Consider the following 115343-nt stretch of genomic DNA (forward strand, 5'->3'; position numbering starts at 1 on the left):
GGACTCCGTAGAAGGAGGAGAACATGTCAGTTACATGGATCAGGGAGATCTGCTACAATACAAAATCGATGTAGCCCAAGATGGAGAATATGTTCTGTCTGCCCGAATGTCCAGTGGGAAAAGTGATTCTGAAGTACGGTTCAGCATTGAGGATGAACAAGGTACAATCGTTGCTCAGTCCGAAGTGAATCTCGGAGACACGGGGGGATGGCAAACGTACAAAACCGTGTATTTCCCAGGGGTCAACTTGGCAGCAGGCAAATCCTATTATGTGAATTTTGAAGGAGCAGATTACAATACCCGTTGGGTGGATATTTCACTAAACAAAGTTCAGAACAGCCAGCTTGCAGCGGATCTGAATCATTGGGAGCTGACTCCTGATCATCTGACAGCTTCACATGACGAGGGCAAAGGATTAACGATCAACTTGCCGGGAACAAGTGAACAATGGTGGGAGGCTTTGCTGCAACAAGGTCAGATCGAACTGGATGCAAATAAATCATACCGACTTACCTTCGAGGCATCTGCTTCAAGTCCTAAATCCATGCAAGCGGTTCTTTCTCAGAATGCAGGGGATTTTGTGAAGTATTTGGAAGAAGAAGTGGAATTAAGTACGGACCCACAGTCGTATAGTTATACAATCACCATGGGAGATACTTCTGATTCAGCAGCCATACTTGCATTCGGACTAGGATATCCGCTACCTGCAGGTGAACACTCGATTAACATTCATAACATTCAGTTATATGAAGTTAATCCGAATGCAGATCAAGGAGGGCAGCCAGCTCATGTTAATCTTATTCCCAATGGAGACTTCTCCAAAGGTAAAGACAGCTGGTTTACCTACGCGGATGGTAATGCAGCTGATCTTGAGATGCAAGTTAGCAATCAACAGCTTCATGCCAAGATTGGTAATGCTGGACAGAACCCATGGGATCGTCAAGTCATAAATGAAGGATTTGGCATACAGCAAGGTTTTAAATACAAATTAACGTTTAAAGCCAAAGCGGAGAAGTCCAGAAAAGTGGGTTTGGGAATTGGATGGGTCGATGCAGCTGCCAACTATGAATGGCATGGATTCTTTGGGGCACGAGTTGATTTGACTCCAGAAGAACAGGAGTTCACGTTTACATTTGATGCAACAGAAGCCAGCTATGCGAATACTCGCATCTCATTTGATCTGGGTAACATCGACGGCGCAGAAGACGGTAACACAACTGTTTCTTTGTCCGATGTCAGTTTGATTAATCTGGGTCCTGCCAATTAGCTTCCAATCTCTTCCTCTTGGCAGCTAAAAAACACAGAATAAAGATGCTTTACAGTGACATCCTAAAGAGGTAGTACACATCTCAGTTTCCAGAGGAGGATCTCTTTTATGGCTGACCAGAAGAAACGAAAAGAAGCTGCCTGGAAGTCACGAAAGCAAGAACAGCATCCCCATGGTAAAATCAAATCGCTAAAAGAATTATCCAGCGAGTATGAAGAGAAACCTACTACGAATTAAACGAAAGACTGTCAGTGAACATTGCTGGCAGTCTTTTTATATGTTGCAAACATTGAGTTACTAAAATGCACACTCTGTCCTAAAAACGAATGAATATAAGATATAGTATATATATAGTTCGTAAATAACTGTGAACAAATCGTCAAATCGTTGACATCGCATGTTATTTTAATTAGAATACGAAATGGACTTCAGGTTAAAACAGAAATGAGTATCTTTATGTTTCGTTTTTATGTTTCGTATAGAGCATAGCTGTTAAATCTTTAATCCTAACAACGAATATAGGAGCGTTAATATTACAATCCTATATGAAGATTAGGATTTTTTTGTTTTTAGCTTGGAGTATAAATTGAAAGTTGGAGGCTGGCTTTAGCATGGACAATTGGTTCAAACTCAAAGAAAGAGGTACGAGCATTCCCACAGAGATTATCGCGGGGATTACAACATTCTTCACAATGGTATACATAGTGATCGTAAACCCAGGAATACTCAGCAGCACGGGCATGGACTTTAACGGAGTATTCATTGCAACGGTACTGGCAAGTATTGTGGGAACTCTGATTATGGGCATATGGTCCAATTATCCAATCGTCATCGCACCGGGTATGGGCCTGAATGCATTCTTTGCGTATAGCGTGGTTGCTGGATACGGCGTATCTTGGCAGATTGCATTGGGAGCCGTATTTATCGCAGGCATTTTGTTTATTATTTTATCACTTACTTCATTCCGTTACATGTTGCTAGATGCCATTCCGGCAAGCTTAAAACATGCCATAACCGCAGGAATCGGATTGTTTATTACAACGGTAGGTCTGCAAAATGCCGGCATTATTGCCGATTCGGAATCGAATTTGATTACAATCGGAAACCTGGCTGAGCCAATGGCTTATCTGACTATTATCGGATTGATTATTACTGTTGTGCTGATGGCTTACAAAGTGAAGGGTTACCTGTTCATCGGCATGGTGGTTACAGCGATACTTTCCTGGATCATGGGACTATTCCAAATGCCGGAATCCATTGTATCCATGCCGCAAGGCCTCTCGTCAACGGCTTTGCAGCTGGATTTGGCAGGTGTATTCTCAAATGGCTTGTATACGATCATATTTACGTTCCTGCTGATCACACTGTTTGATACAACGGGCACGATGCTCGGCGTTGCCGAACAAGCAGGATTGCTTAAGGAAGGTAAATTCCCACGCTCGCGTGGCGCACTATTGGCAGATGCCGTAGGAACAACCAGTGGCGCTTTGCTCGGAACAAGCCCAACATCGGCTTACATCGAGTCCAGCACAGGGGTGGCTGCAGGAGGAAGAACGGGACTGACAGCGGTAACGGTAAGTGTGCTTCTTGCGCTGACGTTGTTCTTCACACCGATCGTAAGTGTAATTTCAAGCATTCCGGCGATCACTTCTCCGGCACTGATCATTGTTGGGTACTTTATGATTAACGTTATCAGCAAAATCAAATGGGATGATCTCGAAGAAGCATTTCCTGCCTTCCTGATTATCATCCTTACTCCGCTCACGCATAGTATTGCGACAGGTATTGGCGTAGGCTTTATCTTTTATCCGGTACTCAAGCTGCTTCGCGGAAAAGGCAAGGATGTTCATCCAATATTCTATATCTTTGCAGTATTGTTCTTCATTCAGCTTGTATTCCTGGACCACTAAAAATGGTCTAAACCCTAAAGAGAACTGCTCTAACAAGCAGCTCTCTTTTTTTGTAGTTCATATTCCGTTCATATTCCCGTCACGAAGGGTACATCTTGCATGGTTACACTATATCTATGCTGCAAGAGCGGCTCTACAGATATATAGACAGGAGAAGATGGATTTGGGAAAAACAGAAGATACAACAGTAACGGGGACTAAGGGCCGTAAAAAACGGAAGTTATGGTTGAAAATAATGGGTGGTATTATCGGCGCGCTGGTGCTGTTTATGGGTATCACGTTTGTTGTTCATACAATCAGTAATGGGATTGAGAAAAAGAAAATTGAATCGTATGGCCAATATGTTAATGTCGATGGAAAAAATATGAATGTGTCTATTCAAGGCAGCGGTGAACAAACGATTGTGCTTTTGCCTGGACAAGGAACCCCGTCACCCGTGCTTGACTTCAAATTGTTAATCGATGAATTAACCTCGGATTACAGAGTTGTGGCAATCGAACCTTTCGGTTATGGATTAAGTGACCAAACCGATACGGAGAGAACGACCGAGAATATCGTCAGTGAAATTCATGAAGCTGTACAACAGCTTGGAATTGATCGTTACATTCTGATGGGGCATTCCATCACAGGACTATACGCAGCGACGTATGTGAACACGTATCCGGATGAAGTTTCTGCTTTTGTCGGGATCGACAGCAGTGTTCCGAATCAACCTGGCATGGATGTCAAATTACCTTTGAACTTAATGAAATTTCTTAAACAATCAGGCCTGATGAGAGTAATTGCAAAAGTAAGCGGTGATTCAGATGCATCACTTGCATATGACGAACATACCAAAGAACAGATGAGGTTGATCTCGAATCAAGTTTCAACAAATCCGACAATGATCAATGAGCTAAAACATTTGGGTTCCAATTTCAAAAATGGATCAAACCTCACTTACCCTCGTGATATGCCAATGCTTCTATTCGTTCAATCCAATAACGAGCATAATCCACAATGGATTCCGCTGCACGAAGAGCAAGCGAAACAGTCTGCACAGGGCAAGATGATCCCGATGGAAGGTTCACATTACCTGCATCATACGAAATATAAAGAGATCGCTGAAGAGTTCAAATCTTACATGAAACAACTCCATTAGAGATTGATCATTATTGAACTACGGTACCGAAATGGGTACCGTGGTTTTTTCTGATACAAGCAGCAAATTTACTGAACCAATTGTGCCATATCCGGCTGTAATTTGGTTCGCAAAGCATATAACATGATGGCCCCTACAAGAAACGCGACGGCATCCGCAATAACAAGTGACCAGATCACTCCATGAAATCCATTCAGTTGATTCGCGATATACAATACAGGAATCAGCGTAATTCCTTGAATGATGGACATCACAAAAGCGGCAGTTCCTTGGGCTGTAGCTTGGAAAATTCCAATAAACAACGAAGTTAATCCTGTAATAAACAAGGATAAGAAGGTCACATGGAGAATATAGCTACCCATTTCAATTAATTGTGGATCAGTCGTAAATAAACCAATCAAGTGGTCAGAAATCAGATAAACGATAACGCCGAACAGGACAGCCAGGGCCAGAATCGTTTTAATCGTGAATCCAATGGTTTGTTTCATGCGTAATTTGTTCGCTGTAAATGAGAAGGCAATCAACGGCACGACTCCCTCGCACAAACCCATCAGAATAAACTCAGGAAATTGCAACAAACGCGATGAAATCCCATACCCTGCAATGGCCTGATCCCCATATTCGACAAGAAAAAGGTTAAGAATAAGCGACATGGCACCCAAGAAAACACTCATAACAAAGACGGGAACTCCGATTTTGAACACATTGCTCACAATCTCCTTGGTAACCTTGAACCATTTCAAGGAGACGGTTAAGAACGGGCTCTTATAACTGATGTGGAAAGCGTAGAATGCACTTGCAACCATGTTGGAGATGACCGTTGCAGATGCGACACCAATCACGCCCCAATGGAACACAAAGATGAATAGCGCATCAAGAATAATATTCACCACAACACTGAGCATCATGCCGATCATTGACGTGATTGCTGAACCTTCTGAGCGCACGATATTCTCCAACGTGAAAAACAAGATGACAAATGGAGAACCGATAAGCATGATTGTGACATACTCTTTCGTAAATCCGAAGGAGTCGGGCGTTGCCCCCAGCCCATGAACAATAGGCCCGATCAAAGGGAGACCAACAGCTAGTACGATAAGTCCAAGAACTAAACTGCTGTAAAAGGCAAATGAAGAGACATGCTTCAGATCATCCACTTTTTTCTCACCCAACAAACGAGAGATGAATGTGCCGCTACCTATGCCTATTAAGTTGCCTAGCGCCATAATGACTGCGAATAATGGCAACGTTAGGGCGAGCGCGGTTAACATGGCCGTATTGCCCAATGTACCAAGGAAATAGGCATTCAAGATGGAATAGATGACACTCATTGACGTGCCCAGCATCATTGGGACAGCGAAGTGAGCTACAGCTTTGGCGATTGGTGCTTTTTCAAAGTAATGGAGGTTTTCTGCATCCATGTGGATCACTACTTTCATCATTAATTTTTGATTTAATCTAACACCGTTAGATTGAACCTTACAGTGTTAGATGTTATCATGAACTTATGAACCTGTAAAGCATAAACTTACACTGTTAGATTAAAGGGCGGATAACGATGAAAAAACAACAGCCTCAGATTTCGGAAGATAAGATTTTGGAAACCTCATGGGAGCTTTTGGGCGAAGAGGGTATTGAGAAATTCAGCATGAGGCGTTTGGCAGACAAGCTGGGCATTCAGGCTCCATCTCTATATTGGTACTTCAAGAGCAAGCAGGCACTTTACCAACGGTTAGCCAACCAGATATCCAAAATTATTTTGGATGAATTTCAGACTGATGGGAACTGGAAGGAACAGATGGAAGGGCTTGCGATAACTGTACGGAATGTACTCAGCCGATACCCGTGTTCTACCCAGCTCATGATGATGACACTACCCCACGAACCGGACATGATCCGGTTCACCAACCGTTTATTGCTCTGCATGGAATCGACGCCACTTGAGCAAGAACAAAAACTACAGGCCGTACTCACGCTTGTGAACTATGTGTTTTACTTCGTTCTGGACAATTACCAGCATCAGCGTAATATCTCTGCTGTTGTTAAGGACAACGAGGAACTTCAGGGTGAAGAGATGATTCACCTTCTGGACGCCATGAGTGAGAAGGAAGCTGGAATATTCAGCAGGATGTATAAGAGCGGTATGTTTGAGGTGATGGGAACGGACGGAGCGTTCGAGTTCGGCTTGAAGCTTATATTGTTGGGGATCGAACAAGTGGTCAAGGAGCAGGAGAAGTAGGTGTGTGAAGCAATGGAGACAGTAACGAGGATCACTGAGTGGTAATTAGATAGGTAAAATAACAAAGAATGATAACAACAACCTGCTAAAACAGTGGTTAGTTGGTGTTATCATTCTTTGTTGTTCGAGGATCAAGATGATGATTCTATCGGAAGCTGCAACGCCAGTGATTTTAAAAAGGTTACCGACAATTTAATTACCCTTCGGCATTTTGCTCTCATCCATATACAGCAGGTTCCATCGGTGACCGTCCAGGTCGGCAAATCCTGCGCCATACATCCAGCCATCCGTTTCACCCGGCTTGCCAAAGATGGTTCCTCCGGCAATCTCTACTTTTCGAATAAAAGCATCAACTTCCTCTTTGCTGTCAGCACCAATGGAAAATATAACTTCTGCGCTGTGAGAAGTATCTGTGATTTTTGAACCCGTAAATTTCTCAAACGCTGCATCCGGAAACAGCAGAATCGTTGTTTGGCCAATGATTAGCTGGGCTCTCTCGTTACCAACATTCTTCCCATGGAATCCAATCTCATTGAAAAAGGTCGTGGATTTCACAACGTCTTTCACCGGCAGGTTGATCCAGATATTTTGTGACATGGCTGCAGCCTCCTAGAGAATATTTTGAACACTCTTACTATACTCTACCTCAATTCATAATTACATAATCGGGTACATGCGATTATGTAAGAGTTAGAAATAACCGGTATAATGAAGGACCGATTTATCCAACGAAGAGGAAAGCACCTGGGAGAGTTTATTGATAAAGATGGAATTACAGTCAAGGTATCAGGTACACAGACGTATGATACAAGTCACCAGATTATGCACTGGGTCACGTTCCGTGATTGGATCAAACATCAATATTCGGACTGGGATAAAACACCGTTCAATCCTTTATCTCCTTCGATCATTAGTGTTTGTCGAAAAAAACATAGTGTCTGAAACAAACAATCCCGGAATATTCCTCCGAATGGTTCTAATTAGTGTTACACAATTTAATAATCTTCCATCCAAAGTTGCTTAATTAGCGACTTTTTTTGTTTTAATAACCTCAAGACTTGACCTACAGTTAACTCTATGTCTTATACTCCGATTAGGCTTGCAAAATTATATGAGGAATTGGAGATTTTATTTATCATGGCGAAGAGCACGAATTGGAATGTTTTTGGACTCGCAATACTGCTAGGTTTATTTTCTACATTAGGTCCATTTACGATTGATATGTATTTACCGGCTTTCCCGGAGATTGCACAAAATATGAATACAACGGCATCACTTGTACAATTTAGTCTTACTGCTTGTTTGTTAGGACTAGGTGTAGGACAACTCGTGATGGGTCCTTTGAGTGATGCGTACGGTAGACGGAGACCATTGTTGATCTGCATGGCAGCCTACATTATTTGTTCCTTGGCATGTGCGTTTGCTCCGAATATCGGACTATTGATTTTGTTTCGTTTCACGCAAGGATTTGCGGCATCAGCAGGAATTGTCATTTCCCGTGCGATAGCTAGAGATCTATATAGTGGACATGAGCTCACTAAATTTTTCTCTTTGCTGTTGCTTGTAGGGAATTTGGGGCCTTTGGCAGCACCGATTGCGGGAAGTGGCATTCTTTCCTTCACGACATGGATTGGCGTGTTTATCTCGCTTTCATTCCTGGGGATTTTCTTATTGATCATGACCAAGTGGAGCTTAAAAGAAACACACCCGGCCGAAAGACGTATGGTTCCCGACTTCAAACAGCAATTGGGTAATTACAGAATGCTTCTGCGTGACCGTACGTTTGTTGGCTACATGCTCGCACAGGGAATCATGACGGCAGGGGTCTTTGCTTATGTAGCAGGAACACCTTTTATTTACCAAAATATATATGGTGTTACGCCCACAGTATTTGCTATATTGTTTGCTTCGAATGGAATCAGCTTGATCATCGGTTCTCAAATTGTGGGTCGATTGGCCAAACGTATCCCTGAGCAAACGCTTCTACTATCCGGGCTATGGCTTGCTTTAATAGCAAGTGTCGCGGCTTTGGTGGTAACTTTGGTTCATGGTCCACTTTTCGCTTTGGTCATTCCATTGTTCTTCTTCGTGTGCTCAATCGGCATTACGTCTACAGCGGCATTCCCATTGGCTATGGAAAGTCAAGCTAAGATGGCCGGAAGTGCTGCAGCACTGCTCGGCGTTGTTCCTTTTCTACTGGGTGCATTGGTTGCTCCTCTGGTCGGGATCGCAGGTGAGGACACTGCCGTCCCGTTAGGACTCACTTTGTTAATGACCAGTGTCATTGCCATTGTTACTTATTTTCTACTCGTCAAAAAAATCTCGCAGCATACACCTAATCATGCCCAGTCTAATGTTGACTTTTAATATAGAAGGAACAGCTCGCCAAGGATTGGCGTGAGGCGTGAGGCATAATGAATATGATTCCATTACAAGTCGCTAACATAGCGGCTTATTTTGGTTTTTCGTACTGAGCGCTCACTGCTTCAACTGGTATAGGTTTAATCTCTCTTGTACAGCGTTCAGGACTTCCTCCGGAACTTCCTTGACTTTGATATCTTCACCTAGAAAAAGCAACCAATTGGTGATTTCAGTTAATTCGTCTATGTTATGAACGTTCGTAAATGCCTTTAGAAGGGCTGTAGTTTGGTACGGATTCGTATAGGCAATTGAAAACTTTAAAGGATGGTACTTTTTATATTGGGCAATCGCCTTTGGGCCAAGTTCCAGAACAAGGTTGATGACCTCTTCCTGCGTATTTCGTTTTAGTTGTTCTACAATCTTTTTCGTACTCCGTCTGTTTTTCGTTGGGTATGCTTCTACACGGATGAGGTTGTCGACAGATACGATTCGTCTATTTTCTTCCTCCAAGTCAAACCCTTCAATGATCCAATGGCCTTTTTGATGATGAAGGTGTAAGAGCACGATGGGATAGGACTTTGTTTTTTTCTCTTCTTGGACAGTAACTAACAAATAACGTTCGATAAGAAGAATTTGGATGAGTTTCTCCAAGGTAGGGTGGGGCAGGTCTGACAGATCTAACAAGTCTGGATTATGGGGATTGGTCCCCTCAAAAAGCAATATTTGATTCAGATGCACAAGGTCATCTTGCTGATTCTCTGAGATAAGGCCCAACAATTTTTCAGCCAAAGATTGACGACTCTTCAGATAAGGAAGCTGTTGATTTCTTGTCGCCATAAAGGCAATGAATAACGCTTTGATTTCATTATCGGTAAACCGGACCGTAGGCAGAAGGGAGTTGTTCATGACAAAATAACCCCCGTCGCGCCCAACTTCAGCGACTAGTGGCATTCCCATCGCTTCAATTTCTCTGATATCTCGAATGGCTGTCGAACGCGAAATATTAAATTCTCGCATGATTTCAGAAATGGTAAAGTGCGCTCGGTTATTGATATACCTCGTGATGATATTAATGCGTTCTACTTTTTTCATTGGGCCCCCTAAACAGTATCATATTCTGACATGATTTAAGGTTATTATAAACCCATCAAGTGAAAACACAAATCAATTGAAAATTAAAAGAGGATGGTGTAACAATGAGTAATTATCATTTTGAAGAAAAAGACAGCTTTATCGTATTAGGAATTGGAACAGAGCTTAAGAGTGACTACACAGACTATGCTGGCATCAGCAAAGAGAAGGCGGATTTTTGGTCCACTGTGAGGGAGGATGGAAGCCTGGACACATTAAAGTCCCTTGCTACTAATGATTATATTTTTGCTGTAAATGAAGCAGTAAATAACAAAATGATGCATTATGCTGGCGTCATGACAGAAGAATCTCTGCCAGAAGCAACGAGAATAATTCAATTTCCTAAGGGAGAATACCTGGTTGTAACGGGCGAAGCAGAGACGGCAGAAGCGCTCAGTAATATGCTTACTGGCATTGCCTTTGGTCAAGCCCTCCCCGCAGAAAAGGATTATGCCTATGTTGGCGGACCCAATGCAACGGTTGAAATGGGACAGAAAAACGGTTTGGTATATGGTGAAATGTGGATTCCTGTAGTACGGAATTAAAGAACAGTAGATCATAAGGTCCGAAACTATTTGAAGTGCACCCATTAGAATGGACATTGGTTAACCCACGGTTGATCCGATGAAATTCTACGAGGTGCACTTTATGCGTTGACGGAGACTCACATCAATTTCGCTATCAGGTTCCATCTTAACCGTAAGTTTTCTTTTAATTTGTTGATATTCGCTTCATACGTGAGATAGTTCAGTAGTTTGCTAGAAAGACATGGATTATGTTGTGCAAAATCAAGATGATTATTCAAAAGAGGCTTTTTATTCAAGAACTTATAACCAAAGTTTGAAAGATCGTTGTCAAAATCCATAATTTTCAATTGATTTAGAAACTTTTCCCTGAAACTAGCGTCTAATACTATGAGTTTTTGAGGGGTTGTAAATAAATAACTAGAGAGTAGAAGGAGCCAAAGACAACGCATGAATATGAAGAAGAAATTATCCATTTTTACCGCTTTAGCCGTTTTTCAGGCATTTGCAGTTGGTTCTGTGAATGCGCAATCAACACAGCAAGGTGACACCACGTCAGTAAACACGGCAAACGTAGAATCCGTAGAGGTGTTAAAACAAGAGCAGCCGATTGCAGAGCGTGAAGTGAAGACAGAGAGCAATAACAAATCGATCAATACTCCGTCCTCTGAAGCCAAGGAAACTAAAACCTCGACTGGCGATCAGGCAACAACCAAAACAGATAGTGAGAAACCTGCATTGGATGGGGAAGAAGCCACTACTGACGCAACGGGCACGAAACCTGAGGTTCAAGAGGAAGTGCCTGAGAAGGTTGAAATGCCAGCTACGCCAGCTGAAATAGAGCAACCATCCATTGACGGGACGTCTCCTGTAGCAGCAGGTGGTAATCTGACGTTATACATGAATAGCAACAAAATGGAGCAGGATGGAAAAACGTATCTTGCTGGCCAGCCCATGGCTGTCAAAAACGGTGTATCCTATGTTGCCATTCGTGCGCTGGTTGACCGTGTGGGGTACGGGGTCAAATACGATAACAAAACCAAGGAAACCATCATTATTAGTGGTGACGATGAACTCCGATTCAAGACGAACAGCAAGGACTACACGGTAAATGGAGAGACCAGAACGATGAAAGGCCCTGCTTATCAGCAAAAAAATACGTTCATGGTGCCGTTAACTTCCATCACTCAAGCCCTGAACATCACCTATAAAGTGAATCAGTCAGCCAAGACGGTTGTGCTGAATCTGAATACGAAACCTGTTGCAAGCTTCACCATTACCCAAAAGGAAATCTTTGCAGGCGATACAGTGGACTACGTAACTTCAAACAGTTCACCCAATGGATTGGATATCGTTGACGAACGCTGGACAGGTCGCCAGGATTCATTTGATCAAGCAGGTACATATACGATTTCATATCAAGTACAGGATGCCAACGGCCAATGGAGTGATCCTTACTCGATTACCATTGAAGTTATGACTCCTAATCTTCCTCCTGTAGCCATGTTTGCCACGGATAAAGAACAATATAAAATGGGCGAAAAAATAACATACACCGACCAAAGTACAGATGATGAAAATAATATTGTCAAAGCTGTGTGGGAGAACAATTCACTTGCTTTCTTTGAACCGGGTCCAAAAACGGTAACACTTACGGTTACTGATAATCACGGCGCTACAAACACGTACTCCAAGGTGATCACCATAACCAATGAGACCTTATATTCATTTACCGACTTCAATTTACTCTTCACGCCAGTAGGACAGAAATTCACCTTTAACGGCGGCGAAGTGACTACAATGGAGAAAGTGCCGTATACGTATATGGATGAGCCAAGTTTGTTGATCCGTAGTAACAGCCCGGAAACGGTGAATACGGAAGGCATTGTGTATAAAGAATCATCTTCGGGACAGACCCGTTTCATGATTCACCACGTGAACAATACAGGCAAACGAGTAAAAATGTATGTGATTGCCACCAATAACAACCCGAATCCGGCTGTATTCGAACAGCAGAATATGGGCTTTGCTGGACCTACACCGTATGCTACTGTAGCCGGGAAATTGTCTATTGATAAATGGTTCAAGTCGATTCAGACCGGAGCGGATCAAAAGAAAGAGTACCTTCAACCTGGGGAAAGTAAATTGATTTTGACCGAACTTAATAAAACGCCGATGAAAGAAGGACAAGTCATCTCTCTCTATTCGGATGCATATAGTGATTATTCCTTAGACTATAACGTTATCCTGGTGGAAGAAAATAAAGATCCGTTCGAAGCGTTGCCATTGCTTCCCGTGCTTGATCGTGACGGAGTGCATAACCGGGGGACGTACCCGAACGCAACTCGCATCATAAAGTACGATGAGCACGTGGGACTCAAACCGGCTCGTCTGCCACTTGGTGACAATTCAAGCGATCCCAATCTGGTAGGAACAGATCCGATGGCTTACACAGACGCATCCAACGCGGGTAATTTCGGCGTATTGTACAAAATCACGCTGACCAATGTTGCACCGCGTACGCTTATCTCCTTTAACCCTCGTGGAGGGAAGTACTCCGGAGTAGCGCTGGTGAACAATCAGTTGGTATCGATTGCCGAAGGCAATGTTGCCGTTGCCAATTCAAGTGAACAAAGCGTTCTTTACCGCACCGGATCAATCGGAGAGAGCGTAACGATTCTGTTCTCAGCCGCGCCAGGAAGCAACCTGCCGGTCAATCTGCTCTTTACACCGCTCCCATCGGAGAAGTAAGGTAGTTGTCTCTTATAACGAATGCTTTGAGCGATGCGTTAATCATCGACAGAAAAGACTCCATATGGGGTCTTTTCTTTTCACATCTTATTCCTACCAAGGAGGATTCGAATTCCGATGAATGTAGTCGTCAAGTTGATACGTGGATTCAAAGAGCGGGATAACCAGCGTTTGTTGAAAGATTATCGAGACAAAGTGGAGCTTATCAGAAAACGGAATCTGGAAGCTTGGGACGATCAGCAACTGCAAGCGGAATCCCTTTGGCTGCAAGAAGAGGCAAGATCAGGCACGCCTTTGGATGATCTTCTAGTTGATGCTTATGCTTTAGTCTGGGAGGTTGCGAAGAGAACACTCGGATTACAGCCTTACGATGTGCAAATTATGGCTGCTATCGCTTTGCATGAGAGATTTTTGATCGAGCAGCATACCGGTGAAGGAAAAACACTCTCCGCTGTTATGCCTGCTTATCTCAACGCGTTGACAGGCAAAGGCGTTCATGTGCTTACTCTCAACGACTACTTGGCAAATCGAGATGCAGAGTGGATGGGCCCGATCTATCGCTTCCTCGGGTTAACCGTAAGCTCAGTTCAAGCGGGCATGAGCCTGTTCGAGAAAAGGGAAGCTTACGCCAGGGATATAACCTATGTTACGGCTAAAGAAGCAGGGTTCGATTATTTGCGTGACACAATAGCATTAAATGAAGCTGATACCGTGCATCGTGCTTTCCATTACGTCGTCGTAGACGAAGCGGATTCGCTGCTACTTGATGAAGCGCGGGTGCCACTAGTCATTAGTGGCGATTCGAGCACAACCAAGAGTGATGGTGTTCTTTTCGCAGAAGTGGCCCGGCAGCTGCAGCCAGGAGAGCATTACGATTTTGACGAGTTCCAGCGGAACGTTTACTTGAATGAAGCAGGTGCTGCGAAATCGGAGATGCTGCTGGGATGCGGCAATCTGTACGATAGCGATAACAGTCATTGGTTAACGTCATTGAATTGTGCGCTGCATGTGGAATCGTTATTAAAAAAAGACGTCGATTACATCGTCCGGGATGGTGGAATTGAACTAATCGAGGAACATACTGGCCGTGTGGCCGAGAACAGGTATTTGCCGGACGGGCTGCAAGCTGCCCTTGTGGCGAAAGAAGGATTGCAGTGGAAGGCCGGCGGGAGAATTCTCGGAACAATCACCATTCAGCATTTTATTAGCTTGTATTCGGGAATTTGCGGAATGACGGCTACAGCGCACGCTTCAGCAATGGAATTCGAGGATATCTATGCGTTGCAGGTCGTGCAAATTCCACCGAACCAGCCAAACATACGGATCGACCACAAGCACCGAATATACACCCATAAGGAAGCCAAATATAAGGCACTTGTACAAGAGATCTCCTCCGTTCATAGGGTGGGACGTCCCATTCTTATTGGTACGTCTAGCGTTGAGGAGTCTGATATGCTGGCGGAAGCGCTTGCCGCTGGTGACGTACCTTGCCAGGTTCTGAATGCAAAAAATGATGCGAGAGAAGCCGAAATCATCGCTAAAGCGGGAGAAATAGGCGCGGTAACGGTATCTACGAATATGGCAGGGCGCGGCGTCGACATTCGTCTTGGCGGCGGTAATCCTGCTCAGGCAGAAGTGGTTGCCAAGCTGGGCGGATTATACGTAATAGGTATACATGTGAATGAAAGCATGCGAATAGATAACCAGCTGCGCGGGCGTTCTGGCCGCCAAGGTGACCCGGGAGCTTCCGTATTTTATATAAGCCTGGAAGACGAGTTGATGCTTCGCTTCGGCATTCATAGACTGTTTCGCGCTACCAGACAGGAAGAGGCTCTTGATGATCCTGCGCTCCGTAGCAAAATAGAGCATATCCAGCGCGTTATTATAGGTCAAAACTTCGATATTCAGCGGGAATTAAACAGTTATTCGGATATGGTGGAAGATCAGAGGCGAATTCTATACGAGGAACGTCTCGGAGTTTTGAAAGCCGAGAGACTGATGAGCCCATCGGAGCAGCGTGTACGGCTTTTTTATATCGACCAGTTCTGGGCTGAACATCTGGCATACGTATCTTACATTCGCGAAAGCATCCATCTCCAGAGCATTACCAATCGCAACCCGATCGATGAATTCCATGCGCAAATTACCGAAGCATTCGAGCAAATCCCGGCTAAAATAGATCATGAGTCGGCCCATATGCTTAGAAAACTTGGAGGTTCGAATGATCCTGAGAAATGGGAACAGTTCGGTCTGAAGAGTCCTATTTCGACTCGGACTTATATGATTAACGATCAATACAGCCAAGATAAGCGCAGTTCATGGACAGGAACGACTGTATTCGCTTTTTGGGGCAGTAAGATGCTGAAGCTGCTACTGAAGCCAATATATAGGATGTCAAAATATTGATGGGAGCGTGACATCGATGAACAGTAGAGAACGGTTTACGAGCCGGGTCGATTCGTATTTGAAATACCGCCCGAGCTATCCAATAGAGGCTATTGACCATTTATACGACGTTGTTGGTTTACGTGCGAACAGTAATATAGCAGACATCGGGTCAGGTACTGGGATCATCTCGAAGCTACTTCTGGAACGCGGAAGCTATGTAATAGCGGTCGAGCCAAATCAGGCCATGCGGGAAGCCGCCGAGCAAACGTTAAAAAGTAGTCCGCAATTCGTGAGTATAGCAGGTTCTGCAGAATCTACGGGATTACCTGATCAGTCGGTTGATTTTATTGTCTGTGCTCAGGCATTCCACTGGTTCGATCAATCCGCAGCCCAAATCGAGTTTCGCAGAATTCTACGGCCTGGCGGGAGAGTAATACTCATCTGGAATTCACGTCTTACACACGGTACTCCGTTTCGTGAAGAATACAATCAACTGCTCCATACATATGGAACCGACTACCAAAAAGTTAATCATAAAAATATTTCTCAAACGATGCTGCTCTCTTTTTTCAAGGAAGGTTCAATGCATGAAATGCGATTCAGAATGAGTCAGGAGTTCGATTTCGAAGGATTGAAAGGCAGGTTGCTATCATCTTCCTATAGCCCTGCACCAGGGCATGCAAATTACGATCCTATGATATCAGCACTGCGAAATTTATTTGATAAAAATAATCAAGAGGGTACTGTTGCATTCGACTATGAAACTGAAATGTTTTGGGGAGAAGTATAGAGCCCCCTAATGAAACCCAGTCATATCAATAAGGAATAAGAATATAACGCCATTTGAAAGTCGCTATTTTAGCGGCTTTTTTTATATTTTATTAGAACAAGTTCTTGTCCAACTTGCCTGGATCCAGTTGTTGAAACGAACCCTGGCACACTCCTTAAAATCTTATAAGAAATTCTTGAAATTTCAGAAATTTATCCGATAGGCGGGTGCTATTATACAAATACAAACAAAGACGAGGTGATGAAATGCAAGCGAAACTGGCAGCGGACGCCGTTCCCATCTCCACAAAGCGAAAGTCATGGATAAGGACAATCCAAAAGCACAAAGTGATGTATGCTCTCTTATTACCAGCCTTAATTTACTTTGCCGTATTCAAATACATTCCTATGGCGGGAATCATGATTGCTTTTAAAAACTACAACCTGGCTTTGGGACTATGGGATAGCCCCTGGGTGGGATTCAAAAATTTTACGGATTTTATGAACGGCGTTTATTTCTGGGACATCATGAAAAATACGATCATCATATCGCTGTATAAGCTATTGTTCGGATTCTCCGCGCCCATCGTACTTGCTTTACTCCTCAATGAAGTGTATAGCCAATGGTTCAAGAAAATCGTACAGACCATCACTTATTTACCTCATTTTCTGTCATGGGTCATTGTGTATGGAATTATGGTGGCATTACTAGCCCCAGGCGATGGTCTCTTTAACATGATTATGAAGGATTTTGGTTTTGATGAACCCATCTCGTTTCTAACGGAACCTGCCTGGGGCAGGTTGCTGATCATCTTATCTGAAGTATGGAAGGATATTGGATGGGGGGCAATATTGTACCTTGCCGCCTTGGCAGGAATCGATCCAAGCTTATATGAAGCTGCTCGAATGGATGGCGCTTCCAAATGGAGACAGCTCTGGCATATCACGTTACCTGGTATTCGAGGAGTCATTATTCTGATGCTGATTCTAAAATTAAGCCATATCCTGGATGCGGGTTTTGACCAAATATTCATGTTTGCCAACACGTTTAACCAGGAGAAGATCGACATTATTGACACATGGGTATACCGGGAAGGGTTGGAGCGTCTCAAGATTGGCTTGGCTACTGCTGTAGGATTGTTTAAAGCGGTCATCGGATTTGCTTTGGTGTTGGCAGCGAATAAGCTCGCCAAAAAATTCGATGGGCAAATTTGGTGAGGTGGTCTTTAGAATGATCCATATGACAATTGGTGAAAAAGTCTGGCAAACCGTAGTTTATGTGATGCTTATTTTGTTATCCCTACTTTGTGTGCTGCCCTTCCTATATGTGGTTGCTGTCTCCGTAACGCCAGAGTCGGAAGTATTAAGAAGAGGGATTGTGATTATACCCGAATCCTTTACCTTTTTAGCCTATAAAGAAGTATTCGTTTCTCACGGGATCTGGCAGGCGTATAAAATTACGTTGTTTCGAACGATTGTAGGCACTGCGTTAAATGTATTTTTTACAGTAATCGCGGCATATCCGTTATCCAAAAAATATTTGCCCGGAAGAAGTCCGTTTTTACTCTTCATTGTGTTTACCATGATGTTCAGCGGTGGGTTAATTCCGACCTATCTACTAATTCGTTCTCTCGGATTGTTAAATAGTCCGTGGGTATTGATTATTCCCAATCTCATTAGTGCATTTAATCTGGTGATCATTAAAGGATTTTTTGAGCAACTACCTGGTGAAATCGAGGAATCCGCGAGGGTAGACGGTGCCAGTGAGCTTCAGACGTTATGGCGGATCATTTTACCTCTGTCGTTACCCGTGCTTTCAACCATTTCCTTGTTTTACGCAGTCGGGCATTGGAACAGTTATTTCGATGCCATTGTTTATATCAATGATTCCAACTACATGCCACTTCAAGTGATTTTGCGCAATATCCTACTTAACGTGGCAACGCAAAGCGCTGATTCACTCGCCAATTCCGGAGCTGTCAGTACGTTCGCTGTGCAAATGGCTACAGTTGTTGTGACTACGGTCCCGATTTTGGTTGTTTATCCATTTTTGCAAAAGCATTTTACCAAAGGAGTGCTCCTGGGATCCGTTAAAGGTTAAAAGGTGTTCCAACCTAACTTATTACGGGCAAACCGTGATAATATACAAACAAAGGAGAGGTCAATATGCAGCGTAAAAAGATTTCGTTTGTTATTCTGTCGGCAATCTTAGGACTTGGAACGCTATTGTCGGGTTGTGGGGGAAATGAAGAAGTTACATCGACAACCTCGAGTAATTCGCAAGGCCAGTCTGGCCAATTTGCAACCAAAATGAAGATCTCCATGTTTAACCAAGGAACGTTCAATGCTGCTGCTCCAGTACCTCCACGGGATGAAGATATTCAACGCCAACTGTTGGAAGAAGAGATGAACATCGACTTGGATATGATGATTCCTCAAGCGGGTCAAGCAACAACCAAACTGAACACGCTCATTGCAGGCGGGGATATTCCAGACTTGATCTTCTTGAAGAGTCGTGCTGATCTTGCACAATATTACGACCAAGGCGTGCTTGCGGATTTGACCCCTTATCTGGATCAGTTTCCTGAATTACAGAAACGGTTTGGCAATGACTCCTGGGAGGCGATGTCCTATCAAGGGAAAACGATCGGAGTTCCAGGCTATGATAATGTAAACGGTATCAGTCGAAGCTTCTTCATTCGTAACGATTGGCTGAAAAAGCTGAATATGGATGTACCAACGACACCTGACGAGTTGTTTGAAGTTATGAAAGCCTTTACAGAGAAAGATCCGGACGGTAATGGCAAAAACGACACGTACGGATTCATCGGCGGTATGAATAAAGAAGGCAATCTGCAAACCTACGGCTTTGATAGCCTGATGTGGATGTTTGGCGTTAATCCTCCTTCGGCCGTTGAGATTAAAGATAATGAACCGGTATTTCTGTTTATCGATCCCAAAATGAAAGAGGCCCTTGCTTACATTAATAAAATGATGGCAGCCAAAGTCGTAGACCCGGACTGGGTGACGATGAATTCACCTGATCTGTTGGACCAAAAGATGTTTAAGGGTAAAGTTGGTTTCATGATCAGGGATGCCCGCAGACTGGAGCCGGATTATCAGCAGAAAATGAAAGAAATTAGTGGAGAGGTGCCGGAATGGATCGTTATTCCTCCGATGAAAGGTCCTTACGGGGATCAGATTGTAGAGAGAAAATCGTTCCAAGGTAATTCATGGGCCATATCCGCAAAAGCGGACGAGGACAAAATCATTCGCATCTTGTCCATGCTGAATTATCTCTTTACGGATGAAGAAGCTTATCCGAATTTTGCATACGGAATCAAAGGGATTCATTGGGATGTCGTAGATGGCAAGATCAAAAATAAAACCTCGGAGTTATCGAAGGAAATGAAAGAGAAGTACCTGTGGGTCGATCATTATAGAATGCCGCGCCGTGGTGATGATGCGGAGTACTTCAGCTTCCAGAATCCGAAAACGGCGGAAGCCTTCAAGAATAATCAGCAATATGTGGGGCCAACGTTGCCCGGTAATTTATTGACCCCAGACCCGAGCGACACCTTGGATGCTGACCGCCAACGGTTCATTAATGAAAGCTTGGTCAAATTTATGACGGGCAAAGAACCTCTTTCCAACTGGGACAATTTCCTCCAAACGTTGGATACCAAGTTTGACATGCAGAAATATAAGGAAACAGCCACCCAGCAATTTAAAGACGCCGGCCTCATCAAGTAAAAATAAACAAAGAGAGAGTGGCTATTCGTAGCCCCTCTCTTTATTCGCATATGCTATTCTTAGTACAAAACGGAACTAAAAGGAAGATGATCGATGCGAAGAAGAATCAGCTTGCCTTTAAAATTGTTTTTTATCGTGTTTGCATTTGTATTGGGCTGCATCATCTTGATAAGCCAATTATCTTATCGCTATGTCCAAAAAGAAATACGAACCAATGATATTTATTACACCAATCAAATATTAGACAAGGTGGACCAGTATTTCACCGTTAACTTTTCCTCCTTCCAAACGATCCTCTTCTCGGTTGAAACTTCGGTGAAAGCTAATATTAACCATACCGAAGTGATTAAAGAGCAATTAAGAGAACTGTATGAACTCAACAGTAATTATGTTAGTAATATTTATTTGATCAAAAGCGATTTATCCATTCTGGGCGGAAGTGCACCTACACGAATATTCGATGAACCTTTATCGGAAAGAGAACCTTTATATGATGCGGCTGACAAAAATAGAAGGACTACCTTTGTTAGTGAACCATACAAATCAAAGTACTCCGGCTGGACTGTTACGATGGTTCGTTATCTGAACGGTGCTCCGTTTCCTATGGCCATTGCGGTTGATCTGGATCTAAATGCCATTGAAGAAACCTTGTTCAAGATTAATAAACAGGAACAAATGAATCTGGCTCTAATCACCGCCTCAGGTAAGATCATTGCCGGATTTTCTGAAAATAAAGGACCCCTGAGTATTCAAGATCATACGTTTTCGATCGGGGAGACGTCAGCGGAAGAAATTTTGGATACGTCAGAAACAAATCTTCAACTGCATACGAAGGATGGTATTCCCGTCTCTCTTTTGAAGAAACCAACGGAGAAATTCAACTGGACCATTGTCTCCGTTAATGATGAATCACGTTTGAAAGCAGCTTTGTCCAGATTGGAAACCTATTATATTGAGCTTCTGGCTGCAGGTCTTCTGTTAAGTTTGTTCATTTCTTTCATGGTTGCCAAATTTATAAGAAAACCACTATATACACTCAAAAGAAAAATGAAACAGGTCGAACAAGGCATCCTCACAACGACAGTAACCATTAACCGAAACGATGAGTTTGGAGATCTTTCACGCGCATTTGATCGGATGTTACAGCAAATTGTTGAACTGATTCGCCGAGCCGAGCTTCATAATGAACTTGAGCGGAAGTTGGAAATTCAGGTGTTACAGTCTCAAATCAATCCACATTTTCTGTATAACACGCTTGGTTCGATCAGTAATGTGATACGTCTCGGACAAATAGAGAAAGTTGATGTGGTGATTGGGTCGCTTATTTCATTATTGGAATACGGGATAGACGATGCTTCTGAGAAGGTGTCCCTACGTCAAGAATTACGTAATGTAGCGGACTATATCGAGATCCAGAACATTCGGTATAACCGAAACTTCAATTTGATTGAACATATCGAAGCAGGGTTAATGGATTTTCCAGTTTTCCGAATGCTGCTGCAGCCCCTTGTGGAGAATAGTATCTTCCATGGTTATAACGGAGGCGAGATTGAGGGGCCTATTACGATTCATGCGTACAGGGAAGACGGTATTGTGATCATAGAAGTTGTTGACCAAGGTGAGGGAATTCCGGCCGACCAATTAAAGCATATTTTAATCTCAGAACCGAGTGAAGAGGAAGTAAAAAGAAAAAGGATCGGAATGAATAATATTCATGGTCGAATAAGACTTCACTACGGAGATCAATTCGGACTGGAGATCATTAGCATACCTAAGGAAATAACCCGCATACGCGCATTATTCCCGGCAGAATTGCAAAAAGGAGATGCATAATGGGGAAAGAGTATACCTGCTTCATTGTTGACGATGAAGATCTGATCATTCAGCGATTGGAATTGTTTTTTAGTGAGCTCTCTCATAGGAATAGACGATTTGTTCTGGTGGGAAAAGCGAATAATGGGCTGAATGGGATCGAGGAGATCATCAAACTTAAGCCGGATATCGTTATATCCGATATTGTCATGCCGCGAATGGACGGAATCTCCATGATTGAGCAGTTAAAAGTGGAGCTCCCCCATACCCAGTACATACTTCTGACCGCTTATTCATCCTTTGAATACGCCCAGCGAGCTATTCAAGCCAACGTATTGGAGTACATTGTAAAGGTTCCGCTAAGGGAAGCTGATCTGACTCGAGCGTTGGATAAGGCAGCTGGAATTTTAGATGAGTTTGAAAAAAAAGAAGCGGAATTTCATTCGTTAAACGTATCCGTACTTGAAAATAAATATAGAGTTCGCAAGCAATTTTTTAACGAATTGATCCGTGGTGAAATTCCTTCTCATCGGGCATCGGATTTTGCCAATCGTATGCAGTTTCATTTCTTTCAAGCCAACTATTGCTGCTTCATCGTTGAGATGAATACGTATGAAAGTTTCCGAAACGAATACGCTGCCGCAGATCAAAACATCTTGAAATATGCGATTACGAATATCATCGAAGAAACGGTGATGAGTGGCGGCAGCGGTGTAGCTGCGGATCTGTCCGATAATCGGTTTATTGGCTTTTTATCCTGGGAAAATAACCGCAGTGATATGGAAACGGAATACGCTTGCCTATCCTTGGGAGGGCAGATCATCTCTCATTTGCATCAATATTTGAATCAAAGGGTATCCGTCGCTTTTGGAGGTCCACACCGAGGATGGGAATCGATCAAACAGGCGTACACGGAAGCTACAAATGTAAGTGAGGATTTCTATTATCATACCGAAAAAGTAGTCAAAACACCGATGCATCGGTTCCAATACCATAATGACAAAAAAGCAGACTTTCAGCAGCAGCTGAATGATTTTCTTATACGGCTGAAACGAAAGATTTCCAAGGAAGAGCTGGACAATGCACTTGCCGAGCTGTTGCAATTTGTTTCGGATCATAAAATCCACAAGTCCGTCATGGCAACCATGATTAGAGATTTGTACAGAGACATTACCGTGAAATTTAAATCGGGGAACAAGCTGGCCATGGAAGCAGCTGAATTCCCCATGGAATATATGACATTTCAAGAGCAGCTCGCCTATATTGGCGACTTCACATTTGAATACGTGCATTCAGGCCAAAGATTACATCGTGCAGAAATCATGAATGCTATTCATTTTATAGAGAAAAACCTGAAACAGCGTTTAACGCTGGAGGCCATTGCGGAGGAAGTGAATCTAGCGCCATCGTATTTTAGCAGTTTATTCAAAAAAACAATGAACGAAGGCGTGATTAGCTACATCAACCGTAAAAAAATCAATCTCGCTCTCGAGTTGTTACATGTGAAGGATTATTCTTTATTGGAATTGTGCGAGGAAGTAGGCATAGTCAATGAAGGTTACTTTTGCAAACTTTTCAAAGAATATACCGGCGATACACCTAAGCAATACCGGATCAAAATGACACGGTAGGAATCCCAATAAGGATGCAAAAAATGTATGATTTTTTCGTGAAATCATGTAAAAAAACAGGGCCCAAAACCATTACCATGATAGGAGCATCTAATCATGGAGGTTATCAAAATGGAGTCTATAAAAGCTGATGTAACCGTCGTAGGTGGAGGTATTGCAGGAATATGCGCTGCCATTGCAGCTGCACGCCAAGGCCTGCAGGTTACACTTATTAATGATCGGCCGGTTCTAGGGGGAAATGCGAGCAGCGAGGTCAGAGTGCATATCAACGGGTCGGCTTATCTCGGGAACAGTCCATCCTACTATGCACGAGAGGGTGGGTTGATAGAAGAACTGAAGCTGAAGATATTTCATTACAATCCGTTATACAACAAGAAACTTATGCTTTCGCTTTCCGATACAGTCTTACTCGACATGGTTTATGATGAGCCCAACATCTCTCTATTCCTGAACACGTGCGTACATGAAACGGGTATGGAGAACGGTAGAATCCAATGGGTGGAGGGCCTGCAATTGGCTTCCGAGAGAAAATTTCGTTTTGAAAGCCCCACCTACATCGATTGCTCCGGGGATGGAATTGTTGGATACCAGGCAGGCGCTCACTTCCGATGGGGAAGAGAGGCGACGCATGAATACAAGGAGGAGCTGGCTCCTGAAGTGGCGGATCATTACACCATGGGCGATACGATTCTGTTTCAAGCCCGTGACGTAGACTATGCCGTTCCTTACAAAAGGCCTGGCTTTGCCTATGATATTACGAAACTGGACTTTTTCGATAGTATCCGAAAAGGGTTAAACCATCGGTCTTTTCCAAGGAAAATCAACGGACTTGGCGGATTGTGGTGGCTGGAATACGGCGGACATATGGATATTATCAAGAATAATGAAGGCATCGCATTGGAACTGCGAAAATTGGTGTACGGAATCTGGGATTATATCAAAAACAGTGGCGAGTTTGATGATGTAGACAATCTCATTCTGGATTATGTGTGCCCGATTCCGGGAAAGCGAGAGTCGAGACGATTCATAGGGGAACACATGCTGTCTCAAAACGATCTTACAGCAAAACCTCATTTCGAAGATGCGGTATCCGTCGGAGGCTGGTATATGGATCTGCATGCGAATAAAGGCATCTACGATGAAGGGCCAGCTACAGCGTGGAATTTTGTGCCGGGATTGTATAATATCCCGTTTCGCAGCTTATTTTCACGCAACATTCCCAATCTCATGTTCGCTGGCCGCAATATAAGCGCTACCCATGTGGCTTTTGGGTCTACAAGGGTCATGGCAACCTGTGGTTGTATGGGGCAGGCGGTAGGAACCGCTGCTGCGTTATGCGTAAAATATGAGGCAGACCCTGCGGCTCTCGTCAAAGCCCATATGGGTGAGCTTCAGGCACAGCTGCTTCGAGACGGGCAAACGATTGTAGGGCTTCAAGAGCCGTTGGATCGTTATTTCGCAGATGGATTAACCATTCGTGCCTCATCTCAGCGAAGCTATGAACATCTTCATGCAACCGAAGAGATCTCCTTGGACAAAGCGTTATGTTTGGTCTTGCCGATTCAGACATCCGTGGCGGAAAGCGTGCAGATCAAAATTAAAAATAGATCCGAGCAATCGGAAACGTTGCAAGTGAAACTATATGGCGGGGAGCGGAAGGAAAACTATATTCCCACCAGCGAACTGAAAGACTATCACTTGCTTATTTCAGCGGGTTACGATGACTGGATTACGCTGGACCTGGGCTGTGAGAAACCTGATGATTACAAGGTCTACATCGTATTGGAAGGTTCAGAGAGCCTTGCGGTACACACCAATGAAGAGAACATGACTGGAGCGGTGAGTTTCTTTTATAAACCGGAAGAGCCATCCAGGCTGAAGAAGCTTAATAAGAGCATTTGCTTCAAGGGTCTGATACCATCCCAGGATATGTATAATCCCGCGAATGTCGTCAACGGCTTCTCCAGACCTTATGGTCTGCCAAACGGTTGGATTTCGGAACGTACAGAAGGACGGGAATGGTTGGAATTTGGTTTTGCAAGCCCCAAAAATCTGGATGAAATCCATCTTGTCTTCAATTCGGAGCTGAATTTGGAGCATTTTGACGATCCAATCGAGCCACTGATTCAGGATTATGATGTGACCTTAACGTTAGAGGACGGGATCAAGAGTGAAATTAAAGTCCGCGGAAATTATCTTTCGTTGAATAAACATCAGGTGAATGCACAAGGTGTAACCCATATCCGGTTTGATTTCTGTGCAACGTATGGCTCACCTTATTATGAAGTGTTTGCAGTGAAATTTTTTGCTCCTAAAAATGCGAAGTGAGGTTGGGTGAAATTGCGATGAAGGAATTTTTCCCTCGAAGAGGGCTACCTAATGTCATTCAGAAGTTGGAAAATGGGGAACCTGTGACCATCGTTTATTTTGGCGGCAGTAATACACGTTCTGAAGGATACAGAGTCATGACGGCCGATTGGCTGCGAGGGCAATATCCCCATGCCGATATCCGCGCTGTGAACGCAGGCATTGATGGGACAGGATCGGACCTCGGCTGCGCTCGTTTGCAGGCCGATGTACTGCGTCATCAGCCTGATCTCGTTTTTGTTGAATTTGTTGGCAATGATGGGGGAGTCCCCGAATCCAAGGCGCGAATCGAAGGTATTGTCCGACAGATCCGCAAGCACAGCCTATTCACCGATATCCTGTTCGTATATACGATTAAGGAGCGGGATTTGAACTTATTTCAATCCGGAGAGTACCAGAAGGGTGCACTTATGCAAGAGGAAGTTGCCGACTATTACGACATTCCTTCGATTCATCTGGGCGTGGCGGTCAGTCAATTGGTTTCAGGTGGAAAGCTCATTTTCACCTCAAGTGCAGATGTATCCATTCCCGGTGCCATTATTTTTACACATGATTCGATCCATCCAACGATTCCCGAAGGACATCAGATTTACACGGAAACCATTACCCGGTCATTTGAGAAAATGAGCGAACTTCGAGATCATGTGGGAAAAGTGGAACATCATTTGCCGCAAGACACTCTGGTTCCGGCCAATCCTTGGGAGTATGCAACCATGCTGCCACTGGATCGTCTTACTCATTTTTCCGCAGGATGGTCTTACATGACTCCCGATGATTTTGCCTTAGTGCGCGAGTATGATTGGTTGTTCCCCGGTCTGTGGCGAGCAGTTGATCCCGGTGAGACGATCATAGTGGAATTTGAGGGAACCCACATCGGCTTATTTGATATCGGGGGGCCGGATTCTGGCAGATTGAAGGTGTCGGTGGATGGAGAGGAACCGATTGTTATCGATCGGTTCACACCCTATAACGATCATAATCGAAATCAATATATTTTCTTGCCAGAACTACCGAATGGGAAACATACCGTTCGCTTCGAGATCGATCAGGAGAAGACAGACAAAGCGGCCGTGTTTGAAGCAAGTGGCAATGTAAGAAGTATCGCACATGTTCAGCAGCATCCGGATTGGTATGATCAAACGGTCATTCAGCTTGGAAAGTTGTTATTAGTGCAGCCGCCATTATAATGAATTATTTCACTTGAAACACGTTAAAACCTACATTCTATCTGACTGCAATAAGCGCCCAGGTAGATGTAGGTTTTTTACTTAAAATCGTATAAGAAATTCTTAAAATGAAAGAAATTTCACGGTGTTGAGACTGCTAAGATAAAAACGACAGAGCGGGAATAGGCAGAAGGATAAGGTTAATAGCCTTTTTACAATCATTTGAGTAAAAGGCAATCTATTATTGAAAGCGTTACCATTTTTGAGGAGAGGCTGTGAATTGTATGGTCAAAAGGAAGCTGTTTTTCTTCATCGTTTTCATGTTGACGATCGTAGTTCCTTTCAGCCTGATTGGAATAAGGACCGCTTATGCGGAGACCTTACCTTATCAGACCATTATCATCGATGACGGGAGTATTAAGATCAATGATGTTCTAACACCTGATGCGGGTAACGAGAACAATGGATTTTCGGCTCCAAATTGGACCACAAGCACAGGGGTGAAGGGGTATGATCTTTCCAGCACCAAATATACGAGTACAGCAGGCAGAACGATCACATGGAATCCACGCTTGGAAGCAGGAACAGCGAAAATTTCGTTCTATAAGCTGGATTGGGCAGATAAAGCAGATAGCAATGTGAAAATTGAAATTGTTCATAATGGGACAACAGATGTAGTCTTTATGGATCTAAGACCCTCATCTGGCGCGCCGGCGGGTTGGGTTGATTTGGGAGAGTACTATTTTTCCGGGGTTGGGGAAGAATTCGTTCAATTGACCCGGTCTACCGGCACCACGAACACGATCCTTACACGAGCTGATGCGGTCAAGTTCGAAGGAAATATTGAGCAAAAAGAGCCACATAAGACGATCATCATTGATGATGGAAGCCTCACGATTGATGATGTCGTCACTGTTGATGCAGGCAATACCAATAACGGATTCTCCGCTCCGTATTGGACCACAAGCGCGGGAGTGAAGGGATACAATAATTCCAGTTCCAAATATACGGATGCTGTAGGTAGAACGATCACATGGAATCCGCGCTTGGAAGCAGGCACGGCGAGAATATCGTTCTATAAGCTGGATTGGGGGGATAAAGCAGATAGTAATGTGAAAATTGAGATTGTTCATAACGGGATTACGGATGTGAAGTTTATGGATCTTAGACCTTCGTCGGGTCCATCGGTCGGATGGGTTGATTTGGGGGAGTATGAGTTTAGTGGGGATGATACCGAATTTGTCAGGTTGACTCGAACGCAACCTACGACGGGTACCATTATTACGCGGGCTGATGCAGTCAAATTCGAAGGAAATATCCAGCAGAAAGCCCCGCCGTTGCCCCCGCTGCGGAGCCGCACTTTAGCGAATCTCAGTTACACGGAAAAAGGCAGCATCGAAAATGATAACTATAAAGCGACCTTCTATGAGGCGACATGGGATGGGGGCAAATCCATCGTTCGGGACATGTTCTATAAGAACACGGACACTGGGAATTGGACGCCAATTAATAATGAATCGGAAAGATTGGAGGAACAATGGGTTTTATTGGACGGGAATGCGGGCAGCCGAACCAATTACTACGATACGATGAATAAGCGCTGGATTACATTTGACGGGATCTCTTTTCCAGACAGCCAAACGGCGGTATTAACCGATTCCTCACACGGCAGTGATTACGATTTACAGGTGAACTGGTCCATGGCAGGAGATAAACCCGATGTTTCCTTTGCCTTCACACCTCGCCGTGACGGCAATTATGTGATTGGATATCAGTCTTTCACAACAGAGACAGTCTCGGGCATCAACGAAGTGTTAAATGGATTCCGGTCACATGCCAAAATGGTAGGTACAGTGGAATCTACAAGCTTGAGAGAGCTGAGCGCTCCGATGAGCCTGGTTGAGAAGAATGATGGTTCGGGGAATCCATTGACGTATGGGATATTTGTACCCTCGGGGGAGCTTCCGGTTGAATTTGAACCGACGGGAGGTGTGACCAAACAACGTTTGGGCATGAGCCTTGTTAACAACGAAGGCAGCGTGCAGCCCATCCTATATGCTCCTCAATTAGGGACCTATTCTCAGATGACCGCTGAAAGCACCTATCAATTTCATATGGGGTTAATCGCGCAAAAAAGTAATCTGTATGATTCCTACACGGATATTCTTCGCAATGAGTACGATTATTCGGCATATCGTAAAAATGTATCAAATAAGTCGCTTACTGACGCGATGTTTAATATGATCGATTTGCTCAAGATTGAGCCGCAAGGAGACGACTCTGTTAATTATGTCCCGTCACCCAGCGGGTGGTGGAGCCGTGCCAAGGGTTTTATTGATATTGAAAATGAGGATAGTGTTAGAACAAGTTCGAATGCGGTTCTTCTGGGGGCTTACTATTTGACCGGGGATGACCAGCTTTATGATACGAGAGCATTGCCGTCCGTTCAGTATGGCGTATCGCGAAATGGTATCGGTTGGTCGCCGACGCAGAAGAAAGTATACGGTGTACCTTCCTTATGGAAAATGGCTACCCTGCCGTTTGATGTTTCAAGCGTAGCCGCTGTCAATCAGATGATGGGCACTTCGGCAGGAATTGGGGCGCTGGCAGAGGAAGAGTACCTTATGCGTGATCCTGACCAGAAAGACCGCGGGCCTGTCATTCAGCCTCTAATGATGTATCGTATGACGGGAGAGGCACAGTACTTGCAGGCTGCGAAGGATGCAGCCGACAACTATATTACACAACATATCGATACGCCTGCATCTGTCGATGTGAGTAAAAATGAGTTCATTTATTATTATAGTAAGCTGTGGATGGAAATTTTGGAGCTGTACGAAGAAACGCAGGACCCCAAATACTTGGATGCCGCTTACAAGGAAGCTAAACGGTATGCAACCATGTTTGTTGCTCGTCCAGTTCCTGAAGGAAACGTTACGATTCCTCAACCAGAGACATATAATTACGCGGAGTCATTCCATTGGCCGGAAAGTGGTAAATTTCAATATCCTCGGCTCAAGCTTCCCGAAGATATTGCCGGAGGCGTTCAAGCCGAGCGTTGGCTTGTTTCACCAAGCGGATTGACGTTTGAAGCAGGAAGTACAACCGGCTATTATCGGATGAATGCTCAGGAAGCACCGTTCATGCTGCGATTGTCGCTCTATACAGGGGATAAACTGTTACAGGACATTGCTCATAATGCGGTTATTGGTCGGTATTCCAGTTATCCAGGTTATTATTATAAAGGATTTGCCGTTAGCCAACTTGAACCGGACTTCCCTCTGGAAGGTCCAAGTGGTGCTACATCCATCTATTATCACCATATTCCGGGGCAGCTCGGGCAAACGATGGATTATTTGATCAGCGAACAATCCTTGAAATCGAACGGAAGCATTACATTTCCTTCCGTATTTGAAACGAATTTTTTATGGTTCAAATATCACCTCTATGGGAATAAACCAGGTCAATTTTATGGCAATTCCGACGTTTGGCTATGGATGCCGAAGGAGATCATTAAGACCAATCATCCTCAATTGAACTGGATCACAGGTGAGAGTGGAGATAAATTCTACATTGGGCTAAGCAACGCATCGTCGGAAGAAATTCAGACTCCGATTGAATTGAATGAACAGATCATTGGGTTCAACCCGGCACAAGATTATACTGTAACGATCATCCGCGACAATGGTACACCTGAGCAAACCGTTATGAGTGGCGGAATCATTCAAGCCACCGTTTCAGGCAAGGGCATCACGGCTATCATTGTAGAAGGACTTGACATTAATGTACCACTCCATCAGGTCAGAACAGCTGAACAATCGGATGCAAGCTATTTCTTTGATACTCACAGTCCAATTGATGCGGTTAAAGGCATGCTGATGGTCAAGCCCGACGAAACGGTCTATGATGCATATGTTCAGGCCAAAACAACGAAACCAGCGACAATCCATTATTCGTTGGATGGTGGCGCTACTTATACGACCATCCCAGATACGATCTATCCGATGGAATGGTCGATACGGGTGAATGATTTATCCCAAACCTTCACGTACTATGTGGAATCGGAGGGGAAACAGACCCGTAAGCGCACACTCTATCTACCGGATCAGGTAACGGAAACGCCAGTCCAGCCCGATGATGGGCAGGATCATTCATCAATCATTGTGGATAATACGGAGGCGGAGACGGAAGGCGTCTGGATAAGGGATACAACGGCTAACGACTATTACTATGATAACTATGTGTATGCCAAATCTACGACTGGTACATCGACAAGCAAAATGAGATGGCGGCCTGATCTACCGGAAAGTGTCACGTACAGTGTGTATTACAAGATTCCGCAAATCACTGCAACGAGTGAAAATTGGGCAACCAATGCTTCGTTTACCGTTTATTATAGCGGAGGCTCCGAGACGGTTACTGTTGATGAGACAATGGCGAACGGTACTTGGGTGCACCTGGGGGATTATCCGTTTGCTGCAGGTGATAGCGGGTACGTGGAACTAACGAACAAGGCCAACAAATCCAGAGTCGTAGCCGATGCAATGATGTGGGTGGACCCGAACAGGATACCGCAATTGGAGTCTGCCATAGTTCAGTCTGATCGGAACGAGCTGCAGATGACTCAAACCGCACAACTAAGCGTAACCGGTTATTTGGATAACGGTTTGATCGGTGATCTGACACAGGCTGATGTTCAGTATTTCGTTGATCGTACGGATCTGGCTGAAGTGAACAGCAGTGGGTTGTTGACTCTTCTCAATCTCGATGGGGACACGGATCACATTGAGGTATGGGCCACGGTAACGATTGACGGAGTGACCTTAACCACACCGCATTTGAACATCACGATTAAGGACCTAACGATTATCGTCGACAGTACAGATACAACAGGGTTATACACAACAGAAGGGTCTTGGAGCCAAAGTAATTTAGCCGGATACAAAATTGGGGTTAAATCCCGCTACTCAACCGTTCAAGGATCATCCGCAACGTGGAAAGGCCAGTTTCCAGAAGGGAAATATACCGTTTCCATCTACAAGCTCGTCCATACAACGGGAAATGATAATAATGTCAAAGTGGAAGTGAAGCATAAGACGGGTACCGAGGTCACCTATATGGATGCAACGGCCGGCTCATCGGGTTGGGTTAATCTGGGCACGTTTGACTTCACGGGAGACGGCAGCGAGTATGTTCGTTTAACAAGGGTTACGCCTACAACGGTAGACCCGCCAACGCTTCCTGCGGATATGATCTATACAAGGGCTGACGCAGTTATGTTCGAACGGCATTCCGATGATTCGCAGTTGCTTGCAAATGAGGCGCCAGATGAACCGATACATTCTGAACAAGACCAGTGAATATGAATGAATGGAAATGAAACAACGGTAAGTGATGTTATACAAATTATTGTAAAATAACGCTAAGAGCCGAGTGGATCAATACGATCCATTTGGCTCTTTTTGTTTAGGAGCAAGAAGGTGTGGTCACAGGAAAGGAAGCCAATAGGCCACCTTCCTCGTACCCATCAAACACTTAAGTTTGCCAAATCCAACTTTTTTGGATTCTCTTAAAAGAATTGCCGCTTACAGATTATGTTTCGTAACACTCAAAACGTTTCTCTAGACCCACACAATTCAGCAATGATACCATCATAGTCGTGCTAGAAATGAAGATTGCAGGAGGATGTCATTGTGGATCAACTAAAATACGATAATCTAAAGCTGGGGGAGCGCGGAGCCATCATTAGCATTATCGCCTACATATGTTTGACCTTATTAAAACTGATCGTTGGCAATATGGCCGGATCAGAAGCGCTTAAGGCGGATGGATTAAATAATGCTACCGATATTGTGGCCTCCATAGCTGTATTGATCGGTTTGAAGCTTGCCCAACGCCCAGCCGACAAAGACCATACATATGGTCACTGGAGAGCAGAGACCGTTGCGTCACTAGTTGCTTCTTTCATTATGATGGCAGTAGGTTTACAAGTTCTGTTTGAAGCCATCAGTTCTGTGTTCCAGGGTACACATGAATCTCCGGATATCATCGCCGCGTACACAGGTATTTTCTGCGCGGTTATTATGTATCTGGTCTATCGATATAACAAGAGACTTGCTACACGTATCAAAAGTCAGGCGGTCATGGCTGCAGCGCGAGATAATATCTCCGATGCTTGGGTGAGTATCGGTGCGGTCATTGGAATCGTGGGTTCCCAGTTCGGACTTCCATGGTTGGACCCCGTAACGGCTGTTATCGTAGGTTTCCTGATCTGCAAGACCGCTTGGGACATTTTCAAAGAAGCCACACATCATCTGACCGATGGTTTTGATGTTGAACTGATTCAGGAATACAAAAAGACGATTGCCGGAATAGACGGTGTAGAGAAGGTCAAAGATGTAAGAGCACGCAATTATGGCAATAATGCTGTCGTGGATGTTGTCATCACCGTACATGCTGAGCTGGATCTTCAACAAGCACACGATATCTGTACAGACGTGGAGAACGAGTTAATGGAGGAGCATGACGTATACACCGTTCACGTTCATGTGGAACCTGATATGTTGAAAGAATGCATATAAGATTTAGATTTTAAATGAGAAATTCAGCAAAACAAAAAACCAGTGAGCTTTAATCAATCACTGGTTTTTTTGCTGATTTCAATTGTGTTTCTGGGAAGGAATCCACGCGTTTGTTTATCCCATACCTGACTATCTCGGCAGATTGTAAGTAATCAGATTGTTATATTTATCCGCATGTTTCTGTTCGTCCAGAATGATTCCCCAGACCGTGTCTTTATATATGCCATAAGGGAGACCAAACCATATTCTCCGATACTTTTCCACGGCCGCCAATTCACCTTGAAACGCCTGTTGCAGCCCGCCTAGATAAGAAGTGACCTTCTCAACCGGCTCATTACTTACGCCCGAAATCTCCTGACCTGTCAGATCCTTGTACATTTGCCGATACATTTGATTATGTCCACGTTCATCATTACGGATGCTCGTGATGATGGCAGCCTGATTGGCATCAGGTGATAACTGAATCAGTGAATCATAGAACATCTCATCGTTTCGTTCTCCCTGCACAGCGGATTTGATTAATTCAAGTGCTTCGGCTGTTGATGTTGCCCATACCGGAGTAAAAGTGTACCTGTAACCATAAGGATATGCCACATACATTACGAATCCCTCCAAGACGAATATGAGTTAACATATGCACGTATGCCCATCCGCGTTAACCCTTAGCTGTTTTGTATGTACGCGTTTAACTTTTCAGACCGGGTTTTGATCGCTGGGTAGATGTTTCAATAACACGCCGTACCCGTAAGCCAGCACAAATGGCAGGAGATAGGACAAGAAAGTCCAAAAGATGTTCCAACCGTTAAAATAGATCACATGTCCCAGCATTTTAGCAATCCATTCTATGAATGTCAGTGATAAGGAGGCCGCAAATATGGCTGCCCATGGCTTCGCCCCTTTTACTAAAATGGCATACATCATCAGGCATCCGGCAATTGGATAGATACCGAGGTCCATAGGGAGAGCGGCAAAAGACTGGTTGCGAGTGTTCGGCAGTATGTTCCAGAAATAATTAAACCCCACGTTGTTGATACAAGCAGCAATAGCCACACCCAGTGGATAATAAATAACGAGGATTTTAACGTGTCGTCGCAAAACCCACACGCCCAACAGAATGGGAAGAATCATACCCAAAAGCAAATTTCCTAACATTTATTTTTCCTCCAAAGCTAGTTACTTCAATTATGGATTTTCATGCCTTAAATCAGTCCGTCGTTTTCTTCTCCATAAGACGATCCATTTGATCTGACAGTGCATTTAATTTTTTATCATAATGCTTGTACGTATAGTATCCAATGATTGCTTTGACCGTAAAAAAGAGTATCGCGGCAATCACAATCAATATATAATTGTGGGCAATCTGCCTCAACCAGTCGTTAACCGCATTCATCGGATTTCTCTCCTTCAACACATAGATGGTTAAGTTAGAGTACCCATCTTCATGGGAAATAATGCATGACTATACGGGAGCGAGAACGAACCCAAACGGAAATAAAATCGCCATCCCCTCTATAAAATGCTCCGCGTTTTGTTCCAAACTGATTTCATGTTCATATCATTTTTCTCATATTAACGGATCATGTTGTTTTGTTTCATTTTGTAATGCATAAGGCAACATATTTAAGGACAATTGGGTGAATACTTAAAAGAGTTCCATAATTGTCTAACACGCGAAAGGATGCTTGTATTGTACGAACATGTCATTATCTTCATCCGTAGTATCTTTGCTTTTATGCTTTTATTGGGAATTGCTCGCATATTGGGAAAACAAACGTTGTCTGATATGAACTTCCATGAATTTGTCACCGCAGTCATCATGGGAGCCATAGCTGCCAATCTAGCTTTTAACGAGAAAATAGAAGTCACACATCTGATTATTTCTCTAATTGTTTTTACCGGAACCTCTTATCTGTTATCTAAATTAAATCTGAAAAGCAGAAAAATCCGTCTACTGGCAGAAGGTTCACCTACCGTATTGATTGAAGGTGGCAAAATCCTTGAAAATAATCTCGCCAAGAATAAACTGACATTGGATTCCTTAAACCAAATGCTAAGACAGAAAGACATTTTCAATATGGAGGAAGTAGAGTACGCCTTACTCGAAGTGAATGGACAAGTTTCAGTCATGAAAAAAAACAAATATAGAACGGCTACGGTTGAGGATGTTCATAGGAAGGTAGAGTCCAAACCTGAACGCATGCCTGTGGAGTTAATTATGGACGGAACGATGTTAAGCAAGAATCTAGAACTAAATGGCATATCAGATAAGCAATTAATGCAACAGCTTGAATCGAAAAGCAAGAACATAAACGATGTATTTTATGCTGTAAAAGGAAGCGACGGCAGGATCTATATCGATTATTATGAGGATCAAATCAAACATCCCATTGATGTCGAGTGACACCATCAGAAATGAAAAAATCCCTTCTCTTCAGATGAAAGAAGAGAAGGGATGATCATAAATTACCGAATTATGCTGGAATTATTGGTGCTTGCTGAGGATATCAAATATGATCTTCGCATTATCTGTGTTGTCGATCAAACCGGCGAAGCGATGACTTGCCGGGCCGTAGGCATATACAGGAACATCCTCCCCTGTGTGTCCACCTGTGGTCCAGCCCGTAAACGAACGGCTATTAATAATGGCTTCAATGGCATTATCAATCTTCGTTACATCTGCACTTTTGGCTGCTTCTTTCACCGATTCAATCTCTTCGGCCTTTAACTCGAGTTTCAGATAACTTTTCAGTGTTTCTTCAATCGAAGCACCTTTCGCAATCTGTGCTGCCATAAAGTCTGGTGTTCGCAGTGCAGCTTTGATCGGGTCTACGAAAAAGTTGTATTCTCCGTCTTTTCCAAGCGTAAGTCCGCCCGTGGAGTGATCGGCAGTAGCCACGACAAGGGTTTCACCATCTTTTTTGGCAAAATCAATAGCTGCCTGAAATGCTGCTGCGAAATCTTCCATTTCACTCATCGCGCCAACGATATCATTATCATGTCCTGCCCAGTCGATCTGGCTGCCTTCAACCATTAGGAAGAACCCTTTATCGTTCGAACTGAGGCGATCAATCGCTGTATTGGTCATCTCAGCCAATGATGGCGTTGCAGCAGTACGATCAATCATCTTGTCCAATCCTCCATCGGCAAACAGTCCAAGAACTTGTTGATTCTTATCAGCGAGGAGAGCGGAACGATCCGTCACATAGCTGAATCCGGCCTTCTGGAACTCCTTCGTCAGGTCCCGACCCTCGCGTACAAAATTGGATTTCCCTCCACCCAGAAGTACATCCACCTTATGCTTGCCATTAATCAACTCATCATAATAATCGTCCGCAATGGCATCCATATTTTTTCGACTGATATCATGGGCACCAAATGCAGCTGGTGTGGCATGAGTGATCTCCGACGTAGCCACGAGTCCGGTGGACTTACCGTTTTCTTTGGCCTGCTCAAGTACGGTTTTGACTTCCTTCTGCTCAGGGTCAACCGCAATGGCCGCATTGTATGTTTTCACGCCCGCCGACATGGCCGTTGCTGCGGAAGCAGAATCCGTCACATTTTGTTTATCATCATCCGGATAGGTCATTTGTGCCCCAACCAGATAAGGGTCAAATACGGTTTTGTCCATGCCCTTCGTTGAAGGATCATCCTTCATATAGCGGTAGGCCGAAGTATAAGAGGTCCCCATGCCATCCCCAATGAGGAAGATGATGTTCTTGATTTGTTTTTTCTCCACACTTACAGCTTGAACGGCACTTGCTTGTCCCGCAGACAAGAGAGTAGAAGCCGATACAGCCAGAGTCAGCGCTACCGCTGGTAATACTTTTTTGGATAATTTCACAATGATTCCTCCTCATCATATCTCGAAAACAAAAATGAATGCATGAATCTATATTCATTTGTTCATCATTAAAAAGGTTAGCATTCAATTGTAAATGAAAACCAAGAATTTTGTATACCTGAGGTAAAATAAACAAAATAAGGCGATGTATTGGACAATAGGTTTCCAGCGAAAGATTCACATGATCTACAACAGACGAGATTATAAAAATATACTCATTCCACTATTTTTGAAGTATGATACAACATAAGTAGAACGCTTTCATTTTTCAGTTAAAGTAAATCATTTAAACTCAATCTCATTTCAGGAGGCTTTTCCATTGACCACATCATCTTCAAATTATAATGGGTATCTATTTGTACATTTTATTGGCGAACAACCAGATGGAGAGCAGGTTTATTTCTCCTATAGCGAGGATGGTCTTCACTGGAAGGATCTTAATGGCGGATCACCTGTGCTGTTTTCTGACCTTGGAGAAAAAGGAGTACGGGACCCGTTTCTGATTCGTTCAGTCAAGGAAAATAAATTCTATCTGATTGCTACAGATCTGCGCATCGCAAGCGGCAAAGGATGGACTCATGCCGTTAATGCCGGGAGCCGGGACGTAATTATATGGGAATCCAGCAATCTCGTGAATTGGTCATCCCCCTGGAACGTTACATTAGGAGTTGAGGGGACCGGTTGTGTCTGGGCACCCGAAGCGGTGTATGATGAAACAACAGATGAGTTTCTCGTATTTTGGGCTTCTGCAACGCAAGAGCCTCAGGAGCAAGAACGAAAGCAAAAAATATACAGCGCTCGCACAAAAGACTTTCGTACGTTCTCCGCATCGGAAAAATACATTGAGCGGGATAATCATATTATTGATACAACGATTCTTCCTTCGGGTGGTTGTTACTATCGATACTCCAAGGATGAAACAACCAAAAACATACGGGTAGAAAAAGGTGACTCTCTCGACAAAGAAGCGTTTGTTCCGCTGCAAGCCCCGATTCTGGAGGCTGTGGCAGGTGTGGAGGGACCTCAGATATTTAAATTCAATGACCGGGAAGAATGGTGCCTGATTGTTGATCGATTTGCTGAAGGCAAGGGTTATCTTCCTCTGCTGACTACAGATCTGGGAAGCGGAGAATTCCGAATCGTTCCTGATGATGATTTTGATATGGGAACGAACCAAAAGCGTCATGGAAGTGTCCTGCCCATCACAACTGAGGAGTGCAGCCGACTTCTCGCGGCTTACGGGGATGGTCATCAGGTGCTTCCTGGACAATATGCCGATCCAGATGTCGCCAAGTTTGAGGATCGTTACTATATGTATCCAACAACAGATGGCTTCGAGGGGTGGTCGGGAACACAGTTCAAGGTGTTTTCTTCTTCAGACCTGAAGCATTGGCAAGACGAAGGTGTGATCCTTGATCTGGGGACAGAGGATGTCACCTGGGCAACCGGTAATGCCTGGGCACCAGCCATTGCCACCCGCAACGGAAAGTTCTATTTCTATTTCTGTGGCAAAATGCTGAATGGAGAGAGTGCCATCGGCGTTGCTGTAGCGGATACACCGATTGGGCCATTCCTGGCCGAGCCGCAGCCTTTGATCACAATGCAGCAGTTAAGACGTCTGAGTATCACCATGGGGCAAGCTATCGACCCTTCTATCTATACTGAAACGGATGGAAAATCGTATTTGCTATTCGGGAATGGACATGCTGCCATTGTGGAGCTTGGTGACGACATGACAAGTGTCTTAGAGGACACCATGAGCAATCTCTCAGGGCTCCATGATTTTCGTGAGGCGGTAACGGTGTTGAAGCGGGGCGGACTATACCACTTTACGTGGTCCTGTGATGATACGGGCAGTGAGAACTATCATGTGAATTACGGTACGTCAGAGCAATTATACGGTCCGATCACCTATCAATACCCGATTCTGAGCAAAAATGTGGAGAAAGGCATGCTGGGCACAGGTCATCATTGTATATTTAATGAGCCCGAAACTGATCAGTACCGGATAGCCTATCACCGTTTTGTCACGCCACTCTCCAGATTTTCCTCTGGAAAGGGTTATCATCGTGAAATATGTATTGATCTGCTTCTTTTCGGCAAGGACGGATTGATTCAGCCTGTTATACTCTAACATAAGACATTCATTTGAATCGTTATTTCATAATTGATCCAATATAAACGCCTGTCAAAAACTCGCTTTTAGCAGTGTTGACAGGCGTTTTTGACAATCATATCAATAAATCATATTTTGGAGGACATATACAGGAGTTGACAGAGCTCGAACTGAGTTACGCGCCTTATTTTTCATGTCAAAGATCCCATGAATATGTTGACTTCAAATTTTTAATATTATAATATAAGCATGCACTTATGTTTAACGGAAGGAGGAAGTGACATGGATTCCATTCAAAATGCAGCAGAAAAGATTAAATTGTTGGGCGATAAAACACGTCTTACGATCCTTACACTCCTCAAAGAACGTGAATGGTGTGTGTGTGAATTTGTAGAGATTTTAGACATGTCACAACCTGGAATTAGTCAGCATTTACGCAAGCTGAAGGATCAAGGCTTGGTTAAGGAGAATAAGCGTGGCCAGTGGGTATACTACTCTTTAAATGTAGAGAATACACCTTATATTAAATCTGTCTTGGAACTGATGCCGGACACGGCAACGATTCTTAAGTCTTTGAATAAAGAGAACTTTACATCCGGATGTAATTAATTTTTAATCAATATATAAGTATATTGTTATATACAAATATAAATCAGATGGCGGAACTGAAAGGAGGGAAATATATTGTTTTCTACGCTGCTAGCGTGCATGATCTTTTTAATTACGCTAATCCTTGTCATCTGGCAGCCTAAGAACCTGTCCATTGGTTGGTCTGCTTGCGGCGGAGCAATTCTTGCTTTACTTGTGGGTGTGGTCGATCTTCATGACGTCTGGGATGTAACGCAAATCGTTTGGAATGCTACGCTTGCATTTGTCGCAATCATTCTGATTTCGTTAATTCTGGATCGTATCGGCTTTTTTGAATGGGCTGCCTTACATATGGCCAAAGCCGCTCATGGCAATGGTGTACGAATGTTTATTTACGTCTCCATCCTGGGAGCAGTGGTTTCTGCTTTCTTTGCCAATGATGGAGGTGCACTGATACTGACACCAATTGTTCTAGCCATGGTACGTGCACTGAATTTTGATGAAAAGAGAGTATTTCCATTTATTATCGCCAGCGGATTTATTGCGGATACGACTTCCTTGCCGCTGGTTGTGAGTAACCTGGTTAACATTGTGTCTGCCGATTTCTTTGGTATTACGTTTATGGAGTACGCAGGAAGAATGTTTGTTCCGAATCTGTTCTCACTGGTGGCGAGTATTAGTGTACTGTATCTCTTTTTCCGCAAGAGTATTCCCAAACGATTTGATGCGAGTGAATTAAAACCTCCGGTAACTGCCATTAAGGATATGAAGATGTTTCGGTTGTCATGGGTGGTATTAGCGGTTCTTCTCATTGGATACTTTACCAGTGAATTTCTCGGAATCCCCGTATCCTTTGTGGCAGGTATTGTCGCGATATTCTTCCTGATCATGGCTTCCCGGAGTTCTGCTGTACCGACTGCATCGGTTGTCAAAGAAGCACCTTGGGCCATCGTATTTTTCTCCATCGGCATGTATGTCGTGATTTATGGTCTACGTAATGTAGGCTTGACCGATCTGTTGGCCGTAGTCATTCAGGCTGTAGCAGATCAAGGATTGTTTGCTGCAACAATGGGTATGGGCTTTATCGCGGCAATCATTTCATCCCTGATGAACAATATGCCTACCGTGTTGATTGATGCACTTGCCATCGATGCAACGACAGCAACAGGGACTGTTCGAGAGGCGCTTATCTATGCCAATATTATTGGCTCGGACTTAGGTCCCAAGATTACCCCGATTGGTTCACTCGCGACCCTGCTCTGGCTTCATGTACTTAGCACCAAAGGTGTCAAAATATCATGGGGCACTTATTTCAAGACAGGTATCATAATCACCATTCCGACTCTGCTTATTACCCTAGTGGGTCTGTATCTGTGGTTAATCATTTTATAACTTTAAATAACAAGGAGAGATAAACATGAGTAAAAAAACACTGTACTTCCTATGCACCGGTAATTCCTGCCGGAGTCAAATGGCCGAAGGCTGGGCCAAGAAATATCTGAGTGAAGACTGGGACATCTATAGCGCAGGAATAGAGGCCCACGGTCTGAATCCAAAAGCAGTTAAAGCCATGAACGAGGTTGATCTGGATATTTCGACTCAAACCTCGGACATCATTGATTCAGAATTGTTGAACAACGCTGATTTCGTAGTCACATTGTGTGGGGATGCCGCAGATAAATGTCCAATGACGCCTCCACATGTGAAGCGGGAACACTGGGGATTTGATGATCCTGCCAAAGCGCAAGGTACAGATGAAGAGAAATGGGCCGTATTCCAAAGGGTCCGTGACCAGATCGGGGAACGTATTAAAGCATTTGCCGAAACCGGAAAATAATACAACCCTGCCTGAGCAGGATAATTGAATGAATACCGAGAGAATGCCACGATAAGTGGCATTTTTTTGTTCAAAAAAAATGAACGTTTCATTCAGAAACGGTTCTTTGACTTCCCCATAAGCCCAACATAGAGTGAAGACAAGGATGATGGTTGATTTAGTTGATTTAACTATAAAAATGAGAAGCATATTCCCCTTGACTTTCCCCTGCACGGGAAACTATATACTCGCATTATATTAATAGATTGGAGATGATATGTTGTTCAAGATCAGTGCATTTTCCAGGCTAAGTAGGGTTTCGTTAAAAACACTGCGTTATTATGACCAGATTGGCATACTTAAACCGAGAAAGGTAGATCACGACACGGGTTACCGTTACTATTCCGCAGATCAGCTTCTGGAGCTCAACCGAATCCTCATTTATAAAGAATTGGGGTTTACGTTGCCACAAATCACACAATTGCTACAGGAACATATTACATTGGAGAATATTCAAGGCATGTTTCAACTGAAAAAAAGCGAAATTCAGCAGATTATCGATACAGAACAAGCTAAACTAGTCCGAATTGAGGAACGCTTGCAGCTTATGGAGGAAGAGGGGCACGTCGAAACTGGGCAAGAAATCCGAATCAAAGAGGAAAGTGCTCGGCAGTTTCTTTTTCAGACTGGGTACGGGGGGGATGAGGATATTCCGAGTTTATTTCGTCATTTTGATCAGTCATTAACCAAAGAAATACGTCAAATGATCCAGGGGCCACAGGTTGTTTTGTGGAGAGAAATCCCCGGACAAGAGGAAAAGTTCGAATTGGAAATAGGTTATTTCTTAACTTGTGAGCTGCAATTACCTCCATATCCATTTCAACTCCGGACTCTTCCTGCAGAGCCCATGATGGCCACCATAGCTTATCGTTCCAATGCCACCTTTGCCTGCAAAGCCTGTGTTCATTTAGCTACATGGATTGAGAAAAATAACTATCAGATCAAGGAAAACGAAGCGGGTAGGGAACTATATTTACCCTTATCTCAAGAACAAGATGCACAATTCATAGAAATACAGATCCCAATACTAAATAGATAACTGAAGAAGACGGAGTGGAGTAAAGTGAAAAATAAATGGATCATATATATCTTGGCGTTAACTGTTTTTCTGATCGGAACGCTTGAGTACATCATTACAGGAGTCATTGAAATGATCGCCTCAGACTTGAGCGTGTCTACTTCCCAAGTGGGGTTACTGGTGACTGTATTCGCTCTGTCAGCCGCCATTATTGCCCCGATTCTCATTGCAATTACAATAAATATGGATCGCAAGAAGTTACTGTTGTCCACCCTCAGTGTGTTTATTGCCAGTAACGGGCTCATGCTTTTTAACCTTTCTTACGAAACTTTACTATGGGTACGAATAGTTCAAGGGGCTAGCGGAGGCATGGTTACTGTAGTAGCGATGGCCGTATCTACACGAATGGTTGAAAAAGAAAAGCGGGGCAATGCCATCGGCATCATTTTGATGGGGCTAAGCAGTTCGTTAGTGCTCGGTGTCCCAGTGGGTACATTTTTTAGTGAAAGGTTTGGATGGAGAGTTCTATTTGTATTGATTGGATTGTTAAGTGTTCTTCCATTACTTATTATCAACAAAAAGGTTCCGGTAATCAAAGAGGAAGAAAAGATCACCCTCAGAATGCAGCTCTCCATTTTAAAAAATCCACTCATTCTGACGGCCTTGCTTATTACGTTATTGTATATCGGCGGCTATTCAACACTGTTCACGTATATCACGCCGTTCTTGCAAGCTACATCCACACTTACCATGACCGAGATCAGCGGTGTTCTGTTTCTCGCGGGAATTTGCAGCTTTGTCGGATCAAAAGTGGGCGGACAATTGGCAGATGCAAAGGGATCAAAGTTTACAATTGGTCTAGGCCTTCTGTTACAAGGCGTAACTCTTCTTTTGTTTGCTCTAGCTGGAGTTAATCTTGTGATGTTAATCTTGGTTTTAATGATTTTTATGTTAGCCACGTGGAGCATATCTCCGGCCCAGCAACTATATCTGGTTACACTGGCACCTCGTAATCCTGATATTGCCCTTAGCGTCAATACGTCGTTTATCCAATTTGGTTTTGCACTGGGATCTGGATTAGGCGGGATTGTGATCAGTCGTACATCAGTCCTGTACTTAAATTGGTTGGGTTTTGGAGCTGTAGGCATTGCTTTACTTCTTGTCATATTACTATTTAAGAACTTGAGAAGCAGGACGGAAACAACAGATCCAGTGTAATTTCAGGATGGTAATTGTTGCTTCTAAAGTACTTGGCTTTATTGAGATGCAATCATCGATTATATCTAAAATTAAAAAGATCTCTTCAGCATTCACTGCATAAGAGATCTTTTAGGTGTATGACAAAGTTATAATGAGAATCATAGTACATCATCATGGCCGAATAGAGCATGAGTTTATTAGCCAATTGCTGCTGTTTGTTCATCAATATCAAATTAAATGAGAGCGGAGATTATTATGCGAGAATATATCATCGGAATTGACTTGGGTGGAACCAAAATTAAGTCCTCCATTTTCACCCTGGAGTTTCAAAAAATTCACGAAAGAAGCGACCCTACAGAGGCGGTAAAAGGACCGCTCCATGTATTAAACCGAATTGTACACATTATCCAAGAAATGCTGTCTTCTGAGGGGATTGAGCCAGCTTCTATTCTGTGCATGGGTATGGGCATTCCTGGATTATTAGATCCGGAGCAGGGACTATCCATATTTTCACCTAATTTTCCAGACTGGGAAAACATTCATGTCGTGAACTATATGAAAAAACATTTTGAATTTCCTGTTTACATCGACAATGATGTTCGGGTAAATCTGTATGGTGAATGGCAGTTTGGCGCAGGCACAGACTATAAAAACCTGATATTGATAACGTTAGGCACAGGTCTGGGATCTGGTATCGTCAATGACGGAAAGGTTATTTACGGTACTACATCGAGTGCGGGTGAAATAGGTCATATGAATATGTACCGGGAGGGTCGGCCTTGTCGTTGTGGAAGTTCGGGCTGTCTGGGGAGATACGTGTCTGCGGTAGGAATCGTCAAAACGCTCACAGACAAGCTTGAGGAAGGCCGATCAAGTATGATTCTGGAATGGGTAGGAGAGGATTGGACGACAATGACTGCACATATGATCTCGGAAGCATATGATCTTGGCGATTCACTTGCAATTGAAGTTATGCATGAGACAGGTAAGATTCTCGGATTTGGTCTATCCAATGTAATCAATCTGTTCAATCCTGAAATGATTATTATTGGCGGAGGAATGTCGGCAGCCGGTGATCGATTGCTAAATACAGTGCGCAACACTGTTGAGAAACATGCGCTAAAGCTTTCATCCCATGCATGTAAAATAGTGCAAGCGAAATTAGGCGGGCAAGCAGGGATGATTGGTGCGGCTGCATATGCCAAAAACAAGATGTCATTATAAAGTATCACAATATGATAATAGATCAATTATGCTTGAGAATATGTCATTGCATTATACAGGCTAAAACCTTAACTTAAAATGACAGCAGAGAACGCTAACAAACTCGTTGACGTATACCTTTTGGATGGCTAAAAAGTTAAGTGTAACTGCCCATTGGACAGAGCGAGAGAGTGAGATTTATCTCTCATTCTGTTATGTCAGCCGAGTTCTTTATGTCGTTTATGAATCGCTTGGGTGATACACCCGTCATTTGTTTGAATTGCCTGCAAAAATGCTCGACATTACGATACCCGCACCTGTCGGCGATCTCTGCAACCGTATATTGATGATGTCTGAGGTACTCTTTAGCTAACCGAATTCGGCTATGAATTACATCCTCCATACACGACACCCCAAAGGAGTTCTTATATACAAGCTGTAAGTATCCCGGACTAATATTCATGGTTTTGGCCATGGCAGCAACTGTCCATGGGTGACTCGGATTATTGTGAATCTCTGTTCGAAGCTTCATCAGAGGATAATGCTGCGGGCCAATACTCTCTTGAACGCAAGACTCCAACAGCTTGTTGAACAGCGTTCGTAGTAAATAATCTATCGTTGATTCTCGGTTGTTTTTCTGGAAAGAATGCTCAGCAACAAGTAATTGAAACAGCTTGTGACAAAATTCAGGATCATCTAATGGAAATGGTTCGCCCTTCGGTAGGGAAGTTTCGGTTACATACATCTCATCACTTTCGAAACGAATCCAATCATTCACATATTGCTCCGTACAAGAGCGATAATATATTTTCTGATGAGGTGGATAGAGAACGGCACAATGAGGTGGATAATCTATCAATTTCCCGCCCACCCAGAACTGTGCAGGAGTCTGCGTAACAACTAACAGCCAGCAATCATGTCCTTCTGGAATATCAAACACAAACGGATGGTTATGGGCAGCATCATATTCGACGTAAAAAATCGTATTCATTGTTCTTCACCTTTACCATGCAGGTTATGGAATAAATAGAGACACTTATGGAACATTGTAGTTGTTCTCTATTATACGAAAGTAATCGTAAGTGTAATAGATGGTCTATCAATTTATATAAGGAGAGTGCATTGAATGAATAAACAAGGTTTGAATCCATACCTTCCATCCTGGGAATATGTCCCCGACGGCGAGCCTTATGTATTCAATGAACGAGTGTATGTGTATGGTTCACATGACCGTTTTAACGGACATGCCTTCTGTCTGAACGATTATGTATGCTGGTCTGCACCCGTGAATGACCTTGGGGATTGGCGAAATGAAGGGGTAATCTACCAAAAAACTGATGACCCCCTTAATCCAAATGGTCATATGTGCCTGTATGCGCCAGATGTTACGCGGGGTCCCGATGGACGGTATTATCTGTATTATGTGTTAGACAAGGTACCCGTTGTTTCGGTGGCTGTATGTGATACACCTGCTGGCAAATATGAATTCTATGGGTATGTACAATATGCTGACGGCACTCGTCTCGGCGAAAGAGATGGGGATGAGCCGCAGTTCGATCCCGGCGTGATGACTGAAGGACCGCATACCTATCTGTATACCGGTTTTTGTGCACCTGGAGACCCATCAAGACATGGCGCGATGGCCACGATGTTAGGTTCAGATATGCTGACGATTTTGGAAGAACCCGTATTCGTAGCACCGAGCGAACCTTACAGTAAGGGCAGCGGTTATGAGGGCCATGAATTTTTTGAAGCACCTTCCATACGCAAGAGAGGGGATACCTACTACCTGGTATATTCCTCTATCGTTATGCATGAATTATGTTATGCCACCAGTCTGTTTCCAAATAGAGGATTTACATATCAGGGCGTCATCGTAAGCAACTGTGATCTCCATATCGACTCCTACAAACCTGCTGACAAACCCATGAATTATGGAGGCAATAACCATGGCAGCATTGTAGAGATCAACGGAGACTGGTATGTTTTCTATCACCGTCATACCAATGGTGACGCATTCAACCGCCAGGGCTGTATTGAGAAGATATCATTTGAAGAGGACGGCAGCATTCCTCAGGTGGAAATGACCTCCTGCGGCTCAAACGGTAGACCGTTGGAGGGAAGAGGCGAGTACCCTGCGTATCTTGCATGCAATCTTTTTACCCGAGAGGATCAAAGGTATACTGGGGGTTTCGGGGCAGGAGCCTGGCTGGACAGCCGATTTCCGAAGATCACCCAGGATGGAAGAGATGGTGATGAAGAGATCGGTTATATTGCCAATATGGTTGAATCTGCAACGGCAGGGTTTAAGTATTTTGATTGCAAAGGGATTCGCCAGGTCTCAATCAAGGTGCGTGGATATTGTAACGGGGTATTCGAGGTCAAAACAGCATGGGACGGTCCTGCACTGGGTACAATACCGGTACATTTCACTAATCATTGGAAACCCTATACAGCCGAGATTAATATTCCGGATGGTATACAGGCGTTGTATTTTACATATCGGGGTTCGGGAAGTGCGAGCCTCGCTGCATTTATTTTAGCGTAAAAGTTACAACAGAACATCGAATACCTGAGAAAGATAGAGCAGCTTCTGGACATCCAGCAGCTGCTTTTTGTATTGGTTAGCTTCATGCGGCTCAGAGATTGCTGCATCTCAGGCATCTGAATGTGTGGCTTCACCATTCTGCTGCGAATGACTGCGAAATTCACTTGGCGCGGTGCCTGTCCACCGCTTGAACTGGCGGCTGAAATGCGCATTGGTCTTATACCCCAGCATCATCGCAATATGGTCTATGTTCAGGTCCGTTTGTTTTAACAAGCGCTGCGCTTCGTTCAGAAGGGTTTCCGATAGAAACTTACGCGGAGCGATGCCGTATACCTGCCGAAAAATACGATTAACCTGTGACGGGCTAATGCTCAGCGACTTGGCAATATCTTGAATCCAGGTTCGCTCGCTCTCCTGAATTTCCCCATGAAGATGGATATATCTCACCGAATCCTCAATGTGCTCAGCAATCTGATGGGCAATGGTTTCTTTTCTCGACAACGTAACGGATGCTTGCTGAGATAATTGTCCGACCAGGGAACCGAGCAGTTCGAACACAGCGGCATGTACCTTCATCTGTTTGGAAGAGGATAGCGAACTCGACAAATGCTCTGTGGCCAGATTATACAAGGTAGACAGGGAAGAGGACAGCCCCAGAGCCAAATTCGAATTTGCCGGATAATAGATGTCTTTGCAACGGTTGAGTTCTCTGCAAAAGGACGTATCCTGTACACTGAAATGCACGGAAAAGTATGTGAACCCCTCCGGTCCGGCACCCGTACAGGAATGGGTCATACCAGGGCGAATGAACAGAAGATCGCCTACAGTCTGACTGTATAACTGTCCGTTAACAACCATATTCATCTGGCCGTCCATCATCCAGTGCACTTCATACATTGAATGCTCATGAGATGGATACGTCCAGGTTGAATCCACTTTTCTTGCATGTAGCCCCAATAATTGAAAAGACATGCGAACATCAGGCAAACGACCCAAATACACGGCTTCCGAAAGCTTGGCCACAGCACCCCAACCTCCTTATCCTTCTATACTCAAAATCTTATCATTTCGTTGATATCCACTGAACTGAGAATACACACAGGGACGAGAGATGAGTACATCATCCTTGGTTCATCTAATCTAGATTTATCTTAACAGAAAAAAAATGCGTGAAAAGGGTAATTCGTTGGAGTGATTAGAACATCGTCACGAAACCTGGCTGGTGCTAAGGTAATATTATCAACCCAATAGGGAGAATGGGGGCAAGCTTGAATGCGAATTATTCGATTTCTGGACGGGCAACAAAAGTGGCTGGCAGCCGTTACGGATGATGAAAAAGCCTATCGTTTGCCGCAAGCCGATTTTATGACTTTGATCCATCAAGCAAAAGAACAAGGGATATCACCTGTTCAACTTGTTGAAAGCGCTTTTAAACCATTAAACAAGCTGACGGATGATTGGACTACCTTACACCTGATCACACCAGTGGATGCCCCGGAAGTATGGGCGGCAGGTGTTACGTATCAACGAAGCAGGGAAGCGAGAAATTATGAAGCGACGGATGGAAAAATGGATGCAACGACCTTTTACGATAAGGTATACGATGCGGAAAGACCCGAAATCTTCTTTAAATCCACGGCAGCACGAACGGTAGGTCCGAATGATGCCGTCACGCTCCGAAGCGACTCCACGTGGCAGATCCCGGAGCCTGAGCTTGGATTGGTGCTTGCGGGTGACGGAAGTATTGTAGGATACATTGCCGGTAATGACATGAGCTGCCGTGATATTGAAGGGGAGAATCCGCTGTATCTGCCACAAGCCAAAATGTGGCGCAACTCCTGCTCCATCGGTCCGGCTATCCGATTGGCAGAAACGGTGCAGAATCCCTACGCATTCAGCATTGTCTGCGAAATTTATCGCGCAGGTGAACTGGTTGTTAAGAGCGAGGCAAACACAAGTGAATTAAACCGTAAGCTGGATGAATTGGTCTCTTTTTTAGCAAGGGACAATGATTTGTTTGACGGTACGGTTCTTTTGACAGGTACAAGTATCGTTCCCCCTAATGAATTTACACTTGAACCCGGAGACCGGATTGAAATATCCATTAGTGATATCGGGACACTCGTGAATTCTGTTATTTCAAACTAATCTATAAGGAGGATAAGGCTATGACCGCATTTCAAGTGGAGCAGACGTACAACAATTATATTAACGGAGAATGGGTGAAGGCCACATCTGGTGAGACCGAACCGAGCATCAATCCTGCGAATCGGAAGGAAGTTGTCGGCTATGTACCCACTTCCGGCGTAGAGGATTTGAACCGGGCTGTCGCAGCGGCGAAGGAAGCAGCAAAAAAATGGCGGAGATTATCGGGTGCAGAACGCGGCAACTATCTATTTCAGGCAGCAAATGTGCTGGAACGTCGGGCCGATGAAGTTGCAGAGGCGATGACCAGGGAAATGGGCAAAACACTTCCTGAAGCCAAAGGAGAGACGATGCGCGGTGTAGCGATCTTAAGGTATTACGCCGGAGAAGGCATGCGAAAAACAGGAGACGTTATCCCCTCGACAGACAGTGAAGCGCTGATGTTTACGACTCGTGTACCCCTTGGCGTAGTAGGAGTTATTGCCCCTTGGAATTTCCCTGTAGCCATTCCGATTTGGAAAATGGCTCCGGCCTTAATCTATGGCAATACAGTTGTGTTGAAGCCGGCTCAGGAAACTGCGGTCACTGCGGCTAAAGTCATGGAATGTTTTGAAGAGGCGGGTATCCCGGCAGGCGTTATTAATCTGATTTGCGGCAGAGGCTCAGTGATCGGTTCAGCACTTGCCGAGCATCCGGATGTGGGAGGAATAACGTTCACGGGTTCCAATGAAGTGGGGAAACGGGTCGGTGCTGCAGCGCTAGCACGTGGGGCCAAGTATCAACTCGAGATGGGTGGCAAAAACCCGATCATCATTGCAGCTGACGCTGACCTGGATTTGGCTGTCGAAGCCACCATCAGTGGTGGATTGAAATCAACAGGGCAAAAATGTACAGCTACCAGTAAGGTCATCATTGAACGAAACGTATACGATGCCTTTAAAGAAAAACTGCTCTCGCAAATCCAAGAAATCCGGCTGGGTGACGGCATGTCTGCTGGAAGCTGGATGGGGCCATGTGCGAGTGAAGGACAACTCAATACGGTGCTGAGTTATATCCAAAAAGGTCAGGATGAAGGTGCCGTTCTGCTTGCTGGCGGAAAAAGAGGAGACGGTCCCGGACTGGAAGAGGGATTCTATGTGCAACCGACTGTATTTGAAGGGGTCGAATCCCATATGTCCATTGCCCGGGAAGAAATCTTCGGTCCGGTTCTGGCCTTAATTGCAGTAGATTCCCTGGAGGAAGCGATTGAAGCGGCGAATGACAGCGACTACGGCTTAAGTGCTTCCATCTATACTCAGAACGTAGGGGCGATGCTGTCCTTCATCCGGGACATGGATGCAGGACTTGTCAGAATTAATGCAGAAACGGCCGGCGTAGAGCTGCAAGCTCCGTTCGGTGGAATGAAGATGTCAAGTTCACATTCCAGAGAACAGGGGCAAGCGGCTATCGAGTTTTTCACCGCCATCAAAACGGTCTTCGTGAAGTCATAAACTGTGGGGGGCTATCATGCACGAACAGATTACGTCGATTATGGGGGAGAAGGAAGCCAACTGCTTCGATATCATAGCACATGCTCCAGGAGCTGCCGGACGTCTGCCATTAACGGATGATTTACTGCGAAATGCTCCAAGTGGCGACTTGTTCGGCATGTCCCAGAATGTTGGAATGGGATGGAAACCTGGGGAATTGAACGGAAAACAATTTCTGATCTTAAGTACACAAGGCGGCATTCGCAACGAGGATGGTAGTCCCACAGCCCTCGGTTACCATACGGGTCACTGGGAGGTCGGTCTACTGATGAAAGCTGCCGCAGAAGAACTGTCAAGCCGAGGAGGAATCCCGTTTGCCGGCTATGTCAGTGATCCGTGTGACGGCAGATCACAGGGAACGACCGGCATGTTCGACTCGCTTCCTTACCGGAACGATGCTGCCATGGTATTTCGCAGACTGATTCGCTCGCTGCCGACACGTAAAGGGGTGCTGGGTGTCGCTACTTGTGACAAAGGTCTTCCGGCAATGATGCTCGCGCTTGCCGGTATGCCTCAATTGCCTGGTGTAATTGTTCCCGGTGGCGTCACGCTTCCACCTACCGATGGAGAGGACGCCGGTAAAATTCAGACCATCGGTGCACGATACGTCAGCGGGGAACTTTCGCTCGAAATGGCGTCGGATTTAGGATGCCGCGCGTGCGCTACGCCGGGAGGAGGCTGCCAGTTTCTAGGTACCGCCGCAACAGCCCAGGTCGTAGCAGAGGCCATGGGTATGACAGTACCACATGCCGCGCTTGCACCTTCCGGGCAGCCCGTCTGGATTGAAATGGCGCGCCAATCGTCACGCGCACTCATCCATATGGAGTCTCAGGGAATGAGGATGGCAGACATCGTCACGGATGCATCCATTCGCAATGCCATGACCGTGCACGCTGCGTTTGGCGGATCGACCAATCTGCTTCTTCACATACCGGCGATAGCCCATTCGGCTGGTTTAACCGTGCCTACGGTACAGGATTGGATACAAGTCAACAAGAATGTTCCAAGACTGGTTAGTGCCCTGCCTAACGGTCCGATCTTTTACCCGACCATTCGCGTCTTTCAGGCCGGAGGTGTACCAGAGGTTATGCTTCACCTCAGACAGCTTGGTCTGTTGGATGAGTCTGTACCAACGGTTACAGGTACGTCATTGGGGCAGGTGCTGGATTGGTGGGAATCGTCGGAACGCCGCCATCTCATGCGGAAGCAGTTGAAAGAGCAGGACGGCATCGATCCGGACAGTGTCATCATGAGTGTAGAACACGCCCAGCAGCTTGGCATCTCTTCGACCGTAACATTTCCAACCGGAAACATCGCTCCGGAAGGTTCTGTCATCAAATCCACCTCTATTGATCCTGCTGTGCTGGATGAGAATGGCGTGTACCGTCATCGTGGCAGAGCCAAGGTATTTACCACCGAACGCGAGGCGATCCGTGCGATTAAGACCGGAGGTATCTCGGCTGGGGATGTGGTCGTGCTGCTCGGACGAGGTCCATCCGGAACCGGAATGGAGGAGACGTACCAGCTAACCTCTGCGCTTAAGCATTTGTCTTTTGGCAAATACGTGTCACTGATTACGGATGCCCGGTTCTCCGGTGTTTCCACCGGTGCGTGTATTGGTCATGTTGGCCCCGAAGCGCTGGCAGGCGGACCAATTGGCAAGCTGCGGAACGGAGACCTGATTGACATCGTGGTGGATCGGAACACGCTGGAGGGCAGCATTAACTTTGTCGGAGAAGGAGAGATTGAGGTTTCGCCGGAAGAAGGTGCTCTCATCCTGGCACAAAGGACCTTCCATCCGGATATGCGGCCTGATGAAGCTTTGCCGGACGATACAAAGCTCTGGGCTGCGCTGCAATCTGTCAGCGGCGGAACATGGAGAGGCAATGTATACGATGTAGAGCGAATTGTAACTGCTCTGGAAGCCGGCAAAAAAGCGCTGGGCTGGTACTGATTTCTACCTTTCGTGTATCTGCTGTTGTACAGATTATCACTTTCATACCGGAGGTTTCTTCCATGAACAGTATCAAGAAAATGATCACCAATCCCATCCTCCCCGGATTTCATCCAGATCCGTCCATATGCCGGGCGGGAGAAGATTATTATATCGCCACGTCCACCTTCGAATGGTTCCCCGGTGTACGCATACACCATTCGCGAGATCTGGTTCATTGGCGACCAATCGCTTCACCGCTGACTCGTGCAACGCAGTTGAACATGGAGGGCAACATTAACTCCGGAGGTGTATGGGCACCATGTCTCAGTTATGACAACGGCGTGTTTTACCTGATCTATACCGATGTCAAAAGCCGGGTAGGCGCCTTTAAAGACACTCACAATTACCTTGTGACAGCAACCGATATTGAAGGGCCTTGGTCCGAACCGATATATCTCAACAGTAGCGGTTTTGATCCTTCCCTGTTTCATGATGAGGACGGACGGAAGTGGCTGGTCAATATGATATGGGATCACCGCAAGGGCAAAAACCGGTTTGCAGGCATCGTTCTGCAGGAGTATTCGGTTGGGGAGCAAAAGCTGGTCGGGCCAGCCAAGAACATTTTTGAAGGAACCGCTTTAGGATTAACCGAAGCACCTCATCTGTATAAACACAAGGACTATTATTATCTCATTACGGCTGAAGGGGGAACCGGTTATGAGCATGCGGTTACAGTAGCACGTTCCCGGACACTACAAGGCCCTTACGAGGTTGATCCTGCCAATCCGATCCTTACTTCATATGGCAGAACGGATTTGGCTCTGCAGAAGGCAGGCCACGGCAGTCTTGTTGAAACACATACCGGCGAATGGTACATGGCTCATCTGGTTGGACGACCTGTTCATCAAAAGTATTGTATTCTTGGACGTGAGACCGCACTTCAGCCGTGTACGTGGAGCGAGGACGGCTGGCTGAGGCTTGCGAGCGGTAACCGGTATCCCGAGGTCCAGGTCATTGCACCGAAGATTACGGCACATCCGTTTGAACCGTTAGCTGAAATGGATCATTTTGATCAAACCGAGCTTCGGAATGACTGGAATACTCTTCGCATTCCACCCGACCCGACTTGGCTCAGCTTGTCGGAACGTCCCGGTTACTTGCGCTTGCACGGTATGGAGTCGATGAGTTCAACGCATAGGCAAAGCATGATCGCGCGAAGATTGCAAACGTTTGAGTGTGAAGCCGAAACAGTTCTGGAATTTGCGCCGGATCATCCACAGCAGATGGCAGGATTGATTTTGTACTACGATACCAAGGACTATCTCTATTTACGTGTAACTTATCATGAAGAAAAGGGGCTGTGCTTGGGAATTATTCAGTCCAAGTACGGGGTGTATGACGAACTGTTGGAGGATATTCCGCTAGAGTCGGTGAATACGCTTCGCTTAAAAGTAGTGGTTGATTATGATCGCGCCCGCTTTTACTATGCGTTAAATAAGGATTCATCCTGGAATCATGTAGGCGAGTGGGTTGATATCACACATCTGTGCGATGAATCTCCGGAGTATATTCGGTTTACGGGAACCTACATCGGACTTTGTGTGCAGGATCTCGGTGGAACTCGAAAACATGCCGATTTTGATTACTTTGTGTATAGAGAAACAAAGCATGAAGTGAATGCATTAAGCCATATAGATTCTGCGGACGGTGTGTCTGGGAGTTATCAATAAATTAGAATATTGTTTAATATTCCCTAAATGTTATAAGGTGGACTCGTGATAAAATATTTCTATTCGTATAAAGCAGCGCCCCCTTCACAAGGGGGCGCTGCTTTATACGAATAGGGATGAATAACTATATAATAATATGATATTATGTTTGGCGGTAACAGGTCGAATATAATAGTTGGAGGCGTATTATGAAATTGTATAAAGTTATTGAACCCCATAATTCAAACTATCCCGATCCCATCGTTTTAGCTAAAGGAGATACGGTCCTATATGGGAGAGAAGATACTGAATTCCCCAACTGGATTTTCTGTGAATCCGTGCAGTCTAAAAAAAGCGGCTGGGTACCGAAGCAAATATTAAGCACTCCCAATGCAGAACAGATCGCGACGGCATTATCAGACTATTCTGCACACGAATTAACCGTAAAACCCGGTATCATCGTTACAAAAGAATTTGAACTAAATGAATGGAGTTTTGTTCATACCGCAGAGGGTGAAAAGGGCTGGTTACCAAATAAGGTATTGACTCCATCGGAATAAATAAGGAAATTGAAACAGAATCAATGAGCACATCTGAACAAATTCCGGTCGTGACATGTACGCGATATCCAGTGTATACCCGTCAGGTAAAACCAGGCTGGCGTCGGCACCTTGCAGATACTGAAAATCACGAATGGTTTCAGGGCTTAAGGAATCGCGACATGCTTCACGGTTCTCCGGTGTCGGTAAGTGCCAGTACGTCTCCCAGGCTCCCCATGCGTCACTAAATCCCTCCATATATGCATTCCCATTCTGACTAATGATAGCTTAAACCTTTTCCGGATGAGCAACGGCCAATCTATTCCCCACAGGTGCACCGTAATCAAATACATATAGTACATACTTATTGAGAGATAGGGCTTGAGTAAAACCTTCAATCACCTGGAACAGGTTCTCAAATGTAAAGTTGAATGGAAACCCATGTAATAACAATATAACTGGACCATCCTTGGAACCAGCTTCATGGTAAAAACATCGACCTCTCCAACTTTTTGCCGCTGATAACTAATTCAGTTGTTATCTAAGGCAGACATATCGTTCATCGTGATTTTCAAATCAACCTACTCGAGATCATGAATCAAACGTCTCACCCACATAATGAAACGAGTGAATATGAGTTTTGGTCAGTTCGATCACATTCTTGATAAAAACATCACGTGATTCATGATATCCGCTTAATATCCAATTGTTCAATAGTCCAAAAAAACCGTAGGCGGTATAGTACTTGAAATAGTCCATGTTCACCGGGGAGTTATTGATCGTTTCAAAGACAAACTGTTCCTGATAGATTTTGAGTATAGTTTGGGGGAAACCTGTATGTAGACCGGGTAACGTGTCATCGTATTGAATCAGTTCGAAGAAGTCTCGGTTTTCATAGATATAATCCACGATTTGAAAAGATTCGGCATCCAGCTTGTTCGTTGAAACTTTTTGACCGTGCCAATAGGGCCTACCTACTGCCCCTCTTAATCCTTGAAGTGTTGTACTCAGCAATTCTTCAGCGAGAAGATATTTGTCCTGGTAGTGTAAATAAAACGTGCTGCGATTGTAACCCGCCTGATCAACGATGTCCTTGACAGACACACCATGGAATCCTTTTTTCTTAATGAGCTGAATCAGAGCGGTTTTTAGGTGCTCCTTGGTTCGATTACGATGTTGAGCAGTCACAATAAGTTCATTATTCATTCAAAAAAACTCCTATAAATATAGACATATTTTTATGAAGTGTCTACGAGGTAGACACTTGGTCATATCTTAATGATTGGAATGTTACAATTTTAAGCATAGAATTAGTTTTGTAAACATCATATAGCACTATTTATATAGGCGCTATTCAAAATATTATACTGGGGGATTTATTCATGGGCAAACTACAGGATAAAGTAGCAATTATTACAGGAGGAGCATCCGGAATCGGCGCAGCAACAGCTCGCCTGTTCGTTTCCGAGGGAGCCAAAGTGGTTTTGGTCGATCTGAATGAAGAAAAAGGCAAGGCGTTCGAACAGGAACTGAAAGCGCTTAATGCGGAAGCTCTCTTTATCAAAGCAAACATCACGAGTGAAGAAGAGGTTTCCGAGATGTTCAAACAAACCGTCCAAGCCTTCGGTCAAGTGGATATCGTATTCAACAATGCAGGAATTGGACGTGTTCATCCTACACATGAGCTTGACTACGCCGAATGGCGTAATACGGTCAATGTTGATCTGGACGGCGTTTTCTTGGTCGCTCGTGAATCAATTCGCGAAATGCTGAAAATTGGCGGCGGCACAATCGTCAACACGGCATCCATGTACGGATGGGTTGGTTCTCCTGGTTCAGCAGCTTACAATGCAGCTAAAGGTGGCGTTGTGAATCTGACTCGTTCCCTCGCGCTGGAGTATGCTGAGCAGAATATTCGGGTGAACTCTCTTTGCCCAGGCTTCATCGATACACCGATTATCCCGGAAGAGAGCAAACAAGCACTTGCTGCATTAACACCGATGAAACGTCTTGGTCAAGCAGAAGAGATGGCGAAAGCTGTTCTGTTCCTGGCTAGTGACGATTCTTCATACATGACAGGTAATAGCCTGATCATAGATGGAGGATACACTGCACAATAAGTGTAGCAATTGTCAAAGCACACAAGAAAGAACATAGTTCCATTAAAAGTCGCTAATCTAGCGGCTTTTTTTATTTTATTGGTATAAGAGCAGTTCCCGAGCCAATGACAACTAGCAAATAGCCAGTTTAGCTACTCATAATAGATGGCCTCATAAGGAAACTCCAACTTATTCAAGCGATATTCTTTGGGTGACATGGACATATATTGCCGAAAAACTTTGCCGAAATAGCTTGGGCTCTCAAAGCCGCATTGTTGACCAATTTGGGAAATCGGAAGTTCCGTTGTGCGGAGAAGTCTAACTGCCACCTCAATGCGTCTGTCTTTGAGATAGGCGAGCGGTGATGTTTTCTCCGATCTCTGAAATAACCTGCACAAGTAGTGTTTATTGATATCGCAATGGCTTGCGAGCAGATCCAGCGTCAATGGAGAAGCATAATTCTCCCGGATGAACTTTTTACATTTCTCGATTGTTGTTATGGAAAGGGCACCAATATCCCTCTCCGCATCCCGACTCGTCTGCACCAAGATTAGCAACCAGCGGTAGATTTGCATAGACAAACGATACTTGTCGGTGACTTTATCCTGATGAATCAAATGGATGATTTGCCATAACTCTTGAATCAAGGGAGAATCTGCGTTTCGTCGAATGACATGTCCCTCATTATCATGAATCATATCCCAAATTCGGTTGGCTTCATCCCCGCGAATGTTAATCCATATAAATTCCCATGGTTCGTTGTTCTCTTGTTTATAGTAATAGCAATGTTCTCCGGAGATTTTAACAAGCAGGGCATGTCCCTTGGGTAAAGGAATCGTTTGATTATCAATATCCAGATAACCCTGACCATTAAGTGTGTATTGAAAAACAACATGTCCCGGGTCCGGTCTATCATCACTGGGACAACGATATTCCTCGCTCGAAACGATCTGCCATCCAATAGAGTCCAGTGTCATGATTGATGTATCGTCATTACGAAAAGCGTAAGATACCGTATGAACCATACGTGAATCTCCTTCCTGAAAAAGTCAATTATTTTATATAATACGTCACATTTTTTAGATTGTCTGTCTTTTTTTAGACCTGTAAGATAAATGTAAGCGGTAACATAAAGAGGAGGTGGCTATAAATTGTGTTCCTATGACAACAAGCAGGGCAGGATCGAACTGTTGATTCTAAAAATGAATTTTTAGATAAGGAGGCGTTAATCGAATGATCCGAAGAACTGTTTCCATCCAGAAATCGATGTTTGTATTTTTTTTAGCACTCCTTATGGTTATTTCTCTGGCTGTTCCTCCAGCACCGATGCGTGCAGAGTCTTCTTCAAACAGCCTGCCGGGTCGCCAAGCAGAATACCTGAACCGGGGGTTGGTTGCGGTTCTTGTAGACAACGGTGTTTTTCTGAGCTGGAGGTATTTAAACAACGACCCAGATGATATCGCTTTCAATATATATAAAAACGGAACCAAAGTGAATACGTCGCCCATAAGCGACGTGACCAACTATGTGGACACCACGGGTTTCGACAGCTCGCAATATCAGATTTCCACTGTTGTTTCAGGCAAGGAGCAGATGCAGCCGGAGGTTGTATCTGTCTGGCATAACGATTATCTGCCTATTCCGCTGGATAAACCGGCCGACGGACGGACCAAGGACGGCGGAACCTACTCCTATTATGCAGGTGATGCTTCCGTAGCTGACTTGGATGGGGATGGCGAATATGAAATCGTCTTCTTGTGGAGTCCGAGTAACTCCAAGGACAATTCGCAGGCCGGTTATACGGGCAACGTCTATATCGATGCCATCAAACTGGATGGCACGAAGCTGTGGAGGATTGACCTGGGCTTAAACATCCGTGCCGGAGCGCACTACACACAGTTAATGGTGTATGACCTGGATGGCAACGGAAAGGCCGAGGTTGTTGTTAAGACAGCGGACGGCACGAAGGACGGCCAAGGCACAGTTATTGGTGACGGGACGAAGGATTATCGAAATGACGGCGGATACATACTGTCAGGGCCGGAATATCTCACGCTGTTTGACGGTGAGACTGGCGCAGCCGTATCCACGGTGAATTATGATCCGCCAAGAGGCAACGTAAGTGATTGGGGGGATGGTTATGGCAACCGTGTAGACCGTTTTCTTGGCGCGATTGCTTATCTGGACGGTACGAAACCAAGCGTCGTGATGAGTCGGGGTTACTATACCCGCACTGTGCTTGTTGCTTATGATTATGTTGGTGGAGAACTCGTCAAACGCTGGACGTTCGACACCAACGAAGCAGGATCACAATATCAAGCACAGGGCAACCACAATCTGAGTGTACTGGATGCCGACCATGACGGCAAAGACGAGATTATGTTTGGCGCCCTAGCTATAGACGATGACGGCAGCTTGATGTACAGCACCGGACTTGGACACGGTGATGCCATGCACGCAGGTCAGCTTGACCCGAATCGGGATGGCTATCAGGTCGTCAGTGTTCACGAGCATTCAGATGCGGCGTACGGACTGGAGATGCGCGATGCCTCCACAGGTGAAATCCTCTGGGGTGAGAAAACAGGTTTTGACACCGGTCGCGGGATGTCGGCGGACATCGATCCGAACTATCCGGGCTACGAATCATGGGCCACGACCGTTACCAACGGGCAAAGTGTACCTGTAACCAATACCTATTCTGCTGCAGGAAATGCGATCTACACGGTGGACGAAGGGCCCAAAACTGCCAACTTCGCCATCTGGTGGGACGGAGATCTTCAGCGGGAGCTGTTTGACCATCAGTGGGATAATAGTACGGCCAAAGGAATTCCACTCATTTACAAATGGGATTACGAAAATAAAAAGCTGAATGAAATCTTCCGGGCAACCGGTACGTTAACGAACAATCATACCAAAGGTAATCCGGCGCTTCAGGCGGACATTCTGGGCGACTGGCGTGAAGAAATTTTGCTGCGGAGCGAAGATAGCTCGGAATATCGTCTCTACACAACGACCATTCCTTCGGATTATCGCATCCCTACGCTGATGCAGGACCCTGTGTATCGACTTGGCGTAGCATGGCAAAATGTATCTTACAATCAGCCGCCTCACACCGGCTTTTATCTCGGAGCAGAAGCTACAGCATTCCCGAAAGCCGATCTGGCGCTGACCCGCGAAGCAGAAATGCCGCAACAGGTTTACCGTTTTGATTTTGGTACAGAAACAGCGTCAGGAAGTACGGCTATACAGGACACATTATATACACAAGAGAAGGGATACGGCTTCAAGGATGCAAGCGGGGTTACCGTAGGCACAAACGAGGTTTCGGTTGTAACAGGTACGACATTCGCTGTTGACCTGCCAAATGCCAACTATAAGGTGACGCTGCGATTGGGCAGTGATGCGCATAACTCCAACGTGGGGGTCAAATCCGAATTCGTTCAGAAGCTCGCCGTAACAAATGTGACAGCGGGAGCACCGCTCGAGTATTCCTATGATGTTGCATTGGTGGATGGACAGCTTGATCTGCTCTTCACCGGTACAGCCATAGACATCCAGGATGTCATCATCGAAAAATATCCAGAGAAAGCGGCTGGTGCGGCAAAAACGATCTATATGGCTGGTGATTCAACCATGCAATCTTACAGTGAAGCGCAGGCTCCTCAAGAAGGATGGGGCCAGCAGTTCGGACGTTATTTCTCCAATGGGGCAGTCGTCGTGAACGATGCGATCGGTGGTCGAAGCAGCAAATCCTTCATGGTAGACGGTCGTCTCGATACGATCCTGCAGCGAATTAAGCCGGGGGACTTCTTCTTCATTTCCTTTGGACATAATGACGCCAGTGCAGGGATACCTGACCGGTATGCCTCGCCGGAGGACTATAAGATCTACTTGGCTCGTTATGTAAACGGTGCCAAACAGCGCGGCGCTACCCCGGTATTACTCACTCCAGTGGGACGCCGGGATTTCAATACAGTGACTCAGGAGTTCAATGTCAGCTTCCCGGCATATGTGCAGGCAGCGAAAGAAGTGGCGGAGGAACTTGACGTGCCGCTGATTGATCTTAGCAAGTTAAGTATTGCGTACTACGACAAAATTGGTAATACAGCTACAGAAAAAGTATTCCTATATGCTAATCCGGGTGAATATCCAAAATACCCGAATGGAATCAATGATAATACTCATTTTAGCAGTTATGGTGCACAGAAAATTGCCGGTCTCGTTGCTGGTGCGGTCAAAGACATGGGGCTGAGTATCTCATCGCTGGTCATTGACCCTGATATTTCCGAACCAGAACCAGAGCCGGAAACCCAGCTCTATGAGGAGGATTTTGAAGGCGACCCTTCGGGCTACCAGTATGCGATGGTCAATGCCACGGGTATTGCAGGAACCATGGCGGGAACGGTGGTTGAACAGTCCGGGAATAAGGTACTGTCTGTCACAGGGTCTGGATCAGGCAATCGGGCCAAGGTGTTCCGTCTGTTTGATGCCGTAAACGGCGATCAGGTAAAGGTAAACTTTGACTGGCAATCCGGTAATGTGAGTGCCTATCCGTCAGAAGGTCATCTCACGGTCCAGGATTCCAACGAAAATGCCCTGTTCACGTTGTATACCAAAACCGGAAGTACCAAAATTCATTATTATATCGGTGCATATAATCCGGACTACGGCACAGGAGATACAGCTATACCCGAAGGGGGAACGGCTACTGAGATTTCCAAGAACCAGTGGGTCACTGTGGATGCGACCATTAATTTTGCGAAGAAAACGTTGGATCTCACATTAACAGATGTGGCGAATCCGACCGTTACACAAACGATTAAAGATATCCCTATGAGTTCCATCGCATATGCCGACAATGTCAGAGCGATTCGATTCCTCGGAACAAGAAAAGGTGGTGGAGGCACGTTGAACTGGACTACCCAGATCGACAACGTGCGGATTGAAGGCACGCAGCTTCCTTCGGATGGTGGCGATCAGACGGCATTAATCGCTCTGTACGATGAGATTAAAGCACTGGATCTGTCGGATTATACAGATGCATCAAAGGCCGTGTTGAACCGGGCTTTGACAGCAGCGGAAGCGATATTTAATACGGAAGCCACTCAGGCTCAAGTTGACCATGCGTTTAATATGTTAACTGTGGCAAAGGATTCATTGACAAGTGAACCAAGCGAAGAGATAAGTGAATACCGATTTGACTTTGGTTCCGGCGGTGCTGCCGAAGGATACATCAAGGTAGATGCCAAGAGAGCGTACATCGAAGGCAACGGTTACGGTTTTGCCGATACTGCACTGACCAAAGATGAGAACCGGGAGACCGGGGATGCGCTCAAAGAGGATTTCACACGAGTAAATGGCACCTCCTTCCTGGCGGAAATGGAGCCGGCCAATTATCGGGTAACGATGACCATCGGGGATGCAGAGGAATCAACCAGCGCAAATGTTGTTGTGGAGCAAATGAACAAGTTGCCGCTCACAACGGTTGCCAAGGGCGAATTCAAAGAAATTACGTACGATATTGCTCTGATTGATGGGGTATTTAACTTCAACTTCACCGGAAATGCACCGAAGATCAATGCGCTGAAGCTGGAGCGTCTGCCAGATCACAGCGCAAGCGATAAACCTGTTATATATTTGGCGAGCGATTCAACTGTGGCCAATTACGCGGAGAGCTACCGTCCACAAGCAGGTTGGGGCGAAACGTTGGGTGAATATTTTGATGCAAATGAAGTCAGCATTGATAACCGGGCAGTTGGCGGTTTGAGCAGCAAAACCTTCCTGGTTGGCGGATATCTCAATGATATTCTGCTCGCCATTCACGAAGGCGATTATCTGTTCATGCAGTGGTCTCATAACGATTCCACACCTTCACGTCCGGAGCGTTATCTTACGCCAGAGCAGTTTAAGGTATATCTGAAAGAATACATTAACGGTGCTCTTCAAAGAGGGGCGATCCCGGTGCTGGTTACGCCAGTGAATCGTCGTGATTTTACCGGAGAAGTGCTGAACAAAAGCTTCCCGGAATACGTACAGGCGATGAAAGAGACGGCGCAGGAAACGGAGACACTCCTCATCGATCTCAATCAGGCCAGTTGGGAGCATTTTCAGGAACTTGGCACTGAAGGAACCAAATCGATATTCATGTGGGTAGGTACAACCGAAGACAACACACATTTGCAGATGAACGGTGCAATCAAGGTGTCTGAACTCGTGGCAGGCCTTGTCAAAGATTTAAATATCCCTTTATCTGATTTTGTCACACTGGAAGGGGAATCACCGGAACAGGAAGCCCCGCATACTAAGGCAACTGTGGAAGGGGAATCGCAGAACGACTGGTATACTTCTCCTGTACAAGTGACCTTTACAGCAACCGATGAAGACTCCGAAATCGAAGGGACCTATTATCAAATTAATGGTGGCGAAACGGTGAGTGGCACGCAGTTGACCCTAACTGAAGAAGGTACACATACGATCACCTACTGGAGCATCGATGTTGACGGTAACAAAGAGAGCGAACAATTGTTGTCCATATCCATTGATCTCGTACCACCAACCATTGAAATTCATGGTCAAACCGAGTACACCATTGATCAGCACGTGGAAATTGGCTATACCGCTTCCGATACGGCATCCGGTGTGGCTGAACCGGAGGGTGTGCTTCTGGACACTCCGGCGTATACACTGGAACCCGGCCTAAATCAGGTTACGGCAACCGTCTCCGATGTGGCTGGGTGGGAACAGACGGTAGAATATCGTTTTGCGGTTATTGCTACATTCGACAGCCTGATCAATCTGACCAGCGCCTTTGCAGTTGATTCGATCGATCCGAATGCCGGTGTTCTTGCTGATCAGCTCACAAACACGTTACAGCAGGCCAAACAGGCAGCAAGCGATCGTGAAGGAGCAAAAGCGCGTCAATTGCTTGCATCCTACGGTAATGACGTTCAAGCAGCTAGAGGAACCGTATTTACAGATGAGCAGGCAAGTGTGCTAATCAAGTGGGAGGAATGGCTCCATCAGGCAACGCCACTCGCAAACGGGGCCCCTGGCACTCCGGTCTTGTCTGACAATAATGGTTATGACACGGGTCTCAAAGACGGGGACTATACCGTCACAATGAATCTGTGGTGGGGAAATAACGGCAATCAGTTCAAGCTGTATGAGAATGGTGAATTGATTAAGGAAATTTCCCTGGTGGATCAATCCCCATCTGCCCAATCTGTTCAAGTTGATATTACTGGTAAGAAAAATGGCACCTACATCTATACCGGGGAACTAATCAATGCACTGGGTACAACCATGAGTACGCCGTTGACAGTTGTTGTCACGGATGCTTCCCCGGGGCAAGCCGTTCTGTCGCATGACAACTGGGACGGTGACGGCAACTTTAATGTCACCATGAATCTATGGTGGGGAACAAACGCAACCGAATACGAACTTTACGAAAATGGTGTAAAGATTGACACACAATCGCTGCAATCTCACTCACCTGGCGCACAGTCTGCGGTTACCGCAATCTCTGAAAGGGCACCTGGAATCTATGAGTATGAAGCTGTGCTTCGTAATCCTTCAGGGGAAACCAGATCAACCAAATTAAATGTGACGGTGCGCGAGTAGCTGAGAGGTTTGAGGCATTCCATTATCCACAATGAAATAAAGTAGGTTAGGTTTATAAAAAAGTGCTATTCCTCATCCATTCGAGGAGTAGCACTTTCTACTTATTTTGCGATAAAATTGTAAAGAGAGTCCATTTTGAGGGAAGAAGGTGCACTTTGAGCAGCAAAATCCATGAATTTATGAGTTGGGCTGAGTCAAACGGTTGGATCATAACTCAGAAATCGAATTGTCATTTAGATTTAGATGTTAGTTTCATAACTAGATACAAAGTTATTCCTGAAGAATATTTAGATTTTTTACGTGTTATGGAACGATGCATTACTCCTGATGAAAAGACATGGTTCCTTTGTGAGAGTGAATACAAAAATAGCTCAGATGCTGATTTTCAATGGAATGAATTTGAACTGCTCAGCTTGGAAGCAGCAAACGAGGACGATCAATGGAGATCAGAAATAACGACATGGTGGAATCATTATCTACCAATCATGATTTCTGTTAACGGTGTTTATTCCTTCTATGCTATTGACTTATCCAATGAAATAGGAGCCATCGTATATGGAGAAGAACCAGAATTTGAAGAAATTAAAAAAGTGGCTAATCATCTGAATGAGTTTATGGAACTCATTATGTCAAAATCGATAGCACTTTATTGAGCAAATTTTGATCCTTTTAGAGAACTTCATTTATTAATCTCTTAGATCTTACCATCCACTATGAAAGCGTTTGACATATTTGAATATCAATCTATAATGATGAAAGGAAATTGGACTTGGAGCAAGCTTCCATACACAGGAAGCTTGCTGTTTCATTTTCAGAAGGAGAATAGGTTCCCATGACTCTTAAAAAAAGAATATTTTTACTGTTCTTTCTCAGTGCGTTTATCCCTTTTATCAGCATATTTGCAATCTCTTATTATACTATTGACTCCATCTTCGCCAATAAAATTGATGATGGCATCCGTAGCAATTTACAGCAGGTCACGTCCTCATTGGACAATTCAATCACCAATATGAATCACGTTACCCAGCAATTGTCCTACAGGGGAACTTTGGGCAAAAGCATGGATGAATTCTTGAATCCGTCCTCTGATATCTTTCAATTGATTGAGGCCAGGGACGAATTAAAGAGCGAGTTAAGTGTGGTCACATTTACCAATCCCAACATCGGACTGACGCTATATTACTTTGATAAAGAAGGTACAACGCAGTTTAGCAACTTTCCAATCAAGGATCGTTTGTCTTTTGACTCTTTACCTGTGCTCTTTCAAACCTATGGCATTAAATACTATGGCCCTCATATCAGTATGAACCGATTCGATGACCAACTCGTTCTGTCCGCTATGCGAAAAGTACAACTCTCCAAGAGGGACGATGTGTACATTTACGTGGAGTCCGGCTTTCGGCTTACACAGGATATCTTGGGTTACAATCAATACAACGGCGCATTATCTCACCTCATCCTAGATGGTACAGGAAACATTGTGTACAGTGAGATACCGGAGGCCATGAAGGTCGGCGAGAATTTCTCCAGCTTAACAGTCGATCCTGCGAAGGACGGAATATCCCGAGGGTATCACTGGTTCAAGGAGGATTCCTCACAGAAATGGAGTGTCGTATCGGTCATTTCGCAGGCTCAATATCAACAGGAGAAAAACCAGTGGTTGCTTCAAATTTTGCTGGTCGCTTTATTTTTCCTCGGCTTTACCGTGTTTCTCGCTTGGCTCCTGTGGAAGATGGTATACAAACCACTCGGGCTGTTCCATTCGGAAATCGATGGGATGTCCAAGAATCCTCAAACGACCGGGAGCCGAGCACGTACTCAGATTCCCGAATTTGATTTTCTGCTCGGTGAATTTTCGAATATGCAGCATCAGATTGGTGACCTCTTCAAGGAAGTTCAGCAGAAAGAGAAGATTCGTGCAGACCTGGAAGTGGAAAAACTGCTCTATCAGATTAACCCGCACTTTCTGATGAATACACTGGATACGGTGCACTGGTTGGCCGTCATGAATGGTCAAGGGGAGATCGACAAGCTGGTGCAATCATTGAACAAGCTGCTTTATTACAATTTGGGCAAATTAGGGCAAGTATCCACGATGGAAGAGGAGATTGATGCGTTAAGACAATATCTGATTTTGCAGCAAATTCGCTATGACTTTGAATTTGACGTCCGCATTACTGCAGATGAACAAGTGCTTCAAATTCCTGTGCCTCGCTTTATTCTGCAACCGCTGGTTGAAAATTCGTTATATCATGGATTGAGTGACGAAGGTTTTATTCAGATTGAAGTGACATGCACTGCAACGCTGAACATTATGATACAAGATAATGGTGCAGGCATGACCGAAGAAACCATTCATAATCTGCTAAACAATCGTGTAGCTGAACAACAAAAAGTAGGGATGGGCATCGGGCTCAATTACGTTCACCGCATGTTGAAGGCACAGTACGGGGACCAAGCACAACTGGTGATCGAGAGTGAATTGGGGACAGGGACAAGCATCCTGCTCGTACTGCCTATTAAAGGAGAAGATATCTCGGCATGATTAAGGTATTAATTGTAGATGATGATAAGTTGGTACGCAAAGGCATTAGCTCTGCGATGCCATGGAACGAGTTCAACATGGAGGTTGTAGGAGAGGCAAGTAACGGGGCGAAAGCACTGGATTTCCTGAAAACCCAACCGGTCGATCTGATGCTGACGGATCTTGCGATGCCCGTTATGTCAGGGATTGAACTGATGCGAGCTGCGAGGCAGCTCTATCCGGAACTTCATATCGTTGTGTTAACCCTGCATCAGGATTTCGATTATATCCAGGAAGCACTTAGACTCGGAGCCATTGACTATATAGCCAAAGTCCAGCTGGAGAAAGAACAATTCGAGCATGTTTTGCAACGGATACATACCCGAATCAACGGGTTGACGAACACGATCAGAAAGATGCCTTCGCAGAATGAAATCAACGTCCATTATCAACATGTGTATGCACTGGTTTCACAGGATCGCAAATCAGAGCCTAAGTGGCCAATGGAGATAACTGCACATGAAGATGAGATTAGGTGGGAGGTTGAGCGTAATAGCTGCATGTGGGCTGTTCGTCCATCGGAAGAGGATCAACTCTTTCATCAATTGAAAGAATTGTTGCATCAAGATGCCCATAGTACGTTGTTGGTTTTGTCTGATGTACAAGAGCGCACATGGTCACAGATCAAAAACTGGATTATGAATTATACAGATACGTCATTTTTCTATGCGTACAACCCCAATAACCAAGTCATTACCGTTTCGATGAATGAGGACAACACAAGTTTAAAAGAACCGCAGGATGAAGATATCGATCGAATTAAGCAAAGTTGGTTCCAGACACCATGGACCCACAGCGACAGTTACTACAACCAACTCATTGACCAGTTTATATCATTACGATTACATAAAGGTCAGTTGATGGGATTGCTGTACTCGATCGTTATGGAATGGAACCACCTTTTTGCCCAAACTACGCTTGGAAGAATCGCCATGATTCATTCTTTTGAGTCCTGGTACGAGGTTGAAGCATGGATCAAGCAGACAGCTGCAAGCATTCAAAAAGCAGATGCCCAGACTTCCTATTCGCAGGAAATCATCGATGCCGTTAAGAAAGCAGTGAGGATCGTACAAAATGATATGGAACACGCCTATACAGCTTCAGGTCTGTCGCAACAACTCAACATCAGCCGAAGTTATTTCAGTCAATGTTTCAAAGATCTGATGGGTAGAACCTTTAATGAGTACTCCCGATATATCCGGGTAGAGAAGTCCAAAGAGTATTTGCTCAATACAAATAATACGATTTTCTGGATTGCGGAGCGAGTGGGGTATACGGATGAAAAGTATTTCAGCCGCATTTTCCGCGAACTGACAGGTCTGCTGCCGAGCGAATATCGGCAGCTGGGTAGAGGAAATAAATAGCCGACAGCCTCCTGTTTTAGGAGCTGCCGGCTTTTGTTTTTGATTAAAAGTAAGGGTGGTTAGACGAATGTAGATCCGTAAGTAGGGTAAATGCTCACAAGTTAACCATACTTCATCATACGGACTGAAAAATTGTAATCATATCTCTATCCAAACGGACGTGTAATCCCTATCACGATAGAGCTTCACTCCATTTTATAATGAAAGCGCAAACACAAATATTAAACATCAGAAAAAGGGGAATCGAACTAGATGAGAACAAAATGGTCCATGAAAAGCAATCGGTTGACAAAACGTCTGGCCGTGCTATCCATGTCTGCCTTAATGGTTGCTGTCCTGGCGGCATGTGGAGACTCTTCCACTCCTCCTACTGCAGAAGAAGCAGGCAAATATGAGGTAACGCCGGGAGATCCGTTCAGTGCCTATAAAGACGAAATTACCGTCACCATGGGACGAGTAACCACAGCCAATCCGAAACTGCCGAGTGGTGATACCTATGAGAATAACGCGTATACTCGGCTGGTCAAAGACACGTTTAACGCTCAGATTTCAGATCAATTTGAAGCCAATGGCGAAGATTATAGCCGTCAGGTTTCGCTCGCCATCGCATCTGGGGAATTGCCAGACATGATGCGTGTTGATTCCAAAGATGAATTAAAAGAGCTGGTGGATAATGATCTGATTGAGGATCTGACAACCATATATGATCAATATGCTACGGATAATATCAAGCAGATATACGATTCCTATGATGGCCGTGCATTAGAAAATGCGACGATTGACGGACGTTTGATGGGACTTCCGGCGACTTCTCTGGATTCTGCACCCACGATGGTTTGGGTTCGTCAGGATTGGTTGGATCTGCTCGGGATTCAACTTGATGCAGACGGAGACGGTGCCATCTCGCTCGATGAAGTAGAGAAAACGGCACAGGAATTCCTGGAAAGAGACCCTGGCCAATCCGGAAACCCGGTAGGTATCCCCTTTGTGAACACGATGAATACAACAGATTACAATGGCTCTGCATATACGATGCTGGGTGTGGCCTCAACCGAAGGAGCCTTCCCGCAATATTGGATGAATGGTGAAGACGGCAAAATCGTGTATGGTTCCACGACAGAAGCAACGAAGAAGATGCTCGGTATCATGGCGGATTGGTTCAAGAATGGGATCATTGACCCGCAATTTGGAACCCGCACGTTTGACGATATTACCGCACTCTACGCCAATGGCCAAAGCGGTATTGCTTTTGGACCGTGGCATATCCCTGACTGGGGACTGATCAGTGCCAAACAGATGGATAAAAATGCGAAATTCTCGGCTTATACGCTGGAGGACACAAGTGGCAAAGTTAACGTGGCGCATGCCAATCCATCCAATCAGTTTATCGTGGTGAGAAAGGGATATGAACACCCTGAACTGGCCGTTAAGATTCTTAACCTGTTCTACGATAAACTGGCCAATGATAAAGATGCCGCTACAACCATGCCGGAAGCTGCCAAGTACCAGGAGACCGGGGTAGACGGATCTACGAGACCTTTTAATATCGAAGTCAACTCGGCTACATCGCTGCTGGATGATTACTCTGACGTTGTTCGTGGGATCAAAGGTGAGATTGGTTTGGATGAGGTTCGCACAACCGAATCGAAAAACAATATCGGCAGCATCAAAACTTATTTGAGCGACATGGATACGGATGATGTGACTGCTTGGTCCAAATATCATTCACGGATCAACGGTGTTGGACTAATCGACAAACTGACACAGGAAAAGAAATTCGAATGGATGACACCTGCTTTCTCTGGAACCACAGCAAGCATGAAACAGACGTGGGCCAATCTGACGAAGCTCGAACAGGAATCGTTTATCAAAATTATAACGGGTTCAGAACCTTTGGATTACTTCGATACATTCGTGAATAACTGGAAAAAACAAGGCGGTGATCAAGTCATTCAGGAAATTGAGGACGAGATCGCATCCAAACAATAACATCTATGAACAGTAGCGGGGCTGCGATACGCAGCCTTTCTTCAACGAAAGGGGTTCATTCATGAAACAGGGAAATATGAAAGCGAGAGGCCGGCTTGGCCCAGGTGCCATGTACCATATGATGATGCTGCCAGGCATTTTGTTTTTGCTGGTATTCAGCTATGTTCCAATGGTCGGCATCATTACGGCTTTTCAGGACTATATACCGGCCAAAGGCATGTTTGGCTCTGAATTTGTAGGGCTGAAACATTTTACTTATATGTTCAAGCTGCCGGATATCGCGCAAGTCGTCAGCAATACGTTGGTGATAGCGATTGGCAAGATTTTGCTTGGAACGATGATGGCCATCATTTTTTCCGTGTTGTTAAATGAAATTCGTGTCAAATACGTTAAAAAATCGGTGCAGACGATCGTTTATCTACCGCACTTTCTATCCTGGGTTGTACTGGCATCGGTCGTTGTCAACATGTTCAGTTTGGATGGCATTGTGAATCAAATGCTCGCGTTCTTTGGCCTGGAAAATATTAATTTTCTTGGCAGCAACACCTGGTTCCAGCCACTGATTATCGGTACAGATGTATGGAAAGAGTTTGGTTACAGTTCCATCGTGTATTTGGCTGCGATCACGTCGATTGATCCCGGTCTGTATGAAGCGGCAGGTATGGATGGAGCCAGTTGGTGGAGAAAAGTATGGCATATCACCTTACCAGGCATGCTGCCTATTATTCTGCTCATGGGCGTAATGAGCCTGACCAACATTTTGAGCGCCGGTTTCGATCAAGTTTATAATCTGTATAATCCGGTTGTCTATGAGTCGGGCGATATTCTGGACACCTATGTTTATCGAATTGGTCTCGTTGGGCGACAGTATAGCTTCGGTACGGCTGTTGGCTTGTTTAAGTCCGTAATCGGTATTGTTTTGCTGATGTCTGCCAACCAGTTGGCCAAAAAATATACGGATCGAAAAATATTCTAAGGAGGCCAAACCTGTGTCCTATTCAGCAAGCTTCAAAGAACGAACTGGCCGGTTTGTCATCTATGCCATTGTGATTATGCTGGCATTGATCTGCCTTCTTCCGTTATGGAATATCGTTGCCATATCATTCAGCAGCAGCGAGGCGGTATCTGCCAATGCAGTAGGTCTCGTTCCGGTCAATTTTACAACAGCAGCGTATACCAAAATTATCGATGATGCTCAGTTTTGGCGTTCCTTTGGCATATCTGTTCTACGTGTCGCACTTGCCCTTGTGCTTAATATGATTCTGATTATTTTAATGGCTTATCCGTTATCCAAATCGAAGCGGGAATTCAAAGGCAGAAACATTTATATGAATATCATGATTTTTGCCATGTTGTTCAGTGGAGGTATGATTCCGACTTACCTGCTGATCAAAAACCTGGATATGCTAAATACGATATGGGCACTTGTTCTGCCAGGCGCTGTTCCGATTTTCAGTGTCATCCTCGTGATGAACTTCTTCTCTGCTGTACCTAAAGCGCTTGAAGAAGCAGCCTTCATTGATGGAGCCAATCCGCTTCAAGTCTTGTTCAAAGTGTATGTTCCCGTGTCCATTCCAGCGCTGGCGACAGTTGCCTTGTTCAGTATTGTGGGGACGTGGAATGACTTCTTCAGCGGTCTGATCTATATGACCAAAGTCAGCAATTATCCGCTAATGACCTATATTCAATCCCTTAACGTGAATATTGCCGATTTGCTTCAAGCCGGTACGAATTCCAGCGAGCTCAGCAACCTGACTGAAATTTCGAACAAAAACCTGAACGCAGCCAAAATCGTAGTCGCTGTTATCCCGCTGTTGCTGATTTATCCGTTACTGCAAAAGTACTTTGTGACTGGTATTGTCGTCGGATCGGTCAAAGAATAACGTTAAGGAGGTTCAATGAACATGGGAAATAAAAAATGGTGGAAAGAAACCGTTGTGTATCAAATATATCCGCGGAGCTTTCAAGATAGTAACGGAGATGGCATCGGCGACTTGAAGGGCATTGTATCCCGATTGGATTATTTGCAGGAACTCGGCATTGGTGCGATCTGGTTATCACCTGTGTGCAAGTCCCCTCAGGATGATTACGGTTATGATATTTCAGATTATCAGGATATCGATCCGATGTTTGGGTCTTTGGAAGATATGGAAACGTTAATTCTTGAAGCGAAGAAACGAGATATTCGGATCATCATGGATCTGGTGTTGAACCATACATCGGATGAACACCCCTGGTTTCAAGAAGCCAAAAAAGGCAAAGACAATCCATACCATGACTACTACGTCTGGAGAGATGGTGTTGAAGGAACCCCTCCGAACGACTTGGGGTCAACCTTCGGTGGTTCAGCTTGGGAATGGGTGCCTGAGATCGGGCAATATTATTTACATCTATTTTCCGTCAAACAGCCAGATCTCAACTGGGAAAACCCGAAAGTCCGGCAGGAGATATACAACATGATCAATTGGTGGATCGACAAGGGTGTTGGTGGTTTCCGACTTGACGTTATCGACTTAATTGGCAAAGAACCGGATGCAAAGATTACGGGCAACGGACCGAATCTGCATAAATATATCAGGGAACTAAGCAAGGAGACGTTCCAAAACGCGGAAGACCTTCTGACCGTAGGCGAGACATGGGGCGCCACTCCGGAAATCGCCAAACTGTACAGCAACCCGGACGGCAGCGAGTTTTCAATGGTATTCCAATTTGAACACATCAGTCTGGATGAACAAGAAGGCAAAGGAAAGTGGGCTCTTAAACCTTTGGATGTGTTGGAATTGAAAAAAGTGCTGTCCAAATGGCAGACGGAGCTAGGGGGCGAAGCCTGGAACAGTTTGTTCTGGAACAACCACGATCTGCCCCGAATTGTCTCACGTTGGGGGAACGATGGCGAATTCAGGATCGAATCGGCTAAAATGTTGGCTACCCTTCTTCATGGCATGCAAGGCACGCCTTATATTTATCAGGGTGAAGAATTGGGTATGACGAATGTACAATATGCGATTGAGGATTATCGAGATATTGAATTGCTGAACTTTTATAAGGAAAGAATGGGGAGAGGTTATCCTGAAAGCAGCGTGATGGAGTCAATCTACGCCAAGGGCCGCGATAACGCACGAACACCCATGCAGTGGGATACTTCTGATAACGCAGGTTTTACACGAGGGGAACCCTGGATTAAGGTAAATCCGAATTATAAGCATATCCATGCCGAGCAAAGTTTGAATAACCCCGAATCCATATTCCATTATTACCGGAAGTTGATTCAACTTAGAAAAGACCATGAAGTCATTGTATATGGTGATTATGAGCTGATCTTTCCAGAAAACCCAGACGTGTTTGCCTATACCCGCACGTTGAATGGTACTACGATTCTGGTGGTGTGCAATTTCGAGGGCGATACAACCGAACTTTCTCTTCAGGAGCATTTAACAAAGTCCAATCAGCTTTTGATATCCAATTATACAGGTGAGCTCTCCGAGAGCATATTACGCCCATATGAAGCAAGAATGTACCTTATTCATAATTAAAGCATACTACGTAATATGTTATATAATTGTCAGTTCTCAAGAAAGAAGGATTATATTCAATGAAAAGAGTATGGTGGAAAGAAGCAGTAGCCTATCAAATCTATCCAAGAAGTTTTATGGATTCCAACGGAGATGGTGTTGGTGATATTCAGGGGATCATATCCAAGCTGGATTATATCCAAGATCTCGGTATTGATCTGATCTGGATCTGCCCAATGTATAAGTCACCCAACGATGATAATGGTTATGATATCAGTGATTATTGTTCCATTATGGATGAATTCGGCACGATGGCAGACTTTGACCAATTACTGCATGAAGTGCATCACCGTGGCATGAAACTTATTATGGACTTGGTGATTAATCATACAAGTGACGAACACCCGTGGTTTATTGAATCCAGAGCTTCGCTGGATAACCCCAAACGAGACTGGTACATCTGGAGAGATGGGAAGAACGGAGAGGAACCGAATAACTGGGAGAGCATCTTTGGCGGTTCTGCCTGGGAATATGATGAAGTCTCCGGACAGTACTATCTCCATCTGTTCTCCAAAAAACAACCGGATTTGAATTGGGCTAATAAAGATGTTCGTAAATCCATATATGAAATGATGAATTGGTGGCTAGATAAAGGGATTGATGGGTTCCGTGTGGATGCCATTAGCCATATTCACAAGGAAGAGGGCCTCTTGGACATGCCTGTTAAAGAAGGCTTCAAATACATCTCTTCTTTTGAAAAACATATGAATGTGAAGGGAATCCAGAGTTATCTGCAAGAAATGAAAGAGAATACATTGTCCAGATATGACATCGTGGCTGTTGGGGAAGCGAACGGAGTAAAGGTAGAGGACCAGGAAGATCTGCTGGATTGGATCTGTGAAGTCAGAGGGAAATTTAATATGGTTTTCCAATTCGAACATCTAGACCTTTGGAAAAACAGTACGGACAGAGAACTGGATATCCCCAAATTGAAAAACGTCTTGACCAAGTGGCAGAAATCCCTGGAAAACATCGGTTGGAATGCATTGTTTATTGAAAATCATGATCAGCCCCGCAAAGTTTCATCTTGGGGAAATGACAGTGCGTATTGGTATGAAAGTGCCACTGCGCTTGGTGCCATGTACTTCTTCATGCAAGGCACACCTTTCATATATCAAGGGCAAGAAATAGGCATGACCAACGTGGCTTACCCTTCCATAGAAGATTATAACGACATCGCCGATCGGAATATGTATCAGATTAAAAGTGAAGAGGGGATGTCTCATGAAGAGATCATGAACATCATCTGGGCTTCAAGTCGTGATAATTCCAGAACGCCGATGCAGTGGTCTTCGTCCAAAGAGGCCGGGTTTACCGCCGGTACGCCATGGTTAAAAGTGAATAACAACTACGTCAATATTAATGTAGAGAAACAACTTCAGGAACCACGTTCCATCCTTCACTTTTATAAACGAATGATTCAGCTGCGAAAAAAACACGATACGTTGACTTACGGTATCTATGAACTTCTTATGCCGGATCATCCGAGTGTATATGCATATACACGTACACTGGCAGACCAACAGGTGCTGGTTGTCATCAATCTAACCGAACATATCGTGGAGCTTGAGGAAGATGAGCTTGGCCTCAACTTCTCGGAGATCTGGCTTACCAACTATGAGAGTGGCATGCTGCCACTGGTGTTGCGACCGTTCGAAACAATCGTTGGTTTAAGCGATAACGTATAAGCAGGAAACGTAAAAAGCGTCTATATCATGTTCTGAATGATATAGACGCTTTTTAATTGTTGTGTGGCGGGAGTATCGGAATTCGCCAATAATTAACCATTACATTGGTTAGCCACATGAAATTCAGCGGAGAAAGTTAGTTTTATTGATGGAGAACATCCGCATATTCGGAGATACGTTCGAAACGTCCCTTGGCAAAAGGGCATAAAGGTAAAATCTTAATACCGTTTTCCCGCGCATATTCAACCATAGCTTTGATAAGTTCATCCCCAAGCCCTTGTCCCCGGTATGCATTTTCAACCAATGTGTGATCAATAATGTATAGTTCTGGACTTGAAATTACATACGTCATTACCGCAGCAATGTCGCCGTTATCATGAATAAGAAATCTCTTATTGGCAACTTCATGTTCTACATTATGCATGTTCATCCTCTTTCTTTGTTGAGTCTTCATCGTTCAGAAGCTTGTACGTCAATGCTCCGCTTGGACATGTGTCGATATGACGGGCAATGGCCTCCGAAGTCTCACCATCAGGATCAACCCAAGGACGCTTGCTCAAATCAAACACAGCAGGGAGGCCCTTTACGCAAATACCGGAATGAATGCAGACATCCGAATTAAACATAACCTCGATATCCTTACCGTAGTATACCTTTTGTTTGCTCATAATTACTCACATCTTTCACGGTTGAGTTTTGTTTACATATCTATAGTTCAGTCTTACCTGGCAAGCAGTATTCTGCCTAGCTTTCGATGTCCGAATTATAAATGAGGAATCCTTAATTAGTCAACGTGACAAAACTCCTATTACGTTGGGGGATTTGATTTAGTGACCTCAATCTGAAATTGATCGGAATAGGATTTGAGGTTGCCAGCAAGGCCAGCGAGCTGCCCGGAGATGTCCGACAGTTCACTCGCGGATCGCTGCTGCTCCACAGCACTGGCCGTGACTTCTTCAGCCATGGCTGAAGTTTCCTCGGTTGCAGACGCGATATAGCTCAGGTGCTGTTCCACCTCCTGTCGAATGGAATGCATATCCATCGTCCGGTTTTCCAAACGCTGAGCAAGCTCATGCACTTCAGTCGATAATTGGCTAACCTGTCGGAACGCCTGAAGACAATCCGCGATCTGTGCTTCCTGTTCCTTGACCGCCACCATGTTCGCTTCAAAATGACTGCCCATCCGGTGGGTTTCTTGGACAAATGAACTCAGAATCACATCAATCTCCTGGATGGAACGTTCGGACTGTTGAGCAAGCAGTCCCATTTCACCAGCAACGACCGCAAAACCTTTACCTGCCTCACCAGCACGAGCTGCCTCGATTGAAGCATTTAGCGATAGGATCTGGGTTTGTTTCAGGATGTTGTGGATTTGTCCACTAATGGAGGAAGCGAGTTCCGATTGAGTGGTTAGGGACCTGGAAATTTCCTGCTGATGCTCAACCCGCTTGGCATTCTCCCGGCCTTTCTCAAGCAGAACCTCATGTTCACGTGTAACTTGTACTTGTACGGCAGACAGCTGCTCTGAAGTATGAGTAAACTGTTGCACGTAAGAACCTACTTCATCCATAATTTTGCCGAGATTCTCCGAATGCTGGACGGAATGTTCGGTTTCTTCTGCCTGTTTCATGGAGCCTATAGCAATTTCCTCGATTGCTCTGGAGAGTTCTTCAGTCTGACGCTGATTCGTCTGAGCAGTTTCCGCAATATTGGCCGAGGACTGCTGCAGCGTATTCGAACCTTGTTGTATTCCCATCAGGATGTTTGTCAATTGGGCAACCATGACGTTAATCAGATCACTGATGTCACCGAGCTGATCGTTGGTCATATGTGTGGATACTACTTTGAGATTCCCATCCGCAACCTGTTCCAGACTTGACTTAATATCCCGTACTTGTCTGAGGATACCTCTTACCACCAATAACATCATGACCAGCGATAGAATCAATACAACCGCGAAAATCGGTATAATGGTTCGATAGGCATTATTCACGGAGATCGAGGAGACTTGATTCACCGCTCCAGCAGATATATCGATTCCCAAATAGCCAATAATCGCACCTTGTGAATCCTTGATTGGTGTAAAAGAGGACAGTAGCTGTCCCCAGGTTGGATCGTCTACAATACCTGTTGTCACGACTTCACCGCTTACTAAACGTTCCTGAATCTGGGGGTTGAATTCCATGGCAGTCCCGTATGGGCTATATTCCGTATCGTCCCAATCCGCTCCATCCACAGTGTAGATCCATCCGTCCGACGTTTTTTCATACATATAAACATATAAGGCTCCCGATTGAAGCCTAACTTTAACAAGTTCGTCTCTAAGACTTTTGTATTCGCTGCTCTCCTCTGAAGCAGTAGAGGATAATGTCTTGAGTAATTCAGATTCCTTGCCTAGTTGAGAGGCAGTATTCACTGCCAACTGTTGATTGTTATGCTGCATGGTCATTAGTGACGCATTTTTACTGGAATCGATCGTGGTCCACATGATTAGACCGCCCATGGTCAGTAGTGGAACCAGAATGATTAAATACAGCTTAAACCTTAAATCCATCTTTTTTTTGCGAGTCTGTCTCACGTTCTGCTCCCCCTTGGATGTAATAAAGCAATATGATTTATTTGTATAACCCCATACTATTTATCGTAACATTGAAGAGGGAAATGAAGACTAAATCTAAATTTGTATATACATATAGGTTACAGGTGAGAAAACAGGAGCCATATTCATGTTAAGTTTTATTCAATTGAGGTGAACATATAGAAAGTATTCGAATCTGGGAGTGAGAGGAAGGGCTACAAATGGATTGTGCTTGGTGGTAAACAGTGTTACTCTAAAAGTCTGTGTTCGACAAATTATTTAATGATGATCACCAATTTAGGTATAAAGAAAGGTAACATGATGATAAAAGTTGATAACCTATCCTTCTCGTTCCCGCAAAAGGAACTATATCAAGACATTTCATTTACGCTTGAAGAGGCACAACATTGTGCTTTCATAGGAACAAGTGGCAGTGGGAAAAGTACACTGATCGATATATTGATGGATCCGGAAAGATATTTGTTCGATGGCAAGTTAGAGATAGACCCCGATTGCAAAATCGGGTATGTGAGTCAGTTCTCGCAAGTCGATAACACGAAAGAAATGACTGTTTTTGAATATATCGGAGAAGAATTCATCAAGATACAAGATGAAATCACAGCCCTTTATGCGGAAATGGCAACTACATCGGATATGGATTCGCTGATGGATAAAGTTCAATTGGCTTTGGATGCCTTCCAGGCCATGGACGGGGATAATTTCGAAAACACCATTAATAAACAGCTAAATCTGGCTAACCTCATGAAGCTAAAAGACCTTGATGTATCCGAATTAAGCGGCGGGGAATTCAAACTTATTCAAGTAATGAAGGAAATGCTGAATCGTCCAGACTTAATGATCATGGACGAACCCGATGTATTTTTAGACTTTGAAAACCTGAACGCACTTAAAAAATTGATTAATACCCACAAAGGTATGCTGCTCGTTGTTACGCACAATCGCTATCTATTGAATCATTGTTTCAATAAAATAATACACCTTGAAAACACGGAGATCCAAGAGTTTGATGGAAGATACATCGACTATAACTTCTCGCTGCTTCAGACGAAGATCGAGTTACAAGAAATTGCAGTTGCTGAAGCTGAAGAAATTGAGAGATACGATCACATCATCGACAATCTTAGAGAGATCGCCACTTATAATTCGGAAGCCTCGAGAGGCAGAGCGTTAAAAGCCAGAGTTAGGTTTCAAGAGCGCTTGGAAGCACGTCGAATTAAAGAGCCCTTTGTCGATATCAAGCAGCCGAATATTCGTTTTGGCATCGAAAAGGAAATAGAAGACACCGTTGTGGTTAACGTCAATAACTATAGCGTTTCCTTTGACGAGTTGCTTTTGGACCATGTAAACTTTGAGATCAAATCGACAGATAAAGTAGCCCTGATCGGTCCAAACGGTACCGGAAAAACGACCTTACTCCGTGAAATCTTCCAAAACAATCAGGATTCAATTGAAATAAATGCTGATGCTACAGTGGCTTATTTATCTCAGTTTCAAGGTGAAATGCTTAAGGATTCGAATACCATACTAAATGACTTTATTGATGCCGGTTTTCAAACGTATGATGAGATTAGATCGCATCTTGTGCACTATGGCTTCGAAGGAGAAATCCTTGATCAGAAGATAGAGTCTTTATCTGGTGGAGAAAAAAACATGCTCCAATTGGCTAAAGTTGCTGCCAGTCAAGCGAGCGTATTGCTTCTTGACGAACCGACAAGCCATTTGGACATCTATAGCCAAATCGCATTGGAGAAAGCTATTGAGGACTACAAAGGTGCGATTCTCATGATTTCTCACGATTTCTATTCGGTTGTAAATGGTATGGATTATGTTTTGATTATCGAGGACAAGACGATTACTAAAATGAGTATTCAAGAATTTAGAGAGATGATATATACGAGTCATTTTAATGAAGACTATCTTGAAACGGAACAAAAGAAAAAGTCTGTTGAACTGAAAATCGAAATGGCTCTGAAAGATACTAATTTTGAACTTGCAAAAAGTCTGGTAGATGAGCTGGAAAAGCTGATTAAGTTGCTTTAGACAGCTAATTAGTTCATAAATTAAATCCCCCTGTATGCGGATTAATCCGTATACAGGGGGATTTCTTCTAGAAACAGCTAAACGAGCTGATTCGCTGCAGATCAATGCCGGTGTATAACCAGAAGAAGCCATTCCAGCGGAACCCAGCCACCGAATTTCTACCTACAAATACCGGGTACATCCAGAAGCCGGGACCACGATCCGGCCAAATATATGTGTAACGAAACAGACAGCCAGATATGGCTCTTGGATCAACTGCAAATAACGATGCGGGTTGCTGTGGAATGAATGATGGTGGCGGCCCGGTAGGTGCTTGCACGCCTTGTGGTCCACCGCCTCCACCACCGGGGAACGATGGCGGACCAGGCATTCCACCGGGTCCTCCTGGTCCCCCAGGTCCTCCGGGAAACCCAGGTCCACCAAACCCTCCGCCAGGTCCAAAAGGAGGTAAAAATGTCATATCACATCACTCCTGTTCATTAGTCTAATGTATTGTATGTAGGCCATTGAGCAGGGGAATGGGTGGGAGCCTATAGAAGGCCGCTAATTATAATGAAACGATCACAGCCGAAATGCTATTCCAGCAGTTCTAACTTTTAATAATATCTATAATTTGTTTTAGCGCCTTTTTGGCTTCAGGGATGGGGAATACCGGGAATACGTGATTCATTTTTGGATACTCGATATAATTGATATCTACAGATTGCCGGGCCGCTTTTTCTCTAAATTTACGTGCATCCGGAAGGAATAATTCATGGGTCCCGATAAACAGGGAGATTTTACCCAGATCTTTGATCTCGCCATGAAGCGGGCTGACCAAGTAGTGAGAGAGTGGCAGTTCACCTGCATATAATTTTCCAGCTTCAACAAGCATGTCCCAGTTTAGCATTGGCTCCTCATCAATCATTGCAATGACCTCGGGACTGCTCAATGTAATGTCAAGCCATGGGGATAACAGAATGATATCCTTGGGCTGAGGTAATCCTTGTTCTGCCAAATATTGCGCAAAGGCCAGCGTAAGGCCACCGCCCGCAGAATCACCCATGATGGTGATATTTTGCGGTTTGGTTATTTTCAAGATATGCTGATAGATGTTCAACACACATGCAATTGCATCCCTACACTGATAGTTTGGCGCTTTTGGATACACTGATGCATACACCGTACAATTTAATTGCTCCGTCAATTGATTCAGGAAATGCCAGTGCCATGTCAGTGGCTGCTCAACGTATCCTCCGCCAGGCAAATATAGAACAACCCGTTCATCAGATTGAGTGTTGGATTTCATAATATAAGTATCTACGGGGAGGCTCTGATCCTTGGTAATATTGTATTTGTGTTTAAGCTTCACAGGGACTTCATAGGGGACGCTATTACTCTTTCTACGTTCTTCCATAAATTCATGTACATTCATTTTTCTTTTCGTCATTTTGAGCAACAATTCTACAAGAAAACTTCGAATACTACGCATACTATCGACCTCCTTAGACAAATCATACTTGATTATAAGCATCAAATATATTTAATAATATTTTAGTATCCTAAACAATTAATTAAGGATAGGAAGAATGAGATGAATATTTCCCAGCTTCAATATCTAATATCTGCTGCACAATTCGGTTCATTTACCAAGGCAGCAAGTGTACATCATCTAACCGTGCCAACAATCAGCCAATCCATCAAACAGCTTGAAGAAGAGATGGATACCATCATTTTTCACCGCACCAAAAAGGGCGTTTCTCCGACAACAGAAGGGGAGTTGATCCTGAAACATGCAGCAGCTATTCTAAAAAATATAGACAGTATGCAGCAAGAATTGCTCATGTTAAAGGAAGATCATATGGAGAGCATTACGATTGCAACCATTCCCGGTTTTGTTCCGCAAGTCGTTCAGGCAACGTTGGAGCTAATGCAAAGTTATCCGGCGCTTAAGGTGCAGATGATTGAAGGAGATACTCAGACCGTCATGAAGCAAGTACAGGAAGGTTACGCGAACATGGGTTTATTATCCTACAGTAAAAGTCAACAAAATTCTACGTTTGAATGGTTCCCGATCGTAGAGGGCAGTGCTGTAATCATTATGAATACAAGCTCACCACTGCGTTATTTCAAAATGATATCTCCAGAAACCTTGGAGAACGAAGTGTTTGTTCTATATAAAGATGAACATATCGAAAATATTGCCCATGATCTGATGTCTGCAAGTGCTGGCAATCGAATATCTCTAATTACGAATAACACTGATGCGTTGGGTCAGATGGTTGTAAAGGGCAATGCGATTACAATTGCTCCCGATTTTATCGTTAATGCTTTGGCCTCCACCTATAAGGAACAATTGGTCACGGTTCCAATCCAACAGCTCGGCTCCGATAACAAACCCATACTGGGTAGAATTACAAAAGTGAATGAACCAATCCCTATAATGGTTGAAGAATTTACAGCCAGACTTACGGATCTGGTTAATCATATTAGTCCCCAGATGAATTGAAGGACATACGGAGATATCGGCATCAACTTTTCTGTGCTTCTCACAGGAAAGTTGACTCACACCATAAAGTGATATACTTTTATATCAAATGATAATTTAAGTTTTTATATTTTCACAAAATACGAAGAGATTGGACGGATGCAGCTATGGAAATGCCTTCGAACATTAAATTAATGGTGGATAGCACTTCAGATTTATCAAAGGAACTGCTCGATCAGTACGATATCAGCGTTGTACCTTTATATGTCGTTATGGGCGCTCAATCGTACAAAGATAATATAGATATCATGACTGGAGAATTGTATCGTCGCTCAGATGAAGAAGGCATCATCCCCAAAACAGCTGCGCCATCTCCAACCGATTTCATTCATTATTTTGAAAAATCACTCAAAGAAGGCAAACAAATCTTATATATCAGCATGTCATCCAAGGTGTCTTCCACTAACCAGAATGCACATATTGCAGCATCCGAGCTACCGCATGGGCAGGTTCATATCGTGGATTCCATGCATCTGTCTGCAAGCTATGCCATGCTGGTGGTACGTGCGGCAAGGGCACTTGAAGAGGGTTGTTCGCTTGAACATGTGATCAAGGATATTGAGAATGTACGAGAGAAGGTTAATATTGAGGTATTTGTGGACCGTCTGGATTATCTGTATAAGGGTGGACGGGTGAGCAGTTTACAGCATTTGATCGGGAATGTCCTTAAAGTCCGTCCTGTGCTGAATAATATTCAGGGAGAAGTGCGCTCTATTCGGAAGTATCGCGGGAAAATGGAAAAGGCTCTGGACGGAGTTGTACAAAAAATTGTTAGCCGTAAAGATGAGATTTGTCCAAACGTACTTATTATCGCTCAAACCTTTGCAGAGAAAATGACGGATAAACTTTATGCATCTCTGATGCAAACGAATCACTTTAAAGATATTATTCTTATTGAGGGCGGGTGTGTTATCGGCTCGCACACAGGTCCTGGTTCAATTGCTGTCAGTTATATTGATTTGTAAAACTCCATGTGACAGCTTTTTTCAGAATATCGGAGTAGAGATTAGCCAACCACCTAAGTGGTTGGTTTTTTTAGATTCAGAACCTTTATTCCAGAATTTAAGTGATATCTCCTATCTAGTGAAGTGTTGACAAAAACAAATGATCTTTGTATTATACCCATAGGGGTATACGTATTATGGTTAATCTCCAGTTTTTAACGGAGTGCAGAGCCATTTCTGAAGAAAAACATACCATTCGTTGCTCTGTTCTAATGCTTGTCTTATTCATAATCATATTGGAGGAGGTTGTTACAGTGTCCGAAATTAAAGTAGATCAAACCATTGATTGCAAGGGGCTTGCGTGTCCTATGCCGATCGTAAGAACGAAAAAGGCTATCGATCAACTTGATGCTGGTCAAGTTATTGAAATACAAGCTACAGATAAGGGTTCTCTCGCGGACATCCAAGGCTGGGCCAAAAATACAGGTCATCATTATCTGGGAACATTAGAGGATAATGACGTTCTTAAACATTATGTTCGCAAAGCGAGTGCGACCGAAACCAAAGAAGAGAAGAAACATCCATATGTCATTTCAACTGATGAATTACAGAAAAAACTTGCAGATCATGAGAAGGTGACTGTACTGGACGTACGTGAACCTGCTGAATATGCATTTAATCGAATTGCGGGAGCCATTTCTATTCCGCTTGGTGAACTCGAGAACCGAATCCAGGAGCTTAATCAGGAAGATGATATTTATGTTGTATGCCGAACCGGCAACCGTAGTGATCTGGCTTGTCAATTTCTTACCGAAAAAGGATTCAAAAAAGTAAATAATGTAGAGCCAGGCATGACTGACTGGACAGGGCCAACAGAAAAATAAATAACAATTAAAAAATCGGAGGTAATAACAATGAGTACAAAAGTGGCTATTATTGCAAGCAATGGTGGGATGTTCGATGCATACAAAGTGTTTAATATTGCTACCGCTTCAGCAGCAACTGAAGCAGAGGTTGCCATTTTCTTCACATTTGAAGGATTAAACCTGATTCATAAGCAAGCCCATCACCAGCTGCCGCTCCCGGCAGGAGCTGAACATATTGCTGAAGGCTTTACAAATGCAAATGTTCCATCTATTCCACAGCTCGTAGAAATGGCTCAGGAGTTGGGAGTCAAAATTATAGCTTGTCAAATGACGATGGATGTAATGAACCTGACCAAAGAAGACTTTATCGATGGGATTGAGGTCGGCGGAGCAGTCACTTTTCTAGATTTTGCGAAGGATGCCAATGTTACATTGTCGTTCTAATGAGCTTGCAGGATGAAAGGGGAAACTAGCAATGGAATTAAGAACAATGACGGCAAAGGAACTAACTACTATTGTCTTGGCTAAAGAAGATATATTTATCCTTGATGTTCGGAATGAAACAGATTTCAACGATTGGAAGATTGAAGGATACGGTGTAGATATCGTGAACATTCCTTATTTTGATCTGTTAGACGGCGTTGATGATGCACTCGACAAGATTCCTGATGGAAAAAAATTGCTTGTTGTATGTGCAAAGGAAGGCTCTTCCAAATTTGTGGCAGAACAAATTGTTGAAGCTGGCAGAAGCAACGTCTATTACCTTGAAGGCGGCATGAAATCATGGAGTGAACATCTGGAACCCGTCAAAGTTGGCGAATTGAAGGATGGAGGTTCATTGTTTCAGTTCGTAAGAGTTGGGAAAGGCTGTTTGTCTTATATGGTTATTTCGGGGGGAGAAGCCGCAGTGATTGACACCCTGCGGATGACGGAAGTGTTTGAACAGTTTGCAAGAGAGCAAGGAGTACAAATTAAACACACACTGGATACACACCTGCATGCCGATCATATTTCAGGCGGACGAAAATTAGCTGAGCATACGGGTGCCACTTATTGGCTGCCTCCAAAAGATGCAACTGAAGTTACTTTTAATTATGAGAAGCTTGAAGAAGGGCGTGACATCACGGTCGGCAGCACAACGATTCAAATTCAGCCCATTTACTCTCCCGGACACACCATCGGAAGCACATCCTTTATTATAGATAACCAATATCTGTTGACCGGCGATATCCTGTTCATTGAATCGATTGGTCGTCCTGATCTGGCGGGTCTTGCAGAGGATTGGGTAGGTGATCTTCGTGAAACACTTTATACACGATATAAAGAACTTTCTCCAGAGCTTATCGTCCTGCCTGCACACTTTGGAAAAGTAACGGAGCTCGGGGAAGGCGGCCGGGTTATGGCGAAACTTTCTGATTTGTATCAAAAAAATCCGGGCCTTAACATTGGTGATGAGCAAGATTTCCGTCGCACGGTGACCAAGAATCTTCCACCTCAACCGAATGCGTATCAGGAGATCCGGCAGACAAACATGGGCAAAATTACACCCGATGAAGATAAACAACGTGAGATGGAAATTGGTCCCAACCGCTGTGCCGTGCATGACAATTAAAAGGAGGAACATGAGATGAAAACAGATATGACTGTAGATACGAAAGGATTGGCATGTCCTATGCCGATTGTTAAAGCAAAGAAAGCACTGGATAGTCTGGAAGCCGGACAGATCATGGAAGTCCTGTCTACGGATAAAGGTTCCCTTAATGACTTTCAGGCTTGGGTGAAGCAAACGAAACAGGAATTGATTTCTCATGAGGAAAAGGATGGAGTGTATACGTTTTACGTTCGAAAAATCTAAATCACTACAATAAGCGAACACGCAGTAGGAAGCCGGGCAAATGTTCGCGTGTTTAAAACTGGCTTAATTCAGATTAAGCCAGGGAAAGGAGGAGAACTATGGATTTCCTCATGTTGATCATTATGATCACTCTTGGCTTAATCGGGTCCTTTTTCTCAGGGTTGTTAGGGATCGGTGGGGCCATTATTAACTATCCGCTATTGCTGTATGTACCTCCACTATTCGGGGTAGCTCATTTCACAGCTCATGAGGTTTCTTCAATTAGCATGTTTCAGGTTTTCTTTGCTTCGCTTGCAGGCGTTCTGGCATTTCAGAAAAACAGCAAAGGAAAGCTGGAGACACCCGTCATTCATAAGGGACTCGTTGTTTATATGGGAAGCGGGATTCTGGCAGGAAGTCTGATCGGAGGATATATATCGGGATTGCTTCAAGGAGATGTTATTAACCTGATCTACGGCATTCTTGCTTTGTTGGCAGTTATACTGATGCTGATTCCTCGCAGGGGCTCGGATAATATACAAGATCATCTTCAATTTAATAAAATCATCGCGGTTGTGTCAGCGTTTATCGTGGGTATTGTCTCGGGAATTGTCGGTGCGGGCGGGGCGTTCATTCTCATTCCCATCATGCTCACCATTCTTAAAATACCGACACGTACGACCATCGCTTCTTCACTTGCCATCGTCTTTATCTCAGCCATCGGCGGGGTAATTGGAAAGCTTACTGGCGGACATATTCCTTTATGGCCAACTTTATTTACAGTCGTAGGAAGTTTGATCGGGGCTCCTCTAGGATCCAAAATCAGTTCCAAAATCAATGTCAAGGTGCTTCAGTATGGACTCGTTGTATTGATTGCGCTGACAGCCGTGAAAGTTTGGTCAACAATTCTTTAGATGAGCGAAACACATTCTCAAGATATTGTAATTTATGTATTCAAGAAAGCGGGGATTAAGATTAATGGCAGATAAATCAACGATCGTCTTATTCAGCGGGGAGCTGGATAAAGCAATCGCGGCGTTCATTATTGCAAATGGAGCAGCAGCATATGATCACGAAGTAACGATATTTTTCACGTTCTGGGGGCTGAATGCTCTTCGGAAAGACGAGGTTATCCAGACCAAAAAAGGTTTTCTGGAAAAGGCCTTTGGATGGATGATGCCACGAGGAGCCAACAAACTTGGTCTTTCCAAAATGAATTTTGGCGGTTTGGGTCCGCAAATGATTAAACATGTTATGAAAAAACACAATGCCTTATCCCTGCCTCAATTGATGGAATTGGCACAAGAACAAGGAGTGAAGCTGGTTGCTTGTACCATGACCATGGATCTTCTAGGTTTAAAACAGGAAGAGTTACTTGATGGTTTGCAATATGCAGGTGTTGCTGCTTATCTGGGTGATGCATCGAACGGAAAGGTAAACTTATTTATTTAAAGGTGTAAGCTAACCTTTTTTGCTCTATAATATACCTATACTGGTATGCTATAAAGGAGAGTAGATTGAATATGGAATATCATTATTCAGATAGCTTAAAAACACGTTTGCGCAAAATTGAAGGACAGGTCCGTGGTGTGCTTCGTCTAATGGAAGAAGATAAACCTTGTAAAGAGGTTGTTGCTCAGTTGTCCGCTGTCCGTAATGCTTCTGACCGGGCTCTAGCACAAATTGTGGCAGATAATCTCCAACAATGTATCAAGGCTGAACAAGAAGCTGGCAATAATGATACGAGTAAGTTAGTGAAGGAAGCGGTAGAGCTTCTTGTGAAAAGCCGATAGGCAAGGTACAAGAATCAGAATTAAAATGGAGAGTCTGGCTAGACTTGAGAAAGTTCTAGCTCGTTGTTGTAATACCCATAGGGGTATATGTTTAAAATGATAATAGACGGCATATGGATACATTCAGTATATGTTCGGTTTGAAGATAAATGAAAGCATCGTGAAGACCATATTTTTTTTTATAAAAGGAGCGGATGTAGATGGCATTTCAAATTCCAAAAGTAATCACCCCTCAAGAGGTATCATCGCAGTTGAAACAAGGGGAGCAGCTATACCTGCTGGATGTTCGGGAGGATGCTGAGTGGGAAGAAGGACATGTCCAAGGGGCAAAACATATTCCGCTAGGCCAGTTGATGGAACGAGTTGAGGAGCTGCCAGTCTCACAAGAGATCATTGTGATCTGCCGAAGCGGGAACCGCAGCGGCCTGGCCTGTGAACTTTTACATGAGAAAGGGTTCCAGATTGTGAATATGACAGGTGGTCTTAGCAACTGGACAGATTACGATCAATTGGTTAGATAAGACCTGTTCACTGCAGGAATGAAAGCACGTGGAAGAAAGGATGTCATGAATGACACTGGTGTATATTACAGCTACAGTTGGTATCCTATGGCTAATCATTCAGCTCTGGCCGGTCTCCTCCCTAACCTATGTGAACAGCAAGGAATGGGACCCGTCACAGAAACGGTGGTCTAACGTCAGAATACTGGATATCAGAGACTCAAGCGAGTACTGGCAAGATCATATCCCGGGTTCAATTAATATATCCATTGGCCGATTGTCTGCAGTCTGGATGAAGGAGCTGTCACCCGATCAGGAGGTCATGATCTTTTCACGGAATTGGCTATCCCGCCAAAAAGCAGCCCGCATACTGGCACGCCGTGGATTCAGACAGTTGTATGCAGTGAAGGGTTGTTATTTTGCCATGAATAGAAAGGGAGAGTCCAGTGAACACAAGCACTGTTATTAATATCGCCATTTTGCTTCTGATTGTATGGTTCCTCTATACTCGACTGAAGCCGGTCACCGGCCTGACCAACCTAAAACCGGATGAATTCCGACAGGCCATCAAAACAAACCCTCCAGGCATGGTGGTGGATGTGCGCGAGCCTGCTGAATATGAAAGAGGGTATATTCCGGGAGCAATCAACATCCCCTTGTCGCAACTGCAGCAGCGATTAAGCGAGATTCCACAGAAAAAGCGTGTTTTTCTATACTGCCAGAGTGGCATGCGCAGCAAGAGTGCAGCCAAAATATTAAGCAAGCAAGGCTACGCTCAGATCTCTAATCTTCAAGGCGGCGTAAGTGCATGGAGAGAAAAATTGATTTCCAAAAAATAAATTCCCCACCTATATGCTCTATAACAGCAGCCCATTCATCGGGCTGCTGTTTTTTGACGTTTTTCAAAACAAATAATTAAACCCGGGTAATATTGACTTTATATTTTTACCCGGGTAATATAAAAGAGTCAAGGTAAGATCAGAGAAGGAGGAGTCATATGCAAGCTTCATCACACCCAATCAGCTACACCGCTTTTGTGGATCGAGCCTGCTTCGCGAAGGGCTCATTACAACATGTTGTTGGTATTGCCAAAGATAATCTGGAGGACAGTCAACTTGCACAAATCCTTATTTTCCATGATGGGACAGGTAAACCGGTTGACGTTGATTTTCGCGGGAGCACCGTTGAAGTGCTTGACCGATTACACGGCGAGGGTATGGAAGGGCCTACTTCGGATACAACAGAAAAAGAAAATGAACAGCCTGCTCGCAAGGTTGGTCGTCCCAAGCTGGGCGTAGTATCTGGCGAAGTTACGCTACTTCCCAGGCAATGGGAATGGTTGAAAGCTCAACCCGGAGGCGCTTCTGTCACATTGAGGAAACTGATTGATGAAGCCCGCCGTGTGGGTGAGAGTGAAAGTAAAGTTCGTGCCGCTCAAGAAGCGACGTATCATTTCATGACTGCAATGGCAGGCGACTTTGACCAGTATGAAGAGGCTCTGAGAGCACTGTATGCCGGCAATGAAGCTCTTTTTTACGAATGGATTGATGACTGGACGCCAGATATCAGAGACTATGTTAAGGATTTGGCCAAAGGTGCGTTCATGCAACCAATATAAATTTGAAGGAGAATATTTTAATGAATAGATTAAACGTTAATGGTATTGATCTTGCTTATGACAGTTATGGCGATGAAAAGCATGAAACCATTCTCTTGATCGCCGGGCTGGGAACACAAATGATCCGATGGACGGCCCCCTTTTGTGAAATGCTGGCAGCCAGAGGATACAGGGTAATTCGTTTTGACAATAGAGACACCGGATTATCTACTCATTTTAGTCATCACGATCCTCTGGATTTTGAAACACTCGCCAGAACACTTATGTCAGGACAACGCCCCCATATACCTTACACGCTTGAGGATATGTCTGATGATACGATTGGATTGTTAGATGCACTGGACATCGCGAAAGCACATATTGTTGGACGTTCCATGGGTGGTATGATAGCCCAACTCACTGCAAGCCGTTATCCCGATAGAGTGATCTCGCTGACTTCAATCATGTCCACTACAGGCAATCCAGAACTTCCACAGACTTCACCAGAGATCATGGCGTTAATGACTCGTCCAGCTCCGAACCCGAGAGAGGATGAGGCAGGATATCTGGCTCAAAGTACGGCTTTTGCCAGACAGATTGCAGGTACGGGTTATGCGTTTAACGAGGAAGAGTATCATTCCATGATTCGTGAAGAACTGCGACGAGCGTATGATCCGGGCAGTATCGGAAGACAAATTGCAGCTATTGCCGTATCCGGAGACCGGCGTCCGCAACTCGCGAAAATAGGTGTGCCCACGTTAGTCATCCATGGAGCGGAAGACTCCATGTTTGTGCCAGCATGCGGAGAAGACACGGCGAAAGCCATCCCGGGCTCCGAATATATGGTGCTTAAAGGCATGGGACATGATTTGCCGGAACAGCTGTTTGGAATGGTCATTGACGGAATTGTTCGAACAGCTCAGCGTAACAAACCGAATTGAAATGATGAATCATAGACATCCAAAGTGGCCTTAGAAAACAATTTCTAAGGCCTTTGTGTTTATCTTTAGATAATAGATAATCTGACGATTTTATCGTCAACAAGTACAAAATGATAATTCAATAATAGTGGATCGGGTAGACCAGTCTTGTCGTAGGTACCATCGAGCTTGCATGTTAGCACAATTTCATCTCCTATTTTTTTTGCTTTTGTTGGCTTTAAGGTTACATTCGCCGCGAAATGGTTTTGATCACTCCATTCCCGAATCGCCTGTTTACCATTTCGCTTTTTTCCTTCATCTAATACAACGGCATTTTCTGAAAAACAATCTACAAATACTGCTGGGTCTGGTTTATTAGATGCATGAATGTATTTGCTAATTACAAACGGTAAATGATTGAGATCCATATTGTTCCTCCTCTTATTAAATCGCTTTAGACGGTAGGGATAGTTCCCCCATCAATGACATATTCACTACCTGTAATAGATGCTGCTCGGTCTGATACCAGAAATGCGGCCAGCTCAGCGACTTCTTCAGGAAACCCTGGCCGTCCAATGGGGATACCTCCGAGTGAAGTCATGAGTTGTTCAAGAGCACTTTCTCGACTTCCAGTTTCCGCTGCGATCCGATCAATTAGTACATCAGCCGCTTCTGTCTGGATAAACCCTGGAGACAATGTATTTATGCGAATTCCTTGAGGGGAAAATTCATTTGATAGTCCTTTGCTATAATTAGCCAGCGCGGCTTTTGCAGATGCATAAGCCAGTGTAGTTTCATATAAAGGCAAACGTCTTTGGATAGAAGTGAAATGAAGAATAACGCCTGAATTATTTTCTAACATAAGTGGAATTAAGCCACGATCAAGTCGAACTGCTGCGAGTAAATTCCAATTTAATGCATGAAGCCAATCGTCATCATTCAATACAAGTGCGCCTCCAGGTGGTGTGGTTGATCCACCTACGCAATGGACAATAATATCGATGCCTCCAAGTTGTTCTTTTACTGCTGTAATTATTTGATCTGTACCTTCAGGTGTGGCGACATCTGCTTGAACAAATTTCACTGAATTGGGCAAGTCAGTGGATACTGAACGGGCAGTAGTAAGGACTGTAGCTCCGGCGTTTGCAAGTCTTTTTACAACAGCTTGTCCCATTCCCTTTGTTCCTCCAGTTACCAGCACCTTTTTGCCTTTAAATTCAGATAGAGAGTACTCAAATTCTTTATGCATAATTATTCCTCCTAGTAATGATATTCAATGATTAAAAACTGCTTTGTCTCTTAACATTGTGTTATGAGAGAGGAGCTAGAACTAATACTACACTTGCCACTTTCATAACGTCCAATTTATTATAATAATGAAAATGATGAATAATATTAATATAGGAGGTTGTCCTAATGGAACTTACACAATTAGAATACTTTATGACCGTTGCACGGCTTGAACATATGACATTAGCCTCCAAAAAACTCGGTATTACTCAGCCAGCGTTAAGTCATGCAATTGCCAAGCTTGAAAATGAAATAGGAGCTCCATTATTTGAGCGCAATGGACGCAATATAAAGCTGAACCGAAACGGTACCATGTTCTCTAAATGGATTGGTAGAGCCCTACAAAATATTGAAAATGGGCTCAGGGAAATCGAAGAGTGGTCCAATCCTGATACGGGTGTAATTACGTTGTCTTATCTAAACATTCTTGGTGTTGAATTGATTCCTAACCTAATCCGGAGTTATCAATTGAAGTACCCTAAAGTGCGGTTCGAATTGACACAAGGAAATTTAGGGGATATCGATGAACATCTAGAACAAGGATTTTCGGATGTTATGATTACATCGAGGGAATCTACTTTGGACAATCATCACTGGAAAACGGTTCAAAATGTTCCTTTATATATCGTTGTTTCCTCCCAACATCGTTATGCAGATTGTAATGCTCTTAGTTTGGCAGAGCTATCTGGCGAGCCGTTTATTGGATTGAAAAACAACTGCGGATTAAAAGAAACGATCATGTCCCGTTTTCGACATACCGGTTTTGTTCTTGCTTCGGCTTATGAAGCGGAGGACCTGATCACTGTAGCCGGTTTTATCAAATCGGGTCTTGGTGTATCAGTATTGCCAAAGACATTGGGGTTAATGTTAGATGAATTGGTCTGGATCCCTATCCTTGATGAAGGATGGTACTGGGAAATCGGGTTGAAGTGGAGAGAAGATCATCATATTTCTCCAGCAGCCAAAAGGTTTATTGCATTTGTTGAAACTTTACATCCAAAAGAATGACCGCCAAAATTTAGGATTGAAGAAGTCATGGCAATATGCAAGAACATCTATCTATTAAAGTCGCTTTTTAAGCGACTTTCTTATATTATTGGTACAAGATCATAGTCAATTACCTAGAAGTTATCCAAACGGGGCACCGAATGGGACTTTTTTTTTCTAGCACGGAAGAATATTTCGAAGAAATGATAGGGTGATAGGGATGAGAAGACTGGAGTCTGGCATGACAATAGACAACGAAATATTCACTGATATTGTCAGGTATGAACACGAAACGATCAGCGAAACAACCATAACAAATTCGAATATTGGTTCACCTATATTTTGGAGCTGTAACCTGAAACATCTTGTATTTGATACCTGCGATTTTACCAATGCGAGATTTTTTGCCGGTTGTACGATTGATCATTGTACTTTTATCCGTTCCGACTTACGCTCTGTTGGCATTGCCAGGAACGAAGCTGTTTTCACCAATTGCGAATTTTCCTCCTGCGATCTGAGAGGCATGACATTGGAGAATGCAACGTTTATCGACTGTACTTTTTTTAAATGCCGATTTAATGACCGGATTCTACAAGCGGCGAATATCGTCAATTGTTCCTTTACCGGCAAGCTGGTGGATATCACGTTTGAAGGAGATGGCACACAAAAGCTAATCGCCAATTTTGAAAACTGCATCCTTGACGGAGTTCGTTTTGTAGGCTGTGACCTAACGCAATGTATTCCGCCAAAATCAAAAAACCATGTATATGTTGAACAGGTATCCTCACGTGTGAAAAAGGCTATGAAGAAGATAGACGATGACGCTGATCTATCTGACGATGATCGGAAAGTACTCGTTCGCAATCTGCGCAAGCTTGAGCATATGGAACAATATATTTTTAACACGGCGCATATGAAGAAAATATATGGTGATGTATTTGTTGAACGATTTTTCAGCAGTATGGAATAATATGTAAACAACTCAGCCGCGGAAAAATGTCAAAGGACCCGAACATATTTTCATTAAATCGCTATTTCAGCGGCTTATTTTTTTTGTACAAGTTCGTGTTTCGATTGAAGAAAAAAGGACTTGTTCTCATGTTGTATCTCCAATTAAACCTTTTACAATCATTGTCAGTAAGCTATAATAAAATAATCGATGGGAATACCGAATATAAAAGTGAAATAATGTAATTGTTCGAGACAAAGTATAAGTAGAAATTGATTACGGGATCGGCACGGCACATTGTGTTGAGTGACGTGAATCCATATAAAAAAATCGGAGGTATCGTTATGATCAAGAAGAAACTTTGCACAGCCGTTAGCGCAGCTTTAATCGTTTCTATGCTGGCTACTGGCGGAATTGTCGTTTTCCAAGGTAAAACAACATTAGAGGTAGCGAAGTCGGCAGGAGATAAAAAGGTTGAAGTTATTAAAGCTATCCAAAGCACCTGATGCAAAAGTCAACAGGAATCAAAAAACTTCAAATGTTACATAAAAAAAAACCAAAGTTCCGATTGGAACTTTGGTTTTTTTATGTACTTGCATGTAATAGAAGGAGAAGATTGTACTACATTCCATTACGTGCCCGGAACTTCAGGCTGCAAGTTTTCTTGTTCCTCCAGCAGTCGTTTCAGCTTTTGGCGCTGCCGTTTTTCCTTCTGACGTCGCTCTTTGTCCTCAGCCTGCAGTGCCTTGAGCAGGGAGAAACACATCCCGATAAGGACTACAGCGAACGGCAATGCAGACACGATGGAGGCCGTCTGGAGGCCGTTCAATCCCCCACTAATCAGCAACACTACCGCAATAGCGGACTGCATGATTCCCCAAGTCAATTTCACTCTTGTACTTGGGTTTAGCTTGCCATCTGAAGACAGCATGCCTAACACAAAGGTAGCCGAATCAGCCGACGTAATAAAGAAGGTCATGATGAGGAGTGTTGCGATGAATGCTACGATCGAGCCCAAAGGCAACTGCTCCAACATAAGGAATAGGGCGGTTGTCGCATCTTCCTTGACGGCTTCCGCCAGATGAGCGGCATTGAACAATTCCATGTGAAGTCCGGTTCCGCCGAAGACTGAGAACCATATAAATCCGAAAAGGCTTGGAATAACCATGACGTAAATTACAAATTCCTTGATGGTTCTGCCTCTGGATACTCTTGCGATAAAAGTGCCGACAAAAGGAGCCCATGCGATCCACCAAGCCCAGTAAAATAACGTCCATGCTCCAATCCAGGTTTCTCTTGAGAACGGCGTCAATCTCAAACTCATGTTAATAATGTTCTGCATATAACTGCCCAAGGTTGTCGTGAATGTGTCAAATATGAAAGAAGTCGGTCCAGTCGCTAATACAAACACCATCAATAGCACAGCTATAACGAGGTTGGTGTTGCTTAGAATCTTAATCCCTTTATCCAGACCGGAGGTTGCCGAGATTAGAAACAGTACGGTTACAATTGAGATAATGACAATCTGGGACAACGTCGAGTTAGGAATACCGAATAAGTAATTCAGTCCCCCACCAATCTGAAGTGCACCCAATCCAAGAGAGGTTGCAACACCAAAGATGGTGGCAATAACAGCCAGAATATCAATGATCTTGCCAAGCCAGCCAGCCGCAAGACGCTCACCGATCAGAGGAATAAAGGTAGAACTGATCAACCCTTTATAACCTTTCCGGAACTGGAAGTAAGCGAGCGCCAAACCGATAACGGTATAAATCGCCCAAGGATGCAGCCCCCAGTGAAAGAAGGAATAACGCATGGAAAGTCTTGCTGCCTGCGCAGTTCCGGCTTCTGCTCCTTCCGGGGCAGATAAATAGTGGGACAGGGGCTCGGCAACTCCCCAGAAAACCAGTCCGATTCCCATACCAGCGCTAAACAGCATGGACAGCCAGGAAATCGTAGAATATTCCGGTTCATCATCGTCATCCCCCAGCCTGATCCCGCCAAATCGGCTGAATGCCAGATAAAAAGCAAAGATCAGGAAGAACAGTGTCGCTAACAAATAAAACCAGCCAAAATTCTGAATAGAGAAGTTGTAGGCAACGTTTGCTGCATCCGCCAGCTGATCAGGAGCGACGCCCCCCCATATTGCAAACAGTGCAACGATGATAATTGTGATGGTAAATACCATGATGAGACCTCCATTATGTAATCTTCATCCAACTTTTCCTTAGTATGTGCTAGTCCGGCTAGTTATCATTCGGAAAGCCAGCTGTTGATAACATAAAACAATTCGACGTGTATTGAAACAGGTGAGGAGAAAGTCCTCTTTTTCAAAGGAGAGGATTTATCGATTTTTGATGTCCCCCAAGGAGAAGAAATGTTGAATAAAAAATGATAAGAAGGGGGAGAGTAGGGAGAAAAAGGGGGGGAAATCCATGTACCGTTTAACCGTTCTAGCCATTAGTCTTTTTCTGTTCTTTGGAGCATATCATACTGCCGAAGCATCAGAAATATCCACATCTTCTCTCATTAGTGATCTACAAAAAGGGGGTTACATCCTTTATGTCCGACATGGAGATGCAACAGTTGGAGTTGATCAACCAGATTTTAGTCTGACAGATTGCTCCACACAGAGGAATTTAAGTGCGCTTGGAAAGGAACAGGCAGAAAAATATGGTCATGCTATTCGGAAACTAAATATCCCCGTCCATTTCCCCGTGGAAGCAAGTCCCCTGTGTCGAACTCTCCAAACTGCTCAGATTGCGTTTGGTGCACAAAATGTAAAAGAAAATACATTTTGGTTAAACATATATAAACTCAGTCAAAATCTGGACACAGAAAATATAAACAGTACAATTCAAGCATTTACAAATGAAGTAGAGCAAACCTCTCCAACGAATTCGAACAGGCTTATTGTAGCTCACTCTTTTCCTAGCGGTCTGGGATTAGGAGAACTCTCGAGTATGGAGACAGTCATTATTAAACCACTGGGAGACCATAAAGGGTATCAAGTTGTTGGAAAATTGAAATTAGAAGATGTTTTACAGCAAGCTGGAATGTCTTAGATGTCGAGGGACAAGAAGAACATATGCTCATTCAAGTCGCTATTTTGGCGGCTTTTTTTATCGTTTCCTGACGGAAAAATAAGAATCTAGAAATTAATAAGATCATATACTTTATATAAAGTGGTTCAAAGAGAGGGATTCTACGTTCAAAATTGAATACATTATGAAGGATTGTCTATTTTACCAATATTGGCTATATCGATCAAGAAAGACGATTCTCAAAATAATGAGAGGACTGATTATATGAAAACGACACAACTTTTAAATATGTTTGCAAATGAGATCATGTCTCTCTAAACACGGTGGAACGATTTACGCCTATACTCATTATGGCTATGCTAAGCCTGACAATAGGTCGAGAGGTTTGTAAGGGGCTATTTTACCATTGTGATATGCAGCTTATGCGCTACTCCTTTTATCGCAAGCATGCGAAGCAACATTTTCGTCTAAGATTTAGAAGTGTATTATCCTTAAACCTAAAATTAGGTGCGTGTCTAGCAGCCGTACTAAGTATCTCTATACTTGTTTTGTCTGAAGGAAAGGATATAAGTACATTGCTTGCCATCTGGTTTATGACGATGACACTGTCCATATTTTTCTCAGTACATCATTTATTGGTATATTATGTATTCCAACCCTACACAACGGAGTTGGACACCAATAATCCTCTTTTTACATTAGTGAACAGTCTTATTTCATTAGGCTTTGTTATAACGATGTTTTTAGGTCCAACTCTGTGGGTGCTCACTGTTGTCTTAATTGTGTTGACTGTAGGCTATCTGTTCAGTGCGGTACCTGTCGTATCCAAATATGCTCAAAATAACTTTAGAGTGAAGTGAAAGAAAGCCCCAATCATTTTAAAACGCTACTGACATAACGTTGTCAGTAGCGTTTTTTTATCATTGGATATGTAAAAGTAAAAGATATGGATAAGTAACATGTCTGTTTTACAAAAAAATAGGACACAGTTAGATTTAGAAAGGATGATATATTGTGAATTTTTCTTCTGTACGCATCATTACTGACGACGTGGATCGTCTCGTTGAGTTCTACGAAAAAGTCTTGGAGGTTACGGCAGAACGACCTGCACCGGTATTTGCCGAACTCGTTGTGCCATCATGTACCCTTGCAATAGGACATACCCAGACGGCACAGTTATTCGGTACGGATGCTGTACTGAGCGCTCATAACCGTACTGTCATTATTGAGTTTCGAGTCGATGATGTAGAAGCCGAATATGAGCGCTTAAAGTCATTTGTCGATCATTGGGTAAAAGAACCGACCATGATGCCGTGGGGAAACCGTTCCATGCTGTTCCGCGATCCCGATGGCAACCTACTTAACCTTTTTGAGCCCGTGACTGAGGATGCGATTAAACGGTTTAAAGATAGACATTAACATACAGTTTCAATGAAATTTGTTCATCTACGACGAATTGGAGTATGATTGGGGAAGACATTACTTCTTTGGAGGGGGACATCTGTTTTGGATGAGCAGTTTCTAGATTTATTGGCCGAAAAATATGATACGGAAGAAAAGATCGTAACCGAGATCATCAACCTTGAAGCGATCTCCAATCTCCCGAAGGGAACCGAGCATTTTGTCAGCGATTTGCATGGGGAGTTCCAGGCATTTCAGCATGTACTAAGAAACGGTTCGGGTACCGTCAGAGAGAAAATCAAAGAATTATTCCGGGAATCTTGGACAGATCAAGAAATCAATGATTTTGCCGCTTTGGTTTATTATCCGGAAGAAAAAATACAGCTGGTCATAGGTGAACTGAGCAATAAACAGGCTCTGAACCAGTGGTATAGACGAACGATTGAACACATGCTTAAGCTTATCTCTTATGCCTCTTCCAAGTATACGCGCTCGAAATTGCGTAAAGCTCTGCCGGAGCAGTATGTATATATTGTAGAAGAGCTTCTATATAAGACGGACTCGACCAACAATAAGGACCCTTATTACGAGGAAATATATCGACAAATTATATCCTTGGGACAGGCGGACAAGCTCATCATCGGCCTTGCTTATACGACCCAACGCCTGGTAGTTGACCATCTTCATGTGGTTGGAGATATCTATGACCGGGGGCCGGACCCTGATAAAATTATGGACACGCTAATCAACTACCATTCTGTAGACATTCAGTGGGGGAACCATGATGTCCTCTGGATCGGTGCTTATGCGGGTTCTCTGGTCTGCCTTGCGAATATTATCCGGATCTGCGCCAGGTACGATAATCTGGACATCATTGAAGATGTGTACGGAATTAATCTGCGCCCACTACTAAATCTGGCGGAGAAATATTACGAAGACAATCTGCCCTTTAGACCTAAACTGCAAGCTGGCCATAACGTATCGGAGCAGGAAATTCTGCAGATCACCAAAATTCACCAGGCCATTGCCATGATCCAGTTTAAACTGGAAATCCCGATTATTAAGAGACGCCCATACTTCAATATGTCTGAAAGACTTTTGCTGGAGAAGATTGATTACGACAACAATGAAATTAATATCTGCGGAAAAACGTACACATTGGAAAACACCTGTTTTAGCACCGTAAATCCGCAGCAGCCTGAGCAATTGCTGGAAGAAGAACGTCAGGTAATGGAAAAGCTCCTGTTCTCCGTTCAGCATTCCGAAAAGCTGGCCAGACATATGAACTTTCTTATGAAGAAGGGTAGTCTTTATTTAAAATACAACGGGAATTTGTTAATCCACGGCTGTATTCCTTTGGATGAAGAAGGAAATATGGAAGAAATGCAGATTGAAGACAAGACATATGCGGGTCGTCAATTGCTTGATGTTTTTGAAGATTATCTACGCTACGCCTTCGCGCATCCGGAGGAGACAGAAGATCTGGCAACGGATATGGTATGGTACATCTGGACTGGGGAATGTTCCTCGCTCTTTGGAAAGAGAGAAATGACTACGTTTGAACGGTATTTTATCCAGGATAAAGAAGCACATAAGGAGAACAAGAATCCCTACTACCATTTACGTGAGAATGAAGAGGTGTGCCGGAAAATCCTGCAGGAGTTTGATTTGAATCCGGATCATGGACATGTCATTAACGGCCACACGCCAGTCAAAGAAATTCGTGGAGAGAGCCCTGTTAAAGCAAACGGCAAAATGATCGTGATTGACGGCGGTTTTTCCAAAGCCTATCAATCCACAACGGGCATTGCCGGATATACGTTGCTGTTTAATTCCTTTGGCATGCAGCTCGTCGCCCATCAGAAATTTAATTCAAAAGAAGATGTGCTATGCAACGGAACGGACGTATTGTCTGTAAAAAGACTGGTGGATAAGGAACTGGAACGAAAACTGGTGAAGGAAACCAATGTTGGAGAGAAGCTGCTGCAGAAAATCTCAAATTTGAAGGACCTTCTGGAATATCACTATATGAATTAAAACGATTGCTAAAAACATCCGGATTAAATGTTGGAGTGTAATTAAGCACAGACGCTCGTACAGGCAGGGAAGTAAATACCCTGCCTGTACGAGTTTTTCTTTTTTAAAGGGAGCGATGTAACAGAAGGCAGGAGCCTATGAGATGCCACCGCCACAGGAATCAATTATCCCTTAGTATTGATCCAGATGGGTAATTCCTCTTGAGTATAGGTTCTGCACTAAATTGAGAAATTCTTCTGATGATAAATCCTTTTCACGCTGGAGCCAAAGACGAAATAAAGCAAGGGAAGTTGTCAGGTAAAACTCAATTAAGTATGGCGTTATATGTCATTCAACAGATCATTTTCAACAGCGTCTAACAATGCGTAAATGTCCGTAAAGTATTGATAAAAGGTGCTGCGGTTATATCCTGAGTTTTTTGCAATTTCCTGAACCGAAATTTTTTCAATCGGCTTTTGACTATATAGCTCACAGAAAACTTCTATAAACTTTTGTCTTGTTTTCTCCGTTATTTGAGGTTGCTTTTTCATGTTTTCCTCCTGTTATGGATTACGAGTATTATCCGACAAATATTAAAAAACTGCTGGTTGATCAAGGCATAATGAAGATTTATAATCGCATCATACAACATGTTGTCTGATAATCAAAAGGAAATATTATTACCTAGGGGGGTGGATCATGTCAACCACACAAGAAAGAATTTTAATTTTTGGTGCAGGTGTTATCGGGAGCATGTACGCAATTAAGTTTATTGAAGCAGGATTTGATGTTACCGTGTTTGCACATTCGAATAGATATAGATCATTGAGAAAAAATGGCCTGCAATATGTAGAAAAAGGGGCAGTTAGATCGATTAAAGTGAATGTCATTGATACACTCGAACATGACGATGTATATGATTTTATTTTCGTTACCGTTCGTTATGATCGATCCGAATCAGCGTTGTTCGCGCTAAAAGATAATCAAAGCAAAAATATAATTACGATGACTAGTAACTCCATTGGATTTTCCTCGTGGCTGGATATCGTAGGAGATAGACTTTTACCAGCTTTTCCAGGCTTCGGAGGACAGATTAAAGATGAAGTATTACATGCTCGATTTTTACCAAAGTTTATAGCTGCAACTGTATTTGGAGAAATTAAAGGTGTGGTGACAGAGCGTATAGAGAACCTTGCAAAATTATTTAAGACAGCCAAGCTTCCCTACGTTATTAAAAAGGATATGCAATCGTATCTCATCACACATTCCGTATCAGACATTGCCATGTTGAGCTTTTTGCATCCTCAACATAAGATCATTGATCACAAAACAGCCAGAACCAGAACGACGGCCCACCGAATAACAGTCACTTTGAAAACGTATCTAAGGGCAATACAACAAGCTGGCGTTTCACTCGATCCGCCCATTTTTAAAATGGTGCTTAAATTTCCGAATTTATTGTTGGATCTATTTTTTATGACATGGCTGCGAACTAAAATGGTTAGGGATATGATGTTGCCGGATTATGCAAATAATGCGAACAATGAGATTTTACAACTGAACAATGATTTGAGGAAATTTTTAAGTCAAAATGATATTACATCGAGAACGAACTGGATGGATAACCCAAAAGAAATGTGAAATGAAGCGATCACTTGTATCTCTCAGTTACCCTCGGTCCGTCATATTTCTTGAGCCGCTTGCAACTGGAATAAGAAAATAAAAAAATTGACATGAAACCAGTTACATATTTTAATCTTGTTTTGTAGCGAGAGATCACAATCATTCATGTAGAACTCATGATGAGTTTTTCTAAACACTTATTAAATATACATTATAAAGTGTTTAAATAAAGTGGATTATCTCCAGCACAAGAGCAAACAAATTATACAATGGAGGGCATAAATATGATTAAACTGGTAGTCACTGATTTAGATGGAACGTTTTTGAACAATAAGGGTTCGTACGATGTTGAACTTTTCAAAAAGGTTTATGCCGAGATGCAGCAAAAAGGAGTTACTTTTGTAGCCTGTACCGGGAAACAATGTGAACGTGTAGAAAAACTGTTTGATGAACATGGCAAAGGAGTCTGGATTCTGGGTGACAGCGCTGCTCGAATCAAAAAAGATGGTGAAGTCATCAAAGAGTTCAGCATGGAAAAGGAACTTGCCATGAAGGCGATTGATCGAATTCAGGATTTCGACAACACGATGACTCTTATCGTATGTGCAAGCGATGCTGCTTACGTTCATTCTTCCATTTCGGAAGAAATGTACGAAGTCGTGAAAGGCTCCTATGAACGTGTAATCAAAACAGATTCCTTCGAAACCATCGAGAGTCAATTTATCAAAATTACGGTCTTTGATACAGAAGGACGCAGTACAGCATTAAGAGCGCATGTGGAGGGTACAATGTTTGGACAGGTTTACATTGTTGACTCGGAAGCCAGATGGCTGGATATTACGGCATTACACACACACAAAGGAGAGACCGTGAAGAAGCTGCAAGACATGCTGGGTGTCACATACGAGGAGACGATGTCATTTGGTGACGGTGAGAATGATGTGGAGCTTATGGCCATCGCCAAATATAGTTTTGCAGTAAGTAATGCTTGTGATAATACGAAAAAAGCAGCAAACTTCATCACGAAATCCAACGAAGAGAATGGCGTTCTTCTAACGGTTCAAAAAATACTGGATTTGCAGTAATCCTTGTCTGACAAGGTACTACATGTTCGATCTAACGGGGGCAATCTTAGGATTGCCCTATTTTCATTGGATAAAAACGTTACTTGGGGTCCGAGTCGTTGTTGGTAACTTGTTTGCGATAATGCTGTGGAACTACACCCATCTGTTTTCGGAAAATGGACGAAAAATAACTGGAGCTTTGAAAACCGCAGGCAAGTGCAATTTCACTTATGGATCTCCGTGTTTCTTTTAACATTTCACAGCTTTTCTGAAGTCGATATTGGGTGAGATAGTTGTTTGGCGATTGGCCCACATATTTGTTAAACAATTGGCAACATCGACTTCTGCAAACAGCTCCGGCAGATGCGATCTCCTCAAGTGTTATCTTCTGATCATAGTTCTGGTGAATGAATTGAGTCATTTCCTGAACATGCGTTAATATGCCAGGTTGACCGGAAACAGGCTTCAACTGATCGCCAATTGTAGCGCACAACGACAACGCTTGGGATACCAAACGAAGTGGATTGGGAGGCGTATGTTCCCTATGCATTTCCCGATAGAGTTCCTGAATGGACTGTACGATGTCTTGTTGCCAGGCCATCTGCTCTGTGAGTACAACAAAATCAGCCATATTGGAACTGAACTTCTCTTCCCAGTACGTCTTAAGATATGAAGTTTTCTCTCCAAGGATAGAGGGATGAATAACGACCACCAGGAACGAACAATCGTCGTGATCCGCAGCAGCGTAACCAAAATGCAAACGTTGGCTATTCACAAAAAGTCCGTCTCCTTGATGCAATCGCGTGATACTTCCATTAACCGAGAAATCCATTGATCCCTTTAATATATAGATAAACTCCAGATCCACATGCCAATGTGCAACTGCGGCATGATTATCAAATTGATGAAGGCTTCCTTTGCGGACATAAAGGGGGACATCAGGAAGATTATAATCCAACCGTTCTGATAAATCAGAGAACACCTCTAAATCTGTCATTGAGAATCCCTTCTTTGCACAAATGTATACGATATTAATAAAATTATAGCCAATATTGATGGAAACAACAACGATTACGTACTATCTTTATATTATTGAGAACAACCGAGAGGACAGATACAGGTGAGAAAACGCATGCAGATTCAAGGGTTCGGCAAACGCGATTTTAATCGAGAGTTAGTCTCGCTTGTAATCCCCATTGCACTACAAAATCTAATATCCGCAACGGTGATATCTGTTGATGTGATCATGCTGGGTATGATCAGTCAATCTGTAATGGCAGCCGTATCACTCGCCGGACAAATCACCTTTACCTTAACATTGTTTTACATGGGATTGTCAGCGGGGGCGAGTATCCTCACTGCCCAGTACTGGGGGAAGAAGGACTCATTAACCATACAGCGCATTCTGAGTATTGCCTGTGTATTCTCCCTAAGCATATCGATTCTGTTTTTCTTGTCTTCCTTCCTGATTCCCGATACACTCATGCGCTTATTCACCAATGATCCTGAATTGATTCAATATGGTTCAAGGTTTTTACAGTTTAATTCCTTTTCTTACCTCGTCATGGGATTATCGCATATGTATCTGAGTGTAGTTCGAAGTATGGAAAATGCAAAACTCAGTGCGTGGGTCAGTTCATTATGCTTGGTCTTAAACATTATATTTAATGCTATTGGCATTTTTGTACTATTCCCATCCAATCCGGAACTTGCGATTGCGGCAGTGGCTCTTGCCACGGTCTTGGCACGTATAATTGAACTGGCATGTTGTGTGATTCATTCCTTTACTAAGGGATCCATTCGCTTTCGTTTACCAGTACGTGACAGTATGCATCGTAATCTATTAAAGGATTTCCTGAGATATACCCTGCCTGTGCAGGGGAATTATATCGTATGGGGAGGAGCACTTACCGCTACGGCTGCCATTATAGGCCATGTGAACTCCGATATGGTAGCGGCAAACTCCATCGCATCTGTAGTCAAGAACTTGGCGGTTGTTCTCTGTGGCGGCATAGCTACCGGGGGCTCTGTACTGATTGGAAAGTATCTGGGGCAGGGTGAAATGGAGAAAGCTAAGTATGCGGGTAACCACATGTGTTATTATGCACTCATTTTTGGAGCCATTGCAGGTTGTAGCATTTTGCTTATTAAACCTTTAGTTTACTCCATCGTCAGTCTGAGTCCAGTCGCTCAAAGCGATCTGGATGGCATGTTATACATTAGTGCGTATTATTGTATTGCGAAGTCTTTTAACTCCACAACGATAGCAGGTATATTCCCGGCCGGTGGAGATGCGAAGTTCGGATTATGGTGTGACATGGTTGTCATGTGGCTTATTATTTTACCACTTAGTTACCTGTGCGCTTTTGTTTGGCAAGTATCTCCCATTTTTTTATACGTCATCATCAGCTTAGACGAGTTAATTAAACTACCCATTGCTTTCACCCGTTATCGTCAGTTTAAGTGGCTCAATAACTTAACTAGAAACTTTACATAAACCTGATCTTACCAGGGGTTATGTAACTTACTCTACTAAATAATAGCTTTTCATAAAGGAGAAGATGATATGAATATCCGTGAACGAATGGCAAGCAAACAATTATTTTCAGATGATGATGCAAATTACCCGAAAGAGGCTGCGGAATTAGCCAAAGCACGCCAGCGAGGTAAAGCCTTATGCTATGAAATAAATAATTTGCATCCAGATGATGTTGAAATGCGAAACACGTTAATGAAGCAGCTTTTTGGCAGTATGGGGGAAAATGTGTGGATGGAGCCGCCACTTCGGATGTCCTATGGCTCAAATACGACCCTAGGGAATAATGTATATATTAATTTCAATCTGACCGTGGTGGATGACTATACAGTAACCATTGGGAATGATGTCATGTTTGGCCCAAATGTAACGATTGCTGTAACGAGTCATCCTGTGCACCCTGAGAAGCGCAAAGAAGGCGGAATGTTTGCATTGCCCGTGGTTATTGAAGATGGGGCGTGGATTGGAAGCGGAGCGATTATTCTACCAGGCGTCACAATTGGCGAGGGTAGTGTCATTGGTGCCGGCAGTGTTGTAACCAAGGACGTGCCTGCAAACGTAATTGCTGTTGGAAATCCATGCAGAGTGCTTCGTGAGATTACCGAACAGGATCGAGAATTCTACTACAAAGATATGCGTTTTAATCAGGTTGAATGGTAAAAGAAATGACATCTACCTTCTGGAAAGGAGTTCATTGATGATTATAGATATCATATATGCGATTATTACATTGTTAACTCTGTTTTTTGTCCTTAGAGCCATTGTTCATTCCCGGCGAACCCATTTCATAGCTAGTAAAATGAACAGACATTTAGAACATTACTATAATGAAGATGCCTATCATAACGATATTGCCTCTAAGGATTAACATTGGTATCTCTTCCACGTTGCATTGCTCACCTGGTATGACGGTTTTGCATTCAAATGATCTGGTGAAAACATATATCAATACAGTCTGGATGGAGAGTCATTTATCAGCTTTGGTTAAGTCTTCCACTTGGATGGGGGCATTATCGAGGAGACCGGGTCGGCGTGTACAACTTGAACCACGAAGCAGAACAAGGCTATGCGGATGTAGAATTCTTCAATTACGATTCTGAAGATGCTATTAAAAATCGTTGATTCATCTTCCTGGAAACTTAGCGGCTATTACTCGGAATATGTTCTTGTCCCAAACCGAAGACAAGACCCATATTCCGATAGTGTCCCAATCAGTTTACGCGATAGATGGAATTCAAGTAATTCGAAATTAATGCGGTATCATCCAGAGAGGTACGCAGTGCGATGTAACCGTCGGGACGAATCAAGACGAGTTCTTTGCTTGCTACATTGTATATTCGATAGGCATTGCCTTCTGTGTCTATGATGCCTTCCGTCCCATCTGCGTTAGATGGCAGGATATAATGCACATGGAGTTCATCGTCGGTGAAGTTATTTAAGGAAGGAACAATACAATCAACGCAGTTTGCAAAAGCCAAAAGCGTCCAGTGTGGGCCGCGCAATAGGTCAAATATACTTCCTGCAAATCCGGTGCCTTGCAGGCCCGTAGCATTAGGAGCACGGTCCCCAGGAAAGGGAGAGGCAGTCTGGGGTAAAGCATACGGGCGAGTAAGAGAACTTGACCGATAGGAAATGAGGAGTCCACTCGTCAGATCGTCGGATATGGTACTCAAAGATTGGGACAACTCTCCGCTTTCTGTCACCGTTGCAACAACCGCTCCCATCTTCTTCGTGCTGTCCTCAAGCACGGCTTGAGCCACAGGACGGCGCTCTTCATCGTACGTGTCGAGTAAGGAGGTATCCGCTCCGCGAATGACAGCAGCGAGCTTCCAGCCCAGGTTGTACGCGTCCTGTATGCCGGTATTCATGCCTTGACCGCCTGCCGGTGAATGAACATGGGCAGCATCGCCAGCAAGGAAAACGCGGTCTTTACGATAACGTTCTACCATTCGAACGTTGACCCGGTAGATGGACAGCCAGGAAGCATCTGTGAGTCGAACACGTCCAGCCCCGGCGCGCCGGTCAAACATGGCTTGATATATCTCTAGCGACGGCTGCTCTGGTTCTTCGTGGTCTGCTGGAATGGTAGCCTGCAGTTGCCAAATATCGGATTTCGGCAGCGGTGTCACTCCGACCATCCCCTCTGAAGATGTCCAAATATAGATACGGTCACGATCTAATCCTTCCAATCGTACATCGCCAAGATACCATCGCTCATGATCGTGTGTTTCTCCAACCAGCGGTAATTGAATAAACTTGCGAATATTGCTTTTGCCCCCGTCAGCGCCGACGACATAACGAGCGCGAATGTGCTCTTCTCCCTGTGGTAAATTTACGGTTACCGTTACACCATCCACATCCTGAACAAGCCCTGCAGCTTCCATGCCCAACTCAACTTGCCCGCCAAGCTCTGCATATCGGTCACGCAATGCTTTTTCCACATCAAATTGAGCAATCCAGACCGGATCACGATAGGGGGTTTCAAGTTCGACGCTGGCTGCCACGGTAATAGACGGCTTATCCACACTCCTGCCATCTGCGGTATAATAACGAACAGGCAGATCTACGACACCTGTGCCAACAATGTGATGAACGGCGTCCAAGTCATCGACCACTTCAAGCGAGCGAGGCTGGATTGCTTTAGCACGAGAAGCAACGTTGTATAAGGTGCTTCGTTCAATAATACGATGGGCGACGTTTCGACGGGCAAGATCGCAGGCAAGTGTAAGCCCAGTGGGACCGGCCCCGACAATAAGAACATCAACAAAAGACCGCATGGTATTCATGGTTGAACCCTCCTTGATCATTGTTTTGATAGGTTACAAATGTTATACTACACCGTGCAGTGTAGTTTGTAAACAAAGCTTTCACTCTAAGCGTTTTCTGATAGCATACATATAGGGGGAATAGAGGAATGGAACATACGGAAAACAAGAAAATCCGAAAGGGCTCTTCTGACAAACGAGCTAAAATTATTACAGCAGCAAGAGATCTATTTCTTTCAGATGGTTTTGAGCGTTCCAGTGTCGATGCGATCGCAGCAAAAGCAGGTGTTTCCAAACGGACCGTTTACGATTATTATGGTGACAAACAAAACCTGCTGCTTACCGTTGTGGAAGATTCCAGCTCTGCGGTTCTTGACATGATCGAGCAAGGGATTTCAGACCACCTCTCGGAATTCACAGATCTGAAACAGGCACTCATCTTGTTTTGCGAGCAAATAGTAGCTTCTGCGAACGGCTCATCCGACTATAAGGCTTTGATCCGTTTGGTTATGGTGGAAGCTGCCAACCTGCCAGACTCATTTTTGGAAAGGCTGGATAAGGCAACTGAAGAAAGGCTCATCAGGAGATTTACAGCGTTTGGTCAAGACGGATTGCTTGATGTGCCCGATCCTGAAATGGCTACCAAACATTTCACTGCATTAACGTTTTTATTGGTCTTTAATCAACCTGGACAAACAGGAACATTGGGGGCGGAACAAACCAAACATATCATCACTGAAGGGGTACGTGTCTTTCTTTGCGCATATGCACCCCGTGGCGTTTAAAACGAAAATCAACCTCATCCGTACGAATTGCGATTTCGCTTATCGATAAAACACTGGTGGGGCTGCCAAATTAGCATAAACATATGCTGAAGATATGTAGGCATTCAAAAGCAGAACAGGAAGAAGGTCTGGGCAGATTACACCCAGACCTTTATTCTTACATTAGATTATCCGTGGAGGGAGTGCAAGGTAACTGATTGAGCTTGCTTTCAGGCTCTTCACCATTTTCTACACGTTTTATATTCTTTATAAAAAAATCATATCTTGTTTTATGATATTTCCGACCATCAGGCATTCCCGCTGTATGGGGAGTAAGTATTACATTACTCAGATTCCGGAGCTCACTGTCCAGAGGAAGGGGTTCAGATTCAAACACATCCAGGCATGCACCTGAAATATCCCCGTTTTTTAATGCATCTATTAAGTCCTTTTCGTTGACAATCCCGCCACGGACTGTGTTGATAAAAAGAGATGTATTCTTCATTTTTTTGAATGTCGCTTTGTTGATCATCTGTTTGGTCTGTTGATTCAAGGGTACATGTACACTGACGATGTCCGATGTGCTTATAAGCGTATCGAAATCCACCATTTTCACCAAATCGTCCGATTGTGCAGTGGCATTTCTGGCATAAGCCAGCACATTCATATCAAAGACCCTGCAAAACGCAGCTACTTTTTTTCCGATCGCGCCCAAACCGATAATCCCAATCGTTTTGCCTTTTAATTCACTCCCTGCATAGTCTAATTGATGTTCATCCATCTTGTTTTTCATGAAAGTATCCAGAAACGGTATGTTTTTATAATAAGACAATATCAGTGCCATTACGTGCTCGGCCACTGCCTGTGCATTTACTCCTGCAGCATTGGCCACCCAAATGCCGAGCTGTGTACAGGCAGGGACATCCACATTATCATATCCCGCACCCGTCTGTACCAATTTCAATTTTTTTGCGATAGAAAGCAGGCTATGATCCACTTTAATATGTTCAGGAATGATTACCTGACAATCTTTAATATGATGCAGCATTTCGTTTCCAGGCGGAACAATTACAACGTTCCAGTCTTGCGGAAAACACCTTGCAATATTTAATTTTGAGGTCTCGCTAAAATAGCCAACGATGAGAATCTTCATTTGTCAAACCACCTTTCATAACCTATACCATTTTTCAAATATAACACGTATGATGTTCGTTATTGAGTAACGTCGTTAGGAGAGTATGGAAAAGAATCCAAATAAACAATATACTAGCTATATAGTTTTTTGTAGAGGTGAATATCAAATGGATGAAATGCATGAATCAAAACAAATTGTATTACAAATCGGCATTGCATTGAAAAAGTACAGAAAAGAAAAAAACATGACCTTAGACGACTTATCCGAATTAACAGGCGTAAGCAAACTTACACTGGGAAATATAGAACGTGGCGAGACCAATCCAACTTTGGCCATTATATGGAAAATATCAAAGGGAATATCTTTACCGCTATTGGCTTTGTTCACAGCAGAGAAACCTGTTAGTTTGTATCGGGCAGGCGAGGGACTGCGGTTTTCTAATGATGAAAAAAATTGGATCATTGAACCCGTTTTTAAAAGCAATGATATTGAAATGTGCCGGGCTTATTTACAGCCAAACAGCTCATATTACCCTGAAGGTCATCATGTGAATACAACTGAAATTGCGACAGTAATGACCGGTTCCATTGAGTTACAAGTCAATGGAGAGATTCACATATTGAATCAATATGATACGATCAGTTTCCGTGCAGATTACCCTCACGCTTATACCAATCATACGAATAGCGAAACAGTGCTCCATATATCCTTAAAATATGGTTTCTAAAAGTCGAAAAGCCACTTATTAAATGCAACTCCGAATTCCATGACGGAAACTCGGAGCTGCATTTTTTTAGGTAGTTTTAGTATATCATAAAATAATTATTGTTTAATAAAGTATATTATAATATACTTTCGTTATTCGCGCGAATGTTATAGCAAAGTTTTTAAGCAACAGGAAGGAAATATAATATGCAAGAATTCAGGAAGGAGACATAAAGAATGCCGACTAAACAAAATAAAAAATTCGTGCCATCCTCTATAGCGTTGATCATTCTCGGCATTATCGTTATTGCAGCTAATTTACGCACGCCCTTGACCTCAGTTGGTCCTTTAGTGGGTTTTATAAGGGATGACGTTCATATTTCTAATACATTAGCAGGTCTGATCACAACGGTACCTTTGCTTGCCTTTGCTTTATTATCACCTCTCGTACCCAAATTAGGGAGAAGGTATGGGGTTGAGCGTATCATTTTGATTGCCTTAATCTTGCTGACTGTTGGTATTGTAATACGATCTTTATCTGGTGCAGTTAATCTGTTTATTGGGACAGCAGTTCTTGGATTCGCCATTGCCGTATGTAATGTATTATTGCCGAGTATAATCAAACGGGATTTTCCAAATAAAATCGGATCCATGACAGGAGTTTACTCTATTTCAATGAATTTATCTGGGGCAATCGCTTCGGGAATCAGTGTACCGCTAGCCATAACCGCAGGGCTAAAATGGCAGGGAGCACTGGCGGTATGGGGGATACTAAGCTTTGTATCAATCCTGTGTTGGTTACCTCAATTAAGAAATCAAACGGACCAAACAGCCAAGACGAGTCAACAGATGGCCAGCAACGATGTGAATGTCTGGCGATCCCCGCTTGCCTGGCAAGTAACGATTTTTATGGGGATACAGTCCATGGTTTTCTATGTGTTGATCGCATGGTTGCCTGAAATTTTAAAGCAGCAAGGAATTGAATCCAACCAATCAGGCTGGTATCTCTCCATCATGCAGTTAGCTATGCTTCCATTTACCTTTATTGTGCCTGTGATTGCTGGGCGTATGTCTAGTCAACGCTTGTTAGTCGTCATCACAACCATTTTGCTTTTGACCGGGACGCTCGGACTTCTTTATGGCAGTTCCAATATCATTCTGTTGTGGATCATCATACTCGGAATTGGTGGAGGCTTCGCCTTTAGTTTGGCCATGATGTTTTTCGGGTTACGCACTGAAAATGCGCATCAAGCAGCGGAACTATCTGGTATGGCCCAATCGATCGGATATCTTCTTGCCGCACTCGGTCCAGCTCTTATAGGATATCTGCATGATGCAACAAATAGCTGGAACCTGCCACTTTTCATTCTTCTAGGGGCTTCGATCTTACTCTTTTTAGTGGGTATAGGAGCAGCAAACAACCGCTTTGTAGGTAGTCAAAATAGTTACGAAATGTCACGGAAAGGATGATAACTATGTTTGACAAAATTCTGGTCGCCATTGATAAAGGCGAAATAACGAACAAACTCCTTGATGCAACCGTTGAAATAGCACAAAATAAACAAGCTCAAGTTACCTTGGTTCATGTTAGCCAGAGTTATGTGCCGATCGGCATGACGTTTTTACCAGAGAATTTTTTGGAAGACATAATGAACGAAATGGAGAAAGCGAGTTTGGAACAGTTGCATCAAGCCAAATCTAAATTAAAGTCTGCCGGAATTAACCCGGAAACTATTCATCTTAAGGGAGATCCTGGGCATGAACTATTGAATTATGCAAGGGATACGGAGCAGCAACTTATTATTATCGGGAGCCGTGGGCTAAGAGGCATAAAAGAAATGATGCTTGGAAGTGTCAGCCACAAGGTTTCACAGTTATCAAGTTGCCCAGTCCTCATTGTTCATTAACTCCTCTATACAGCGGCATTTCAGGATATTGTGTCCTACAAATGCCGCTGTTTTTTCTATCCTTTAGTTGCCGAAAATGATGAAGGATCAGAGGTTCCATAACACTATAAGCAGCTTAATTATAATATGTGGTAAAATAGACGGGGCAATAAGCCTAGATAAGCACATGCATCTGGCAAAGGAGTTAACCATGACCAAACAACGTAAAATCATTCTAACCTTAACCATATTCTATACATTGTTTATTCTTTATTTTATGTTCCTCGCCTTCGGTAGAAGAGATGTTTCAGAGACAACGACTGGCTATACCTTTCTTTTCTCCCCAGATAGCTTTTTTAAACTGCCGGCTCTATCTGAACTCCTGCATCCCAGTCTCATGACTTTAGTTGATTTGGGTAACATTGCCGCCTTTATCCCTTTTGGTATCCTGATGCCATGGTTGTACAGGATTACCTTTGCCCGGTTCTTTACCTTGTTTGTTATAGCGATTCTTGTGCTGGAAACCATCCAGGCCCTTACCTTACTTGGTAGTTTCGATATAAACGATGCCATTCAGAATACGATAGGAGCAACCATTGGTTAT

Annotated in this window: 96 protein-coding genes (2 of these 96 running past the window's edge); 73 read left to right on the forward strand and 23 right to left on the reverse strand. The window is 43.9% G+C overall.

The window, feature by feature from the left end; genetic code table 11:
- From NLBNIHML_RS02295 to NLBNIHML_RS02310, 4 genes are all read left to right on the forward strand, one after another.
- Window positions 1–1267, forward strand: partial view of a carbohydrate binding domain-containing protein gene (locus NLBNIHML_RS02295; protein ID WP_494353663.1) — the 3' portion only. 3191 nt of this gene lie to the left of the window's left edge; only the last 1267 of its 4458 coding nucleotides appear in the window; its start codon lies beyond the left edge, outside the window; the stop codon is at window positions 1265–1267.
- Window positions 1268–1375: 108 nt separating this feature from the next.
- Window positions 1376–1504, forward strand: a complete 129-nt coding sequence (locus tag NLBNIHML_RS02300) for a DUF6254 family protein (protein WP_219845137.1) — start codon at window positions 1376–1378, stop codon at window positions 1502–1504.
- 374 nt (window positions 1505–1878) lie between these two features.
- Complete coding sequence (locus NLBNIHML_RS02305; RefSeq protein WP_494353664.1) at window positions 1879–3177, forward strand: NCS2 family permease; 1299 nt, start codon at window positions 1879–1881, stop codon at window positions 3175–3177.
- Between the two features lie 157 nt (window positions 3178–3334).
- Entirely contained in the window at window positions 3335–4318 is a 984-nt protein-coding gene (locus NLBNIHML_RS02310) for an alpha/beta hydrolase (RefSeq protein WP_494353665.1), read from the forward strand.
- Between the two features lie 68 nt (window positions 4319–4386).
- Here NLBNIHML_RS02310 and NLBNIHML_RS02315 read toward each other — a convergent pair whose 3' ends face one another.
- Entirely contained in the window at window positions 4387–5739 is a 1353-nt protein-coding gene (locus NLBNIHML_RS02315; protein WP_494353666.1) for an MATE family efflux transporter, read from the reverse strand.
- A 137-nt stretch (window positions 5740–5876) separates the two neighbouring features.
- On the opposite strand from NLBNIHML_RS02315, the gene NLBNIHML_RS02320 reads away from it, so the two are divergent.
- Window positions 5877–6557 carry a TetR/AcrR family transcriptional regulator gene (locus tag NLBNIHML_RS02320; RefSeq protein ID WP_494353667.1) on the forward strand — a complete coding sequence of 227 codons (681 nt, stop codon included), beginning with the start codon at window positions 5877–5879 and terminating at the stop codon, window positions 6555–6557.
- A 192-nt stretch (window positions 6558–6749) separates the two neighbouring features.
- On the opposite strand, the gene NLBNIHML_RS02325 is transcribed toward NLBNIHML_RS02320, so the two are convergent.
- Window positions 6750–7154 (reverse strand): VOC family protein, encoded by a 405-nt coding sequence (locus tag NLBNIHML_RS02325; protein WP_494353668.1) that lies wholly within the window; start codon window positions 7152–7154, stop codon window positions 6750–6752.
- Between the two features lie 540 nt (window positions 7155–7694).
- Between NLBNIHML_RS02325 and NLBNIHML_RS02330 the strand changes: the two genes are divergently transcribed.
- Window positions 7695–8924 (forward strand): multidrug effflux MFS transporter, encoded by a 1230-nt coding sequence (locus tag NLBNIHML_RS02330; RefSeq protein ID WP_494353669.1) that lies wholly within the window; start codon window positions 7695–7697, stop codon window positions 8922–8924.
- Window positions 8925–9035: 111 nt separating this feature from the next.
- On the opposite strand, the gene NLBNIHML_RS02335 is transcribed toward NLBNIHML_RS02330, so the two are convergent.
- Window positions 9036–10010: a helix-turn-helix transcriptional regulator gene (locus tag NLBNIHML_RS02335; protein WP_494353670.1), complete on the reverse strand. Its 975-nt coding sequence runs from the start codon at window positions 10008–10010 to the stop codon at window positions 9036–9038.
- 104 nt (window positions 10011–10114) lie between these two features.
- Here NLBNIHML_RS02335 and NLBNIHML_RS02340 point away from each other — a divergent pair, with 104 nt between their 5' ends.
- From NLBNIHML_RS02340 to NLBNIHML_RS02400, 13 genes are all read left to right on the forward strand, one after another.
- Entirely contained in the window at window positions 10115–10594 is a 480-nt protein-coding gene (locus tag NLBNIHML_RS02340; RefSeq protein ID WP_494353671.1) for a GyrI-like domain-containing protein, read from the forward strand.
- Window positions 10595–11023: 429 nt separating this feature from the next.
- Complete coding sequence (locus NLBNIHML_RS02345) at window positions 11024–13324, forward strand: copper amine oxidase N-terminal domain-containing protein (protein WP_494353672.1); 2301 nt, start codon at window positions 11024–11026, stop codon at window positions 13322–13324.
- A gap of 117 nt (window positions 13325–13441) precedes the next feature.
- Window positions 13442–15730: a preprotein translocase subunit SecA gene (locus tag NLBNIHML_RS02350; protein WP_494353673.1), complete on the forward strand. Its 2289-nt coding sequence runs from the start codon at window positions 13442–13444 to the stop codon at window positions 15728–15730.
- A 16-nt stretch (window positions 15731–15746) separates the two neighbouring features.
- Window positions 15747–16502: a class I SAM-dependent methyltransferase gene (locus NLBNIHML_RS02355; RefSeq protein WP_494353674.1), complete on the forward strand. Its 756-nt coding sequence runs from the start codon at window positions 15747–15749 to the stop codon at window positions 16500–16502.
- Between the two features lie 245 nt (window positions 16503–16747).
- The gene (locus NLBNIHML_RS02360) at window positions 16748–17698 is read left to right on the forward strand and encodes an ABC transporter permease (protein ID WP_494353675.1); all 951 of its coding nucleotides are present in this window, start codon (window positions 16748–16750) and stop codon (window positions 17696–17698) included.
- 13 nt (window positions 17699–17711) lie between these two features.
- Entirely contained in the window at window positions 17712–18581 is an 870-nt protein-coding gene (locus NLBNIHML_RS02365; RefSeq protein ID WP_494353676.1) for a carbohydrate ABC transporter permease, read from the forward strand.
- Between the two features lie 65 nt (window positions 18582–18646).
- Complete coding sequence (locus NLBNIHML_RS02370; protein WP_494353677.1) at window positions 18647–20233, forward strand: extracellular solute-binding protein; 1587 nt, start codon at window positions 18647–18649, stop codon at window positions 20231–20233.
- Window positions 20234–20326: 93 nt separating this feature from the next.
- Window positions 20327–22066, forward strand: coding sequence for a sensor histidine kinase (locus tag NLBNIHML_RS02375; protein WP_494353678.1), 1740 nt, complete (start codon window positions 20327–20329; stop codon window positions 22064–22066).
- Complete coding sequence (locus NLBNIHML_RS02380; RefSeq protein WP_494353679.1) at window positions 22066–23676, forward strand: response regulator; 1611 nt, start codon at window positions 22066–22068, stop codon at window positions 23674–23676. Before NLBNIHML_RS02375 ends, NLBNIHML_RS02380 begins: the two co-directional genes overlap by 1 nt.
- A gap of 111 nt (window positions 23677–23787) precedes the next feature.
- Entirely contained in the window at window positions 23788–26004 is a 2217-nt protein-coding gene (locus tag NLBNIHML_RS02385) for an FAD-dependent oxidoreductase (protein WP_494353680.1), read from the forward strand.
- Window positions 26005–26021: 17 nt separating this feature from the next.
- Window positions 26022–27230: an SGNH/GDSL hydrolase family protein gene (locus tag NLBNIHML_RS02390; protein ID WP_494353681.1), complete on the forward strand. Its 1209-nt coding sequence runs from the start codon at window positions 26022–26024 to the stop codon at window positions 27228–27230.
- A gap of 263 nt (window positions 27231–27493) precedes the next feature.
- Window positions 27494–32569, forward strand: coding sequence for a golvesin C-terminal-like domain-containing protein (locus tag NLBNIHML_RS02395; protein WP_494353682.1), 5076 nt, complete (start codon window positions 27494–27496; stop codon window positions 32567–32569).
- A 333-nt stretch (window positions 32570–32902) separates the two neighbouring features.
- The gene (locus NLBNIHML_RS02400; RefSeq protein WP_342569908.1) at window positions 32903–33790 is read left to right on the forward strand and encodes a cation diffusion facilitator family transporter; all 888 of its coding nucleotides are present in this window, start codon (window positions 32903–32905) and stop codon (window positions 33788–33790) included.
- Between the two features lie 129 nt (window positions 33791–33919).
- Here the strand turns inward: NLBNIHML_RS02400 and NLBNIHML_RS02405 are convergent, their stop codons facing one another.
- The 3 genes from NLBNIHML_RS02405 to NLBNIHML_RS02415 all read right to left on the reverse strand — a co-directional run bounded on the left by NLBNIHML_RS02405 (window position 33920) and on the right by NLBNIHML_RS02415 (window position 35180).
- Complete coding sequence (locus NLBNIHML_RS02405; protein WP_342569909.1) at window positions 33920–34390, reverse strand: ferritin family protein; 471 nt, start codon at window positions 34388–34390, stop codon at window positions 33920–33922.
- Window positions 34391–34483: 93 nt separating this feature from the next.
- On the reverse strand, window positions 34484–34942 hold the full coding sequence (locus NLBNIHML_RS02410) for a hypothetical protein (protein ID WP_339255265.1): 459 nt from the start codon (window positions 34940–34942) through the stop codon (window positions 34484–34486).
- A gap of 52 nt (window positions 34943–34994) precedes the next feature.
- The gene (locus NLBNIHML_RS02415; protein WP_124114832.1) at window positions 34995–35180 is read right to left on the reverse strand and encodes a hypothetical protein; all 186 of its coding nucleotides are present in this window, start codon (window positions 35178–35180) and stop codon (window positions 34995–34997) included.
- A gap of 288 nt (window positions 35181–35468) precedes the next feature.
- On the opposite strand from NLBNIHML_RS02415, the gene NLBNIHML_RS02420 reads away from it, so the two are divergent.
- Window positions 35469–36191 (forward strand): DUF421 domain-containing protein, encoded by a 723-nt coding sequence (locus NLBNIHML_RS02420; protein WP_339243087.1) that lies wholly within the window; start codon window positions 35469–35471, stop codon window positions 36189–36191.
- 81 nt (window positions 36192–36272) lie between these two features.
- Here the strand turns inward: NLBNIHML_RS02420 and NLBNIHML_RS02425 are convergent, their stop codons facing one another.
- Window positions 36273–37565 (reverse strand): alkaline phosphatase, encoded by a 1293-nt coding sequence (locus NLBNIHML_RS02425; RefSeq protein WP_494354659.1) that lies wholly within the window; start codon window positions 37563–37565, stop codon window positions 36273–36275.
- A 385-nt stretch (window positions 37566–37950) separates the two neighbouring features.
- Between NLBNIHML_RS02425 and NLBNIHML_RS02430 the strand changes: the two genes are divergently transcribed.
- The 7 genes from NLBNIHML_RS02430 (at window position 37951) to NLBNIHML_RS02460 (ending at window position 45653) form a co-directional block, all read left to right on the forward strand.
- Window positions 37951–39765 (forward strand): glycoside hydrolase family 43 protein, encoded by a 1815-nt coding sequence (locus NLBNIHML_RS02430; protein ID WP_494353683.1) that lies wholly within the window; start codon window positions 37951–37953, stop codon window positions 39763–39765.
- A 264-nt stretch (window positions 39766–40029) separates the two neighbouring features.
- Complete coding sequence (locus NLBNIHML_RS02435) at window positions 40030–40356, forward strand: ArsR/SmtB family transcription factor (protein WP_339255268.1); 327 nt, start codon at window positions 40030–40032, stop codon at window positions 40354–40356.
- Window positions 40357–40455: 99 nt separating this feature from the next.
- Window positions 40456–41727 (forward strand): arsenic transporter, encoded by a 1272-nt coding sequence (locus tag NLBNIHML_RS02440; RefSeq protein WP_494354660.1) that lies wholly within the window; start codon window positions 40456–40458, stop codon window positions 41725–41727.
- Between the two features lie 25 nt (window positions 41728–41752).
- Window positions 41753–42172: an arsenate reductase (thioredoxin) gene (arsC, locus tag NLBNIHML_RS02445; protein ID WP_339233575.1), complete on the forward strand. Its 420-nt coding sequence runs from the start codon at window positions 41753–41755 to the stop codon at window positions 42170–42172.
- A gap of 259 nt (window positions 42173–42431) precedes the next feature.
- Window positions 42432–43250: a MerR family transcriptional regulator gene (locus tag NLBNIHML_RS02450; protein ID WP_339233577.1), complete on the forward strand. Its 819-nt coding sequence runs from the start codon at window positions 42432–42434 to the stop codon at window positions 43248–43250.
- Between the two features lie 24 nt (window positions 43251–43274).
- On the forward strand, window positions 43275–44447 hold the full coding sequence (locus tag NLBNIHML_RS02455) for an MFS transporter (RefSeq protein ID WP_339233579.1): 1173 nt from the start codon (window positions 43275–43277) through the stop codon (window positions 44445–44447).
- Between the two features lie 237 nt (window positions 44448–44684).
- Entirely contained in the window at window positions 44685–45653 is a 969-nt protein-coding gene (locus tag NLBNIHML_RS02460) for an ROK family protein (protein WP_494353684.1), read from the forward strand.
- Between the two features lie 184 nt (window positions 45654–45837).
- Here NLBNIHML_RS02460 and NLBNIHML_RS02465 read toward each other — a convergent pair whose 3' ends face one another.
- On the reverse strand, window positions 45838–46623 hold the full coding sequence (locus tag NLBNIHML_RS02465; protein WP_339233583.1) for an AraC family transcriptional regulator: 786 nt from the start codon (window positions 46621–46623) through the stop codon (window positions 45838–45840).
- 135 nt (window positions 46624–46758) lie between these two features.
- Here NLBNIHML_RS02465 and NLBNIHML_RS02470 point away from each other — a divergent pair, with 135 nt between their 5' ends.
- Window positions 46759–48180, forward strand: coding sequence for a family 43 glycosylhydrolase (locus tag NLBNIHML_RS02470; protein ID WP_494353685.1), 1422 nt, complete (start codon window positions 46759–46761; stop codon window positions 48178–48180).
- A gap of 108 nt (window positions 48181–48288) precedes the next feature.
- On the opposite strand, the gene NLBNIHML_RS02475 is transcribed toward NLBNIHML_RS02470, so the two are convergent.
- The gene (locus tag NLBNIHML_RS02475) at window positions 48289–49203 is read right to left on the reverse strand and encodes an AraC family transcriptional regulator (protein ID WP_494353686.1); all 915 of its coding nucleotides are present in this window, start codon (window positions 49201–49203) and stop codon (window positions 48289–48291) included.
- 249 nt (window positions 49204–49452) lie between these two features.
- On the opposite strand from NLBNIHML_RS02475, the gene NLBNIHML_RS02480 reads away from it, so the two are divergent.
- From NLBNIHML_RS02480 to NLBNIHML_RS02500, 5 genes are all read left to right on the forward strand, one after another.
- Window positions 49453–50328: a fumarylacetoacetate hydrolase family protein gene (locus NLBNIHML_RS02480; protein WP_253436096.1), complete on the forward strand. Its 876-nt coding sequence runs from the start codon at window positions 49453–49455 to the stop codon at window positions 50326–50328.
- A 20-nt stretch (window positions 50329–50348) separates the two neighbouring features.
- A complete protein-coding gene (gene gucD / locus NLBNIHML_RS02485; protein ID WP_339255296.1) occupies window positions 50349–51815 on the forward strand; it encodes an alpha-ketoglutaric semialdehyde dehydrogenase GucD in 1467 nt (488 codons plus the stop codon).
- A gap of 16 nt (window positions 51816–51831) precedes the next feature.
- Complete coding sequence (locus NLBNIHML_RS02490; RefSeq protein ID WP_494353687.1) at window positions 51832–53808, forward strand: YjhG/YagF family D-xylonate dehydratase; 1977 nt, start codon at window positions 51832–51834, stop codon at window positions 53806–53808.
- Between the two features lie 62 nt (window positions 53809–53870).
- Window positions 53871–55520, forward strand: coding sequence for a glycoside hydrolase family 43 protein (locus tag NLBNIHML_RS02495; RefSeq protein ID WP_494353688.1), 1650 nt, complete (start codon window positions 53871–53873; stop codon window positions 55518–55520).
- Window positions 55521–55708: 188 nt separating this feature from the next.
- Complete coding sequence (locus tag NLBNIHML_RS02500) at window positions 55709–56059, forward strand: SH3 domain-containing protein (protein ID WP_494353689.1); 351 nt, start codon at window positions 55709–55711, stop codon at window positions 56057–56059.
- A 570-nt stretch (window positions 56060–56629) separates the two neighbouring features.
- Here the strand turns inward: NLBNIHML_RS02500 and NLBNIHML_RS02505 are convergent.
- On the reverse strand, window positions 56630–57244 hold the full coding sequence (locus NLBNIHML_RS02505; RefSeq protein WP_339233600.1) for a TetR/AcrR family transcriptional regulator: 615 nt from the start codon (window positions 57242–57244) through the stop codon (window positions 56630–56632).
- A 176-nt stretch (window positions 57245–57420) separates the two neighbouring features.
- On the opposite strand from NLBNIHML_RS02505, the gene NLBNIHML_RS02510 reads away from it, so the two are divergent.
- The gene (locus tag NLBNIHML_RS02510) at window positions 57421–58158 is read left to right on the forward strand and encodes an SDR family NAD(P)-dependent oxidoreductase (protein ID WP_494353690.1); all 738 of its coding nucleotides are present in this window, start codon (window positions 57421–57423) and stop codon (window positions 58156–58158) included.
- 131 nt (window positions 58159–58289) lie between these two features.
- On the opposite strand, the gene NLBNIHML_RS02515 is transcribed toward NLBNIHML_RS02510, so the two are convergent.
- Window positions 58290–59162, reverse strand: coding sequence for a helix-turn-helix transcriptional regulator (locus NLBNIHML_RS02515; RefSeq protein WP_339255308.1), 873 nt, complete (start codon window positions 59160–59162; stop codon window positions 58290–58292).
- A gap of 208 nt (window positions 59163–59370) precedes the next feature.
- On the opposite strand from NLBNIHML_RS02515, the gene NLBNIHML_RS02520 reads away from it, so the two are divergent.
- The 9 genes from NLBNIHML_RS02520 to NLBNIHML_RS02560 all read left to right on the forward strand — a co-directional run bounded on the left by NLBNIHML_RS02520 (window position 59371) and on the right by NLBNIHML_RS02560 (window position 76954).
- Window positions 59371–65757 (forward strand): rhamnogalacturonan lyase family protein, encoded by a 6387-nt coding sequence (locus NLBNIHML_RS02520; protein ID WP_494353691.1) that lies wholly within the window; start codon window positions 59371–59373, stop codon window positions 65755–65757.
- Window positions 65758–65912: 155 nt separating this feature from the next.
- Window positions 65913–66410, forward strand: coding sequence for an SMI1/KNR4 family protein (locus tag NLBNIHML_RS02525; RefSeq protein ID WP_339233609.1), 498 nt, complete (start codon window positions 65913–65915; stop codon window positions 66408–66410).
- A gap of 179 nt (window positions 66411–66589) precedes the next feature.
- Entirely contained in the window at window positions 66590–68302 is a 1713-nt protein-coding gene (locus NLBNIHML_RS02530; protein WP_494353692.1) for a sensor histidine kinase, read from the forward strand.
- Window positions 68299–69705: a response regulator gene (locus tag NLBNIHML_RS02535; protein WP_342569944.1), complete on the forward strand. Its 1407-nt coding sequence runs from the start codon at window positions 68299–68301 to the stop codon at window positions 69703–69705. Before NLBNIHML_RS02530 ends, NLBNIHML_RS02535 begins: the two co-directional genes overlap by 4 nt.
- A gap of 252 nt (window positions 69706–69957) precedes the next feature.
- Window positions 69958–71694 carry an extracellular solute-binding protein gene (locus NLBNIHML_RS02540; protein WP_339255315.1) on the forward strand — a complete coding sequence of 579 codons (1737 nt, stop codon included), beginning with the start codon at window positions 69958–69960 and terminating at the stop codon, window positions 71692–71694.
- A 61-nt stretch (window positions 71695–71755) separates the two neighbouring features.
- Window positions 71756–72670, forward strand: a complete 915-nt coding sequence (locus tag NLBNIHML_RS02545) for an ABC transporter permease (protein WP_339233618.1) — start codon at window positions 71756–71758, stop codon at window positions 72668–72670.
- A gap of 13 nt (window positions 72671–72683) precedes the next feature.
- Entirely contained in the window at window positions 72684–73577 is an 894-nt protein-coding gene (locus NLBNIHML_RS02550; protein WP_445252610.1) for a carbohydrate ABC transporter permease, read from the forward strand.
- Between the two features lie 21 nt (window positions 73578–73598).
- Complete coding sequence (locus NLBNIHML_RS02555; protein ID WP_494353693.1) at window positions 73599–75227, forward strand: glycoside hydrolase family 13 protein; 1629 nt, start codon at window positions 73599–73601, stop codon at window positions 75225–75227.
- A gap of 59 nt (window positions 75228–75286) precedes the next feature.
- Window positions 75287–76954 carry a glycoside hydrolase family 13 protein gene (locus NLBNIHML_RS02560; RefSeq protein ID WP_494353694.1) on the forward strand — a complete coding sequence of 556 codons (1668 nt, stop codon included), beginning with the start codon at window positions 75287–75289 and terminating at the stop codon, window positions 76952–76954.
- A gap of 142 nt (window positions 76955–77096) precedes the next feature.
- On the opposite strand, the gene NLBNIHML_RS02565 is transcribed toward NLBNIHML_RS02560, so the two are convergent.
- The 3 genes from NLBNIHML_RS02565 to NLBNIHML_RS02575 form a co-directional block, all read right to left on the reverse strand.
- Window positions 77097–77378: a GNAT family N-acetyltransferase gene (locus NLBNIHML_RS02565; protein WP_339255320.1), complete on the reverse strand. Its 282-nt coding sequence runs from the start codon at window positions 77376–77378 to the stop codon at window positions 77097–77099.
- Window positions 77371–77622 carry a (4Fe-4S)-binding protein gene (locus NLBNIHML_RS02570; protein WP_339255322.1) on the reverse strand — a complete coding sequence of 84 codons (252 nt, stop codon included), beginning with the start codon at window positions 77620–77622 and terminating at the stop codon, window positions 77371–77373. The genes NLBNIHML_RS02565 and NLBNIHML_RS02570 overlap by 8 nt, the downstream gene beginning before the upstream one ends.
- Window positions 77623–77762: 140 nt before the next feature.
- Window positions 77763–79532: a methyl-accepting chemotaxis protein gene (locus NLBNIHML_RS02575; protein WP_339255323.1), complete on the reverse strand. Its 1770-nt coding sequence runs from the start codon at window positions 79530–79532 to the stop codon at window positions 77763–77765.
- A 321-nt stretch (window positions 79533–79853) separates the two neighbouring features.
- On the opposite strand from NLBNIHML_RS02575, the gene NLBNIHML_RS02580 reads away from it, so the two are divergent.
- Window positions 79854–81593, forward strand: a complete 1740-nt coding sequence (locus tag NLBNIHML_RS02580) for an ABC-F family ATP-binding cassette domain-containing protein (RefSeq protein WP_339243091.1) — start codon at window positions 79854–79856, stop codon at window positions 81591–81593.
- A gap of 67 nt (window positions 81594–81660) precedes the next feature.
- On the opposite strand, the gene NLBNIHML_RS02585 is transcribed toward NLBNIHML_RS02580, so the two are convergent.
- A complete protein-coding gene (locus NLBNIHML_RS02585) occupies window positions 81661–82053 on the reverse strand; it encodes a collagen-like protein (protein WP_339233633.1) in 393 nt (130 codons plus the stop codon).
- Between the two features lie 129 nt (window positions 82054–82182).
- Window positions 82183–83064, reverse strand: a complete 882-nt coding sequence (locus NLBNIHML_RS02590) for an alpha/beta hydrolase fold domain-containing protein (protein WP_494353695.1) — start codon at window positions 83062–83064, stop codon at window positions 82183–82185.
- Between the two features lie 102 nt (window positions 83065–83166).
- Between NLBNIHML_RS02590 and NLBNIHML_RS02595 the strand changes: the two genes are divergently transcribed.
- From NLBNIHML_RS02595 to NLBNIHML_RS02660, 14 genes are all read left to right on the forward strand, one after another.
- On the forward strand, window positions 83167–84081 hold the full coding sequence (locus tag NLBNIHML_RS02595) for a LysR family transcriptional regulator (protein ID WP_339255326.1): 915 nt from the start codon (window positions 83167–83169) through the stop codon (window positions 84079–84081).
- Between the two features lie 146 nt (window positions 84082–84227).
- The gene (locus NLBNIHML_RS02600) at window positions 84228–85085 is read left to right on the forward strand and encodes a DegV family protein (protein WP_494353696.1); all 858 of its coding nucleotides are present in this window, start codon (window positions 84228–84230) and stop codon (window positions 85083–85085) included.
- Between the two features lie 347 nt (window positions 85086–85432).
- The gene (locus NLBNIHML_RS02605; protein WP_494354661.1) at window positions 85433–85948 is read left to right on the forward strand and encodes a sulfurtransferase TusA family protein; all 516 of its coding nucleotides are present in this window, start codon (window positions 85433–85435) and stop codon (window positions 85946–85948) included.
- Window positions 85949–85978: 30 nt separating this feature from the next.
- The gene (locus tag NLBNIHML_RS02610; protein ID WP_339233646.1) at window positions 85979–86374 is read left to right on the forward strand and encodes a DsrE/DsrF/DrsH-like family protein; all 396 of its coding nucleotides are present in this window, start codon (window positions 85979–85981) and stop codon (window positions 86372–86374) included.
- Window positions 86375–86405: 31 nt separating this feature from the next.
- Entirely contained in the window at window positions 86406–87542 is a 1137-nt protein-coding gene (locus tag NLBNIHML_RS02615) for an MBL fold metallo-hydrolase (protein ID WP_494353697.1), read from the forward strand.
- Window positions 87543–87557: 15 nt separating this feature from the next.
- Window positions 87558–87785, forward strand: a complete 228-nt coding sequence (locus NLBNIHML_RS02620) for a sulfurtransferase TusA family protein (protein ID WP_494353698.1) — start codon at window positions 87558–87560, stop codon at window positions 87783–87785.
- Window positions 87786–87883: 98 nt separating this feature from the next.
- The gene (locus NLBNIHML_RS02625) at window positions 87884–88678 is read left to right on the forward strand and encodes a sulfite exporter TauE/SafE family protein (RefSeq protein WP_494353699.1); all 795 of its coding nucleotides are present in this window, start codon (window positions 87884–87886) and stop codon (window positions 88676–88678) included.
- A 64-nt stretch (window positions 88679–88742) separates the two neighbouring features.
- A complete protein-coding gene (locus tag NLBNIHML_RS02630) occupies window positions 88743–89216 on the forward strand; it encodes a DsrE/DsrF/DrsH-like family protein (RefSeq protein WP_339233654.1) in 474 nt (157 codons plus the stop codon).
- 71 nt (window positions 89217–89287) lie between these two features.
- Window positions 89288–89557 carry a metal-sensitive transcriptional regulator gene (locus NLBNIHML_RS02635; RefSeq protein WP_339233656.1) on the forward strand — a complete coding sequence of 90 codons (270 nt, stop codon included), beginning with the start codon at window positions 89288–89290 and terminating at the stop codon, window positions 89555–89557.
- Window positions 89558–89757: 200 nt separating this feature from the next.
- Complete coding sequence (locus NLBNIHML_RS02640) at window positions 89758–90078, forward strand: rhodanese-like domain-containing protein (RefSeq protein WP_339233658.1); 321 nt, start codon at window positions 89758–89760, stop codon at window positions 90076–90078.
- Between the two features lie 49 nt (window positions 90079–90127).
- Complete coding sequence (locus NLBNIHML_RS02645) at window positions 90128–90526, forward strand: rhodanese-like domain-containing protein (RefSeq protein WP_494353700.1); 399 nt, start codon at window positions 90128–90130, stop codon at window positions 90524–90526.
- Window positions 90504–90896 (forward strand): rhodanese-like domain-containing protein, encoded by a 393-nt coding sequence (locus tag NLBNIHML_RS02650; protein ID WP_494353701.1) that lies wholly within the window; start codon window positions 90504–90506, stop codon window positions 90894–90896. The genes NLBNIHML_RS02645 and NLBNIHML_RS02650 overlap by 23 nt, the downstream gene beginning before the upstream one ends.
- A gap of 158 nt (window positions 90897–91054) precedes the next feature.
- Window positions 91055–91675, forward strand: coding sequence for a DUF2239 family protein (locus NLBNIHML_RS02655; RefSeq protein WP_494353702.1), 621 nt, complete (start codon window positions 91055–91057; stop codon window positions 91673–91675).
- Between the two features lie 20 nt (window positions 91676–91695).
- Complete coding sequence (locus NLBNIHML_RS02660; RefSeq protein ID WP_339255338.1) at window positions 91696–92595, forward strand: alpha/beta fold hydrolase; 900 nt, start codon at window positions 91696–91698, stop codon at window positions 92593–92595.
- A gap of 65 nt (window positions 92596–92660) precedes the next feature.
- Here the strand turns inward: NLBNIHML_RS02660 and NLBNIHML_RS02665 are convergent, their stop codons facing one another.
- Window positions 92661–93002, reverse strand: coding sequence for a nuclear transport factor 2 family protein (locus tag NLBNIHML_RS02665; RefSeq protein WP_339233669.1), 342 nt, complete (start codon window positions 93000–93002; stop codon window positions 92661–92663).
- A 26-nt stretch (window positions 93003–93028) separates the two neighbouring features.
- Window positions 93029–93823 (reverse strand): SDR family oxidoreductase, encoded by a 795-nt coding sequence (locus NLBNIHML_RS02670; RefSeq protein WP_494353703.1) that lies wholly within the window; start codon window positions 93821–93823, stop codon window positions 93029–93031.
- Window positions 93824–93990: 167 nt separating this feature from the next.
- Between NLBNIHML_RS02670 and NLBNIHML_RS02675 the strand changes: the two genes are divergently transcribed.
- The 3 genes from NLBNIHML_RS02675 (at window position 93991) to NLBNIHML_RS02685 (ending at window position 96306) form a co-directional block, all read left to right on the forward strand.
- A complete protein-coding gene (locus tag NLBNIHML_RS02675) occupies window positions 93991–94872 on the forward strand; it encodes a LysR family transcriptional regulator (RefSeq protein WP_339233673.1) in 882 nt (293 codons plus the stop codon).
- A gap of 502 nt (window positions 94873–95374) precedes the next feature.
- The gene (locus tag NLBNIHML_RS02680) at window positions 95375–95821 is read left to right on the forward strand and encodes a pentapeptide repeat-containing protein (RefSeq protein ID WP_494354662.1); all 447 of its coding nucleotides are present in this window, start codon (window positions 95375–95377) and stop codon (window positions 95819–95821) included.
- A gap of 323 nt (window positions 95822–96144) precedes the next feature.
- Complete coding sequence (locus NLBNIHML_RS02685) at window positions 96145–96306, forward strand: hypothetical protein (protein ID WP_339233675.1); 162 nt, start codon at window positions 96145–96147, stop codon at window positions 96304–96306.
- Between the two features lie 125 nt (window positions 96307–96431).
- Here the strand turns inward: NLBNIHML_RS02685 and NLBNIHML_RS02690 are convergent, their stop codons facing one another.
- A complete protein-coding gene (locus NLBNIHML_RS02690) occupies window positions 96432–97988 on the reverse strand; it encodes a glycine betaine uptake BCCT transporter (RefSeq protein ID WP_339233677.1) in 1557 nt (518 codons plus the stop codon).
- 247 nt (window positions 97989–98235) lie between these two features.
- Between NLBNIHML_RS02690 and NLBNIHML_RS02695 the strand changes: the two genes are divergently transcribed.
- From NLBNIHML_RS02695 to NLBNIHML_RS02705, 3 genes are all read left to right on the forward strand, one after another.
- The gene (locus NLBNIHML_RS02695) at window positions 98236–98865 is read left to right on the forward strand and encodes a histidine phosphatase family protein (RefSeq protein WP_339308308.1); all 630 of its coding nucleotides are present in this window, start codon (window positions 98236–98238) and stop codon (window positions 98863–98865) included.
- A 993-nt stretch (window positions 98866–99858) separates the two neighbouring features.
- Window positions 99859–100263 (forward strand): VOC family protein, encoded by a 405-nt coding sequence (locus NLBNIHML_RS02700; protein WP_339233681.1) that lies wholly within the window; start codon window positions 99859–99861, stop codon window positions 100261–100263.
- Window positions 100264–100350: 87 nt separating this feature from the next.
- The gene (locus NLBNIHML_RS02705) at window positions 100351–102282 is read left to right on the forward strand and encodes a fructose-1,6-bisphosphatase (RefSeq protein ID WP_339255349.1); all 1932 of its coding nucleotides are present in this window, start codon (window positions 100351–100353) and stop codon (window positions 102280–102282) included.
- A gap of 320 nt (window positions 102283–102602) precedes the next feature.
- Here NLBNIHML_RS02705 and NLBNIHML_RS02710 read toward each other — a convergent pair whose 3' ends face one another.
- Window positions 102603–102812, reverse strand: coding sequence for a TetR/AcrR family transcriptional regulator (locus NLBNIHML_RS02710; RefSeq protein ID WP_472478003.1), 210 nt, complete (start codon window positions 102810–102812; stop codon window positions 102603–102605).
- 148 nt (window positions 102813–102960) lie between these two features.
- On the opposite strand from NLBNIHML_RS02710, the gene NLBNIHML_RS02715 reads away from it, so the two are divergent.
- On the forward strand, window positions 102961–103902 hold the full coding sequence (locus NLBNIHML_RS02715; protein ID WP_472478001.1) for a ketopantoate reductase family protein: 942 nt from the start codon (window positions 102961–102963) through the stop codon (window positions 103900–103902).
- Between the two features lie 266 nt (window positions 103903–104168).
- The gene (locus tag NLBNIHML_RS02720; protein WP_472477999.1) at window positions 104169–104969 is read left to right on the forward strand and encodes a Cof-type HAD-IIB family hydrolase; all 801 of its coding nucleotides are present in this window, start codon (window positions 104169–104171) and stop codon (window positions 104967–104969) included.
- A 79-nt stretch (window positions 104970–105048) separates the two neighbouring features.
- On the opposite strand, the gene NLBNIHML_RS02725 is transcribed toward NLBNIHML_RS02720, so the two are convergent.
- Window positions 105049–105945 carry an AraC family transcriptional regulator gene (locus NLBNIHML_RS02725; RefSeq protein ID WP_472477997.1) on the reverse strand — a complete coding sequence of 299 codons (897 nt, stop codon included), beginning with the start codon at window positions 105943–105945 and terminating at the stop codon, window positions 105049–105051.
- Between the two features lie 123 nt (window positions 105946–106068).
- Here NLBNIHML_RS02725 and NLBNIHML_RS02730 point away from each other — a divergent pair, with 123 nt between their 5' ends.
- Together NLBNIHML_RS02730 and NLBNIHML_RS02735 are read left to right on the forward strand one after the other, a co-directional pair.
- Window positions 106069–107445 (forward strand): MATE family efflux transporter, encoded by a 1377-nt coding sequence (locus NLBNIHML_RS02730; RefSeq protein WP_472477995.1) that lies wholly within the window; start codon window positions 106069–106071, stop codon window positions 107443–107445.
- Window positions 107446–107514: 69 nt separating this feature from the next.
- Window positions 107515–108144: a sugar O-acetyltransferase gene (locus NLBNIHML_RS02735; protein ID WP_342569967.1), complete on the forward strand. Its 630-nt coding sequence runs from the start codon at window positions 107515–107517 to the stop codon at window positions 108142–108144.
- Between the two features lie 551 nt (window positions 108145–108695).
- On the opposite strand, the gene NLBNIHML_RS02740 is transcribed toward NLBNIHML_RS02735, so the two are convergent.
- Complete coding sequence (locus tag NLBNIHML_RS02740) at window positions 108696–110270, reverse strand: FAD-dependent monooxygenase (protein WP_494353704.1); 1575 nt, start codon at window positions 110268–110270, stop codon at window positions 108696–108698.
- A gap of 128 nt (window positions 110271–110398) precedes the next feature.
- Between NLBNIHML_RS02740 and NLBNIHML_RS02745 the strand changes: the two genes are divergently transcribed.
- Window positions 110399–111034 (forward strand): TetR/AcrR family transcriptional regulator, encoded by a 636-nt coding sequence (locus NLBNIHML_RS02745; RefSeq protein WP_339255363.1) that lies wholly within the window; start codon window positions 110399–110401, stop codon window positions 111032–111034.
- 157 nt (window positions 111035–111191) lie between these two features.
- On the opposite strand, the gene NLBNIHML_RS02750 is transcribed toward NLBNIHML_RS02745, so the two are convergent.
- Window positions 111192–112166 (reverse strand): NAD(P)-dependent oxidoreductase, encoded by a 975-nt coding sequence (locus tag NLBNIHML_RS02750; protein WP_494353705.1) that lies wholly within the window; start codon window positions 112164–112166, stop codon window positions 111192–111194.
- 148 nt (window positions 112167–112314) lie between these two features.
- Here NLBNIHML_RS02750 and NLBNIHML_RS02755 point away from each other — a divergent pair, with 148 nt between their 5' ends.
- From NLBNIHML_RS02755 to NLBNIHML_RS02770, 4 genes are all read left to right on the forward strand, one after another.
- Window positions 112315–112875 carry a helix-turn-helix domain-containing protein gene (locus NLBNIHML_RS02755; RefSeq protein WP_339255367.1) on the forward strand — a complete coding sequence of 187 codons (561 nt, stop codon included), beginning with the start codon at window positions 112315–112317 and terminating at the stop codon, window positions 112873–112875.
- 215 nt (window positions 112876–113090) lie between these two features.
- Window positions 113091–114323 (forward strand): CynX/NimT family MFS transporter, encoded by a 1233-nt coding sequence (locus NLBNIHML_RS02760; RefSeq protein WP_339255369.1) that lies wholly within the window; start codon window positions 113091–113093, stop codon window positions 114321–114323.
- Between the two features lie 5 nt (window positions 114324–114328).
- The gene (locus tag NLBNIHML_RS02765; protein ID WP_494353706.1) at window positions 114329–114760 is read left to right on the forward strand and encodes a universal stress protein; all 432 of its coding nucleotides are present in this window, start codon (window positions 114329–114331) and stop codon (window positions 114758–114760) included.
- Window positions 114761–114950: 190 nt separating this feature from the next.
- A protein-coding gene (locus NLBNIHML_RS02770) for a VanZ family protein (protein WP_494353707.1) crosses the window boundary here: on the forward strand, window positions 114951–115343 show its start. 549 nt of this gene lie beyond the right edge of the window; 393 of the gene's 942 nt are visible here — the first part of the coding sequence; its start codon is at window positions 114951–114953; the stop codon falls past the right edge of the window.

The sequence above is a fragment of the Paenibacillus sp. JNU01 genome, assembly GCF_059130585.1.

Excerpts from the sequence above, each read along its gene's own strand:
- NLBNIHML_RS02300 (WP_219845137.1), top strand. The coding sequence starts at position 1,376 with ATGGCTGACCAGAAGAAACGAAAAGAAGCTGCCTGGAAGTCACGAAAG.
- NLBNIHML_RS02305 (WP_494353664.1), top strand. The coding sequence starts at position 1,879 with ATGGACAATTGGTTCAAACTCAAAGAAAGAGGTACGAGCATTCCCACA.
- NLBNIHML_RS02310 (WP_494353665.1), top strand. The coding sequence starts at position 3,335 with ATGGATTTGGGAAAAACAGAAGATACAACAGTAACGGGGACTAAGGGC.
- NLBNIHML_RS02315 (WP_494353666.1), bottom strand. The coding sequence starts at position 5,739 with ATGGATGCAGAAAACCTCCATTACTTTGAAAAAGCACCAATCGCCAAA.
- NLBNIHML_RS02320 (WP_494353667.1), top strand. The coding sequence starts at position 5,877 with ATGAAAAAACAACAGCCTCAGATTTCGGAAGATAAGATTTTGGAAACC.
- NLBNIHML_RS02325 (WP_494353668.1), bottom strand. The coding sequence starts at position 7,154 with ATGTCACAAAATATCTGGATCAACCTGCCGGTGAAAGACGTTGTGAAA.
- NLBNIHML_RS02330 (WP_494353669.1), top strand. The coding sequence starts at position 7,695 with ATGGCGAAGAGCACGAATTGGAATGTTTTTGGACTCGCAATACTGCTA.
- NLBNIHML_RS02335 (WP_494353670.1), bottom strand. The coding sequence starts at position 10,010 with ATGAAAAAAGTAGAACGCATTAATATCATCACGAGGTATATCAATAAC.
- NLBNIHML_RS02340 (WP_494353671.1), top strand. The coding sequence starts at position 10,115 with ATGAGTAATTATCATTTTGAAGAAAAAGACAGCTTTATCGTATTAGGA.
- NLBNIHML_RS02345 (WP_494353672.1), top strand. The coding sequence starts at position 11,024 with ATGAATATGAAGAAGAAATTATCCATTTTTACCGCTTTAGCCGTTTTT.
- NLBNIHML_RS02350 (WP_494353673.1), top strand. The coding sequence starts at position 13,442 with ATGAATGTAGTCGTCAAGTTGATACGTGGATTCAAAGAGCGGGATAAC.
- NLBNIHML_RS02355 (WP_494353674.1), top strand. The coding sequence starts at position 15,747 with ATGAACAGTAGAGAACGGTTTACGAGCCGGGTCGATTCGTATTTGAAA.
- NLBNIHML_RS02360 (WP_494353675.1), top strand. The coding sequence starts at position 16,748 with ATGCAAGCGAAACTGGCAGCGGACGCCGTTCCCATCTCCACAAAGCGA.
- NLBNIHML_RS02365 (WP_494353676.1), top strand. The coding sequence starts at position 17,712 with ATGATCCATATGACAATTGGTGAAAAAGTCTGGCAAACCGTAGTTTAT.
- NLBNIHML_RS02370 (WP_494353677.1), top strand. The coding sequence starts at position 18,647 with ATGCAGCGTAAAAAGATTTCGTTTGTTATTCTGTCGGCAATCTTAGGA.
- NLBNIHML_RS02375 (WP_494353678.1), top strand. The coding sequence starts at position 20,327 with ATGCGAAGAAGAATCAGCTTGCCTTTAAAATTGTTTTTTATCGTGTTT.
- NLBNIHML_RS02380 (WP_494353679.1), top strand. The coding sequence starts at position 22,066 with ATGGGGAAAGAGTATACCTGCTTCATTGTTGACGATGAAGATCTGATC.
- NLBNIHML_RS02385 (WP_494353680.1), top strand. The coding sequence starts at position 23,788 with ATGGAGTCTATAAAAGCTGATGTAACCGTCGTAGGTGGAGGTATTGCA.
- NLBNIHML_RS02390 (WP_494353681.1), top strand. The coding sequence starts at position 26,022 with ATGAAGGAATTTTTCCCTCGAAGAGGGCTACCTAATGTCATTCAGAAG.
- NLBNIHML_RS02395 (WP_494353682.1), top strand. The coding sequence starts at position 27,494 with ATGGTCAAAAGGAAGCTGTTTTTCTTCATCGTTTTCATGTTGACGATC.
- NLBNIHML_RS02405 (WP_342569909.1), bottom strand. The coding sequence starts at position 34,390 with ATGTATGTGGCATATCCTTATGGTTACAGGTACACTTTTACTCCGGTA.
- NLBNIHML_RS02410 (WP_339255265.1), bottom strand. The coding sequence starts at position 34,942 with ATGTTAGGAAATTTGCTTTTGGGTATGATTCTTCCCATTCTGTTGGGC.
- NLBNIHML_RS02415 (WP_124114832.1), bottom strand. The coding sequence starts at position 35,180 with ATGAATGCGGTTAACGACTGGTTGAGGCAGATTGCCCACAATTATATA.
- NLBNIHML_RS02420 (WP_339243087.1), top strand. The coding sequence starts at position 35,469 with ATGCTTGTATTGTACGAACATGTCATTATCTTCATCCGTAGTATCTTT.
- NLBNIHML_RS02435 (WP_339255268.1), top strand. The coding sequence starts at position 40,030 with ATGGATTCCATTCAAAATGCAGCAGAAAAGATTAAATTGTTGGGCGAT.
- NLBNIHML_RS02440 (WP_494354660.1), top strand. The coding sequence starts at position 40,456 with ATGATCTTTTTAATTACGCTAATCCTTGTCATCTGGCAGCCTAAGAAC.
- arsC (WP_339233575.1), top strand. The coding sequence starts at position 41,753 with ATGAGTAAAAAAACACTGTACTTCCTATGCACCGGTAATTCCTGCCGG.
- NLBNIHML_RS02460 (WP_494353684.1), top strand. The coding sequence starts at position 44,685 with ATGCGAGAATATATCATCGGAATTGACTTGGGTGGAACCAAAATTAAG.
- NLBNIHML_RS02465 (WP_339233583.1), bottom strand. The coding sequence starts at position 46,623 with ATGAATACGATTTTTTACGTCGAATATGATGCTGCCCATAACCATCCG.
- NLBNIHML_RS02470 (WP_494353685.1), top strand. The coding sequence starts at position 46,759 with ATGAATAAACAAGGTTTGAATCCATACCTTCCATCCTGGGAATATGTC.
- NLBNIHML_RS02480 (WP_253436096.1), top strand. The coding sequence starts at position 49,453 with ATGCGAATTATTCGATTTCTGGACGGGCAACAAAAGTGGCTGGCAGCC.
- gucD (WP_339255296.1), top strand. The coding sequence starts at position 50,349 with ATGACCGCATTTCAAGTGGAGCAGACGTACAACAATTATATTAACGGA.
- NLBNIHML_RS02490 (WP_494353687.1), top strand. The coding sequence starts at position 51,832 with ATGCACGAACAGATTACGTCGATTATGGGGGAGAAGGAAGCCAACTGC.
- NLBNIHML_RS02495 (WP_494353688.1), top strand. The coding sequence starts at position 53,871 with ATGAACAGTATCAAGAAAATGATCACCAATCCCATCCTCCCCGGATTT.
- NLBNIHML_RS02500 (WP_494353689.1), top strand. The coding sequence starts at position 55,709 with ATGAAATTGTATAAAGTTATTGAACCCCATAATTCAAACTATCCCGAT.
- NLBNIHML_RS02505 (WP_339233600.1), bottom strand. The coding sequence starts at position 57,244 with ATGAATAATGAACTTATTGTGACTGCTCAACATCGTAATCGAACCAAG.
- NLBNIHML_RS02510 (WP_494353690.1), top strand. The coding sequence starts at position 57,421 with ATGGGCAAACTACAGGATAAAGTAGCAATTATTACAGGAGGAGCATCC.
- NLBNIHML_RS02515 (WP_339255308.1), bottom strand. The coding sequence starts at position 59,162 with ATGGTTCATACGGTATCTTACGCTTTTCGTAATGACGATACATCAATC.
- NLBNIHML_RS02520 (WP_494353691.1), top strand. The coding sequence starts at position 59,371 with ATGATCCGAAGAACTGTTTCCATCCAGAAATCGATGTTTGTATTTTTT.
- NLBNIHML_RS02530 (WP_494353692.1), top strand. The coding sequence starts at position 66,590 with ATGACTCTTAAAAAAAGAATATTTTTACTGTTCTTTCTCAGTGCGTTT.
- NLBNIHML_RS02535 (WP_342569944.1), top strand. The coding sequence starts at position 68,299 with ATGATTAAGGTATTAATTGTAGATGATGATAAGTTGGTACGCAAAGGC.
- NLBNIHML_RS02540 (WP_339255315.1), top strand. The coding sequence starts at position 69,958 with ATGAGAACAAAATGGTCCATGAAAAGCAATCGGTTGACAAAACGTCTG.
- NLBNIHML_RS02545 (WP_339233618.1), top strand. The coding sequence starts at position 71,756 with ATGAAACAGGGAAATATGAAAGCGAGAGGCCGGCTTGGCCCAGGTGCC.
- NLBNIHML_RS02555 (WP_494353693.1), top strand. The coding sequence starts at position 73,599 with ATGGGAAATAAAAAATGGTGGAAAGAAACCGTTGTGTATCAAATATAT.
- NLBNIHML_RS02560 (WP_494353694.1), top strand. The coding sequence starts at position 75,287 with ATGAAAAGAGTATGGTGGAAAGAAGCAGTAGCCTATCAAATCTATCCA.
- NLBNIHML_RS02565 (WP_339255320.1), bottom strand. The coding sequence starts at position 77,378 with ATGCATAATGTAGAACATGAAGTTGCCAATAAGAGATTTCTTATTCAT.
- NLBNIHML_RS02570 (WP_339255322.1), bottom strand. The coding sequence starts at position 77,622 with ATGAGCAAACAAAAGGTATACTACGGTAAGGATATCGAGGTTATGTTT.
- NLBNIHML_RS02580 (WP_339243091.1), top strand. The coding sequence starts at position 79,854 with ATGATAAAAGTTGATAACCTATCCTTCTCGTTCCCGCAAAAGGAACTA.
- NLBNIHML_RS02585 (WP_339233633.1), bottom strand. The coding sequence starts at position 82,053 with ATGACATTTTTACCTCCTTTTGGACCTGGCGGAGGGTTTGGTGGACCT.
- NLBNIHML_RS02590 (WP_494353695.1), bottom strand. The coding sequence starts at position 83,064 with ATGCGTAGTATTCGAAGTTTTCTTGTAGAATTGTTGCTCAAAATGACG.
- NLBNIHML_RS02595 (WP_339255326.1), top strand. The coding sequence starts at position 83,167 with ATGAATATTTCCCAGCTTCAATATCTAATATCTGCTGCACAATTCGGT.
- NLBNIHML_RS02600 (WP_494353696.1), top strand. The coding sequence starts at position 84,228 with ATGGAAATGCCTTCGAACATTAAATTAATGGTGGATAGCACTTCAGAT.
- NLBNIHML_RS02605 (WP_494354661.1), top strand. The coding sequence starts at position 85,433 with ATGCCGATCGTAAGAACGAAAAAGGCTATCGATCAACTTGATGCTGGT.
- NLBNIHML_RS02610 (WP_339233646.1), top strand. The coding sequence starts at position 85,979 with ATGAGTACAAAAGTGGCTATTATTGCAAGCAATGGTGGGATGTTCGAT.
- NLBNIHML_RS02615 (WP_494353697.1), top strand. The coding sequence starts at position 86,406 with ATGGAATTAAGAACAATGACGGCAAAGGAACTAACTACTATTGTCTTG.
- NLBNIHML_RS02620 (WP_494353698.1), top strand. The coding sequence starts at position 87,558 with ATGAAAACAGATATGACTGTAGATACGAAAGGATTGGCATGTCCTATG.
- NLBNIHML_RS02625 (WP_494353699.1), top strand. The coding sequence starts at position 87,884 with ATGGATTTCCTCATGTTGATCATTATGATCACTCTTGGCTTAATCGGG.
- NLBNIHML_RS02630 (WP_339233654.1), top strand. The coding sequence starts at position 88,743 with ATGGCAGATAAATCAACGATCGTCTTATTCAGCGGGGAGCTGGATAAA.
- NLBNIHML_RS02635 (WP_339233656.1), top strand. The coding sequence starts at position 89,288 with ATGGAATATCATTATTCAGATAGCTTAAAAACACGTTTGCGCAAAATT.
- NLBNIHML_RS02640 (WP_339233658.1), top strand. The coding sequence starts at position 89,758 with ATGGCATTTCAAATTCCAAAAGTAATCACCCCTCAAGAGGTATCATCG.
- NLBNIHML_RS02645 (WP_494353700.1), top strand. The coding sequence starts at position 90,128 with ATGACACTGGTGTATATTACAGCTACAGTTGGTATCCTATGGCTAATC.
- NLBNIHML_RS02655 (WP_494353702.1), top strand. The coding sequence starts at position 91,055 with ATGCAAGCTTCATCACACCCAATCAGCTACACCGCTTTTGTGGATCGA.
- NLBNIHML_RS02660 (WP_339255338.1), top strand. The coding sequence starts at position 91,696 with ATGAATAGATTAAACGTTAATGGTATTGATCTTGCTTATGACAGTTAT.
- NLBNIHML_RS02665 (WP_339233669.1), bottom strand. The coding sequence starts at position 93,002 with ATGGATCTCAATCATTTACCGTTTGTAATTAGCAAATACATTCATGCA.
- NLBNIHML_RS02670 (WP_494353703.1), bottom strand. The coding sequence starts at position 93,823 with ATGCATAAAGAATTTGAGTACTCTCTATCTGAATTTAAAGGCAAAAAG.
- NLBNIHML_RS02675 (WP_339233673.1), top strand. The coding sequence starts at position 93,991 with ATGGAACTTACACAATTAGAATACTTTATGACCGTTGCACGGCTTGAA.
- NLBNIHML_RS02680 (WP_494354662.1), top strand. The coding sequence starts at position 95,375 with ATGACATTGGAGAATGCAACGTTTATCGACTGTACTTTTTTTAAATGC.
- NLBNIHML_RS02685 (WP_339233675.1), top strand. The coding sequence starts at position 96,145 with ATGATCAAGAAGAAACTTTGCACAGCCGTTAGCGCAGCTTTAATCGTT.
- NLBNIHML_RS02690 (WP_339233677.1), bottom strand. The coding sequence starts at position 97,988 with ATGGTATTTACCATCACAATTATCATCGTTGCACTGTTTGCAATATGG.
- NLBNIHML_RS02695 (WP_339308308.1), top strand. The coding sequence starts at position 98,236 with ATGTACCGTTTAACCGTTCTAGCCATTAGTCTTTTTCTGTTCTTTGGA.
- NLBNIHML_RS02710 (WP_472478003.1), bottom strand. The coding sequence starts at position 102,812 with ATGAAAAAGCAACCTCAAATAACGGAGAAAACAAGACAAAAGTTTATA.
- NLBNIHML_RS02715 (WP_472478001.1), top strand. The coding sequence starts at position 102,961 with ATGTCAACCACACAAGAAAGAATTTTAATTTTTGGTGCAGGTGTTATC.
- NLBNIHML_RS02720 (WP_472477999.1), top strand. The coding sequence starts at position 104,169 with ATGATTAAACTGGTAGTCACTGATTTAGATGGAACGTTTTTGAACAAT.
- NLBNIHML_RS02725 (WP_472477997.1), bottom strand. The coding sequence starts at position 105,945 with ATGACAGATTTAGAGGTGTTCTCTGATTTATCAGAACGGTTGGATTAT.
- NLBNIHML_RS02735 (WP_342569967.1), top strand. The coding sequence starts at position 107,515 with ATGAATATCCGTGAACGAATGGCAAGCAAACAATTATTTTCAGATGAT.
- NLBNIHML_RS02740 (WP_494353704.1), bottom strand. The coding sequence starts at position 110,270 with ATGAATACCATGCGGTCTTTTGTTGATGTTCTTATTGTCGGGGCCGGT.
- NLBNIHML_RS02745 (WP_339255363.1), top strand. The coding sequence starts at position 110,399 with ATGGAACATACGGAAAACAAGAAAATCCGAAAGGGCTCTTCTGACAAA.
- NLBNIHML_RS02750 (WP_494353705.1), bottom strand. The coding sequence starts at position 112,166 with ATGAAGATTCTCATCGTTGGCTATTTTAGCGAGACCTCAAAATTAAAT.
- NLBNIHML_RS02755 (WP_339255367.1), top strand. The coding sequence starts at position 112,315 with ATGGATGAAATGCATGAATCAAAACAAATTGTATTACAAATCGGCATT.
- NLBNIHML_RS02760 (WP_339255369.1), top strand. The coding sequence starts at position 113,091 with ATGCCGACTAAACAAAATAAAAAATTCGTGCCATCCTCTATAGCGTTG.
- NLBNIHML_RS02765 (WP_494353706.1), top strand. The coding sequence starts at position 114,329 with ATGTTTGACAAAATTCTGGTCGCCATTGATAAAGGCGAAATAACGAAC.